Consider the following 115,343-nt stretch of genomic DNA (forward strand, 5'->3'; position numbering starts at 1 on the left):
GATCCATCATCGACCAACGGATGCCCTGGCCCTCGCGCTGGATTACCAGCAACCAGTCCTGACGCTGTCCGGCTTGCTGGCGCTCGATGTGCAATTGCAGCGGCAAGGGCAGCGTCGGGTTATCCACAGGCAGCGGCGCCTGGCTGGCGCAGGCACCGAGCAGGCTGATGCAAGCCAGCAGAATAAGTCGTATCAATGCGGACAATGTGGGAGCGAGTCTGCTCGCGATGGCGTCTGCACATCCAGCACCGATGCAAGCTGATCTACCGCTTTCGCGAGCAGGCTCGCTCCCACAAGTAAAGTGCGACATCAGCAAGTCCCTTCCAGCGGTTTGCGCGCCACGACATTGACCAGGGTTTCCTCACGCTGGCCAAACGGCTTCGGTTTGCGCAGGCCAAAACGTTCCAGCAGGCCGAAATCCTTCGCCCGGCTCCACCACAGGTACGGGTAGGAAACATTCCGTTCGCCGAACTCGAAGCCCTGCTGGCGGATCATCTCCAGATACTGCGCCGCACTCTTCTGCACATGCATCGGATGGCGAAACAGCCAACGGATGACCCACGTATCAATGTAGGCCTCGGTGGACTCGGCGAACAGCAGATAACCGCCCGGCTTGAGCACCCGGTAGAACTCGGCCAGGGCTTTTTCCTGCTCCACCAGATGATGGAAGGTCTGGTGACAGAACAGCAGATCGACGCTTGCATCCGGAACATTGAGCGTCGCGCAATCGCTGCCGATCAGCTCGACATCGAAACCCAGGCGCGCCGCCTCTGCGGCGCTCAGTTCCAGGCTGTGCGGGTCGGCATCGACGCCGATCAAACGCTGCGGGGCGAAAGTCAGGCGCAGGTGGCCGAAGGATTTGCCCTGGCCGCAGCCTGCATCCAGCAGCACCGGGTTGGCCGGCAGCGTTTCGCTGAACAACCCGCGCAAATCATTGATCGCCACGCGCAACACATGATGTTGCCAGGTGTGGCTGCGCAGGAACCAGAAGCCGAAACGGGTTTCCTCGACGTAGCTGTCGCTCAAGTAGTTCATGGGGCGTCCTTTGCACAAAGTTCGGAAATCGTCTTCAGCCGGCGGCGCGCTTCGCTGACGAACGGGTTGCGTTCGTCCCAGGCGTAGCCGGCGAGGATCGAACAGATCATGCGACGGATGTCCGGGGAGGCCTGCTCATGGAAAATCACGTCCTGGAAGGTGCCGGCGTACCAGCCCTCGACGTAGGCGCGGAAGGTGTCGACGCCGCGTTTCAAGGGTTCGGCGAACTCGCTTTGCCAGTCCACGGTTTCGCCCTGCAACTGCCGGTGCAGCACGCCAGCGGCCATGCTCGCCGAACGCATGGCGATGGTCACGCCGGAGGAAAACACCGGGTCGAGAAACTCCGCCGCGTTGCCCAGCAAGGCAAAACCGCGACCATGCAGGGTTTTGACGTTGGCCGCATAGCCGCCGAGGGTGCGCGCCGGGGTATCCCAAACGGCGTTGTTCAGCACCTTCGCCAGGCTCGGGGTTTCAGCGATGAAACCGCGCAGGCAGGCATCGAGGTCGGCATCGCGGCCTTCGAAATGTTCGGCAGCCGCCACCACACCCACCGAGCAGCGACCGTTGCTGAACGGAATCGTCCAGAACCAGATGTCGCGATGCCGCGGATGGGTGGTGACGAGAATTTTTTCGCGGTCGAAGGCCGGGTGATCGATGTGATCTTCGATGTGGGTGAACACGGCCTGGCGCAGCGGAAAATTCGAGGGCGCCTCGAGATCCAGCAAGCGCGACAGCACACGACCGTAGCCGCTGGCATCGAGAACGAAACCGGCCTCGACGCGGTACTCGCTGCCGTCCTCGTGGCGTACTTCGAGTTGCGGGCGCGGGCGGTCGAAATCGACGCTGACGATGGCATCGCCATAACGGATTTCCACACTTTGCAGCGCGGCTTGATCGGCCAGCAGTTTGTCGAAGTCGGCGCGTTGTACCTGGAAGGTGGTCGGTTTGCCGCCGCTGAACGTATCGCCGAAATCGAACGCGCTGTAGCGTTCGCCCCACGCAAATGCGGCGCCGGTCTTGCGCTGGAATCCGGCGGCGTTCACCGCATCGAGCATGCCGGCTTCTTCGACGAAATCCAGGCAATGACTGAGCAGGCTTTCGCCGATGGAAAACCGCGGGAAATGCTGACGCTCGATGACCAGCACATCGTGACCCTTGCGCTTGAGCAACGTGGCAGCGATGGCGCCGGAAGGGCCGGCGCCGATGATCACGACCTGACGGGATTCCATTTCAACGATTGGCACGCGAACTCCTGGGTGCGGCAATTGGGTTTTGCGATACGCGGTGCAGACCGATGAGGGCCGGCAACAGCGTCGCGATCAGACCCATCAGCATCAGCGCGAAGTACAGCGCCGGGCTGATGAGCTGTTGGTGCAACAGCAGGTTGAGAAAAACGATTTCGCTCAAGCCGCGGATGTTCAGCAGCACACTTTCGCGCCAGCGGCTGGCGCCTTCGAACGATGCACCGGCCCAGCCCAGACCCAGCCAGTTACCGAGCAGTTTGCCGGCGATCGGCAACAGCAACAGCACCGCCCATTGCACAGCACCGAGGCTGGCGAGGGCGCTGTGCACATCGATCTGCACGATGCCGAAGGTGAGGATCAGCGGAATCGCGATCCACGTCTGCAAACGGTTCATCCAGCGTTCCGGCAACGGCAGCACCAGCGGTACCTTCAGCGCGGCCATGCAAAGCAGATAGCCGATGCCGAAAATCAGCGCATTGAGTTTGTAGTGTTCGGCCAGCACCAGCAGCGCAAAAAAACCGAGGCTGTAAGTCAGTGGTCGACGGATGCCGGACACCCGTAGCAGCAACGGCACACAGGCCAGCCCCAGCGGCAGCAACAGACTGCTCAGGTGCAGACTGCCTTGAGCGAGGCCGAACAGGGTCCAGCAGGTCAGGTCGATCAGGATCGCGGTCTGCACCAGACGCCGGGTTGCGGCGGGCGGATAGTCGATATGCCGCAGGTACAGATACAGCACCGGGATGGCGGTGATGGCGAACACCAGACCGATGGCCAGCGAATGGATCCACGGTTGCGTCGGCAGCAGCCAGTACGCCGTCGCGAGACCGCAGACGAAGGGCACGGCGAAACTCGGCAGGGCGATTTTCACACTCTGACGATCCAGACGCAGGTCGATCACGTCGCTGAGAATGTGTCCGAGCAACAGGGCGAAACCCAGGCTATAGAGGTTTTTCAGCCAGTCCGGGGCAATCAGATCGGCACCACTGAGCTGCCAGCCCGGTTCGATCCAGAAATACATCAACAGGGGCAGGATGAAGCTGGCCAGGAGCAACTGGCTGACAATCGGAATCAGCCCGAAATGCCGGCCGATACGGGTCGCGATGGCGAACAGGATCAGTGCCATCAGCCAGAACACCGCGATCGTCATGCCGGACGCTCCGCAGCTGTCACAGCGTGAGCATGACGCCCGGCCCACGGCGCCAGCAGGAAGCTGAAAGCCAGCCCGAGGCTGACCGACAACCCGAAGTTGCTCACCGCCGGCGTACTCGACACCGCCAGCAGGCCGAACGACAGCCAGGTCGTCAGCGCCGCGAGCAAGGTGCCGAGCAGGCTCACCGCTGCGCCGCCGATCTGTTCACGCATGAGGATCGCGTAATCGACGCTGATCGCCGTCACCAGCAGCAGGCCGAACAGGCTGAACAGTGTCAGCGGCTGACCGAGCCAGCCGAGGCTGGCCAGGCTGCACAGGGCCGCGAGCAGTGGCAGGGAAACGATGCGCAACGCGCCGCCGAGACCGAACGGCAGAATCAGCACCAGCACGATCAGCACGCAGGAGGCGAGTTTCAATTCGGCGGCGCTGATCTGGGTTTCGGCAAACACCCGATTCAGGTCACCGAGGCGATCCACCAGTTCCACGCCGGGCAGGTCCAGCGCCTGTACCCGCAGCAGCGACGGATTGTTCAGTCCTTGCAGGCTGACCATCGCCGCCACGCCGCCTTCGACCGGGCCGAGCCACAACGTACGGTAAGGCTCACCGAGCGGGCCGCCGAGCGCGGTGTCGATGTCTTCGGCGGGCAGCGCTTGCAACTGCGCGAGTTCGGTTTGCAGCGCTGTCAGTGGTACGCCGACTTCCAGCAGCGGTTGCCAGAATTGCGGCAACTTGTTCAGCGCTTCGCGCACCTGCTGTTGCTGGCTCGGCGGACTGACCAACTGGTTGAGCGCCAGAAAGCCCTGCAACTTGTCGAGGTTGACCAGTTGCTCCAGTCGTTCGCTCAGCGCAGCCTGACGCTCCAGCAGTTGCTCCTGATTGTCCGCGCGCACCAGGAAAAACTGGCTGGTCGGCTGATAACCGGTGATACGGGCAATGGTCTGCGCTTCATCGGTCAGATGCTGCGGCGCGCCGACCCATTGGCGGATGTCGTTTCGGGTTTGCAGCTGGATCAGGCCACCGGCGCAGAAGGCGATCAACAGTGCCGCCAGAATCGGTGTGCGTACGTGCTCCAGCAGGGATTCCCGAAGGCTGACCATGCGCTCGGCCAGTCGCAACGGCCATTGTGCCGGCTGGATTTCAACATTGCTCAACAGCGCCGGCAGCAGACACACCGCCGACAGGTAGGCGCCGAGCAGTCCGGCGGCGGAGAACACGGCGATCTGGGTCAGGGCCGGAAACGGCGTCCACGCCAGCGCCAGATAGCCGATGGCGCTGGTGATCAGGCTCAGGGTCAGGCCCGAGACGGTCAGCCGCAGCGCCGGCCAGCTGCGCCAGGGCTTGAGGCTCCAGCTCTTGGACAGATAGTGCAGCGGGTAATCCACTGCCACGCCGATCAGGCTCGAACCGAGCACCAGGGTCATTACATGCAGATGCCCGAACAGCGCCACGCAAGCCACCGCGCCGAACAGCATGCCCACCAGCACCGGAACGAACGCCAGCAACACCCGCCAGCGGCGGAAGGCGAGCAACAGCAGCAACAGAATGCCGAGTGTCGCGCCGCCACCCACCCAGGAGATCTCCCGCGTAGCCTGTTGCTGACCGTTGGCCGCGTAGAGCAAGCCGCTGGCGGCCAACAGTTGCACATCGGCTTTCGCCGCTTGCTCGCGACTGTGTTGCAGCAGCGCGGCGACCTGCAGCGGCAGGTTCATGTCGAAGGCGTTGCCGGTGGTGCGTGCCCGCAGCAGCACCCAGCTTTTGCCGTCGGCATCGGCGATCAGCGCGCCGCTGGCGATGTCCAGTTGCACCGAACCGTGCTGCGGCTGGCTGTTCTGGATGCGTCCGGTCAGGCCCAGCCAGTCGTCCTGGCTCGGCACCAGGCTGAAACCGGTGAACGGATCGAACAGTGCCTGCACCCGTTGCTGGATGAAGGCATCCGGGTGTTCGATCAGCAGTTGTCGATCATCGTCCGAGAGCATTGCCAGTCGTCCTTGCAGCAATTGCGTGCGCAGGGCGGGCAGGTCTGCTTGCAGGTTCCACTGGACCTTTTCGAACAGCCCGCTGGCCTGCCACTGCTCGCCCAACGTCCGGGCCATGGCAATGGCCTGCTGGCGATCAGCGTGACCGACCAGTACCAGCATTTCCCGGTTGAGCGGTTCCTGCATGCGTTGTTCGGCGCGCTGCTCGATGGCGTCCGGATGGGTGCCGGGCACCAGCTCCATCAGGTTCGCCGACAGCGGTGCGCCATCGCGCCACTGCCAGGCGCCCAGTGCGCCGACGGCCAGCAACAGGATCAGGAACAGCCAGGGCAGCCTGCGTTCACTCGGCAAAGTCATGTTGCTCCGCGTCGCTCAACGGTTGGCCGGCGGTGCTGCCCTGCATGCGCAGCACGGTGCTGTCGCCCTGGGTTTCCAGCAGTTCGATGGTGTTCACCAACGTGCCGCCGGTGATGTTGATCTGATTGAACACCTGCTTGAGCAGCACCGAGCGTGGGGTCAGCGTCAGATGCCATTGTTGTGCGTCGCCGCTCAGGGCCAGTTCGAAATCCCGTTGCAGACCGCTGCTGTCACCTTGCAGCACGGCGAGGAACAACCGGTTCTGCTCCGCGCCGGCACTCTTGCCGGGCAACAATTGCCAACCATTTACGTCACGACGTGCGATGCCCCTGGCGTCGATACGGTAGTCCTGCTGCAGCGGAGTTTTCAGCAGCCAGAGCAGGCCGTGATTTTTCGCCAGCACGAAGCTGCCCTGGCTGATCAGCGGCCGGGGCAGGGCACGCAGGTGTTTTTCCTGAATGAACTGGCCGTGGATCACGTCCGGTTTCGCCAGTTGATCGCTCAGCTGTTGCAGGTCGAAGGCGTTGGCCAGTGACGACAGCATCAGCAGCGCCAAGGCCCCAAGGGATTTCACAAGCGCATTCATCGCAGCATCCTTTCCACGGCATCGGTGAAGACTTTCGGCGACGCCAGTTGCATCTCGCGGCTGCTCACCTCGACAGCGACCTGCACCGAACTGGCGCGGGTCAGGCGCTCGCCGGTCTCGGCGTCGGTGATCAGGTAGTGAATCTTCAGGCGGTTTTCCCACTCCACCAGACTGGCGCGCACGTTCAGCCGCTGACCGAACACCGCTCCACGCACATAACGCAATTGCAGGTCGATCACCGGCCAGGCATAGCCCGAATCGACCATCTGGTTGTAGTTGTGGCCGATCTTGTCGAGCAGCGCGCAGCGCGCCACTTCCAGATATTTCACGTAATGGCCGTGCCAGACGACGTGCATGGTGTCGACGTCAAAGAACGGCACGAGGATTTCCGTATCGGCGTGAAGCACTCCAGCGCTACGCATGCAGCCTCCAGTGTTGTTCGGCGATACGTTGCAGGCACAGGCGCAATTCACCTTCCAGGGCGCGGTCTTCGATCACCGGCGGGAAGTCTTTGGCCAGTTCTTCGTGCATGGCGGCCAGCGACGGTGGCAGTGGTCGTGCATCTTCATCGCAACCACGCAACCACACGCCCTGATTGGCCGCGAGCAGGGTGGCGGCAGCCACCTGTTCGGTCAGCTCGAGCACGCGAATGGCGTCGCGGGCGGCGATGGTGCCCATGCTCACCTTGTCCTGGTTGTGGCATTCGGTGGAGCGCGAAAACACGCTGGCCGGCATGGTGTTTTTCAACGCTTCGGCGGTCCAGGCACTGGCGCCGATCTGCACGGCCTTGAAGCCGTGGTTGAGCATCGCGCGGTCGGCGCTGGCGCCGGACAGGTTGCTCGGCAATCCATGGTTGTAACGCTCGTCCACCAGCAGCGCGAGTTGCCGGTCAAGCAGGTCGGCGACGTTGGCCACGAGGTTTTTCAGGCTGTCCATGGCGAATGCGATATGCCCGCCGTAGAAGTGCCCGCCATGCAGCACGCGCTCGGCTTCGGCGTCGATGATCGGGTTGTCGTTGGCGCTGTTGAGTTCGGTCTCGATGAACGAACGCAGCCAGTTGAGGCTGTCGGCCAATACGCCGAGCACGTGCGGCGCGCAACGCAGGGAATAGCGATCCTGCAGGCGATGCAGCGGCGCGGTCGGTGCGTCGATCGCCAGATCCTTGCGCAGCCACGCGGCGACCTGCATCTGCCCCGGGTGCGGCTTGGCGGCGAACAGGCGCTCGTCGAAGTGTTCCGGATTGCCTTGCAGCGCCACCACGTTCAGCGCCGTGATGCGGGTGGCCAATTGCAGCAGGTAATCGGCGCGGGCGTAGGCGAGGCAGGCAAGACCGGTCATCACGGCGGTGCCGTTCATCAGTGCCAGCGCTTCTTTCGGGCGCAGCACCAGCGGCGTCCAGCCCAGTTCGCGGTGCACGTCGGCGGACTGGCGGCGTTCGCCACGGAACATCACTTCACGCTCGCCGGACAGGGTCGCGGCCACGTAGGACAGCGGCGTCAGGTCGCCGCTGGCACCTACCGAGCCCTCTTCAGGGATCAGCGGCAGGATGTCGTGTTCAAGGAAGGCATGCAGACGTTCCAGCAGCTCGATGCGCACCCCGGACACGCCGTGGCACAGTGACTGCAAACGCGCCGCCAGCACTGCGCGGGTAGCCTGGGCGTCGAGCAGCTTGCCCAGACCGCAACCATGGAACGTGTAGAGATGCTGCGGCAATGCTTCGACGTGATGCAGCGGCACCGCGACCACGCAGGAGTCGCCGTAACCGGTGGTCACACCATAGATCACGCCTTCCTTGTCCAGCAGCGAATCGAGGAACCGCGCGCCCTTGGCGATGCGTTCGCGGTAGTCGGCGTCGCTCTGCAACTGCACGGGCGCCTGACGGTTGGCCAGGGCCAGCACGTCTTCGATGCGCAAAGGGCGTTCGCCGAAGGTTACCGGCTCATGGGTTGGCGTCGTCATCGGTCTTCCAGAAAGGGTAAAAGTTGAACCATTGCTTCGGTGCTTCGAGGCAATAGTGACTCAGGCGTTCGGCGTAGCGGGTCGCCCACTGATGAATGACCTGTTCGCGGTCGCGGCGGGTCCAGGTCACGGCATCGGCGAACGGTTCGAGGGTCAGGCGGTAGTGCCCGTCAGGTTGCTTGAGGCACATCAGCAGATTGACCGGGCATTTCAGCAGGCCGGCCAGCAGCCACGGACCTTGCGGAAACCGCGCCGGATGGCCGAGAAACTCCACGGTCACGGTGCGCCCGCCATGCAGCGGCACGCGGTCGCCGGCAATCGCCAGCCACTCGCCGCGCTCCAGACGCTCGTTGAGCTGCAGCATGATTCCCGGATCCAGCTCGCTGACCTGGATCAGCCGCAGATTGGTCGCCCCGGCTTCGCCCAGCAGACGGTTGAATTGTTCGGCGTGCTTGGTGTGCACCAGCACGTTCATGGTGACCTTTTCGCCGATCTCCGCCAGCGCGCGGCACACTTCGAGGTTGCCCAGATGCGCGCCCACCAGCATTTGCCCGCGACTGCCACGCAATTGATGACGCAGCAGCGCCGGGTCGATGATTTCGATCTGCTCGATGCTCAACTTGCGATTCCACACGTCGAGCTTGTCGAGCAGCGAGTCGGCGAACGCCATGAACTGCCCGAACACGCGCCACAGGCTCGGGCGCAATTCGTGGCGTCCGCTCCAGTCGGCCAGACGCTGCCGGTACTGCCAGGCACTGCGCCGCGCCGTGCGACCGAACAGGAAGAAGTACAGGACGATGCCGTACAACAAAGGGCTCAGCAGGCGCCGGCCAAGGACTCTGGCGGCGAACGCGGTGAATTTCATCAGCAGGAAACTGCCGCGCTCTTCGCGGTCGGCCCAGTGCTTCTTGTCGGTTTCGACGGTCATGCGCGCCACCGTCGCCAGAGAATGACGGGCGAGCGCAACAACATGCCGAAGAACAGACGTGTGTGCATGCTCGAGATCAGCACGTTGTCGTGAAGCAGGCGAAAGTGCGACACGCCGTCCAGCGGGTAATGCACGCGGGTCTGCAGCCAGCGCATCGGCTGGTTGCGCCAGGACAGCCGCACGAGGATGTCCGAGTCGAAATCCATGCGCCTGCCGATCCGCGCCGAATCGATCACCGCCAGTGTCGGTTCCAGCGGGTAGACACGAAAACCGCACATCGAATCGCGGATCTGCAACGACAGGCTGTTGATCCACACCATCACGTGAGTCAGGTAGCGGGCGTACAGGCGCCCTTTTGGCACGCTGGCGTCGTACAGCGGATAACCGCAGATCAGGGCCTGCGGATGGGCGAGGGACTCTTCGATGAAGCGGCCGACATCCCGCAAGTCGTGCTGGCCATCCGCATCGACCTGCAAGGCATGACTGAAGCCCAGTCGCGCAGCTTCACGCAATCCGGTCATCACGGCACCGCCCTTGCCTTGATTGGCGGTCAGTCGTACCAGATACACCCGCTCGCGTTGGGCCAGAACGTCCAGCACGGCTGCACAGGCCTTGCTGCTGGCGTCGTCCACCAGAATGCATGGCAAGCCCTGGGCGAGCAGGGCTTCGATCACGGTGGTGATGGCGGTTTCGTGGTTGTAGACCGGGATGACCGCGCAGGGATTATGCATTGCCGGTCACCAACAGAATCCGCCCGCTGGAGCAGGTGGCGGTGTCGTTGCGGTAGGTGAAATACAGCTTGCCGCGTTCAGGGTCGAAGCGCAGGTGCAGCTGGATTTCATCGCCGGGGCGCACCAGTTGCTGGAATTTCAGGACTTCCATCCCGGCGAAGGCGCCGGACAGGTTCAACAGTTGACGACCAAAGTTCAGCGCCCACTCGACCTGCACCACGCCGGGCAGCACCGGGGCCTTGGGAAAGTGACCGCTGAAGTAAGCGAGGTCTGGCGGCACGCTCAGTTGCAGGCTCCACTCGCCCTCGGTTTCGGTCTGTTCCAGAACTTCCGGTGCCTTCGGACGCGTTGCCAGCAGCAGCGCTTCGACGTCGGCCTGAGGCAGCTTGCCCTGAGGGTTCAGCGGCAGTTGTCGCAACAGGCGCCAGCGCCGGGGCAGGGCGAGGGCTTCGCAATGCTCGCCGAGGTGACGGCGCAGGGTTTCGGTGAGGCTGCGGCGGCCGTGTTCGCGCAGGGCACACAGACCTGATTCGCTGAGCACCAGCAAGGCGCCGAGGGAGGCACGGTTTTCCTGCACCACACCGAGTCGCGCTTCGGTGACCCAATCGTGAGCGACCAGGGCCTGTTCCAGCATCGGCAGGGAAATGCGTTTTTCTTCCAGCTTGACGATCCGGTCCAGCCGACCCAGCAGTTCGAAGCGACCATCGGCTTCGATGCGTGCGGCATCGGCGGTGTGTTCGACATGCCCGACGGGCAGGTACGGCGAGGCGATCAACAGGGCGCCGTCGTCATTCTGGCTCAGCTCGACACCGGCGAACGGCCGCCACAACTGCTGGCCCTGACGCCAGGCGATGCCGCCGGTCTCCGAGCTGCCGAGGATTTCTGTCGGCCACTGTTGCAGGCGCTGGTGCAGGCTCTGCGCGGCATCCGCGGGCAGCGCACCGCCTGAGGAGAACACCCGGCGCACGGCGCTCAGGGCCGGCCAGTCGAGGTTGTCGCCCATGCGCTTGAGCAGCGCCGGGCTGGCCACCCAGGCGAAGGCCGGGTGTTCGCGGCTGGCGCGCTGCATGTCTTCGGGAAAGGCCAGTTGCTTGCGCAGGAACGGGCGCCCGGCACACAGCGGCCAAAGCACACGGAACAGCAGACCGTAAATATGTTGGGTAGCGACGCTGCCGATGATGCAGGCGTCGCCAAGATCCGCACCCCACAGTTGTTCGAGGGCTTCGACTTCGTTGGCCAGTTGGCGCAGGGATTTGTCGATGCGTTTGGGCTCGCCGCTGGAGCCGGACGTACACAGGCTCAGGCGACACTGGTCAAGATCCAGTTCGGCACCCGCCAGAGCGGTGAGCTGCAAATCGTTGAGGTGTGCATCATTCACATGATCGGTCAGCCACAGGTCGACTTCGTTCGACCAGCGCTGGCGGGTCTGCGCCTGCAGGTCAGAGGGCAACAACACGCTGACGCCGGCGCGCCAGGCCCCCAGCAGCGCCACGGCCAGCTCTGCGGCATCCTCCAGATGCACGGCCAGGCGCTGCACGCCCCTGGCCTCCAGGCCGGCGGCCAGGCTCAGCGCCTGCTCGCGCAGGTGTGCGTGATCGAGTGCCGGCGCGAGGGTAATTGCGCGTTGCGGCATGTCCTTGAGCAATAGCTGCTCAAGTTTTATCCAGTTCATGGGCGACCTCTTACCCGTTGTCGTATCAGCCATTCAATGGCAAACATCAGGCCGATCAATCCGTAGGAGATCAGGCCGGTGTACAACATCCACCAATGCAGCGGCGCCCAAAGGGTCAGCAGGGCGGCGCACAGACCGTTGCAGAAGAAAAACACGCTCCAGGCCACGGTAACCCGGCGGGTGTAGCGGATCGCCTCGGGCGGCAATTGCGGCTCGCGAATCCGTGCCAGGCGCTCGACCATCGGCGGGCCGTATTTCAGGCTCAAGCTGAACAGAACCAGCATGAACCCGCTGATCAGCACCGGATACCAGCGCAGCAACAGCGGGCTGTCGAACAGCGCCAGCAGCAGGCAGAACACGATGGCCACGCTGGCCATCCACAGGCTGCCGGGCTTGCGCTCGCCGGTCAGGGCACGAGCCAGCCACAGGCAGCCCAGCAGCAGGCCGAACTGCCACGGTGCAAAGTGCTCCATGCCGAAATACACCGCGAAGGGATACAACAGGCCTGCCAGCAGCAGACCGAGGCCGATCAGTCGGCTCATGCGGCCGGTTGAACCAGACGGTAGACCGCCTCGACCACGTCGCCGACAGTGCGCACCGACTTGAATTCCTCGGCGGCAATTTTCTTGCCGGTCTGACGCTTGATGTGGTCGATCAGGTCGACCGCGTCGATGCTGTCGATTTCCAGGTCCTGATACAGGTTCGATTCCAGGCTCACCCGGGCCGGATCCAGTTCGAACAGCTCGACCAGGGCATCGCGCAGGGTGTTGAAAATGTCGTCACGAGTTTGCATGGTCCGGTCTCAAGCTGCCTGTTTTGCCGTGACGAACGCCGCGAGGCTCGCCACGTTGGTGAAATGGTTGCGGGTGTCCTTGGCGTCGGCGTCGATCTTGATGCCGTACTTTTTCTGGATCGCCAGACCCAGTTCCAGCGCGTCGACGGAATCCAGGCCCAGGCCTTCGCCGAACAGCGTCTGATTGTCGCCGATGTCATCGGCGCTGATATCTTCGAGGCCCAGGGCGTCGATGATCAGCAGTTTTATCTCACGGTGCAGATCGCTCATCTTCGGCGAGCTCCTTGATGAAAAAATGGTGCAGAAAGTCGTTGAGCTTGCGCGAAGCCTGCGGTGCAGGGCCTTGCGCGGCAAAAGTCTGTGGGTCTATATCGGCCCCGACGCGAAAACTGAAGTGAACCCGGCGGCTCGGGATGCGATACCAGGGTTCGGCCTTGGTCAGGGTCGTCGGGCTGACCTTGATGATCACGGGTGTGACGATTTTCGCACCGCGCAGTGCAATGGCTGCAGCGCCCCGATGGAAGGCGGGTGCCTGCCCGGGCCGGGTACGCGTGCCTTCCGGGAAAATGATCAGGGTCTGGCCGTTTTGCAGGGCATCGGCGGCGGCATCGAGCATGTCCATGCTGCCATCGTTGCTGATGTATTCGGTGCTGCGCAGCGGGCCGCGGGTGAAAGGGTTTTCCCACAGGCTTTTCTTGACCACGCAATTGGCGTGGCGCACCAGGCCGATCAGGAACACCACATCGATCAGCGACGGATGGTTGGCGATGATCATCTGCCCGGGGCGGCCGAGGCGTTCCGCGCCCTGAATGTCATAGGTCAGCACCCCGGTCCTGGCCATGAACCGGACAAAAAACCAGAACAGCCGACTGACGGTCTGCCGTGCCCGTTCCCGATGAGCCTTCGCATCACCCGGCAGGCAGCCCAGCAGCGGAAACACCAGCAGACGCAGACACAGCCCGCCAAGCCCGAACAGGACAAAGCTGAAGGCGGTGGCGAACAGACGCCAGTAATAGGCATCGCGGTGCTTTTCGGTCACGGGTTGCGTTGCCAGGTCCATACACGATTTTTCCAGGCATGTTGGCAAAGGGTTTGCTGGCCGAGCAGGGTTTGCAGCAGGTTCAGCGCATGGGGCCATTGCGCCTTGGACAGTGCTTGCGGGGCGCTGTTCAGGGTCAGCCGCCAGTCGGTACCGGGGGTCAGCAGCAAGCCCACCGCATACGGGAACGGCACATCATCGACCCAGGCCGAATAGGCTTCGGGAGGCTGTTCTTCGGTGATCACCAGCAGCACCGCCGGAGCGCCTTCGGCCAGCAGGGCGGCCGCTTCCAGCATGCCGTGTTCGAGACCGTCGCCGGCGGCGGCAAGAGCGGTCATTTCGCTGGTTTCTCCACGCATGATCGACCACAGGCCGATGATCGCGTTGTGCACGGAGAGGCTGAACTGGGTCGGCGACAGGGGCTGTTCACGGGCCAGATCGCTGAGGATCTCGAACGTACGCGGGGTTTCACCGTGGCGTGATATGAACACCAGAGGCAGGTTTTCCTGCCCCTCGGCCAGCGGCCAGCCAACACTGAAGGCCATGCGCGCCAGGCGACTGAGTCGGCGCCGCTGCATGGCCGGAAGGAACGACACATCGGGCGCGGCATCACTGCCGGGGAGCGCAACCGGCTGTCGGCTCCAGGCCTGCCAGGCGTCCACGCTGTCGAGCCCGGGAGCCCAGGCGCGCCATTGGGCGATGTTGAAGTTGATCTCGGACATTCATTCCGCCCCTGCGGGCTCATTTGACGCTGTTTTGCCAGCACCGCAAGTGTGCTGACCTTGCCGGAAGTGGCGTGGCGCTTGGCCCCGGGTGGCGCGCATTATCCCGGTGCGACGAGTGTGTAGCAAATGCTGGTTACATTTTGCGCGCTGAAATGGACCAAAGGGTACATGGCGAAAAATGTCACTTGGCCATTATCCAGATCACGCCGGGTTTGTCTGTCAGGCGTATCTGTGGTCAATGGCAGTCTTGACGGCGTGTTCATTAAGACATTTACGTCTGACTCTGTAGTCCGCATCCATGAAGGTAGCGAAGCAGGGCTGGGCGACACTACACTCGGTCATTCTTTGATACACGGAGGTTTTGTCATGCGGCGCGTGGTGTTCAATCAGAAAGGTGGCGTGGGCAAATCCAGTATCGCCTGCAATCTGGCGGCGGTCAGCGCCAGCGAGGGCTATCGCACGCTGTTGGTGGATCTCGATGCCCAGGCCAACTCCACTCAGTACCTGACCGGGCTTACCGGTAATGACATTCCGGTGGGCATCGCCGATTTCTTCAAGCAGACCTTGTCCTCGGGCCCGTTCTCCAGAAAGAACCAGGCGGATATCTACGAAACGCCGTTCGACAACCTGCACATCATCACCGCAACGGCAGAGCTGGCTGACTTGCAGCCCAAACTCGAGGCCAAGCACAAGATCAACAAGCTGAGAAAGTTGCTGGATGAATTGGGCGAAGAGTACGATCGGATCTACCTCGACACGCCGCCAGCCCTGAATTTTTACGCGGTGTCGGCGTTGATCGCCGCTGATCGGGTATTGATTCCCTTCGATTGCGACAGCTTCTCGCGCCAAGCGCTGTATGGCCTGATGTCGGAAATCGAAGAGCTCAAGGATGACCACAACGAAGGCCTCGAAGTCGAAGGCATTGTGGTCAATCAGTTCCAGGCCCGGGCCAGCCTGCCGCAGCAGATGCTCGATGAACTGATCGCCGAAGGTTTGCCGGTGCTGCCGGTGTATCTGGCCAGTTCGGTGCGCATGCGCGAATCGCACCAGGCCAGTACACCGCTGATTCATCTCGATCCGCGACACAAGCTGACGCAGCAGTTCGTCGAACTGCACAACTTGCTCGAAGACGCCTGAAAAAAACAAAGTGGGAGCAAGCTCCCACTTTGTGTGGTGATGTCTCAGATACCTTGGCTACGCAGCCAGGCCATCAGTTGGGGCAGCGGAAACGCCCCACTCTGACGTGCCACCTCACGGCCGTTCCTGAACAGGATCAGGCTCGGAATCGAACGGATTCCCAACTGCGCCGACAACTGCTGATTGGCCTCGCTGTCCAGCTTGGCCAGCCGGCACTTGCCCGCCAGTTGCGTCGCCGCCTGTTCGAACACCGGCGCAAATGACTTGCACGGCCCGCACCAGTCCGCCCAGACATCCACCAGCAACGGCAGATCGCCCTTGATCTGGCTGGCGTAATCGCCCTGCTTGAGTTCGAAAGGCTTGTTCAACACCACCTCGGACTTGCAGCGCCCGCATTTCGGGTGGTCGCTGAGGCGCTCGGCGGGGATGCGGTTGAGGCCGTTGCAGGCGGGGCAGGGGATGAGGAGTGGGTCGGTCATGATCAGCTCGATGAATAAAACGGGATCGTACGACTGATCTGGAGCCGTACGGATCGATTATCAAGGTTCAGTCGTTCCCGCTTACGACGAACAACTGATCTCCAGATGCTTGCCCCACTCCGGCGGTCGCTGCGCATAACTTTCCATTCCGGGCTGTTCCTCGAATGGATTGCTCAACACCGCATGCAGCCGGCGCACCTCTGAGTAGTCACCCTGTTCGGCCGCATCGATCGCCTTCTGCGCCAGGTAATTGCGCAGGATGTACAGCGGATTCACCGCGTGCATCCGCGCTCGGCGTTGTTCCTGATCGGTCACGCCATCCCGTGCGACGCGGTCGACATACCGTTCGCCCCACGCATCGAAACCTCGAATATCCACAAAGTCATCACGCAGCCGGGCAACCGCGTGGTCTGCCGGTTCCTCGCCCAGACGACGGAAGAACAGCGTGTAGTCGACGCCGCTGTTTTGCATCAGTTGCAGCAGTTGCTCCAGCAGTTGCTGATCGTCGTCCTCGGCAGTGGTCAAGCCCAGACGGCGGCGCATCAGGTCGAGGTAATGGGCCTGGAACAGCGGCAGGTACAGGCCGAGGGTTTCGCGCAGGGCTTCGACGCTGATGAATGGCGTCAAGGCCTGAGCCAGGGCACTGAGGTTCCACTGGCCGACGGGGACCTGATTGCTGAAGGAGTAGCGGCCCTGATCGTCGGAATGGTTGCAGATGAAGTTCGCATCGAAGTCATCGAGGAAGGCGAACGGGCCGAAGTCGAAGGTGATGCCGAGGATCGACATGTTGTCGGTATTCATTACCCCGTGACAGAAACCGTAGGCCTGCCATTTGGCGATCAGTTCGGCGTTGCGCTCGACGATTTCACGGAACATTGCCAGATAGGGTTCCGGGTGTTCCAGGCACTCGGGGAAGTGCATCGCCAGCACGTGTTCGCCGAGCTGCTTCTGCTGCTCGGGCCGCTTGGTGTAATAGAAATATTCGAAATGCCCGAAGCGCACATGGCTCGGCGCCAGACGCAGCACCATCGCGGCGCGTTCCTGCTTTTCACGCCACACCGGAGTATCGGAACCGATCACGCAGGCGGCGCGTGAAGACGGAATGGCCAGCGCATGCAGCGCTTCGGACGCCAGAAACTCACGAATCGACGAACGCAGCACCGCACGACCATCGCCCATGCGTGAAAACGGCGTCTGTCCGGCGCCCTTGAGGTGCAAGTCCCAGTGCTCGCCCGCATTGTTGTAAACCTCGCCCAGCAACAGCCCGCGACCGTCGCCCAGTTGCGGGGTGTAACCCCCGAACTGATGCCCGGAATAGACCATCGCCCGCGGTTCGGCGTCGGCCCACAGCTTGTGGCCGCCGAACAGGTCAGCGAATGCCTGGGTGTCGGCCGTCGCCGGATCCAGATCCAGCAATGCCAGAGCCGCAGGGCTGGCGACCACCAGTCGCGGGTTATCGATCGGTTCGGGCAGCACATGGGCCGAGAACGCGTCGCCCAGGCGGGCGAAGCGGTTGTCGAAGGTCAGTTCGTCGAGGGCTTTCAAGGGCCGGCTCCAGCAGAATGTCCGAGCATTCTGCTGGGAATGCTCGGGTTAGTCGAGTTTGGCCGGCGGCGGCTCTTGCAACGGTTTTTGCTCGTTGCCGCTCGGGGCGATGACTTTGCTGTCGTCTTCGACCGGCACCAGTTTGTATTCCTGGCCGTGAAGGTTCTTCAGGTAAACCTCCATCTGCCGGAACGAGATGTTGATGTGCTGTTTCTTGAACTCGCGGTTGATGAAGCGGTTGACCTCGTCGATGACCGGGTTGCGGTCTCCGAGGTCGCGCACGTGCATGCGCAGCTCGTGGTCGAGGGTGCTTTCACCGAAGTTGAGGAAATATACGTGCGGTTCGGGTTCTTTGAGCACGCGCGGGTTTTCCCGAGCGGCCTTGAGCAGCAGTTCCTTGACCAGATCCAGGTTCGAGCCGTAATCGACACCGAGTTTCAGCGTCACGCGGGTGATGGTGTCGGTCAGCGACCAGTTGATCAGTTGGCCGGTGATGAACGTCTTGTTCGGGACAATGATGTCCTTGCGGTCGAAGTCGGTGATGGTCGTGGCGCGGATGCGGATCTTGCTGACAGTGCCCGACAGGTTGCCGATGGTGATGGTGTCACCGATCCGCACCGGGCGTTCGAACAGGATCATGATGCCGGAGATGAAGTTCGCGAAGATCTCCTGCATGCCGAAACCGAGGCCGACGGACAGCGCCGCCACCAGCCATTGCAACTTGTCCCAGCTCACGCCGAGGGTCGACAGGGTCGAGACGAAACCGACCCCGGCGATCACGTAGGACAGCAGCGTGGTTGTCGCGTAAGCGCTGCCCTGGGCCAGGTTGAGTTTCGACAGCACGAACACTTCCAGCAGGCCCGGCAGGTTGCGTGCGAGCGCAAAGGTGATGCCGATGATGATCAGCGCGCCGAGCATGTCGCCGATGCTGATCGGCACCATGCTCATGTTGGCACCGGTGCCGCTGGTGTATTCGTAGAGGGTGATATTGTCGAGGTACGAGAACACCGTGATCAGGTCGGCCCAGACCCAGTACAGCGCGGCGATGAAACCGCCGAGCAGCGCCAGGCGAATCAGGCGCAGGGACTGTTCGTTGACCTTTTCGATGTCCAGGGTCGGTTCTTCGATCACCGCTTCGCCGTCGCCCGCTTCTTTCGCTGCCTGACGCTTGGCCAGGGCGCGCTGGTAGGCCAGACGCCGGGCGGCAACCGCCAGACCGCGGACGAACGTGGCTTCGATCACCAGCCAGAACATCAGCAGATACAGGGTGTTGATCAAGCGGTCGCTGAGTTTCAGTGCGGTGTAGTAGTAGCCGAAGCACACCGCGACGAACAGCGCGATGGGCAGCAGGGTGAACATGATTCCCACGGCCTTGCGGAACAGCGAGGCGTTCTCGTGGGTCGGGCTGCTGATCAGCAGGCGGCTGAGCAGCCATGCCATCAGGGCGTAGCAGGTCAGTACCACCGGCATACCCAGCACGTCATCGGCCAGCGCCGCCGGTTGCAGTTCGGCCACCGCCACCACGGCCACGAGCGCCATCACCACCAGACCCAGACGACGCACCCAGCCCTGAAGGAATTCGACCTGCGGTTTCTCCCAGCGGAAGTGCAATTCGGCCACGCCGCCGGGGGCGAGGATCCTGTACGCGGTGTAGAACACCAGCCAGGCCTGGCCCATTTGCAGCAGGGCCGCGCCCATGTTGGCGTTCTGGCCCCGGGCATCGATCTGCAGTGCCAGCCCGCACAGCGCCAGGCCCAATGCCACGGGCATCGCCAGCAGGATGTTGATCAGAATCGCCTGCGGCGTGTGCCACTGGCTGTCGCGCTTGAAATGGCCGATGTCCTGGTGAACCTTGTTCAGACGGGCATACAGTTGTTTGCGACGCCACAGCAGTGCGCCGATTAACAGCGCCAGAGGCAGGAACAGCAGCGGACGCTGAGTCAGGCCGTCGGTCAGTTCGCTCAGGCTCGAGGCCAGCGGCAGGGTGTCGATCTGGCGTTTCAGCCGTTCCGGCACGCCGCGAATCCATTCAGTGTCCAGCGGCTTGTTGCTGGGAATCCAGAACATCTGCTCGTCAAGGGTCGCGCGCAGGCTTTGCGCAGTGCTCAGCAATTGCTTCTGGTTCAGTTGCAGGGTGATCGATTCATTGAGCATTGCGCTCAGTTCGCGACTCAGCCGTTCCAGCAGATCGACGCGGGTGTTGGCCAGCTCCAGCAGACTCTTGCGCAGTTGCGGCGTGACTTGCTCCGGTGGCTGGGTGGACAGCAGATTGTCCACGTAAGTCGCCGGATTGCTCAGCAGTTCGCGCTGCTGGTTGATCTCGAACTGGTACAGACGAATGTCGGCGATCTGGTCTGCGAGGTCGCGGTCGACCTTGAGGCGTGGCAGCGCCTGCTTCTGTTTATAGAGAATCTTCGACAGCAGCAGGCTGCCCTTGAGCACGTTGATCTGTTCGTCGAGGGCCGAGTCGCTCTGGGTCACGCTGTCCAGTTGCTGCTTGGTCTGCAGATTCTGCTGGGTGAGCTGGTTGAGACGGTCGGTGCTTTTGAGCAAGTAGTCGGAAAGCTTGAGGTTGGCCGCGCTTTCAGTGGCCAGCAGGGTACTGCTGCCTGACTTCTGTGCCTCGATCGATTGCTGCGTCACCGTTTCCTGAGACAGGGTCAGACGCTTCTGGTTGATCAGGGTCTGCAGTTCCTGAATCTCATGGTCCAGACGGTCGGACTTTTCCGTGAGCAGGTCATGCTGGCTGTTGCCCAGATCCTGCAACTGGTTGTTGCCGGCCAGTTCCTGGCGGCGCAACGGGATCAAGGCATTGAGCGCGGACAGCTCGGCATTGAGCAGGTCACGTTGCTCGGCGCTCAGGGTCTTGCCGCTGTCCTTGCCGGTCTTGAGGATGCCGTTGATCTGCTGGATGCGGGTCTGGCTGGTGGAGATTTCGGCCTGTGCCCGCTCCGGTCGGGTTTGGGCGGTGATGATCAGGCTGTTGGCGTCCGCCAGGGCCTTTTGCAGATCGCTTTGCTGGGTCGAACGCTCGGTGAGTATCTGCTCCAGCTGCTGGATGCTTTCCTTGGTGAAGCGTTGCGCCACCGGCACCACGGCGGTGGCCTTGAGTCGTGCCAGTTCGCGCGTGTTTTCGATCGTCTGCTTCGGCGCGGTGGCCAGCAGTTGCTTCAGATCATTCAGTTTCTGCTCGTAGTCACGGCGGTTGTTGAGCTGGTTCAGGGTGTTTTGCAGCAGCGTCTGCAGGGTCTTCTTGTCAGCCTCGGGCAGCTTGCTGTCGGCGATCTTGTCCAGATTGGCCTGCACGGCATCGCTGGACGGCGGTTCGGCGGCCTGCAGCGGGCCGACAGTGAGACTCAGGCCCAGCAGGGCCGCGACGAAAAAGGAGCGCAGGGTAGGCATAGAGACCGGTCAAGCAAGTGAGGGTGGACGCAGTTTAGAGGAAGAGCCCGGGGCCCGGGCGACTTCCTTCGGGGAATCTGACGCCCACTTTGGCGATCTTGTTCCCGTCCATGACCGCGACCGTCCAGTGGGTGTTGTTCCATTCCACCTGGTCGCCGACGATCGGCGCGCCGCCGACTTTCTGGGCAATGAAGTGGCCCAGGGTCATGTCCGGATCGATACCGTCGGCCGACAGGCCGTAGAGGGCGGCAACCGCTTTGAGCTGGGCGTCTCCTTCGAGCACGAAGTCGCCGAAGAAGCGCAGATCGAGACCCCGTTGCGGCGCCTGGCTGAACAGTTTTCCGAGGGCCGGCAGGTTGTGTTCATGGCCGATGACACACAGCAAGTCATCGACTTCCAGCACTGTACTACCCGACGGATGGAGCAGTTGCTGGCCGCGAAACAGGGCTGCGATACGGGTGCCTTCGGGCATTTTCAGCTCTCGCAGGGGCGAACCGATGCACCATTTCTCCGCGCCGAGCTTGTAGACGAACAGTTCCCACTCGCTGGTGATGTGCACTTCCAGGGCCGAACGGGAGATCGGTGCAGGCTCCGGTGGCACCGTCACCTTGAGCAGTCTGGCCACCCACGGCAGGCTCGTGCCCTGCACCAGCAGCGACACCAGCACGATGAAGAAGGCGAGGTTGAAGTACAGCTGCGCATTCGGCAGCCCGGCCATCAGCGGGAACACCGCCAGAATGATCGGCACCGCGCCGCGCAGGCCGACCCAGGAAATGAAGGCCTTTTCGCGACCGTGGAAAGCCTTGAACGGCAGCAGCCCGACCACCACCGACAGGGGCCGTGCAAACAGAATCATCCACAGCGCCAGCCCCAGAGCAGGCAGGGCGATCGGCAGCAAGTCATGCGGAGTGACCAGCAAGCCCAGCACCAGGAACATGCCGATCTGCGCCAGCCATGCCATGCCGTCGAGCATGTGCAGGATGCCGTGGCGGCTGCGCACCGGGCGGTTGCCGATCACCAGACCGCACAGGTAAACGGCAAGGAAGCCGCTGCCGTGCAGGGCGTTGGTCAGGGCAAACACCACCAGACCGCCGGCGATCACCAGGATCGGATAGAGGCCGGTGGCGAGGTTGATCCGGTTCACCAGTTGCAGCATCAGCCAGCCGCCGCCGAGGCCGATCACGCCACCGATGCCGAACTCGCGGATCAGGTGGGTCAGCAGGCTCCAGTGCAGGCCGGTCTGGCCGCTGGCGAGCATGTCGATCAGGGTCACGGTGAGGAACACCGCCATCGGGTCGTTGCTGCCGGATTCGATTTCCAGGCTGGCGGTCACCCGCTCGTTCAGGCCCTTGCCGCCGAGCAGCGAGAACACCGCCGCGGCGTCCGTGGAACCGACGATGGCGCCGATCAGCAGGCCCTGAATCAGATTGAGGTCGAACAGCCACGCGGCGGCCATGCCGGTGAGGCCGGTGGTGATGAGCACCCCGACCGTGGCCAGCGACAGGGCCGGCCACAAGGCCACGCGGAAACTGGATACCCGGGTGCGCAAACCACCGTCGAGCAGGATCACTGCCAGCGCGAGGTTGCCGACCAGATAGGCCGTCGGGTAGTTATCGAAAATAATGCCGCCGCCATCGACCCCGGCGGTCATGCCGACCGCGAGGATGATCACCAGAATCGGGATGCCGAGACGCGACGAAAGGGAACTGACAAGAATGCTCGCACCTACCAGCAACGCGCCGATCAAGAACAGGCTGTTGATGGTCGTCGCATTCAAAGGCAGTACTCCGGAAGCGGAAAGACGGGCGCAAACTGACCATGCAGTCTGCGTGCCAGCGATTCTAACCTGTTGAAATGTGATGGTGTCAAAAAGCTTTTTGCGTAGGCAGCACATTGAAAGTGCGCCGGGTGATAACCGTGGCGGGGAAGCTTGCTCCCGCTGGGGTGCGCAGCGCCCCAAAATCAGACGCTACGATTTCTTCAGGTGAAATGCGGTTGCAGGATTTACGACTGCTTCGCAGCCGAGCGGGAGCAAGCTCCCTCGCCACAGGGGGCTTGTCCACCTCGCGTCAGCGTGATTACAGGCTGAACCGCCCGACCATATTGTTCAGGTCCAGCGCCAAACGCGACAGCTCGTTGCTCGCCGCACTGGTCTGATTCGCGCCGGTCGCCGATTGCACCGACAGGTCGCGGATGTTCACCAGGTTGCGATCCACTTCCCGTGCCACCTGCGCCTGTTCTTCAGCGGCGCTGGCGATCACCAGGTTGCGCTCGTTGATTTCGACGATGGCGGTGTTGATGGTATCCAGCGACAGACCGGCACCACGGGCGATGTTCAGGGTCGACTCGGCGCGCTCGGTGCTGTTGCGCATCGAATCCACGGCGTGTTCGGTGCCGCTCTGGATGCTGCCGATCATGCGCTCGATTTCGCTGGTCGACTGCTGGGTGCGGTGCGCCAGTGCACGGACCTCGTCAGCCACCACCGCAAAGCCGCGCCCGGCTTCACCGGCACGGGCCGCTTCGATGGCGGCGTTCAATGCCAACAGGTTGGTCTGGTCGGCCAGCCCGCGGATCACGTCCAGTACCTTGCCGATGTCACGGGACTCGTTGGCCAGATCGCCGATCAGGGTTGCGGTGCTCTGTACGTCGGCGCTCATGCGTTCGATGGCGGCGACGGTTTCCTGTACCAGATCGCGACCGTCGCCGGCGGAAGTGGTGGCGTTCTTCGAGGCTTCCGAGGTGCTGACTGCGTTGCGTGCGACTTCTTCCACGGCGCTGGTCATCTCGTTGACGGCTGTGGCGGCCTGCTCGATTTCGTTGTTCTGCTGGGTCAGACCACGGGCGCTCTCGTCGGTGACACTGTTCAGCTCCTCGGCGGCGGACGCCAGTTGGGTGGCCGAGCCGGAAATCCGTTGCAGCGTGTCGCGCAGTTTCGACTGCATCTTGGCCATGGCGGCCAGCAGGCGGCCGGCTTCGTCGGTACCGTCGACATGGACGGGCCGGGTCAGGTCGCCTTCGGCGATGGTTTCCGCTGCATCCAGCGCCTTGGCAATCGGTTTGGTGATACTCAGGGTCAGCAGCCAGGCGAAGAGCAAGGTCAGGCCGGTAGCGATGACCAGCAGCGTCACCACCAGACTGAAGGCCGTCGAGTATTGCTCGGCGGCTTGCTGATTGGTGTTGCTGATCTGCTCGCCGTTGATCTGCATCAGACGGTTGAGCACGGTGTTCATCGCTTCGGAATTGTCGAGCAACTGGGTGTTCAGCAGGTTGCGCAGCTCATCCACCTGATTGTTGCGCGACAGGGTTTTCATCCGGTCTTCGATCTGGCGGTACTGGCTCAGCAACTGCACGTATTGATCGTAGGCCGCGCGCTCCTGGGCGCTGCTGATCAACGGCTCGTAGTCCGCCTGCGCCTTGCGGATCTGCTGATTGCGCATCTCCAGCAGCTCGATGGTTTTCTGCTGGATATCCGGCTCGCGGTTCACCAGCAAACGGTAGGACAGTACCCGCAGACGCAGGGTCAGCTGAGTGAATTCGTCGAGGTTCTTGATGCTTGGCACGCTGCTGGTGGTGATGTTCTCGGCGGCGCCGCGGATCTTGCTCATCTGGTTCAGGGCGAAGACACCGAGAATCAGCATCAGGCCGCCGATCAGGGCGAAACCGGTGAACGCCCGGGGGGCGATGTTCATATTGCGAAGGGACATGGTGCGATTACCAGGGAAGGGCCGCATCCGTGCGGGCTGAGACTGCTGTTGGATGACTTATCGGTCATACGACTAAAGTCTTGAGGCGGTGCGCGTATTTGTCACACCGGGGGCCGGGCGACGAAGTGCGGGAACCCAATTGGCAGATCACAGTCTCTTGCACTCGCAGGAAGGGTCGACTGCCAGGAAAATCAAGGCTTTGCGCCGGCTTAACCCTGGCATCCACGACGACTTTTCTTTATCGTACGCGCCCTTTGAAAAAGCCCTGGAAGATCAAAATGTTGGAAGCATCCCTCAGCCAATTGGAACAGCTCGTCAGTGACCTGGTGCAACAGAACCAGACACTGTCGGAAACCAACCAGACCCTGTCCACGGAGCTGGCCCGAGCCAAGGATGAAAACGAAAGCCTGCAACTGAGCCTGATGGAGCAGGAAGAAAAACACGGCGCCACCGCCGCACGCATCCAGGCTCTGGTCGATCGCGTCAACGCAGGCCCTGTCAGCGCATGAACCACGGCACAGCAGGGGTAAAAGTCATCTCCATCATGGGAGAGGACTATTCGATCAAGGCACCGGCCGGGGAAGAACAGACCCTGCTGGACGCCGCATTGATGCTCAAGGCCGCGCTGGCCGACACCAAGCGCAAATACCCGACGCTGATCGGCGATCGTCTGCTGGTGCTGGCGGCGATGAATCTGTGCTCGCAGCAGATTGAAATGAAGAAACAGCACCAGCAGGAACTCGAGCGTTACCAAGAGCAAGTCAGCGCCACGGTCGAGTCCATCGCCAAGACCATCAATCAGGGTTGATGGGGCTGCGCACAACCAAAGAATAAGATTGTCGATTGCGTTGTATACAATCGGCACGGCTGTTGCAGTGTTTCAGCCTCTTATTCTTTGGGGGTGCTCCATGCAGTTCTGGCGTCGCAGTATTCAATGGCAGCTGATTCTCGGCATGGGCACCGCCCTGCTGCTCAGCATCCTGATCGTGGTTGGCATTTATACCCTGGTGGTCAACCGCCTCGCCCAGCGTTATCTGGTCGAACAGGCGTTGCCGTCGAGCATCGAAGCGACGCGCAACGACATCGAAAGAATCCTCGTTCAACCTCTCACCGCCGCCAAGGACATTGCCAGTAACACCATGGTCCGCGATTGGCTGGCCAACGGTGAAGACTCCGCCAAAACGGCTGGCTTCGCGCAGTATCTGGAAGGCATCCGCGCCGAACACAAAGCGTTTACTGCGTTGATCATCGGCACCGACTCCAATCACTACATCACCGAAAAAGGCCTGGATCGCACCCTCAGTCGCACCAAACCGGCCGATGCCTGGTTTTACTCGTTTCTCGACAGCAATCAGCCCCGGACCCTGAACATCGACAATGACGGGGCCACTGGAGAGTTGGCGCTGTTCATCGATCTGAAGGTCGAGCAGGCCGGAAAAGTGGTGGGTGTCGCGGGGCTTGGGTTGAGCATGAAAGAGCTGTCCGAGCTGATTCACAATTTCAGCTTCGGCGAGCGCGGAAAGGTCTATCTCGTGCGTTCCGACGGATTGATCCAGGTTCATCCCGAGGCGCAGTTCAGTGGCAAGCGCACCCTCACGGAGCAGATCGGTGCCAGCGCGGCGCAAGCGGTCATGGGCCATAAAGTGGCGACCAGCAGCAGCTTCCAGCGCGACGGCGAAGACTTCCTCGCCTTCAGTCTGCCCTTGCGCGACCTCGGCTGGACTTTGGTGGCCGAAGTGCCGCAGTCGCAGATCTACGCCGAAGCCCGGCGGGCAATGTGGATGAGCAGCGGCATCGGTCTGGCGGTGGCGCTGGTTTGCCTGGCGCTGGTGATATGGCTGGCTCAGGGATTGGTGCGACCGATTCGTCAGGTAACAGCTGCACTGGTAGCAATCGGTAGCGGTGGTGGAGATTTGACCCATCGGTTAGATTCCAGCCGCGCCGATGAACTGGGCGACCTCGCTCGGGGCTTCAATCGTTTCCTCGACAGCCAGCGCGGGATGATCGGCGAGGTGCTGACCACCAGCGAGCGTCTGCGTGTCGCCGTCGGCCAGGTGGCCAGGGTTGTGGATAACACCGCCGAGCGCTCCGGTCGCCAGCAGGAAATGACCGACATGGTTGCCACCGCGGTTCACGAAATGGGCCTGACCGTGCAGGAAATCGCGCAGAACGCCGGCAATGCGGCGCTCGCCTCGCAAACGGCGCGAGATGAAGCGATGCAGGCGCGGGAGGTGGTCGGTGGTTCGATTCGCCATATAGAAAGCATGTCCGATGAAATCGGCGTCGCGGCAGGTGCCGTGGGTGAGCTCGCGCATCAGGTAGCGTCGATCGATCAGGTGCTGGCGGTGATTCGCGGTGTTTCCGAGCAGACCAATCTGCTGGCATTGAACGCGGCGATTGAAGCGGCGCGGGCCGGGGACATGGGCCGTGGTTTTGCGGTGGTGGCGGACGAGGTGCGGACGCTGGCGCGCAGGACCCAGGCGTCTACCGACGAGATCCAGCAGATGATCGGCAGCCTCAAGCAGGGGGCGGAGAATGCGGTGTCTTCAATGCGCACCGGACAGGCCGCGACGGGCACCGGAGTTGAGTCGAGCCAGCGTACCGGAGCCTCTTTGACGGCAATTACCGGGCAGGTCGAGCGCATCAGCGACATGAACCATCAGGTGGCGACGGCGACCGAAGAGCAGTCGGCGGTGACCGAGGAGATCAACCGCAACGTGCAGGGGATTTCCGATCTGGCCCGGGCGACGGCGGGGGAAGTTCGGGCCTGCCGCGAGGATTGTCAGATGTTGCAGCGACTGGCGGATGATCTGGCGCGGCAGATGGGTGGGTTCAAGTTGAGCTGATGTGTCGTCAGTTACGGCCCTTTCGCGGGCAAGCCCGCGAAGACGGCATCAGAAGCGACACATAATCCGGATCAGAACCACGCATCCTGCATCCCCAGACACGTCTCATCCCGCGACTCCAACAACGCCAGCTCATGCTGGCAACCCGGCACTTCCCACGTCAGGAAATACCGCGCCGCCTGCAACTTGCCTTTATAGAAGTCGACATCCGCCGCATTTCCCTTGGCCAACCCTTCCTCGGCACGAATCGCCTGTTCCAGCCAGCGCCAGCCGATCACCGCGTGCCCGAACACCTTCAGGTACAACGCCGAATTCGCCAGGCTGCTGTTGACCTTGCCCTGAGCCAGATCGGTGAGCAGACCGATGGTTACGCTCTGCAAGCGTGCCACCAGTTTCTCCAGTGGCTCACGCAACGCAGTCAACGACTCGTACGCCACCGCGCGTTCGGCGGTATCGGCAATCAGGCGAATCAGTTGCTTGAGCCCGGCGCCGCCGTTCTGCGCCAGTTTGCGTCCCAGCAAGTCCAGCGACTGTATGCCGTGGGTGCCTTCGTGGATCGGGTTCAGGCGGTTGTCGCGGTAATACTGCTCCACCGGGTATTCGCGGGTGTAACCGTGGCCGCCGAGAATCTGGATCGCCAGTTCGTTGGCTTTCAGGCAGAACTCCGACGGCCAGGATTTGACGATCGGCGTCAACAAATCCAATAGCTCGTGAGCCTGTTTGCGCTCGGCTTCGGTCTCAAGCGTGGTGGTGTCATCGAACAGTCGTGCTGCATAAAGACCGAGATCGAATGCCCCTTCGACGTAGGATTTTTGTGTCAGCAGCATGCGTCTGACATCCGCGTGCTGAATGATCGCCACGGGTGCCGTGGTCGGATCCTTGCTGTCCGGCACCCGACCCTGCGGGCGTTCGCGAGCGTATTCCAGCGAATAAAGGTAACCGGCGTAACCCAGCATCACCGCGCCCATGCCGACGCCGATCCGCGCTTCGTTCATCATCTGGAACATGTAGCTCAAACCGTGATGCGGCTTGCCCACCAGATAGCCGACGCATTCGCCGTTATCGCCGAAGTTCAGCGCCGTGGACGTGGTTCCGCGCCAACCCATCTTGTGGAACAGGCCGGCCAGCAACACGTCGTTGCGCTTGCCCAGGCTGCCGTCATCGTTGACCAGGAACTTGGGCACGATGAACAGCGAAATACCCTTCACCCCGGCCGGTGCGTCCGGCAGTTTGGCCAGCACCATGTGCACGATGTTCTCCGAAAGCGGGTGATCGCCGCCGGAAATGAAGATCTTGTTGCCCTTGAGGCGATAGGTGCCGTCGGACGCAGGCTCGGCGCGGGTACGAATATCCGACAGCGACGAACCGGCATGGGGTTCGGTCAGCGCCATGGTACCGAAGAAGCGACCGTCGATCATCGGCTGCAGGAAACGCCGCTTCTGTTCTTCGGTGCCGAAGCTTTCGATCAGGTTGGCTGCGCCCATGGTCAGGAACGGGTACGAGGTCGACGCCGCATTGGCCGACTGGAAATGGGCGAAACAGGCCTGAGACAGCAGTGTAGGCAGTTGCATGCCGCCAGCGTCGAAACTGCGCGCCGCGTTGAGGAATCCGGCTTCAAGGAAGGCATCCACCGCCGGTTTCACTTCGGGAATCAGAATCGCCTTACCGTTCTCGTAGCGCGGCTCGTTCTCGTCGCCCTTGCGATTGTGCGGCGCGAAGTACTTCTCGGCGATGTTGCGTGCCGTGCCGATGGCGGCATCGAAGGTTTCGCGGTTGTGCTCGGCAAACCGTTCGCGCCGGGTCAGGCCCTCGGCATCGAGGACTTCGTAAAGTTCGAAAGCCAGATTGCGGGAACTGAGCAACGTCTCGGACATGGCGGCCTACCTTTTTTTGGAATGGGCCGAGTCTAGGCGTGCGAATAAAGACTGAACAGGAAGATTGATAAGCGTGATGTTGGAGCCGCGCGCCGGCTTAGCAAACACCACAATCCACTGTGGGAGCTGCGGTGCGACGACTCGACTTGCCAGCGATGGCGGTAGATCAGTCACCACTGACGGTGCCTGATACATCGCTATCGCTGGCAAGCCAGCTCCCACAGGGATTTCTTCTGAACCGGGCATTTGTGTAGTGCCCGGTTTATCGGGTTTAGCCGATGGTCATCAGGCTGGCGTTACCACCCGCTGCCGCGGTGTTGACGCTCAGCGCACGCTCGATCACCAGACGCTCCAGCGCAATGTTGGTCTCGCCCTGGGACAGGCCCTGAACCCCGACGATGGCGCCGGCACGCTTGGCGATCTGCTGGCAGACCTCGCGCAACTGGTCGGAATGGCCGTGATGCAGAACCGCATCGAATACCACATCGTCCTTGTTCCAGTCGGAAACCAGTTTGATCCGCGCCTGAATCTCCTTCGGCAGGCGTGCGAACAATGCCTTGCTGGTGTCGGATTCCGGCCAGACCGCCGAGCCACCCACCGCCAGCACCGCCGCCAGTTGAGTCAGCAGATCACCTTCGATGTCCGCCAGGCACAGCACGTGCTCACGCGGCAGGATCGCGTAGCTGTTTTTCTCGCCGGTCGGGCCGGCCAGTACGCGGGTGATACCGCTTTGTGACTGTGCTGCGTACTGCACGCATAGAGTGCTCAGGTCGGCGAACTTGTTGCCGTCGGCCCAGGCTTTCAGGGCAACCAGCGGTTTGCTCAGGGCGTCGCGCAGGCGAACGTCCGGTGCCACGGCCGCATCACCGCGAGCGAAGGATTGTTCGATGGCGTCCGCAGGGCGTGTCGACAGCAGGCGGTACAGATACAGCGGGCCGCCGGCCTTCGGACCGGTACCCGACAGGCCTTCGCCACCGAACGGCTGGACGCCGACCACTGCACCCACGATGTTGCGGTTGACGTAGACGTTACCGGCGTTGACGTTGTCGATCACCTTGGCGATGGTCTCGTCGATGCGGGTGTGCACGCCGAGGGTCAGGCCGTAACCGGAGGCGTTGATCTGGGCGATCAACTGGTCGATCTCTTTACGCTTGTAGCGCACCACGTGCAGCACTGGCCCGAAGATCTCGCGTTGCAGTTCGTCGAAGCTTTCCAGTTCGATCAGGGTCGGCATGACGAAGGTGCCGCGTTTGACTTCCTCGGCATCGGCGATGGCCACCTGATACACATTGCGACCTTTGTCGCGCATGCCCTGGATGTGCTTCTCGATGCCGGCCTTGGCTTCGGCGTCGATCACCGGGCCGATGTCCACGCACAGACGCTCCGGGTTGCCGAGACGGCTTTCAGCCATCGCACCTTTCAGCATTTCGATGACGCGATCAGCGGAATCTTCCTGCAGGCACAGGACACGCAGGGCCGAGCAACGCTGGCCGGCGCTGTCGAAAGCCGACGACACCACATCGATGACCACTTGCTCGGTCAGTGCCGAAGAGTCGACGATCATCGCGTTCTGGCCACCGGTTTCGGCGATCAGCGGAATCGGACGACCCTGGTTGTCGAGACGACCGGCGATGTTGCGTTGCAGCAGGCGCGCGACTTCGGTCGAACCGGTGAACATCACGCCCTTGACGCGCTCATCGCCAACCAGACCGGCGCCGACGGTTTCACCGCGACCCGGCAGCAGTTGCAGCACGCCTTCCGGAATACCGGCTTCGAGCAGCAGGCGCACGGCTTGTGCGGCTACCAGCGGAGTCTGTTCGGCCGGTTTGGCCAGCACCGGGTTACCGGCGGCCAGTGCGGCGGCGACCTGGCCGCTGAAAATGGCCAGCGGGAAGTTCCACGGGCTGATGCACACCACCGGACCCAACGGGCGGTGGGCGTCGTTGCTGAAATCGTTGCGTGCCTGCACCGCGTAGTAACGCAGGAAGTCGACGGCTTCGCGGACTTCGGCGATGGCGTTGGCGAAGGTCTTGCCGGCTTCGCGGGCCAGCAGACCCATCAGCGGCTGGATTTCGCCTTCCATCAGGTCAGCGGCGCGTTCCAGAATTGCAGCACGTTCGGCCGGCGGGGTGGCCTGCCAGATCGGTGCGGCGTTCAGGGCGCATTGAATGGCATTGTCGACGTCTTCGACGGTGGCTTCCTGCACATGGCCGACCACGTCACGCAGATCGGACGGGTTCAGCACCGGTGCCGGCGCTTCGTTACTGGAGGCGCAACCCAGCATCGGTGCGGCTTTCCAGTTGTTGTGCGCAGTGGCCAGCAGGGCGCAGGACAGCGATGCCAGACGATGTTCGTTGGCCATGTCGATGCCGCTGGAGTTGGCACGCTCGGAACCGTACAGGTCACGCGGCAGCGGAATGCGCGGGTGCGGCAGGCCGAAACCACCTTCCACGGTTGCCATCTGCTCTATCTGCGCAACGGGGTCGGCCACCAGTTCCTGAATTGAAATCGACTGGTCGGCGATGCGGTTGACGAACGAGGTGTTGGCGCCGTTTTCCAGCAGACGACGTACGAGGTACGCCAGCAGGGTTTCGTGGGTGCCGACCGGGGCGTACACACGGCACGGACGGTTCAGCTTGCCTTCGGAAACCTTGCCTACAACCTGCTCGTACAAAGGTTCGCCCATGCCGTGCAGGCACTGGAATTCGTACTGGCCCGGGTAATAGTTCTGACCGGCAATGTGATAAATCGCCGACAGGGTATGGGCGTTATGCGTGGCGAACTGCGGGTAGATGACTTCCGGTACCGACAGCAGTTTGCGGGCGCAAGCGATGTAGGAAACGTCGGTGTACACCTTGCGGGTATAGACCGGATAGCCTTCCAGGCCTTCGACCTGGGCACGCTTGATTTCGCTGTCCCAGTACGCGCCTTTCACCAGACGGATCATCAGGCGATGACGGCTGCGGCGAGCCAGGTCGATCACGTAGTCGATCACGTACGGGCAACGCTTCTGGTAAGCCTGGATCACGAAACCGATGCCGTTCCAGCCAGTCAGTTGCGGTTCGAAGCACAGGCGCTCGAGCAGATCGAGCGACAGCTCCAGGCGGTCGGCTTCTTCGGCATCGATGTTCAGGCCGATGTCGTATTGCTTGGCCAGCAGGGTCAGCGACAGCAGGCGCGGGTACAGCTCGTCCATCACGCGCTCGTACTGGGCGCGGCTGTAACGCGGATGCAGGGCCGACAGTTTGATCGAGATGCCCGGGCCTTCATAAATCCCACGGCCATGGGACGCTTTGCCGATCGAGTGGATGGCTTGTTCGTACGAGGCCAGGTACTTCTGGGCATCGTGTTCGGTCAGCGCCGCTTCACCGAGCATGTCGTAGGAATAACGGAAGCCCTTGGCTTCGAACTTGCTCGCATTGGCCAGGGCTTCGGCAATGGTTTCGCCGGTCACGAACTGCTCGCCCATCAGGCGCATGGCCATGTCGACGCCCTTGCGGATCATCGGCTCGCCGCTCTTGCCGATGATGCGGCTCAGGGACGATGTCAGGCCGGCTTCGTTATGGGTGGAGACCAGTTTGCCGGTCAGCAGCAAACCCCAGGTCGCCGCGTTGACGAACAGTGACGGGCTGTTGCCCAGGTGCGGTTGCCAGTTGCCGGTGCTGATCTTGTCGCGGATCAGCGCATCGCGAGTGCCCTTGTCCGGGATACGCAGCAGCGCTTCGGCCAGGCACATCAGCGCCACACCTTCCTGAGATGACAGGGAGAATTCCTGAAGCAGGCCCTGAACAATGCCTGCACGCCCGCCGGCACTCTTCTGGTTACGCAGTTTTTCCGCGATGGTCGCGGCGAGTTTGTTGGTGGCTTCGGCCATCGGCGCCGGCAGGCGAGCCTGCTCGATCAGCATCGGCACCACTTCCGGCTCCGGGCGACGGTAAGCGGCGGTGATCGAGGCGCGCAGCACCGATTGCGGCAGGATGCTTTCAGCGAATTCGAGGAAACATTGGTGGGCGTGATCGGTATGGACTTCACCTGCGTCGTCGGTGTCCTTGGCGGTCAAACCGTTCAGCTCGGTCAGGGTTGCACCACCCTCGAGTTTTTCCAGGTAATTGAAAATCGCCTGCTTGATCAGCCAGTGCGGCGTGCGATCAATCGAGGTTGCGGCGGCCTTCAGGCGCTCGCGGGTCGGGTCGTCGAGTTTGACCCCAAGGGTGGTGGTAGCCATATTTTTATCCTCATGGGTGCCGCAGTTGCGCGGCAGCAGCTGGCGGCAAGATTAGCCGTGAGCTGAAAGAGGTGCAACCGGGTGCAACCCATTTTTTGTCGGAATATTCGGCAGTTTGTCAGGAATAAATTTCAGCTTTTCGATGGCCGCTCTAAATCAGTGCTTTCGCGGCGAACGATCCGGTGTCGTTGCACCGGAAGCGCGCAAAAACGGCGTTTTTCAGTAAAAAATCCGACGTAGGTGCAACTGATTCCCAAGAAACTGGTTGCACCTGTTTTGCTTTGTTGCATAGGATTCGCGCCCAAGGTGCAACCGGGAAACCCGGTTTACCGGCCAATGGCTTTCCTGGGGAAACATTGGTCATAAATGCGCGGCTGTGCGAATCGTCTGTCAGGCATCGGTCTGCAAACGGTGCAACCGCCGCCTCTACATAAAAACAAAGCCAGGGCACGTACGTAATGAGCGCAAGCAATCCAACCCTGATCACGTTCGTGATCTACATCGCAGCAATGGTGCTGATCGGCTTCATGGCCTATCGCTCCACCAACAATCTTTCCGACTACATTCTGGGCGGCCGCAGCCTGGGCAGCGTGGTGACCGCATTGTCCGCCGGCGCTTCCGACATGAGCGGCTGGTTGCTGATGGGCCTGCCCGGCGCCATCTACATGTCCGGCCTTTCCGAAAGCTGGATCGCCATCGGCCTGATCGTCGGTGCCTACCTGAACTGGCTGTTCGTCGCCGGTCGTCTGCGTGTTCAAACCGAACACAACGGCGATGCGCTGACCCTGCCGGACTATTTCTCCAGCCGTTTCGAAGACAAGAGCGGTCTGCTGCGGATCATTTCCGCAGTGGTGATTCTGGTGTTCTTCACCATCTACTGCGCTTCCGGCATCGTGGCCGGCGCCCGCCTGTTCGAAAGCACCTTCGGCATGTCCTACGAGACTGCACTCTGGGCCGGTGCTGCGGCGACCATTGCCTACACCTTCGTCGGCGGTTTCCTCGCGGTCAGCTGGACCGACACCGTGCAAGCCACCCTGATGATCTTCGCGCTGATCCTGACGCCGATCATCGTGCTGCTGGCGACCGGTGGCGTGGACACCACGTTCCTGGCCATCGAAGCCAACGATCCGAGCAACTTCGACATGCTCAAGGGCACCACCTTCATCGGCATCATCTCGCTGATGGGCTGGGGTCTGGGCTACTTCGGTCAGCCGCACATCCTGGCGCGCTTCATGGCCGCTGACTCGGTGAAATCCATCGCCAACGCCCGTCGCATCTCCATGACCTGGATGATCCTTTGCCTGGGCGGAACCGTGGCCGTTGGCTTCTTCGGTATCGCTTACTTCTCGGCGCACCCGGAAGTGGCGGGTCCAGTGACCGAAAACCACGAGCGCGTGTTCATCGAGCTGGCGAAAATCCTGTTCAACCCATGGATCGCCGGTGTGCTGCTGTCGGCGATTCTTGCGGCGGTGATGAGCACCCTGAGCTGCCAGTTGCTGGTGTGCTCGAGTGCCCTGACCGAAGACTTCTACAAGGCTTTCCTGCGTAAATCCGCTTCGCAGCTGGAACTGGTGTGGGTCGGTCGCGCCATGGTGCTGTTGGTTGCGCTGGTCGCCATCGCGATGGCGGCGAACCCGGAAAACCGCGTGCTGGGTCTGGTGTCCTATGCCTGGGCCGGTTTCGGCGCAGCGTTCGGTCCGGTCGTGCTGATTTCCGTGGTCTGGAAAAAAATGACCCGCAACGGCGCACTGGCCGGCATCCTGGTCGGCGCGATCACCGTGATCGTGTGGAAGCATTTTGAAGTGCTGGGGCTGTACGAAATCATCCCCGGCTTCATTTTCGCCAGTCTGGCGATCTATCTGGTCAGCCTGATGGGCCAGCCGAGCACCGGCATGGTTCAGCGCTTCGAGGCGGCGGAGCAGGATTACCATCTGAACAAGTGATGGCAATGAGCTGAAGCTCACAAGAAAACGGCCCGTTTCCTGCCAGGAAACGGGCCGTTTTTTATTGCCTGTGATTTTTCTGAAAGAAAAGTCTGTAGTCGAATGCGCTGATTTTTGAAGGGGTGATCGAAGTTTCAAGTAGGGAAAATCTGATTTTTTAGTCACCTGTCCTGCACCTCTTGCCCCTCATGCAGAATCGCCCGCCTTCATATCGCAGAGAGACATCGGATGTTCGCGCCTGCCAATCAACCGCGTTTCACGTTGACCGTCGAAGGCGCCCGGTTTGACCTCAAAGTGCTTGAGTTCACGGGCAAGGAAGCCATCAGCCAGCCCTTTCGCTTTGACCTGGAACTGATCAGCGAGCGACCGGATCTGGACCTTGAAAGCCTGCTGCACTGTCAGGCCTTTCTGAGTTTCGATGGCGCCGGTTCCGGTATCCACGGTCAGATCTATCGGGTCGGCCAGGGGGACTCGGGCAAGCGTCTGACCCGCTATCACGTCAGTCTTGTTCCACGCCTGGCTTATCTCGGCCATCGGATCAATCAGCGGATCTTCCAGCATCAGAGCGTGCCGCAGATCGTGACGCAAATCCTCAAGGATCACGCAATCCTGCGCGATGCCTTCGAGTTTCGCCTCGGCAGCGATTACCCGCCCCGTGAGTATTGTGTGCAATATGCGGAGAGTGATCTGGCGTTCATTCAGCGCTTGTGTGCCGAGGTCGGTATTCACTTCCACTTTCAGCACAGCCCGGACGGGCATCTGTTGGTGTTCGGCGACGATCAGACGGTGTTTCCGCGTCTGGCCGAGCCGACGAAGTACCTTCCGGGCAGCGGCATGGCCGCAGCCGCGCCAGCCATCAAGCGTTTCACCGTGCGGGTGGAAACCCGTACCAGCGTGGTCACCCGGCGTGATTACGACTTCACCAAACCGCGCCTGTCGCTGCAGAGTCGGGTGGAAAGCGAGCAGCGCCCGGTGCTGGAGGATTACCACTTTCCCGGCCAGTTCACTGAGCGGGAAACCGGCAAACAACTGGCTCAGCGCGCCCTTGAACGACATCTCGCCGACTACCGTCAGGCCGAGGGCCGCAGCGATCAATCCGGCCTGGTCAGCGGACATTTCCTGCAACTGACCGAGCATCCGCGTCAGGATTTGAATGACCTCTGGTTGCTGACCGCTATCGAGCACCATGGCCGACAACCGCAGGTGCTGGAGGAATCGGTCACCAGCGATAGTGAAGAATTCCAGGGTTACCGAAATAGCTTTCTCGCCACGCCGTGGGACGTGTTCTTCCGTCCACCGATGGTGCCGGAAAAGCCACGGATGCTCGGTTATCAACCGGCGGTGGTCACCGGCCCGAAAGACAGTGAAATTCATTGCGACGAGTACGGTCGGGTCAAGGTGCAACTGGCCTGGGATCGCGCAGGTGAACTCAACGAGCATTCCAGTTGCTGGCTGCGGGTCGCCAGCGGCTGGGCCCATGACCGTTATGGCAGCGTGCTGATTCCACGGGTCGGCATGGAAGTGCTGGTGGGGTTCATCGATTCCGATGCCGACAAACCGCTGGTTGTGGGTTGTCTGCCGAACGCCGCGACGCCGGTGCCGCTGGACCTGCCGGCCGACAAGACCCGCAGCATTTTCCGCAGCCAGAGCAGTCCGGGCGGCGGCGGTTACAACGAATTGCGCATCGAAGATCGCAAAGGCGCCGAGGAAATCTACCTGCGGGCACAGCGAAACTGGACCCAGCATGTGCTGAACGATCAGCAGGTGCAGGTGGATAACCAGCGCAGCGTTGTTGTTACAGGCCTCGCTAAACACGAACTCAAGGCCGATGAACAGCGCATCACCCACGGCCAGCGCCAGACCGAAGTGAAGCAGGACGACCACCTCACGGTGACCGGTGACCGGCACATTCGCGTGAGCAATCAGGCGATCAACGCCAGTGCTCAATTCCACCTCAGCGCCGGCCAGCAGGTGGTGATCGACGGCGGGGCGAGCGCGACGATTCAGGCGGGCGGGCAGTGGATCAATATCGGCCCCGGCGGGATCTTCAGCAGCGTGCCGATTGTGGTGGGTGGTGCGCCGATGGCGGCGATGAGCGCCGCGCCGACCGTGCCGGGGTTGCCGCAAACGCTGACGGCTACACCGCCAGCAATATTGACGGCCGCACAAATCATGAGTCTCAAGGGAGACGCGCCGTTCTGCGAAGAATGCGAGCGCTGCAGGGAGGGTGTCTGTGCGGCCTGAGCAATGGTTGAAGCACGAGCCGCTGAAGTCGTCGGAACAATTGTTTGCGATCTTCAGTGGTGTCAGTGCGGTGAATCCCTTGGAAGCCTGGCCACTGAATGCGCAGGCGCCAAAGTCGGTTTGGGCCGAAACGATCTATGCCGAGTGGGATGCGGTGATGCCTTATGTGGGAATTGTCGATGCAGGCAGTGAGTTTCTGGATTGGGTCGCGACCACCGAGGCGCGTGACTGGGGTTGGCTGGCGGTTTCTTCGGCCAGCCTTGAGGTGGTGGTCGAGCACTTTCGCAGTTTGACCCAAGTGCTGATGCCGGACGGGAAAGCAGTGTTCTTCCGGTTCTGGGATGGGCGGTTTTTGTTGCCGATCCTTGAGTCGCCCGAAGTGGATGCGGGGCAATGGCTGCCGGTCCTCACGCGAGGCTTGATCAACGGTCAGGCCGTCGAGATCGGGGGCAGGGCGCGGGTCTTGGGTCGAGAGTTTCCTTGGTGGTCGGTGCCGGAAAAACTGCTGGCGCAGTTCGGCGGTGATGCTCGAATCAACAATACCTTGCAGTGGTTGAGCGAGGAACATCCTGCATTGTTCGAGGCATTTCCCGCTGATGTCTTGCGCTGCAAGGTTGTCAGGTTTTTTGCGGTTTCGGCGTCGGACCAATCGTCGGCTTCGGCATTGCTGGACTACTTGCGGGACGAGTCAGAGTGAAATTTCCGGGCAAAGGCTTCGGACGTTTCCTGCGAGTTGCGGCGGTTTGCGTGAACTGGTGGGCGCGGTGGTGCGGGGATAGTCTTTGGCTGTCTCCGCAAGTATGGAGACAGGGCGTAGGAGCCCTGATTTCAGAGCAGTGCATAAGCGTCGTTGCCCGATTTGCGGCAGTCTTCGCTCGACCGTAAGATCCTTTGCGGCGGTTATGCGCGGGCACGCTTCGGCGTGGCTGAGTGCTCTGGTCTCAGTCCTCCTACCCCGCGCATGGCTGCCACCCAATCCGTAGGAGGGGAACGGTGGAAGCTCACTTCACTACCAGAGGTTAAAGAATGAGCAAACTTCATCCAGATCCACCCTATGAACCCTTCATCCCTCACCCCAACAACCGCCTCATGGCGCTGACCAGCAACTGCAACGACATGCCCACCCTGTTCATCGACACCCACGCCCCGCTCGATGTGCTGATGGACGCTGCCAACTACCGTATCCGCGCCGTGATCCAGGTCCTGGAAAACATGTGCATGCGCGGCTCGGTCGAGTGCGACTCAGTCATCCTCAGCGACTTCGCCCAGCTCTGCGTTATTCCATTGCGCGACGGCTGTGAGGTGTTGGATGTGATTCGACGGAGACTACGTACTTAAACTCGTCGCTGATATGGCTTTTTACTGGAGATGAGCGTACTCGATTCGAATTGTTTTCTAACCGAGTACGGTCATGGCGGGATGGTGAACTGCTTCACGATATTGTTTGAATGCTTGCGAGCATTTTGCCCGCAGGTCCATCACTGATTACGCACCTGACTTTGTCCCCCTGACTCACATATAAGCTACTGAAAGATGAGATCGACATGCATTCGCCACTATCAAGAGTGACAGTCGCGATATTGAGGGGGCCGGGGCCTCCTTTGTTTTCCACTCTGAGATTGGTAACTACGCCCGTAGTTGTTGTGGTTGTAATAGCTTTTGCCATTTCAATATTCCTTTTCCATATGATTCGGAGCGTAAATTGGGTAAGCAATTTACCTCGCTAATGGAACACTCAATTTTCAGCTTGACTACTGTCAAAGTTGACAGGTAGAGGCCGTGATTCCGTTTGAAGAGAGACCATTGGTCGGAACCAGGCTGATTCCGCTCTGAATTGGTTGGGCGATCCCAATAATTGATCCCGATTTATCAGAGGCTTCTGGAAGGTTATTACCCACTCAGCCCCCAACCCCTGACTTGCCGCCCGGTAAAAGGTAAACTTCACGGCCCTCGCAGGAGCAGCCATGAATTATCGTCACGCCTTCCATGCCGGCAATCACGCCGATGTGTTCAAACACCTGACCTTGACCCGCCTCATCGCCCTGATGTCGCGCAAGGAGCAGCCGTTTGCCTATCTCGACAGCCACGCCGGCATCGGTCTGTATGACCTGCAGGGCGATCAGGCCAACCGTACCGGCGAGTATCTGGAAGGCATTGCGCGCTTGTGGGACCAGCCGGATCTGCCGGCGCTGACCGCCGACTACATGAAAGTGCTGCACGAGATGAACCCGGATGGCCAGTTGCGCTATTACCCGGGCTCGCCGGAGCTGGCGCGGCGTCTGACCCGTTCCCAGGATCGGGTGTTGCTCAACGAGAAGCACCCGGAAGACGGCGTGCTGCTCAAGGACAACATGAAGGGTGATCGTCGTGTGGCGGTGCATCTGGGGGAAGGCTGGCATGTGGCGCGGGCGTTGCTGCCGGTGGCCGAGAAACGTGCGGTGATGCTGATCGACCCGCCGTTCGAGAAGCTCGACGAGATGCAGCGTTGCGCCGCATCGTTGAAAGAGGCAATCGGTCGGATGCGCCAGACGGTGGCGGCGATCTGGTATCCGGTGAAGGATCAGCGCGCACTGCGGCGCTTCTATCAGGATCTGGCCGGCACCGGTGCGCCGAAGTTGCTGCGGGTCGAGCTGTTGGTGCATCCGCTGGACACGCCGAACAGCCTGAACGGCTCTGGCCTGGCAATTGCCAATCCGCCGTGGGGGCTGGAGGAAGAATTGCGTGAGCTGCTGCCGTGGTTGTCCAAGAAGCTTGGACAGACCCAGGGTGGGTGGCAGATGGACTGGTTGATCGCCGAGAGCTGATCAACCGTCAAGCGCTCCCGCACGTAGCGCGGGAGCGATCAGGGCGGGCTCAGTTACCCGCCAGGCTCGGTGGCATGCAAACGCCGGTGCCGCCAATCCCGCAGTAGCCTTCCGGATTTTTCGCCAGATACTGCTGGTGATAGGCCTCGGCGAAGTAAACGGTCGGGGCCTGTTCGATCTCGGTGCTGATTTCACCCAGACCGGCTTTCGACAGCTCCGCCTGATACACGGCCTTGCTCTTGCGCGCCGCATCCAGTTGCTCCGGCGTGGTGGCGTAGATCACCGAGCGGTACTGGGTTCCGATGTCATTGCCCTGACGCATGCCCTGCGTCGGGTTGTGCAATTCCCAGAACATCGCCAGCAACTCTTCGTAGCTGACCCTGGCCTTGTCAAACACCACCAGCACCACTTCGGCGTGGCCGGTCAGGCCCGAGCAGACTTCTTCGTAGGTCGGGTTCGGCGTGTAGCCGCCGGCGTAGCCGACCACGGTGCTGACCACGCCTTCGCGCTGCCAGAAGCGACGTTCCGCCCCCCAGAAGCAGCCCAGGCCGAAGATCGCGAAGTCGACGTCGTCAAAGAACGGGCCGAGCAGCGGCGTATCGGTAAAAACAAAGTGGGTTTCCGGCAAGGCCATCGGGGTTTCGCGGCCGGGCAGAGCTTGATCTTTTGTCGGTAGCACGTTTTTGTTCACCAGAATTTCCGAGCGCAGAACCATGATCGTTCCTCTCAGTCAGGATGGGATGTAAATAAGCAGACCACCAGTGTGCCCAATGATGCCAAGTTAATCACCAGGCAAAGTGTGCGGATAGTGCCAGTGGGTTACAGGCAGAGCGGGCCGCGTGGGTAGCGCTTGAGCGCCTGGATCAGCTCGCTGCCCGGAATCGGCCGGTCGAACAGGTAGCCCTGGCCGACGTCGCAGCGATGCCGGCGCAGGAACGCCAGTTGCTCGGCGGTCTCGATGCCTTCGGCCACGACCTTGAGTTTCAGGTTGTGGGCCATGGCGATCACGGCGGAGGTGATTTCCATGTCGTCCTGGTTGTCCGGGATTTCGTGGATGAAGCTGCGATCGATCTTGATGATGTCGATCGGGAATTTCTTCAGGTAACTGAGCGACGAGTAACCGGTGCCGAAATCGTCCATGGCCAGGGTCAGGCCCAGACGCTTGAGCTGGTCGAGCTGCAAATGGGTGTCTTCGGTGGCTTCCAGCAGCAGACCTTCGGTCAGCTCCAGTTCCAGCAGATTGGCCGGCAGCGCTTCTTCCTTGAGGATGTTGGCAATGGAGGCCACCAGGTCCGGGTCGGAGAACTGCTTGGGCGACAGGTTGATCGCCACTTGCAGATTGCCCATGCCGGCGGCGGTCAGCGCCTTGCTCATGCGGCAGGCCTGTCGGGCGATCCACTTGCCGATCGGAATGATCAGGCCGGTTTCCTCGGCGACGCTGATGAACTGGTCCGGGCGGATCATGCCGCGTTCCGGGTGGTTCCAGCGCAGCAGCGCTTCCATGCCCAGCAGCCGACCGCTGCGCAGGCACAGTTTGGGCTGGTAGAACACGTCCAGCTCGTTCTGGGTCAGGGCGCGGCGCAGGTTGTTTTCGACGAACAGTTTGTAACTGGCCTCGGCATTCAGCGCTTCGGTGAACACCTGCACCTGATGTTTGCCGTTGGCCTTGGCCTTGTGCAGGGCGAGGCCGGCGTTGCGCATCAGGGTCTGCGGGTCACGGCCATGCAACGGCGCGCAGGCCAGGCCCACGGAGCCGGTGACGCTGATCAACTGGTTGTCGACGAACATCGGTTTGTCGAGTGTCATCAGCAGTTGGCTGGCGATCTGTTGGCCGGCTTCCAGGTCGGTGTTGTCCAGCAACACGGCGAATTCGTTACTGGCGAACCGCGCCAGGCTGCCGCTCGGGCTCAGGCTGTTGCGCAGGCGCCGGGCCAGGCTGATCAACAGTTTGTCGCCGGTCTGGTGGCCGAGGCTGTCGTTGATGCGTTTGAAGTTGTCGATGTCCACCAGCAGCAGGCTGATCGGGGTATCGCTGTCTCGGGCGAAGCGTTCGTCCAGATTGCGGATAAATGCAGGCCGGTTACCGAGGTTGGTGAGGTTGTCGGTGTAGGCCAGACGCTCGATGCGCTGTTGTGCCAGTTTGGTCTGGGTGATGTCTTCGTAGATGCCGATGTAATGCGTCAGCTCACGGTTGTCGCCATAGACCTTGGAGATCGACAACTGTCCCCAGTAGGGTTCGAGGTTCTTGCGGCGGCTCTTGAATTCGCCCTGCCAGCTGTTGCTCTTGGCCAGCGAAGAGGGCGCGTCGAACAGCAGTTCGCTGAGGTTTTCCAGCGCCGGCAGTTCCGACAGGCGCTGGCCGTGGACTTCCTCGGTCGTGTACTGGGTGATGGCGGTGAAGCTCGGGTTGACGTACTCGACCACGCCGTCGCAATTGACCAGCAAAAAGGCGTTGGCGCTTTGCTCCACCGCCCGCTGGAACAGGTGCAGTGCACTGGTGGCGGTGCGCCGGTTGTGATTGTTGATGACCTGCGCGAACTGGTCGGCCAGTTCACCGGCAAAGGCGATTTCGTCGGACTGCCAGGCGCGGGTGACGCCGGTCTGCTCCAGGCACAGCACGCCGACCACCTGACCGTCGACGCGGATGCTGGCGTCGAGCATGGCATTGACGTCACGGGGACGCAGGGCTTCGGCCATCTCTCGGGTGCGCGGATCGCGCATCGCGTTGTGCGCGTCGATGGCACGACTGCCGTGCAGCGCTTCCATGTAATCGGGAAAACCGCTGACGTCGATGGCGTCCGGCAGGATGTATTCCTGGGTGGCGCGGTGATACGCCGAGATCGGCACCAGCTTCTGGCCTTCGAGGTTCCACAGGCTGGCGCAGTCGATTTCGTAGATATCGCAGGCGCAGCGGGTGATCAGTTCGGCGGCTTCCTGCAGGGAGTTCTGGCTGCTGTAGCGCTGGCGGGCCAGCAACAGGATCAGGTCCTGCTGGGCGCGGACCCGCTCCAGATGCTGCAGCTGTTCCTGCTGGGCGCGCTGATTGAGCTCAAGGGCGATCTGCAGGCGTGAATTCTGGGTTTCCAGGTCGACGGACGGCAGTGCGGGCGCCTCGTCAAATACGTCGTCGACCGCCAGCAGGTAACCGCGCAACAAGTGACGGTTGTGCTGTTTGTAGGCCTCGCCGAGTTCGAGAATGCTCAAGGCGCCGGCGGCGGTATGCAGGGTGTAGCGCACCAGATAATGCGGGCTTTGGCCGAGTTGCTGCTGGATCGCGTCGTGCAGCTGATAGCGTGCTTCGGGCTCCATCAGGCTGGCATAGGGCGAGCCGACCAGGGCGCAGAGTTCGACGGCGGGCTGGCCGAACTGGCGTTCGCAGTTGGGATCGAGAAACAGCATCGCCCAACTGGCTTCATTCAGGCGCTCGAAACGCAGCATGCCGAGCCGCGAGGGCACAGGCAACTGCGTCACTACCTCGGCCGCCATACGGCTGGCGGCATCGGGTTGGCTCTTCATGAAGGGAACTCGCTTGGAAATTTGCTGAACGCGCCGGGCTCTCGCCCTCTTTACTATTGCCTGCGGCAAGGTTGCATCATTGCGGCACCGACTGACAAGAGACATGAAGGCCAAGTGCTATAAGAATATGTCGGCTGCGGCGGGCATTTCTCCAGCGAGTGACGGAAAGTAATCGAGAGCTGCCCGGAAAGTGCCGTTCCAGAGCCTTCGGTCGATTTTGACTGTGATGCCGTTTCATTCAGCGAAGGGGAATGTTGACCGTTTGCAGGTGTTTGCCATCCCGGTCATGGTAATTGACCTGGATGTGCTCTGGCTCGACCACCATGTGGGCAAAATTATCCTGACTGATCACCTGACTGGTCAGCTCCTGTCGATACTCTCCCGTGTCAGTGCGCGCCAACGGTTGATCGAGAATGAATGTCGAGGTCGTGGCATAGGGCAGCAGTTTGCTGTTGTGCAGCGGTGAAGAAACGATGGTGTGCACTTCGAAATCAGGGTCCTGGCTGTGGGACAGGCGGGCCGTCAGTGAGCCATGCACGTCACCGCTGATGAACATGACATTGCGGATCCGGTGCCGGCGGATGAATTCCAGCAGACGCAAGCGTTGCTCGGGAAAGCCTCCCCAGGCGTCTTCGCTGTTGATCTTGCGGTCAGGGTAGAGCATGACGCTGGTGACCACGAACCTGACCCGTGCGTTGCTCTCGATCAACCACTTGCACAAGGCTTGTTCCTGCTCGTCATCGATCATCTGGCGGTTATCGTCCGACAAGTTGCGACGGGTTCTACTGTCGGTGACAAACCATTCGATATCGCCATCGCTGAATGGATACCAGTAGTGCTTCAGCGAAGCGTGATCCACTTGCCCGTTAGTTGTCAGCGAACAGGCCGGGCCATGACTGGCTTGATAAGTTTCATAAGCGGTCATTGCATTGCGAAACAATGCTTCATTTGATGTGTCGGCATGCGCCGGCCAGTTATCTTCAATTTCATGATCGTCGAGAATCATATAAGTCGAAGTGCCGGACATCAGTCGCCGGATGTTGGGTTGGGAAAAGGCCGCACGATACTTTGCAATGAACTCTTTATATTCACGATCGGGTGCAATCACGTTCAAGTCGTCGGCGTAAATCTGGTCACCGCTCATCATGATCGCGCTCACCGGAGGTTGTGCGCCTTCGATCAATTGGCTGATCGAAGCAAAGATCCGGTCACCGAGCTGGGGCAGCACAGGGATGCCCGCGGTCAGGCGAAGATAGCGGCAGGAGCCGAGGATGTAAGCGCGAGGTGTCAGTGGCCGCTCGCTGCGGGTACGCAGGCGGTACGTCTCCCGGGGCCATTGCAGCGGCAACTCCGCCACGCTTTCGAGCGTGTGGGCCGGGTTCATCGGGCTGAACCATCCGGTCTGGTATTCGTAATCGGTGTCGGCGCTCAAGTTGTCCAGAATCAATACGCCGGACATGTCCCGTTTCGCATCAAGCCGGATGAATCGACCCTTCTCCCATTGTTTTGAGTCGGTGACTCGATAACGGATGCCGGCAAATACGGCGGCATTTTCCTGGAACTCACCCCGCAAGAATATGCGTGCCTGGTTAGTTGTGGTGTGCCCGATAATGGGGCCGACGGTCGGCTTCAGCATGTTCGATTCCATTCGAATAAATATTGATTGCAAGTGGGTGATTAAATACTGGATGGCAGATTTTGGTGATCCAAGGTTAGTTGGATGGTTATAAAAAATATCGAATGGAGGTGGATTTGGCTTGTAGCTGAAGTCAGCACAAGTTGTGGGAAAAGTGTGGTCGATGGTGATTTCAGGCAAAAAAAAGCCCCGCCAGGTGACGGGGTTGAGGTACGAGCGTGTGGCGCTCGAAAAGGTGGAACGCGGTCGGCCCTCCGTTGCCGGAGGGCCGAGCGCTTTACAGCAGGATGGTGCGGATGTCCGCCAGCAGGTCGCCCAGACGCTTGGTGAAGCGTGCAGCGGCGGCGCCGTTGATCACTCGGTGATCGTAGGACAGCGACAGTGGCAGCATCAGTTTCGGCTGGAAGGCTTTGCCGTCCCAGACCGGCTGGATGGTTGCCTTGGAAACACCCAGGATCGCCACTTCCGGCGCATTGACGATCGGCGTGAAGCCGGTGCCGCCAATGTGGCCGAGGCTGGAAATGGTGAAGCAGGCGCCTTGCATCTCGTCCGACGAGAGCTTCTTGGTCCGGGCTTTTTCAGCCAGGGAAGCGGCCTCGGCGGCCAGTTGCAGCAGGCTCTTCTGGTCGACGTTCTTGATGACCGGTACCAGCAGGCCGTCCGGGGTGTCGACGGCGAAGCCGATGTTCACGTATTTCTTGCGGATGATCGCCTTGCCGCTTGGTGCCAGCGAACTGTTGAAGTCCGGCAGTTCCTTGAGCAGGTGGGCGCAGGACTTGAGCAGCAGCGGCAGGATGGTCAGCTTGACGCCGGCTTTCTCGGCCACCGCTTTCTGTGCATTGCGGAACGCTTCCAGCTCGGTGATATCCGCCGAGTCGAATTGCGTCACGTGCGGCACGTTCAGCCAGCTGCGGTGCAGGTTGGCGGCGCCGACCTGCATCAGGCGGGTCATCGGCACTTCTTCGATTTCGCCAAAGCGGCTGAAGTCGACGACCGGAATCGGCGGGATGCCCGCGCCACCGGTTGCGCCTGCAGCGGCGGCCGGAGCTTCCTTGGCCTTCTGCATCATGGCTTTGACGTAAGCCTGCACGTCTTCCTTCAGGATGCGACCGTGCGGACCGCTGGCGCCGACAGCGCTCAGCTCGACGCCGAACTCGCGAGCCAGTTGACGCACGGCAGGACCGGCGTGAACCTTCGCGCCCGGCTTGGCTGGAGCAGCGGCTGGAGCAGCAACCGGAGCTGCAGCAGGTGCAGCGGCCGCCGGAGCAGCTGCGGCTGGCGCAGGAGCGCTCGGAGCAGCGGCAGCTGGAGCAGCAGCCGGGGCGGCGCCTTTGACTTTCAGCTTGAGGATCAGGTCGCCGGTACCGACTTCGTCGTCCAGCTTGATGGAAACGCTTTCCACCACGCCAGCGGCAGGCGAAGGGATTTCCATGCTCGCCTTGTCGGATTCCAGGGTGATCAGCGACTGGTCGGCTTCGACGCTGTCGCCGGCCTTGACCAGCACTTCGATGATCTTGGCCTTGCCGGCCGAACCGATGTCCGGAACGTGGATGTCCTGAACGCTGTCGGCAACCGGAGCAGCAGGTGCGGCAGCCGGTGTCGGCGCTGCGGCAGCGGCTGGAGCAGCAGCCTGGGCTGGAGCGGCAGCCGCGGGGGCTGCCGCACCCGCCACTTCCAGATCCAGGATCAGGTCGCCGGTGCCGACTTCGTCGTTCAACTTGACGCTGATGGCCTTGACCACGCCAGCGGCGGGCGACGGAATTTCCATGCTCGCCTTGTCGGATTCCAGGGTGATCAGCGACTGGTCAGCCTCGACCTTGTCGCCGACCTTGACCTGGATCTCGATGATCTGGGCCTTGCCCGACGAGCCGATGTCCGGCACGTGCACTTGCTGGACCGAAGCGGCAGCAGGGGCAGCGGCTGGCGCGGCAGCAGCAGGAGCGGCAGCCGGTGCAGCCTCAGCCTTGGCGGCAGGCGCAGCAGCCGGAGCAGGGGCCGCTTGCGCGGCGCCCTCGACTTCCAGCTCCAGCAGTTCGTCGCCTTCTTTCAGGCGATCGCCCAGCTTCACTTTCAGGCTTTTGATGACGCCGGCCTTCGGGGCCGGCACTTCCATGCTGGCCTTGTCCGATTCCAGGGTCAGGATGCTCTGGTCGGCTTCGATACGGTCGCCGACCTTCACAAACAGTTCGATTACTTCACCTTCACCGCTGCCGATGTCAGGTACGCGAATGAGTTCGCTCACAGAGTTTCTCCTCAGCAGTCCAGTGGGTTGCGTTTTTCCGGGTCGATGCCGAACCTGGTAATGGCCTCGGCCACGACTTTAGGTTCGATATCGCCACGGTCAGCCAGTGCTTCCAGGGCTGCCAACACCACGAAATGACGGTCGACTTCGAAGAAATGACGCAGTTTCTTGCGGCTGTCGCTGCGGCCGAAACCGTCGGTGCCCAGGACCTTGAATTCCTTGGACGGAACCCACTGACGGATCTGCTCGGCGAACAGTTTCATGTAGTCGGTCGAGGCGATGACCGGACCCTTGCGGCCGCTCAGGCACTCTTCGACGTAGCTGCTCTTAGGCTTCTGGCCTGGCTTCAGACGGTTGCTGCGCTCTACGGCCAGGCCGTCGCGACGCAGTTCGTTGAAGCTGGTGACGCTCCACACATCGGCGCCGATGTTGAACTCTTCACGCAGGATCTTCGCCGCTTCACGGACTTCACGCAGGATGGTGCCGGAGCCCATCAGCTGAACGTGGTGCGCCGCGTCGCGGGTGTCTTCTTCGAGCAGGTACATGCCTTTCTTGATGCCTTCTTCGGCACCGGCCGGCATGGCTGGCTGCTGGTAGGACTCGTTCATCACGGTGATGTAGTAGAAGACGTCCTGTTGCTCTTCGGTCATCTTCTTCATGCCGTCCTGGATGATCACCGCCAGCTCGTAGCCGTAGGTCGGATCGTAGGTGCGGCAGTTCGGGATGGTGGCAGCCAGCATGTGGCTGTGACCGTCTTCGTGCTGCAGGCCTTCACCGTTCAGGGTGGTGCGCCCGGCAGTACCGCCGATCAGGAAGCCGCGGGTACGGCTGTCGCCGGCCGCCCAGGCCAGGTCGCCGATACGCTGGAAGCCGAACATCGAGTAGAAGATGTAGAACGGCAGCATCGGCTGGTTGTGGCTGGAGTACGAAGTACCGGCTGCAATGAAGGAGCTCATGGCGCCCGCTTCGTTGATGCCTTCTTCGAGGATCTGGCCCTTCTTGTCTTCGCGGTAGAACATCACCTGGTCTTTATCGACTGGCTCGTAGAGCTGGCCGACGGAGGAGTAGATGCCCAACTGACGGAACATGCCTTCCATACCGAAGGTACGGGCTTCGTCCGGGATGATCGGAACGATGCGCGGGCCGATTTCCTTGTCCTTGACCAGTTGCGCCAGGATGCGCACGAAGGCCATGGTGGTGGAGATTTCGCGGTCGCCCGAGCCGTCCAGGATCGCTTTGAGGGTATCCAGTGGCGGGGTCGGCACGCTGAAGCTCTGGGCGCGACGCTGTGGCACGAAACCACCCAGCGCGGCACGGCGCTCGGCCAGGTAACGGGCTTCGGCGCTGCCTTCTTCAGGCTTGAAGAACGGCAGGTTTTCCAGGTCTTCGTCCTTGACCGGGATGTCGAAACGGTCGCGGAACGACTTCAGGCTGTCGACATCGACTTTCTTGGTGTTGTGCGCGGTGTTCTTCGCTTCGCCGGCACCGGTGCCATAACCCTTGATGGTCTTGGCCAGGATGACGGTCGGTTGCTCTTTGTGGTTGACCGCCTGGTGGTAGGCTGCATAGACCTTGTACGGGTCGTGGCCACCGCGGTTGAGTTTCCAGATTTCGTCGTCGGACAGGTCGGCAACCATCGCCTTGAGTTCAGGCGTGTTGAAGAAGTGTTCGCGTACGAACGCGCCGTCTTTGGCCTTGTAGTTCTGGTACTCGCCGTCGACGACTTCGTCCATGCGGCGTTGCAGGATACCGTCGGTGTCCTTGGCCAGCAGCGGGTCCCAGAAACGGCCCCATACCACTTTGTTCACGTTCCACTGTGCACCGCGGAACACGCCTTCCAGTTCCTGGATGATCTTGCCGTTGCCGCGAACCGGGCCGTCGAGGCGCTGCAGGTTGCAGTTGATGACGAAGATCAGGTTGTCCAGCTTCTCGCGGCCGGCCAGGGAGATGGCGCCCAGGGATTCCGGCTCGTCGCACTCGCCGTCGCCCATGAAGCACCAGACTTTCTGCTTGCCTGGCTCGATGAAGCCACGGGCTTCCAGGTATTTCATGAAACGTGCCTGGTAGATCGCCTGGATCGGGCCCAGACCCATGGACACGGTCGGGAACTGCCAGAAATCAGGCATCAGCCAAGGGTGCGGGTACGACGACAGGCCGTTACCGTCCACTTCCTGGCGGAAGTTGTTCATCTGATCTTCGGAAATGCGGCCTTCCATGAACGCACGGGCGTAGACGCCTGGCGATGCGTGACCCTGGAAGTAGATCAGGTCGCCGCCGTGCTGGTCGGTCGGGGCCTGGAAGAAGTAGTTGAAGCCGATGTCATACAGGGTGGCACTGGAAGCGAAGCTGGAGATGTGACCGCCCAGGTCAGAATCTTTCAGGTTCGTACGCATGACCATGGCCAACGCGTTCCAGCGCACCAGCGAGCGAATGCGGCGTTCCATGAACAGGTCGCCAGGCATGCGTGCTTCGTGGGTAACGGGGATCGTGTTGCGGTAAGGCGTGGTGATGGCGTAAGGCAGTTGCGAACCGCTGCGGGTCGCGAGTTCGCCCATACGGGTCATCAGATAGTGAGCACGGTCTTCGCCTTCTTTGTCGAGAACCGATTCCAGGGCGTCCAGCCATTCCTGGGTTTCGACGGGATCGAGGTCTTGCATGGCTTGCTCCAGGGCGGAAAGGCTTCCAGAATCGGTTGCCTGAGTTTGCGACTGGCCTTGTGGGCAGACGATTTAAAATTCTTGGATTGCCGACAGGTTGTTCCGGCGGCGTGTAGTTTTACTACAAATCATCTGGCATTTCAGCCTTTCGAATGTATAGACGAGTAGTAAAACTACAGATGAAAGGCTTGTGGCCTCCGGCTGCGTTGTGAGAATAATCGTTAAGGTTGGTCTTTTGCCATCCGAAAAAGGTGAAAGTTTGATGTTGGCTGCCAAAGAAAAAGAAATTTCAGCTATTTCTCACTTTTGTTCGACAGTCCTTCGCGTAGCGGTTTTTCATTCATCACTACAAGCGGCCATTTATACGCCGATCAAGGATAGACCATGACCCTGCCCGCGCTTGCCGAACTGCCCGCCATTCTCCTGCCATTGGTCAGTCGATCGGAGCAGTCGTTCCGTACGGCCATCGCCGGACTTGAAGACGATCTCGGCTTCTCCACCTGGACTCCGGAACGCCGGGCGCAATTCGACCGCGTCACCGCCGCCAGCGATTTCGTGATTGAACAGAGTGTTCGTGACCCTTTGATGTTGCTGTCGCTGGTGCAGTCCGGCGAACTCGACCGGCCGTTCGCTCCCGGCGAGTTGTGCGCGCAGATTGCCGCTGCGGTGAACACGGCACAAACGGAGGACGAACTGGGCCGCATCCTGCGTCGTCAGCGCGCCCGGCATCAGGTGCGGATCATCTGGCGCGACCTGACTCGTCAGGCCGATCTGGTGCAGACCTGCCGCGATCTTTCCGATATGGCCGACGCCAGTATCGACCAGGCTTATCAATGGCTGTACAGCCGCCATTGTCAGCAGTTCGGCGTGCCGACCGGTCGGCGCAGCGGCCTGCCGCAGCAGATGGTCATTCTCGGCATGGGCAAGCTTGGCGCGGTGGAGCTCAACCTGTCGTCGGACATCGACCTGATCTTCGCCTACCCCGAGGGCGGCGAAACCGTTGGTGTGAAGCGCCCGCTGGATAACCAGGAATTCTTCATCCGCCTCGGTCAGCGCCTGATCAAGGCCCTCGACCCGATCACCGTCGATGGCTTCGTGTTTCGCGTCGACATGCGCCTGCGTCCGTACGGTTCGTCCGGTGCGCTGGTGCTGAGCTTCAATGCGCTGGAGCAGTATTACCAGGATCAGGGCCGTGACTGGGAACGCTACGCGATGATCAAGGCGCGGGTGGTCGCCGGCGATCAGGTGGCGGGTGCGCAGTTGCTGGACATGCTGCGGCCGTTCGTTTACCGGCGTTATCTGGACTTCTCGGCGATCGAAGCGCTGCGCACCATGAAGCAACTGATCCAGCAGGAAGTGCGGCGCAAGGGCATGGCCGACAACATCAAACTGGGCTCCGGCGGCATCCGCGAGGTCGAATTCATCGCTCAGGCCTTTCAGTTGATCCACGGCGGTCGCGATCTGAGCCTGCAGCAGCGGCCTCTATTAAAGGTGCTGGGCACGCTGGAAGGGCAGGGTTATCTGCCGCCGGCGGTGGTCAGCGAGTTGCGTGAAGGTTACGAATTCCTGCGTTACACCGAACACGCGATCCAGGCGATTGCCGACCGCCAGACCCAAATGCTGCCGGACACGGCACAGGATCAGGCGCGCATCGCCTTCATGCTCGGTTTCGCCGACTGGGACGCCTTCCATGAAAAGCTGATGTTCTGGCGTGGCCGGGTGGCCTGGCACTTTGCGCAAGTGATCGCTGACCCCGATGAAGAAGAGGGCACCGATTGCGAGGTGGTGGTCGGCGGGGAATGGCTGCCGCTGTGGGAAGAGGCGCAGGACGAAGAAGCCGCCTGTCGCCAGCTGGAAGAGGGCGGTTTTGCCGATGCCACCAAGGCCTTGAAGGCGTTGGCCGGTCTGCGCAGCAGTCCGCAACTGCGGGCGATGCAGCGTCTGGGGCGTGAACGCCTCGACGCCTTTATTCCGCGCCTGCTCGCTCAGGCTGTGGAGCACGACAATCCGGATCTGGTGCTTGAACGGGTACTGCCGCTGGTCGAAGCGGTGGCCCGGCGTTCGGCTTACCTGGTGTTGCTGACGGAAAACCCCGGTGCGTTGCGTCGCTTGCTGACCCTGTGCGCCGCCAGTCCGTGGATTGCCGAGCAGATCACCCGTTTCCCGCTGCTGCTCGACGAGCTGCTCAACGAAGGTCGCCTGTTCAAGCCGCCGCTGGCACCGGAACTGGCGGCCGAGCTGCGCGAGCGTCTGACCCGGATCCCGGAAGACGACCTCGAGCAACAGATGGAAGCCCTGCGTCATTTCAAACTGGCGCACCGCTTGCGCGTCGCCGCCTCGGAAATCGCCGGCAGCCTGCCGTTGATGAAAGTCAGCGATTACCTGACCTGGCTGGCCGAAGCGATTCTGGAGCAAGTGCTGGCCCTGGCCTGGCGCCAGACCGTGGCCAAGTACGGCACGCCGCTGCGCACCGATGGCACGTTGTGCGATCCCGGCTTCATCATTGTCGGTTATGGGAAAGTCGGCGGGATCGAGTTGGGGCATGGTTCGGACCTGGATCTGGTGTTCATCCACGACGGCGATCCGCAGGCGGAAACCGACGGGGCAAAACCGATTGATGGCGCGCAGTTCTTTACCCGGCTCGGCCAGCGGATCATTCACTTGCTGACAGCGCAGACCAACTCCGGCCAGCTCTATGAAGTGGACATGCGCCTGCGGCCGTCCGGGGCGTCCGGGCTGTTGGTCAGCTCCCTCGGGGCGTTTGCCCGCTATCAGGAAAATGAAGCCTGGACGTGGGAGCATCAGGCATTGGTGCGGGCGCGGGTACTGGTGGGCAGTCAGGATGTCGGCCAGGCGTTCGAGAAAGTGCGGGCCCAGGTGCTGGGCAAGACGCGGGATCCGGCGAAGTTGCAACAGGAAGTGAGCGAGATGCGCGCCAAGATGCGCGACAACCTCGGTAGCAAGAGCACGGCCGCCGGCACCGGGGCGAATGCCTTCGAGGCGTCGGCGCCGTTCGACCTCAAGCAGGACGCCGGAGGTATCGTCGATATTGAATTTATGGTGCAATACGCGGCCCTGGCGTGGTCGCAAAGCCATCCGCCGCTGCTGCGCTGGACGGACAATATCCGCATTCTGGAAGAGCTGGAACACGAAGGGTTGATGCCCGTCGAAGACGCCGGCCTGTTGCGCGAGGCCTACAAGGCCTACCGTTCCGCCGCCCACCGGCAGGCCTTGCAGAAGGAGGCCGGGGTGATACCGGGCGACCAGTTCGCGGACGAACGGCGGCAGGTGATGCGGATCTGGCGAGAGCTGGGGCTAAGCTGATTCTCGAGACGGGGAGGCGTAAGGCCTCCCCGGTTCGTTTATGGAAACCACATGAATATTCTGATCGTTGGGCCCAGTTGGGTCGGTGACATGGTGATGGCGCAGACACTGTTTCAGTGTCTCAAGCAGCGCCACCCGCAGTGCGAAATCGACGTGCTGGCCCCCGAGTGGAGCCGGCCGATCCTCGAGCGCATGCCGCAAGTGCGCAAGGCCTTGAGCTTCCCGCTCGGCCACGGCGCGCTGGAGCTGGCGACCCGTCGGCGGATCGGCAAATCCCTGGCCGGCCAGTACGACCAGGCGATCCTGCTGCCGAACTCGCTGAAGTCGGCGCTGGTGCCATTCTTTGCCGGCATCCCGAAACGCACCGGCTGGCGCGGCGAGTTCCGCTACGGCCTGCTCAACGACGTGCGCACGCTGGATAAAGAACGTTATCCGCTGATGATCGAGCGTTTCATGGCGCTGGCCTACGAGCCGAACGCCGAGCTGCCGAAACCCTATCCGCGCCCGAGCCTGCAGATCGATCCGGTGACCCGCGAGGCCGCTCTGGCCAAGTTCGGTCTGACCCTCGATCGTCCGGTGCTGGTGCTGTGCCCCGGCGCCGAATTCGGTGAAGCCAAACGCTGGCCGTCCGAGCATTACGCCAAAGTTGCCGAAGCGCGCATTCGCGAAGGCTGGCAGGTCTGGCTGTTCGGCTCGAAGAACGATCACGCGGTCGGCGAAGACATCCGTGCGCGACTGATTCCGGGGTTGCGCGAAGAGTCCGTGAATCTCAGTGGCGGCACTTCACTGGCCGAAGCCATCGACCTGATGTCCTGCGCGGACTCCGTGGTCTCCAACGATTCCGGCCTGATGCACGTGGCCGCTGCGCTGAATCGCCCGTTGGTGGCGGTCTACGGTTCGACCTCGCCGGGCTTCACTCCGCCGCTGGCCGAACACGTGGAAATCGTCCGTCTGGGCCTCGATTGCAGCCCGTGTTTCGATCGGACCTGCCGTTTCGGCCATTACAACTGCCTGCGCCAGCTGATGCCGGACGCGGTCAACGATGCCTTGCAGCGGTTGCAGGGCTCCGTGGTCGAGGTTCAATAAGTTGCGGGTATTGCTGATCAAGACCTCATCGCTGGGCGACGTGATTCATGCGTTGCCGGCGCTGACCGACGCGGCCCGGGCGATTCCCGGCATCCAGTTCGACTGGGTGGTGGAAGAGGGTTTCGCCGAAATCCCGACCTGGCACCCGGCCGTGGGCAAGGTGATTCCGGTGGCGATCCGCCGCTGGCGCAAGAACCTCTGGCAAACCTTCAAGAGCGGCGAGTGGAAACGCTTCAAGCAAACCGTTCGTGCCAGCAAATATGACCTGGTGATCGATGCTCAGGGCCTGCTGAAAAGCGCCTGGCTGACCCGTTACGTCAAGGCCCCGGTGGCGGGTCTCGACAAGGGCTCGGCCCGGGAGCCGATCGCTGCTCGATTCTATGACCGCAAGCTGGCGGTGGCCCGTGGGCAGCATGCTGTTGAGCGTGTGCGTCAGTTGTTCGCTATCGCTTTGGGTTACGACTTGCCCAAAGGCCTGGGTGATTACGGCCTCAATGTCGAGCGTCTGGTCGAACTGCCGCGCAAGACTGCCTATGTGGTGTTCCTGCATGGCACCACCTGGGACACCAAGCACTGGCCGGAAAGCTACTGGCGTGAGCTGACCGAGCGGGTCGGTTACCTCGGCGTGGGAATCAGGCTGCCGTGGGGCAACCCACAGGAGAAGGCCCGGGCCGAGCGCATCGCCGCCGGTTTCAAACATGCCGAAGTCTTGCCGAAGCTGAACCTGGCCGGGGTCGGCAAGGTGCTGGCCGGCGCCCAGGCCTGCGTCGCGGTGGACACTGGTCTCGGTCATCTCGCCGCAGCACTGGATGTGCCGACGATTTCCCTGTTCGGCCCGACCAATCCGGGCCTGACCGGCGCCTACGGCAAGCTGCAGATTCACCTCGCCAGCGATTTCCCGTGCGCGCCTTGCCTGCAAAAGAAATGTACGTATCAACCGACCGCGCAGGATGCCCGTCAGTTTGACCTGAAACGCGAGTGGCCTTTGTGCTTCACGCGTCTGAATCCCGAGCGTGTCGCCAGCCGACTGAGCACGTTGTTGATGGCTGAGGAGCTGCGTTGATGCAACTGGCATTTGTCCTTTACAAATATTTCCCGTTCGGCGGTTTGCAGCGCGATTTCATGCGCATCGCCCTCGAATGTCAGAAGCGTGGTCATCAGATACGCGTCTACACCCTGATCTGGGAAGGTGACGTGCCGCCCGGCTTCGAAGTGCTGGTGGCGCCGGTCAAGGCGTTCTTCAATCACCGCCGCAACGAAAAGCTCAGCGCGTGGATGGAAGCGGATCTGGCCAAGCGCCCGGTGGATCGCCTGATCGGCTTCAACAAGATGCCGGGGCTGGACGTCTACTACGCGGCCGACGGCTGCTTCGAAGACAAGGCGCAGAACCTGCGCCATTCGCTGTACCGCCGTTGGGGCCGCTACCGCCATTTCGCCGAGTACGAGCGCGCGGTGTTCGCCAAAGACGCGAAGACCGAAGTGCTGATGATTTCCGAAGTGCAGCAGCCGCTGTTCATCAAGCATTACGACACGCCGTTGGAGCGTTTCCACCTGCTGCCGCCAGGCATCGCTCAGGATCGTCGCCGCCCGAAGGATGCCGACGAGATCCGCGCCGGTTTCCGCGCCGAATTCAACCTCGGGGACGACGAGCTGCTGCTGGTGCAGATCGGCTCCGGCTTCAAGACCAAGGGTGTCGATCGCAGCCTGAAAGCCCTGGCCGCATTGCCCGCCGAACTGAAGAAGCGCACCCGGCTGTTTGTAATCGGCCAGGATGACCCCAAATTGTTCCAGATGCAGAGTGCAACATTGGGTCTGGGCGACAACGTGACGTTCCTCAAGGGACGCAGCGATATCCCGCGCTTCTTGCTCGGTGCCGATCTGTTGATCCACCCGGCCTACAACGAAAACACCGGTACGGTGCTGCTCGAAGCGCTGGTCGCCGGATTGCCGGTGCTGGTCAGCGCGGTTTGCGGTTACGCCCATTACATTGCCGAGGCCGATGCCGGGCGCGTGCTGGACGAGCCGTTCGATCAGGCGCAGTTGACGCAATACCTGACCGACATGTTGAACGACGACGCTGCACGGGCGGCCTGGAGCCGTAACGGTCTGGCCTTTGCCGAGACGGCCGACCTCTACAGCATGCCGCAGCACGCGGCCGATGTGATTCTGGCGGAGCACGCATAAATGAAGTTGATGCTGGCTGAACCGTTCAAGAGCCTCTGGACCGGACGCGACCCGTTCGCCGAAGTCGAGGCGCTCAAGGGCGAGGTCTACCGCGAGCTGGAAGCTCGGCGGACGCTGCGCACGGAAGTCGACGGCAACGGGTTTTTCGTCAAGATCCACCGTGGCATCGGCTGGGGTGAAATCTTCAAGAACCTGCTGACCGCCAAACTGCCGGTACTCGGTGCGGGCCAGGAATGGAAAGCCATCCAGCGATTGCAGGAAGTCGGCGTACCGACCATGACCGCCGTTGCATACGGCGAGAAGGGCGGCAACCCGGCAGAGCAGCATTCGTTCATCGTTACCGAAGAACTGGCGCCGACCATCAGTCTCGAAGACTTCAGCATCGACTGGGTCAGGCAGCCGCCGCAGCCGAAGCTCAAGCGTGCGCTGATCGCCGAGGTTGCGCGCATGACCGGCATGATGCATCGCGCGGGGGTCAATCACCGTGACTGCTATATCTGCCACTTTCTGCTGCACACCGATAAACCGGTGACTGCGGAAGATTTCAAGCTCTCGGTCATCGATCTGCACCGCGCCCAGACCCGCCCGGCGATTACCCGGCGCTGGCGCAACAAGGATCTGGCGGCGCTGTATTTTTCCGCGCTGGACATCGGTCTGACCCGCCGCGACAAGCTGCGCTTTCTTAAAGGCTACTTCCAGCAACCGCTGCGCCAGATCCTGGCTGAAGAAGCGTCGTTGCTGAGCTGGCTCGAAGGCAAGGCCAACAAGCTCTACGCGCGCAAGCAGCGATACGGGGATGCGCTCTGATGGCGGGTTGGAATCTTGAACCCGGGTACAGCGATCTCGCAGCGGATTTTGGCAGTCTTGAAGCGGTATTCGCGCTTAAGGGCGAGCGCCTGACCCGCGATCCGCTGTCCGAAGTCATCCGCGTGCAACGCAACGGCGTCAATTACTACGTCAAGCGCTATTCCGGCGCTGGCAAGGGGTTGCGCCGTTACCTCGGCAAGCCGCGGGTGAAAATGGAGTGGCAGAACCTCAAGCGCTTCGCCAAATGGGGCATTCCCACCGCCGAAGTGGTGGCCTGGGGCCTGGAGCGCAAAGGCATGGCCTACGATCGCGGGGCGATGATCACCCGTGAGCTGCCGCGTACCGAGGACCTCTCGGCGCTGGCCGAGCGCAATGACCCCAAGCTGAAGAATCACGGCTGGGTCGACGGCATCAGCCGGCAACTGGCGGTCTACACCCGTACGATGCACGATCATCGTTTCACCCATAACGATCTGAAGTGGCGCAACCTGCTGATCGACGATCAGGCACAGCTGTTTCTCATCGACTGCCCGAACGGCGATTTCTGGCGCGGTTTCTGGCTCAAGTACCGGATCACCAAGGATCTGGCCTGTCTCGACAAAGTGGCCAAATATCACCTGTCGAATACCCAGCGCCTGCGCTTCTACCTGCAATACCGTCAGCGTGACCGGCTCAATGCCGCCGACAAAAAACGGATTCGTCACGTGGTGAGATTTTTCGAGGGACGCGAATGACTGATTTTCTCGCCGCTGAGGACCGCCCGCTGCTGGAGCGTCACGGTCTCGGCACGTTCGATGCGCTGTGGGCCAAGCAGCTCGACGCAGTGGATGAGCCGAACACCGACGGCGGCGGCTGGAGCAGCGTGTTCCGCCTTGAGCTCGAAGGTCGCGGCTATTACCTCAAGCGCCAGAGCAATTACCTGACTCGCACGTTGCATGCACCGTTCGGCGAGCCGACCTTTGCCCGGGAGTTTCGCAACATCAGTCGCTATCGCTCCCTCGGCATTCCCGCATTGCAGGCGGCGTTTTTCGGTCAGCGCAAGGTCAATGGCGAGGTGCGCGCGATCCTGCTGACCCGGGCTCTCGACGGTTGGGATGATCTGGATTCGCTGTTGCAGCGCTGGTCGAGCCTCGAGGTCGCGCAGCAGTCGGCGATTCTCAAGGCCTGCGGTCAACTGGCGCGGCATCTGCACGGCGTGCGCCAGGTGCACGGCTGCTTTTATCCGAAGCATATTTTCCTGCGTGCCGAAGGCGCTGGTTATCGGGCGCAACTGATCGATCTGGAAAAGACCCGGCCCTTGCTGTTCGGTCAGCGCGATCGGGTCAAGGACCTGGAGCCGCTGTTGCGTCGTGCGCCGGAATGGAGCGAGGCTCAGTTGCGCGAGTTGCTGGCCGCGTATCTCGATCAGTCGGTCGACAGTTCGCTGGTCGATAGCTGGGTCTCGCGGCTGACCGCGCGGCGCAGTCGCAAGGAGACCCGCTGATGCAACTGTCCGACCTGAAAAACGCCGGACGTACGCCGAGCCTGCCGTTGACGGTTTCCCTGGCGGATGCCGCGGGTACCGCTGATCTGCAATTGCTCAGCCTGTTGCGGGTATTGCCGGGGCAGCGTTATGTCGGCGCCGGCGTGTGGCGCGGTCGCCCGGTGCTGGCCAAGTTGCTGGTCGGCAGCAAGGCTGCACGACATTTTCAGCGTGAGCTGGAGGGCGTGAAACTGCTCGCCGCCCAGGGCATGACCACGCCGTTACTGCTGGCCGATGGCCTGAAGGACGGCGAGGGTGGCTGGTTACTGTTCGAATTCCTCGAAGGCGCCGAAAGCCTGGGCGATGCATGGGGCAAGGTTGAATCCTTGCAGGTCTTGGCGGACGAACAGTCGGCAGTGCTGGCCGAAGCGCTCGGTGCCATTGGCCAGCTGCACGGCAAAGGCCTGTGGCAGGAAGACCTGCACCTGGACAACCTGCTGCGCCACGACGGTCAGTTGTATCTGATCGATGGCGCCGGTATCCGTGCGGAAACCGCCGGTCAGTCATTGTCCCGGCAGAAAGTGCTGGAGAATCTGGGTGTTTTTTTCGCCCAGTTGCCCAAATCCCTGGAGCCGTTCACCGAAGAGCTGCTGGTGTATTACCTGCTGAGCAACAGCGAGCACGCCCTGCCTCTGGAAGCCCTGCAGAAGCAGATCGACAAGGTGCGGGCCTGGCGTTTGAAGGATTTTCTGATCAAGGTCGGTCGTGAATGCACGCTGTTCAGCGTGCGACGCGGGGCGTTCGGTCTGCGCTCGATCCGTCGCGAGGAAGAGCCCGCGATGCTGCCGGTGCTGGAACAGGCCGATGCCTTGCTCGATCAGGGTCATCTGTACAAGACCGGCGGCGCAGCGAGCGTCGGCAGGGTCGAAGTGGCCGGGCGTCCACTGGTGATCAAACGCTACAACATCAAGAATGTTGCCCATTGGCTCAAACGCTTCTGGCGCCCGAGCCGGGCGTGGCACTCCTGGCGCGAAGGCAATCGCCTGGCGTTCCTCGGCATCGCTACCCCCAAACCGCTGGCGGTGCTGGAAACCCGGTTTTTCTGGCTGCGCAGCAAGGCGTATCTGGTCACCGAGTACCTGGCCGGGCCGGATATCATCGAGCGATTTGCGCCGTATGTTGAAAGCGGCGAAGCGCCGGAAGCCGAGTTGCAGGCGCTCGATCAACTGTTTGCACGCTTGATTGCAGAGCGAATCAGTCATGGCGACTTCAAGGGCCATAACCTGTTCTGGCACCAGGATCGCTGGGCACTGATCGATCTGGACTCGATGTGCCAGCACGGCTCGGCGGGCAGCTTCGCTCCGGCCTATGCCCGGGATCGCGCAAGGTTCATGCGTAACTGGCCGCAGAGCAGTGCGCTGTATCAGGTGATTGATCAGCGTTTGCCAAAGGATGTATCGGGCGCTGCGTGATTGCTGTCTCAATCGAGTAAGACATTTCTGCAATAGAAATTGGGTAGGGCATGTGGCGACAAATCCTTGTGATTTGTCCTACGGCTTGGTCAGAACCCATGAACTGCCTCCCATAAAGCTCCGATGCTAGTTTGCCCCGACGTTTCAGGAGGGCAAACCTTGATCATCAAAACGGCTATCACCATCGGTGCACTTTCACTGGCCCTGACCGGCTGCGGCACCGCCGTCACCGTGTTGCAGGGCGACGAAGACGCCACGCGCAGCTTGCGCAAACAAAAGACCTACTGCCAGTCCATTCCGCGCATCTACAGCGGACTCGCCCATGATTTCTGCCTGCTGCACGCACCGCCCGATCCCACCGGAATTCTGGTGCCGGCCGTTCTGCTCGACATGACTCTGTCCGGGGTATTTGACACGGCTTTTCTTCCGTACACGATCTATCGCCAGGCGGCGGACGGGAATATCAGTGTTTATTGGCGGCCAGGCCGTGGGTAATTACTTTGCCCACAACCACTGAATACAGTGACGTCATCGTTTATGTCGATGAGAGCGGTGATCATGGGATGCAGAGACTGGATCCCAACTATCCAGTCTTCGTGCTCGCGTTTTGTGCCTTTCATAAGAGGCATTATTGCGAGAAGGTCATTCCGGCACTGCAGAAATTCAAGTTTGCCCATATGGGGCACGATCTGATCGGTCTGCATGAACTCGAAATTCGTAAAGAAAAAGGAGCATTTTCTGGCCTCTTCATGTCGAGAGAGCACAAGAGTGCTTTTCTTGAGGAGCTGACTTGCATCATTGAAGCCAGCAACTTCGTTCTGATCAGTTGCGTCGTGGACAAGGCTTCCCTTCGCGAGAAACAGGGCACGGGACACAATCCTTATCACCTCGCTCTCGGCTTTTGTCTGGAAACGCTCTATGAGTTTTTGCAGGAGAAGAATCAACAAGAGGCACTGACGCATGTGATTTTCGAGCGCCGAGGAAGGCGAGAGGATAACGAGCTTGAGTTGGAGTTTCGCAGGATGTGTGGCGGGGCGAATCGATGGGGCATTCAACTGCCGTTTGACATCGTTTTTGCAACTAAGCAGGTGAACTCCACCGGCCTGCAGCTAGCCGATCTTGTTGCGAGGCCCATTGGCATGAACGTTTTGAGGGCGGGTCAGGGAAACCGTGCTTTTGACGTGCTCAAGCGCAAGTTCTATTGCAGCGGAGGGCGGAGCAAGGTTGGAGAGGGTTTCGAGAATTGGGGGTTGAAGATTTTCCCATCCCCAGAAAGCGAAAAGCCCCGATGATCTCACCGAGGCATTAGCGCCGACCGGGATCTCCCAGTCCATTTGTGTTGGAGTCTATGTCGATGCTGCTCGAGTGTCAACGCACCGGCCGGCCAGTTCCGCTAGAGGTTTGTCGGCGCTTTTAAGCTATAATCCCGCCCTTTAGCTGTCTCTCGCCCGGTGCGAGGGCACATCATTTTTCAAGGCGCATCGCGCCTGAATGCAGACTAAAGAGGCTAGACCCCTGTGGCATTGACGATTCTTGGCCTGTCCGGCGCCCTTAGCCATGATCCTTCCGCGGCCCTGTACATCGACGGCAAGCTGGTGGCGGCGGCTGAGGAAGAGCGCTTCGTACGCGATAAACATGCAAAGAACCGCATGCCCTACGAATCGGCGAAGTTCTGCCTGGAACAGGCCGGCATCAAGCCGTCCGACGTTGACGTGGTGGCGATTCCGTTCGCCCCGATCAGCATTTTCGGCAAGGCCCGCTGGCAGTACGCCAAGCGTTACTGGTACGCCCCGGACCGCGCGCTCGACGCGATCCTGATGGGCAACCGTCGCTACAAGCGCTATCGCAAGAAAATCGTCTGGTGCCTGGAGCAACTGGGCTTCGATCCGAAGAAAATCAAGATCGAACCGGTTGAACACCACCTGGCTCACGCTTCCAGCGCCTACCACTGTTCGGGTTTCAAAGAAAAAACCGCGATCCTCGGCATCGACGGCAAGGGCGAATACGCCACGACCTTCTTCGGTTACGGGGAAAACGGCAAGATCCACAAGATCAAGGAATTCTTCGATCCGGACTCCCTCGGCGGCCTGTACGGCGCGATTACCGAGTTCCTCGGTTTCGACATGCTGGACGGCGAGTTCAAGGTCATGGGCATGGCGCCGTACGGCGACGCCAGCAAGTATGATTTCTCCCGCCTGGCTTCCTTCGAGAACGGCGAGCTGGTGATCAATACCGACTACGCCAACGTGATCGGCCTGCGTCGCTATAAAGAGAAGGGCAAGGGTTACTACTTCTCGCCGAAGCTGATCGAGTGGCTGGGTCCGAAGCGCGAAGGCGACATCGCCGACGAACCGTACATCCACTACGCCGCCAGCATTCAGGCGCTGTTCGAAAAAATCGCGCTGCAGATGATCGACTACTACCTGGGCGACGTGCTCAAGGAAACCGGCAAACTGGCCTACGCCGGCGGCTGTGCGTTGAACGTCAAGCTCAACCAGAAAATCATCGCCCGTGACGACGTCAAGGAGCTGTTCGTACAGCCGGCCTCCGGCGATGCCGGCACCGCAGTCGGCGCAGCGGCCTATGTGTCCAACGCCCGTGGCGTACCGGTCGAGAAGATGGAACACGTCTACCTCGGCCCGTCGTACAGCAACGAAGACGTGATCGCCGCCTGCGCTCGTCACGAGAACAAGCCGACCTGGCGCAAGCTCGACAACATGCCGGAGCAGATCGCCAAAATCATGGTCGACGGCAACCCGGTGGCCTGGTTCCAGGGCCGCATGGAGTTCGGTCCGCGTGCGCTGGGTGGTCGTTCGATCATCGGTTGCCCGAGCGTGACCGGCGTGGCTGATCGCATCAACCATCAGATCAAGTTCCGCGAGCGCTGGAGGCCTTTCTGCCCGTCGATGCTCGACACCGTGGCGCCACAGATGATCAAGATCGATCACCCGGCGCCGTTCATGACCTTCACCTTCGAAGTGGCGGAGGAGTGGAAGACCCGCGTGCCGGAAGTCGTCCACGAAGACGGCACGTCCCGGGCCCAGGTGCTCAAGCGCGAATACAACCCGCGCTACTACGACATGATGAAGGCGCTGGAAGTGCTGACCGGCAACGGCGTGTCCCTGAACACCTCGCTCAACCGCCGTGGCGAGCCGATGATCTGCTCGCCGACCGACGCCCTGAACATGTTCTTCGGCTCGGATCTGCAGTACCTGATCATGGAAGACATCCTGGTAGTCAAAGAAGGCGCAAACGCTTATGACACGCTCGGCTGAACGCCATGTGCTGCAGTTCTGCCACGGCTATGACGGGCCGTTCCTGGACTGCGCGCGGCAGTACGCCAGCCTGTTCGCGGGCACCGGTTATCGGGTCACCACGGTCTTTCTGACCGGGGCGGCCGATAGCGAGGTGGCCGCGGCCTGCGCCTCCGACGAAGTGTTGTTCATGGAATACAGCTCCAAGGCCATTCGTGGCCTGAAGCTGGGCGCCATCGGCGATCTGCGCAAGATCGCCGCTTCACGCAATTTCAGTTTCTGCATCGCCCATCGCTTCAAGCCGATCTACATCGCCTTGCTCGGCACTTCGCTGCCGGTGATTGGCGTGCATCACGCGTTTGGCGATTACAAACGCGGTTCGCGCAAACTGTTCGCGCATATTTTCCGCAAGCGCCTGAGCCTGCTCGGCGTGTCCGATGCGGTGCGCGACGACATGCGCCGCTGCCTGCCGAAATGGCCGGCGACCCGCATCCAGACCCTCTACAACCGCATCGATGTTTCGGCGTTGCAGATGAGTCAGGTGTCCGCCCGTGAAGCCCGCGAGACCCTGGGGCTTTCTGCCGATGCATTCATTGTCGGCAACGTCGGTCGCCTGCACCCGGACAAGGATCAGGCCACGCTGCTGCACGGTTTTGCCGCGGCACTGCCCGGTCTGCCGGCCAACAGCCAACTGGTGATTCTCGGCAAGGGCCGTCTTGAGGACGAACTCAAGGCCCTGGCCCGCGAGCTGGGGATCGGTGATCGCGTGCTGTTTCTCGGTCAGGTGCCGGATGCGCGCAATTACTTCCGTGCATTCGATGTGTTTGCCCTGAGCTCCGACCATGAGCCGTTCGGCATGGTGCTGCTGGAGGCCATGGCCGCCGGCGTGCCGTTGCTGGCCACGGCGTGCGGCGGGGCGAAGGAAGTGGTCGAGGGCGTGGGCATTCTGTTCCCGCTGGGTGATGCCGAGCATCTGGCCCAGGGCCTGAAACACCTGGCCGGCATGGACGAGCAGCAGCGTCGCCAGTGCGCCGAGCTGATGTTCGACCGCCTGCGCGAGCGCTTCTCCGACCGCGCCGTACGCGACACCTTCTGGCATTTGCCGCAAGTTACCGATCTGGCACCGAGGGGCTGATGCTCAACCGATTTCAAGGCTGGCGCGAGCGTGGCTGGTCGCCCGTTGACGCCTCAACTTATGCACAGGCCTGGCAGCGATTTGGCGGCAGCGTCGCGACTCATCCCATGGTCGTCGAACGGCTGGCCAATCTGGCCGGCATCCCGGTGCGTTATCTGGCCTGGGAGCAGCAAGGCGAAGTCAAGGCGGCGATCCCGACCTGGGGCCGCGATCTGGCCTTGTCCAAGGACGTGCTCAAGCGCAGTGGCAAGAAAGGCCTGTTCGACCTCGGCAACGCCGAGCTGATCCTGCCGGCCGCCGCCGATGCCCGGGCCCCGCTGCGTCATCGCGGGCGCTACCTGTCGGCGCTCAACGAAAGTCGTTTCAGCGGCCTCAAGTTGCAGGCCGAACAACTGGCCATGGCCCGTACCCCTGAAGAGTTGTCGAAGAAGTTTCGCTACAACCAGCGCCGCGAACTGCGCCTGCTGGAAGAGGCGGGCGGTGTGGTGCGGTCGGTCAGCGAATTCTCAAGTAGCGAACTGTCGGCGATTTATTGCGATCTGTTCCAGCGCCGCTGGGGTTTTCCGGCCACTGGCGCGGCACGCATGGCCGAGGTCATCGAGCTGTTGCGCGAGCTGTTGATCGGTTCGGTGATCTTCCTCAACGATGCGCCGATTGCCATTCAACTGGTGTATCGCGTCGAAGCCCCGGAGTGGATCAGCGTCGAGTACATCAACGGCGGTGTCGACCCTGAAACCCGCGAATTCAGTCCCGGCAGCGTTCTGAGTTTCCTCAATACGCAAAGTGCCTGGGAACAAGCCCGGGCACTGAACAAGCCGCTGCGTTTTTCCTTCGGTCGTGCCGACCGTGAATACAAGGATCGCTGGTGCAATCCCGTGCCGGTCTTCACCGTATGAGTCAGCCCATGAGCCGCAAACAGCAACTGCTCAAGCGTCATCGGCGCAATAAACGGATCGGCCTGTTGATCGCGCTGATCGTCTTGATCGCCCTCGGCGTGCTGGTGGCCTGGTGGTTGCCGCCGGTGCTGGCGGTCATCGGCTGGATTGTCCACGAAGCGTGGTTCGCCGATCACCTGTTCTATTCGCCGAAGGACGATTACCAATACAGTTTTCCGCCGTTCACCCCGCAGCCGAAAGTGTATCTGGACGGTGAGCAATTGCGTCTCGACGAGGGCGTGATGCTGGTGGACGATGCCACGCTGATCCTCGCCGTGAAGGTCAAAAGCAGCTTTTTGGGACGCTTCTTCGATCCTCGGGTCGAGTTGGCCGGTGGCGCCAATCCTGATGCGCAGACGTTCGAACGTGGTGTCAACGGTCTGCGATATCTGAACCTCAGCGGTCAGGCGCAAGCCTTGTCGCAAGGCCAGTTGCGTCTGCGCGGGCGCTTTTGCCGGGTGTCCGGTGAGCCGATGCTGTGGGCGCTCGAACAACCGGACTACCGCCAGCAGCGGGTGATGGTCATCGCGCCTCACGCCGACGATGCCGAACTGGCCGCCTACGGTCTGTACAGCCAGGCCAAAGAAGCCTGGATCGTGACCCTGACCGCCGGCGAGATCGAAGCCGAACATTATCAACAAATGGGTCTGAACAAGGTCGAGGCGGCACGTCTCAAGGGCCGTCTGCGGGCCTGGGACAGCCTCGCCGTGCCGCGTTGGGCCGGCGTGCCGCAGGACCACTGCGTGCAGCTCGGATACTTCTGTCTGCAACTGGCGGCGATGCAGGCTGCGCCGAATCGACCGGTGGGCTCGCGGGAAGCCGATCTGAGCGATACGCGCCTGTTCCGCCAGTTGAATCCGTTTACGTTGCCCGGCGATGCCGACGGCGCACCGACCTGGAACAATCTGCTGGCCGACCTGTGTGAGGTTCTGAATCGTGCGCGCCCGGACGTGATCGTGTTGCCACACCCGACGCTGGATCCGCATCCCGACCATATCTGCGCCCAGGAAGCCGTGCTGGAAGCCTTGCGCGGCCTGGACTGGCAGCCGACGCTGCTCGGTTACGCCAACCACCTGCACGACAACGACCGCTGGCCGATGGGCGACAGCGGGCAGGGCATTGCCTTGCCACCGACCTTCGATGCGACAGTCGCGATGCAGCCGTTGTGCCTGCCGCTGCCGATCGAGTTGCAACGGGACAAGGCGATGGCGCTGGGCATGATGCATGACCTGCAGCCGCCGGCACCGTTCAAGCGGCGCCTGCGCCGGCTGATTCAACGGCTGTTGGCCGGGCGCAGGCCGTCGGTCTACGGCGAGAACGAATTTTTCCGCAAAGCGGTCAGGCGCCAGGAGCTGTTCTGGCTGCTGAAGCAGAGTGAAACAGGCGCGACGGGTGCGCAACGGGGAGAGTCATGAGTCAACGCGCAAAGGTTCTGCAGCTGCAACCCGACTACAACGTCAAATCCCATGACTTTGCCGACCTCGCCGAACAGATCGTCAAGGCCCTGCCGACGGATCGTTATGAGGTGACGGCGGCATTTCTGCGTGGCAAACCCGGCCCGGGGGAAGCCGTCAGCCGGGCCGACCGTTCGGTGTATTTCGAGTTTTCCGACAAGGCCCTCAAAGGCATGCGCCTGCGGGCGATGTGGCAGCTGTACAAGTTCTGCCGGCGGGAAAAGTTCGATGTGGTGATCTGCAACCGCTTCAAACCGGTGAACATGATGCTGACGCTCAACCGCTGGTTGAAAGTGCCGTTGTGCATCGGTATTTCTCACGGTTTCGGCGAATACGACCGCTTCTACCGTCGTCGCCAGACGCAACGCCTGATCGACCGGCACTGGCGTTTCGTCGGCGTATCGCCGGCGGTCAAACAGTACCTGCTGGACTGCGATTGCGGTTTTACTGACCGCAATACCTGTGCGATCACCAACGCCATCGACATCGAACAGGCCGAAGGCTTGCAGCACAGCCGCGAGCGTGCCCGCGAGCTGCTGGGCGTCGACCCGAATGTGCGCCTGATCGGTGCGCTGGGGCGGCTGGTGTCGGTGAAGGGCCACACTTATTTGTTGCAGGCCTTCGCCCAGCTGAAAGACAAATACCCGAACACCCAACTGGCAATCATCGGTGCCGGACGCCTGCAAGCGCCGTTGGCCGCCGAGATCGAGCAGCTCGGCCTGAGCGGTCGCGCCCACTTGCTGGGCTTCAAGGAAAACGCCCTGCAGTACGTGCGTGCGTTCGATATCTGGACCATGCCGTCGCTGGCCGAAGGTCTGGGCCTGGCCCTGCTGGAAGGCATGAGCGGGCACTTGCCGGTGATCGCGTCGAACGTACCGGCCATGTTGCCGCTGATCGAAGGCGCCGGCGGCCTGGCGATCACGCCCAAGGACGTGCCGAGCCTGGTTGCGGCGCTGGACACCTACCTGGGGCTTTCGGATGACGAGCTCAAGGCCAAGGGCGAACAGGCCTACCGCTATTTGCAGGAACAGCACGATATCGAGGTCTTCCGCCAGGAATACCTGAACCTCATCGACTCCGGCCTTGAGCAGGCCCGCAAGGAGCAGCCGTGAGCGAAGAAAGAGCCATGAGTGAGTCAGCAGCCCTGAGCGATGCCCAGCCCCTCGTCACCGTCATCATCGCGTCCTACAACCACGGACCGTACATCGAGGAAAGCATCCTCAGCGTCATTAACCAGAGCTACAAGAATATTGAGCTGCTGGTGGTCGACGACGGTTCGAAGGATGACAGTGTCGAGCGCATCAAGGCCTTGCAGGAAAAGTACGGGTTCGATTTCCGCGTGCAGCAGAACCAGGGCCTGACCAACACGCTCAACGGCGCGATCGCACGGGCCAGGGGCAGTCTGATCGTGCCGTTCGGTTCCGACGACATCATGTACCCGGATCGTATCGCCACCCAGGTCGCCTACATGGACGGCAAACCGGAAGTCGGCATCTGCGCCGGCAACATCGAATTGATGGACGCCGACGGCAACCTTTACCCGGAGAAGCGTCAGCGCCGGGACGTGCCGTTCCGGCGTCTGGACTTCGATGACATGTTCCTGGAGCGCAAACCGTATCCGCCGGCACCGACCCTGATGATCCGCCGTGAGGCCCTGGACAAGGTGGGCGGATTCGATCCGACGATTCGTCTCGAGGATCTGTACATCGAGTTGAAAATCACCCGCGCCGGGTATTTCATCGACGGTCTGAACGTCGTGATGGCGCGCTATCGCAAGCACGCCACCAACTCCTACAAGAACCACCGCTTCATGATCGAAAACATCCTTCGTACCTACGCGCTGTTCAGCGATCACCCTCTGTACGACGAGGTGCGCTACAAATCGCTCAATTCGATGTTCCTGAAAACAGCCAACCGCAACCGCAAACTGGCTCGAGAACTGTTGGCGCAGATCCCGTTCAAGGCCTGGAACAAGAAAACCTGGCGCGGTCTGGGCCGGTTGCTGTTTTCGCCGCTGGAAAAGGACTGATTCATGGGCTGGCTTCAGCGCTGGCGTGAGCGACGCGCCAAACGGGCGATTCGCAAGTTGCCGAAGATCGAGCGCGGCGCTGCACGGTTCACCCAGGCTTATCCTGATTACAGCTTTGGCCGGGGCAGCTATGGCCTGCCGATCGTTCATGACTGGAAGGAAGGCTCGACGCTGCAGATCGGCGCCTACTGTTCGATTGCCGAAGGCGTGCAGATCTTTCTCGGCGGGCATCATCGGGCGGACTGGGTGACCACCTTCCCGTTCCCGGCGATGCTGCCGCAGGCCGCGCACATTCGCGATTACAGCGGCACTCACGGGGATGTGACGATCGGCAACGATGTCTGGCTGTGCTCCAACTGCACCATCCTGTCAGGCGTGACGATCGGGAGTGGCGCGATCATCGCGGCCGGCGCACTGGTCACGCGGGATGTCGAACCTTATGCGGTCATGGGGGGCAATCCGGCGAAATTCCTGCGCTGGCGCTTTCCTGAAGAGCAGCGCCAGCAACTGTTGCAAAGTGCCTGGTGGGACTGGCCGGAAGCCGAACTGCACAGCCTGGCGCAAACGCTGTGCAGTGACGACATCGAGGGATTCCTCACTTATGCCCGCCAGCGCCAGACCTCATAGCCGCTCAACGTTCCCGGGCGGCTTCCTCGGCCAGTTTTTTCGGCCGCTGCTTCTGGCGTAGCCAGTGCAGGAATGTCTTTCCGGCTTCGATTCCAGGCTTCTCGATGTACAGGAATGTCAGGCTGGCGATGACGATCAGCAGGCAGCTGCAGACTGCCATCAACAGCAGGTAGGAGACCGGGTTCTGTGGGTTGAAGGACATCAGGTGCGGCAGTTGCTGCACCATGATCCAGAGTACATAACCGTGCAGCAGATAGGTGCTGTAGCTGATCTCTCCCAGCCAGCGGACACTGCGCAGGCGCAGGGCGCCCCAAAGCGGGTTGCCCGATGCCACGACGACGAAAAACATGCCCAGCAGCAGGAGCGGCATCAGGCTAAAGGCGCGCTTGAACAGGGTCATTGCCAGAATCAGGGCCAACAGGGCAACCGCCGTGGCGGCGTGGGTCCGCCCCCATGCGACCAGGTGCGGACGTCGTACCCAATAGGCCGCCGCGATGCCGCCAAGAAAACTCGCCAGAAAATGCTTTTTCAGTGAATGCTCCCAGCCGATGACCTGGTACAGGGCATAGACTCCGATCAGACACAGAACGACCTGCAGCCAGGGGCCGCGGTAGATGAACACCAGGCCCAGCAGTGGCAGTGCCAGGTAGAAGAACACTTCGTAGGCCAGCGTCCAGGTCACGTTGGAGATCAACATGCCGCTCTGGTGGTATTGATTGATATCCGGACGGTCGAAAGTCAGCCAGCCCAATACCTGTCCGACCAGTTCTACGGGAGAGTCCTTCAGTTCCCAGTCCTGCAGATTGAACACGGTGACAAACACGATCAGCATCAGCGGCAGGTATAGGGGATAAAGCCGAAACACCCGTGATACCGCAAATGCCAGCCAGTCATGCTGGCGCCCCTGATTGAGCAGGCGGCTCCAGAACAGGAAACCGGTGATCATGAAAAACAGCGCGACACTGGCCTGACCCAGTTGCGAATAGAAGTTGCTCGGCGGAAAGTCGATCACGCCGGTGTGCAGGTAGAACCAGGTAATGATCGCGTGGTGTATGAAAACGCCAAAGGCCAGGTAGCCACGCAAGCCGTCAATGGTGCCGTAGCGGTTTTCACCATTGTGCTGCAGGTGCAGGGCGGCCTTGGGAACCAGGCGCAGGAACATTATCGAAGTCGCGATGGCGAGCAGATACGCGACCGCGGCGAAGACAGGATTGGTTTCCATCATGGTCAGTGGGCCCGGGCAGGGCGACCTCCCTGTTGCACTTGCCTGTGCAAATTATCGACAGCCGCCTGGGAAGCCGTCGTCGAATAACCCTGGAGCAGGGCATCGAAGTGGTCCTCGAACAGCCAGCGCTTGTCTTCCGTGTAGCGCTGCATGTGGCGCAGGTTACGTTGACGCAGGGAAAGGCTCAAAGGGGACGGGTAGATGCGCAGATCCGCCAGGTCGATCAATCCGAACTCACCGTCCTCCAGCACCAGTACGTTGCCCAGATGCAGCGACCGGAAATACACACCCTGTTCATGCAGGCGCGCCATGAACTTGCCGAAACGCTCGACCAGAGCCTGCCGCACGGCCGGTGCGGTGATGCCCTGAAGTACCTGGCGCAAGGTGTGCCCCGGCAACGGCGCGTAATGCACCGCGCTGCTGCCGTCGTCGAGACGGTACAGGTTCAGCACCTGTGGGGTCGGAATGCCCATCCGACGCAATTGTTCGCTATTGATGGCAAAACGTTCGGAATACGGGTTGAAGTTACCGGAGGTGTACCAGCGGCGGCGGCGGAACAGCTTGAGGAAGCTGCCATCGGTCAGGCGCAGGACCTTGGGGCCGAGGCCGTCTTCTTCGATCACCTGGGCATTGACCGCCAATGGTTGCAGACCGCTGGCCGACAGTTTCTGCACCGGTACGGTCAAGAGGCGCCGGGCTCGCTGATTGATGCTCAGTGCCGCGATCAGCGCCAGTGGAATCCACAGCAGGAACCAGTGCTCTTTCGGGCGCGAGATGATGCCTCCGCCTTCGGTCAATCCGGCACCGATGCCGAAGACCAGCCAGGTGGACGCGATGATCAGCAGCGGCTGAACCCGTTGACGCCAACTGCTCAGCAAACCCCACGCCTGGAAAAACAGCCAGGGCAGCAAACCCAGAACCCCGACGTAATAAAGGACGCCCAGGGCAAAGCTGTGGGGTTCCTGAAAGTTGTACCCGACGCCCGGATCGATCGCCAGATCGGCGTTGAAGCCGTGGCCGATCCATGGGTGATCGGCAATTTTCTGCAAGGCGATCTGCCAGATTTCGAAACGGTAGGAATCGCCCCGCTCGGTGATCATTCTGGAAAACACGCCGACGACCGTGATACCGACGGCACCCAGTGCTCCGAGCATCAACAGTGAGCGACGGTTCCAGCAAATGAAGCTCAGCCACAGGGCAGCCAGAGTCAGTGCGACCAGAGGGGTTCTGGAGCCGGTGGCGATCACGGCGGTAAACATGATCAGCATCGCCGGCAGGCTGAGCCAGAGCAGGCGAGCATGCTTGCAGCACATGCTGACGCTGAGCCAATAGGCGCAGAAGAAGCCGAACAGGTGGGAACTGAGCAGTGGATTGTCGAAAGCGCCTCCGCCGACCAGACGCATTCCGGGTTGGTAATGCTGGATAAAGGGGATCAGGAAACAGGCGGTGGCGACCAGCGCGACCAGGGCGGCGGCGAACAGTATTGGCGCAAGAATCTCACTGCGGTACCGCACGAGCAGATAGCAACCGACGAACAGCAACAGTGTGTGCAGCGGTGGCTTGAACATGCCGCCGAACGATTCGCCGTCGACGGGCCCCCAGCTCAGGCTGAGCATTGCCCAGGCGATGAACACAAGCAGTGCGACGATCATCGGTTCGCGCAACAGTTCCTTGAACGCCTGCGGTCGCAGGCAAAGGGCGATCAGTGCCGGGATGCTGAACAGGCCATAGAACAGCTTGTGATGCAGGCTGCGCCCTGGCAGAAAGAACAATGCGCACAGAAGCAGGAAATAGCCGGCTGGAAGTATCCACAGGCTGATGAAGTCGAAAATTCGACTGGACGTACTGCTGAAGCCGCGAAGTTGCATGCTGTGAGATTCATTCCTGAAATTGATCGGCCATTTCGTTGATGGCAGTTCGACACTGAAAAAGACGCATAACAATAACAGCCTTTGTGCGATTGCCAGAACCCTGAAGAAGCTGTGCTAAAGTCAGCGTCCTTTTTATCGACTTTCCCGTGATATGACCGACTCCAGTCCCGCCGCAAGCCCTTCGAGCTTGAAAATCTACTTCCGACTGCTCGGCTACGTCCGGCCGTATATCAGTCTGTTCCTGATCAGCATCGTCGGATTCCTGATTTTCGCATCGACCCAGCCGATGCTCGGTTACATTCTCAAGTATTTCGTCGACGGGCTTTCCAACCCGGAGGCCGCGCTGTTTCCCACCGTCCCTTACCTGCGTGACCTGCAACTGCTGCAGGCCGTACCGCTGCTGATCATCCTGATCGCGGCATGGCAGGGTTTCGGCTCCTATCTGGGCAACTATTTCCTGGCCAAGGTTTCCCTGGGGCTGGTGCATGATCTGCGGGTGCAACTGTTCAACAATCTGCTGGTGCTGCCGAACCGCTATTTCGACAAGCATAACTCCGGTCATCTGATTTCACGCATCACCTTCAACGTCACCATGGTCACGGGGGCGGCAACAGATGCGATCAAGGTCGTAATCCGTGAAGGCATGACAGTAATCTTCCTGTTCGCCTCGCTGCTGTTCATGAACTGGAAACTGACACTGGTGATGGTGGCGATCCTGCCGCTCATCGCCTTGATGGTGCGTACCGCGAGCAAGAAATTCCGCAAGCAGAGCAAGAAAATCCAGCTGGCGATGGGCGATGTGACCCACGTTGCATCGGAAACCATCCAGGGCTATCGCGTGGTGCGCAGTTTCGGTGGCGAAGCCTACGAAGAAAAACGCTTCTTCAATGCCAGCCAGAGCAACACCGACAAACAGCTGCGCATGACCCGCACCGGCGCGATCTACACGCCGATGCTGCAACTGGTGATCTACACCGCCATGGCGGTGTTGATGTTCCTGGTGCTGTTCCTGCGCGGTGATGCCTCCGCTGGCGACATGGTGGCCTACATCACCCTGGCGGGCCTGCTGCCCAAGCCAATCCGTCAGTTGTCCGAAGTCAGCTCGACCATCCAGAAGGGGGTCGCGGGTGCCGAAAGCATTTTCGAGCAGCTCGACGTCGAGCCGGAAGTCGATACCGGTACGGTCGAGCGCGACTCGGTCACCGGTCGTCTGGAGGTACGCAACCTCAGCTTTACCTACCCAGGCACCGAGCGTCAGGTGCTCGACAACATCAGTTTCTCGGTGGAGCCAGGGCAGATGGTGGCGCTGGTCGGTCGCTCCGGCAGCGGCAAGTCGACGCTGGCCAACCTGATCCCGCGCTTCTATCACCACGACAAGGGCGAAATCCTGATCGACGGTGTGGAGATCGAGCAGTACAAACTGCTGAACCTGCGTCGCCACATCGCCCAGGTCACCCAGCACGTCACGCTGTTCAGCGACACCGTGGCCAACAACATCGCCTACGGCGATCTGGCCGGGGCGCCGCGTGAAGACATCGAAAAAGCCGCGCGTGATGCCTTCGCCATGGACTTCATCGCGCAGCTGCCGCAGGGGCTCGATACCCAGGTGGGCGAGAACGGTGTCTTGCTGTCCGGCGGTCAACGCCAGCGCCTGGCAATTGCCCGCGCCTTGCTCAAGAACGCGCCGCTGCTGATTCTCGACGAGGCCACTTCCGCCCTCGATACCGAATCCGAGCGCCATATCCAGGCAGCCCTGGACCAGGTGATGAAGGGCCGCACCACACTGGTGATTGCCCACCGCTTGTCGACCATCGAGAAGGCCGACCTGATTCTGGTCATGGACCAGGGACAGATCGTCGAGCGTGGCACTCACGATGAACTGTTGGCGCAGAATGGCTATTACGCGCGCCTGAATGCCATGGGCCTCGATGCCCCGGCCGAAGACATCGCCTGATCCGGCCATGAAGTCATCGGGTGCACCATGCACCCGATGCTTTGTATCAAATGGCTTACCCTTCTTGACCAAACCTGCATAAAACCCGACACCGCGCTTGCTATGTTCCCGGAAGAACTCTGACTTCCATCGAAGGGGCCATCCCCGTCGTGCGGGTACTTTCATGCTGCAACGCTATCTGTGGAAGCTGCTGCCCAAACCGCAGCGGGCTTTTCTGCTGGGGCGCCTGTCCGTGGTCGATCGACAGGCGGTAAACAAATCGATGTCGGCGAACCTGCGCTTTCCCGAAGCCTTCGACCGCCGATCCTGTCTGTTCATTCATGTTCCCAAGTGCGCCGGCAGCAGTGTGTGCGAGGCGATGTTCGATGGCTGGCGTCCCGGTCATCTGCCGTTGTATTGGTACGAAGAGCAGTTTCCTGCGGAGTTCGCCGCCGCCTTCAAATTTGCCTTCGTGCGTGATCCGCTGGAGCGTGCCTATTCGGCCTATGCCTTCCTGCACGGCAACGAACTGAGCGGGCGTGATCACGCCGCGCAGCAGTTGGTCAGGCACTACCGCGACTTCGACGACTTCGTTGCGCGCTGGCTGCATGCCGACACGATCGGGCGACAATTGCACTTCGCCGCGCAAACCGACTTTCTCACTGATTCGTTGGGCCGGCTCGCCCTGGACTTCATCGGGTATCAGGAGCATCTGGCACGGGATTTCCAACTGGTGTGCGAGCGTCTCGGGCTGGCAAGCCGGCTGCAACACGCCAATGGTTCCAGGCAGCGTCGCCCGCAGCCGGCGCGTGACTTCTGTACGCAACGTACCCGGCGCCTGGTACGGCGAGTCTATGCGCGGGATTACGAGATGCTTGGCTATGAATGAGGCACCCTATGAAGTCTCGCTGGCGGCCGAGTGCCGGATTGACACAGACGAGGTCGAACTGGCCGACGCCTGCCATCGACTGGCGGCCCTGTTGCTCAACAAATGAGCAGAAAAGCCTCTCGTTTCATCCAGTTGCAGCCACCGCACAAGCCTTCGCCCACCCTGTGTTAATATCGCGCCCCTGTTCATTTTGTATGTGGGTTGCTCCATGAAGTTGTCCATGCCGCGATTCGATCAAGCCCCTGTCTTGGTGGTCGGCGATGTCATGCTCGACCGTTACTGGCATGGTGGTACCTCACGGATTTCCCCTGAGGCGCCGGTTCCGGTTGTAAAGGTCGAGCAAATCGAAGACCGCCCGGGCGGTGCCGCCAACGTTGCCTTGAACATTGCCGCGCTGGGTGCGCCGGCGTCGCTGGTCGGAGTGACCGGTGACGACGAAGCCGCCGACAGCCTGAGCAACAGTCTCAAGGGTGCCGGCGTGCGGGCCTTGTTCCAGCGCATTGCGCACCAGCCGACCATCGTCAAGCTGCGGGTCATGAGCCGGCACCAGCAATTGCTGCGTATCGATTTCGAAGAACCGTTCGCCACCGACGCGCGCGCGCTCGTTTCCCAGGTCTGTGACCTGCTGGAAGGCATCAAGGTGCTGGTGCTCTCCGACTACGGCAAAGGCGCCCTGAAAAACCACCAGGCGCTGATCCAGGCTGCCCGGGCCAAAGGCATTCCGGTGCTGGCCGACCCGAAGGGCAAGGATTTCTCGATCTACCGGGGTGCGAGCCTGATCACCCCGAACCTCAGCGAGTTCGAAGCCATTGTCGGTGGCTGCGCCGACGAACACGAACTGGTGAGCAAGGGCGCGAAGCTGATGCACGATCTCGAACTCGGCGCGCTGCTGGTGACTCGCGGCGAGCACGGCATGACCCTGCTGCGTCCGGATCATCCGGCGCTGCACCTGCCGGCCCGTGCCCGTGAAGTGTTCGACGTGACCGGTGCCGGTGACACGGTGATTTCCACCCTGGCGGCGGCAATTGCAGCAGGCGAAGAGTTGCCTCACGCGGTGGCGCTGGCCAACCTGGCGGCGGGCATCGTGGTCGGCAAACTGGGTACGGCGGCGATCAGCGCCCCGGAACTGCGCCGTGCGATTCAGCGCGAAGAAGGTTCCGAGCGCGGTGTGCTGGGTCTGGAGCAACTGCTGCTGGCAGTCGCCGATGCCCGGGCGCACAACGAGAAAATCGTGTTCACCAACGGCTGCTTCGACATTCTGCACGCAGGCCATGTGACCTACCTCGAGCAGGCGCGAGCGCAAGGCGATCGCCTGATCGTCGCGATCAACGATGACGCTTCGGTCAGCCGCCTGAAAGGCCCGGGCCGACCGATCAACAGCGTCGACCGGCGCATGGCGGTACTCGCAGGACTGGGCGCGGTGGACTGGGTGATCAGCTTTCCTGAAGGCACCCCGGAAAACCTGCTGCGCGAGGTCAAGCCGGATGTGCTGGTGAAGGGGGGGGACTATGGCATCGACCAGGTTGTCGGCGCCGATATCGTCAAGGCCTACGGCGGCACCGTGAAAGTGCTGGGGCTGGTGGAAAACAGCTCGACCACGGCGATTGTGGAAAAAATCCGCGGTAATTGATTCAAGCCAATTGTGGCGAGGGCGCTTGCTCCCGCTTGCATGTGAAGCGCTCGCAAAACGGAAAATGTGCCTGGCCAACGGCGCGCATTGAACGAATTGGGGCTGCTTCGCAACCCGGCGGGAGCAAGCTCCCTCGCCACACAGGTCTACCGCCTGGCTTTCAGCCCGCCTTGCGCGGCACGAGCTTCTTCAGCAGTTGCTTCGCCTTGCCGCGCAACCGCGCCAGCCCCGTGTCCTTCGGCGGCGGTGTCAGACCCTGTTGCCGCAGCCAGTCCTTCCAGCGAATCCGCTCATCGCGCACCAGCCAGCCGTCCTGCCGGGCGAAACTCTCCGCCAGATACAGGCCGCGAGTGCCTGCCGGGGATAGCTGACCTTTCTTCAGCGTATACAACTCGGGCAATGGCTCGCCGTCCTGCAACGGCATCAGGTACAGGTCGGGGCGTTTGCGGTCGAGCCGGGCGACCAATTGATCGCCTTCCAGTCGTTCGTCGACATGGAACAGGCTCAGGTTCTTGGCTTCCTTCGGCACATCGAGCCGCAGGTCGTAGATCAATTGCAGAGACGCGGTCGGCAGGTGCACGTACGCCCGTGGCCGTTCGACCAGTTGCAGGTTGGCGCAGCGCACCGGCCGCGCCGAACCGGACAGCGGCGTCAGGCGAAAGGGCAGGGCCTCGCGGTAGTGCAGCGCCGAGGCATAGGGTGCCGGCAGCCAGGTGTCGTTGAAGCGCCCGCCGAGCCAGCCTTCCGGTGTTTCCAGCAGGCACTCCTCGGCAATCTCCTGGATCGCCGTGTGCAGCGGGATATTCAGTTCGTGGGCCGGCACGTAGCCGGAAATCAGTTTGAGCACCACGTCGCCGCGATCCTGCCGGCGCTGGCGCACCAGCACCCAGTAATCGCGGTTCTGCCAGTGCAGGGTCAGGCGCACCGAAACGCCGAGGTTGGCCAGTTCCAGCGCAAAGCGCTCGGCGTCGGCCACGCTGACCGGTTTGCGCCGTTGCAGGGTCTGGGCGAAGTTCAGCGGCATGCCCACGCTCTGGTAGGTCAGGCCTTCGGGTGTCGCTTCGACGAACAGCGGCAGTGTCTTGAAGTTGCTCGGATTCTTTCTGATGAGCGTACGCGGCATGTCGGCTCCTGCTTAAGGCCGCGGGGCGGCGTCAGTGACCACGAAGGACCCGGGCAACGGTCGCAACGTTGTGGGCGAGGTGCAGCGGATTGATTGTCCCGACAATGGCACTGGCCACGCCGGGCCGGGCGAACAGCAACTCGAAGCTGGCGCGTACCGGATCCACCCCGGGACTCAGGCATACGTGACCGCTGGCCAGGGCTTTCTTCACCAGAATGGCTTTGCCGTGGTCAGCAGCATAGTCAATGACTGCCTTCTCGTTTTGTTCGTTCAGATTGTAGGTGACCATCGCGCAGTCGCCTTGCTCCAGTGCCTTGAGGCCACCTTCGACCGTTTTGCCGGAGAAACCGAAACCGCGAATCTTGCCCTCGGCCTTCAGTGCCGCGAGGGTTGCGTAGACTTCGCTGTCGTCAAGAATGGCCATGTCATTGCCATCCGAGTGCACCAGCACCAGATCGATGAAGTCGGTTTCCAGGCGCTTCAGGCTGCGCTCGACCGACATCCGGGTGTGGGCGGCGCTGAAGTCGTGGGTCGACTGGCCATCGGTAAATTCTTCGCCGACCTTGCTGACGATCACCCAGTCCTTGCGTTCGCCACGCAGCAGCGGGCCGAGGCGCTCTTCGCTGCGGCCGTAGGCCGGGGCGGTGTCGATCAGGTTGATGCCCAGTTCCCGCGCCTGTTTGAGCAGCATGCGTGCGGCGTCGTCATCGGGAATCTGGAAGCCGTTGGGGTATTTCACGCCCTGGTCGCGGCCGAGTTTGACGGTGCCCAGGCCCAGCGGTGAAACCAGCAGGCCGGTGCTGCCCAGCGGGCGATGCAGGTCGTGCAGGGTCGGCAGGCTCATGGCAGCAGTTGCTCCCATGCAGGAACGCCCATTGGCGGTTTCGGCAATTCCGGCAACGGCGCCGGATGGCCCGGCTGGATGCCGTCGCGCTCCAGAGAGGCGATCACCCGGTCAGCGAAGTCCGGGGCCAGGGCCAGTTTGGTCGGCCAGCCGACCAGCAGGCGACCTTCTTCGGCAAGGAACGCATTGTCCGGACGAGTCAGGCCGGTTTGCAGCGGTTCGGCGCGGTCGACGCGCAGCGTCGCCCATTGCACGTTGCTCAGGTCGATCCAGGGCAACAACTGGGCGATTTCCTTTTGTGCAGTGGCGATCTGTTCGGCCGGCTCACGGGCCACGCCTTCGGACTCGGCAATGTCGCCACCCATGTACCAGACCCACTGGCCATCGGCGGCCGGGTGCGTGGTCACGGTGATTCGCGGTTTGGTGCCGCCACCGAGGCAATGAGCGTACAGCGGTTTCAGGCCCGGGCCCTTGGCGATGACCATGTGCAGCGGCCGGCGCTGCATGGCCGGCTGGGTCAGACCGAGGGTTTCCAGCAGCGCTGCGGTACCGGCACCGGCGCTGAGGACGATGCGCTGGGCGTGGATTTCGCGACCGTCGACCTTCAGGCCGACCAGCACGCCGCTTTCCAGCAAAGGCTCGATGTTCTGGCCGGCGAGCAGGCCGTCACCGGCGAGGTCGGCCAGGCGCTGAATCACGCTGGGTACATCGACCACCAGTTCGGCGAGGCGGTAGACCTTGCCCTTGAAGCGCTTGTCCTGCAGGGCCGGCGGCAACTGGTCGCCCTTGACCTGATCGACCCGTCCGCGCACGGCTTTGCTGGCGAAGAAACTGGTGAGGTTGCCGGCCAGCGTACCCGGCGACCACAGGTAATGGGCTTCGGACAGCAGATGCACGCCGGAAAGGTCGAGTTCACCATCGCCGGCCAGGGCTTCGCGCCAGCGGCGCGGCATGTCGGCGATGGCTTCCGAGGCGCCGGTCAGCGCGCCGTGCAATGCGTACTTGGCGCCACCGTGGATGATGCCCTGGGATTTCACACTCTGTCCGCCGCCAAGGCTGGCGCTTTCCACCAGCACGGTCGAGAAACCCTGGCGGCGCAGGCGCGCATTCAGCCAGAGGCCGGCGATACCAGCGCCGACAATCAGCACGTCGGTGGAAATGGGAGATGGCATGCAACGACCTCAGTGTTCAAGACGAGGGCGCAGTATACAGACTCGGGGAAAAGGGGATTTGTCGATGATCAACAAGGCTGATGCAAATCCGGATGTGGGAGCGAGCCTGCTCGCGAAGAGGGCGTGTCAGTTGCCGGTGACATATCTGACACTACGCTTTCGCGAGCAGGCTCGCTCCCACCGGGATCTGTGTAATACAGGTCAATGGCCAGCGGTTTTCGAGAAGAGCTGGATGACCACCACACCGAGCACAATCAAGCCCATCCCGAGCATCGCCGGAATATCCAGCTTCTGCCCGTAAATGAACAGCGCCGCCACACTGACCATCACGATGCCCATGCCGGCCCACACCGCATACGCCACGCCCACCGGCACGCTGCGCACGACCAGCGTCAGCATCCAGAAGGCGATGGCATAACCGACGATGACCAGCATCAGAGGCAATGGTGTGCTGAAGCCTTTGACGGCTTTCATCGAAACGGTGGCGATCACTTCGGCGCAAATGGCAATGGCCAGATAGACGTAAGCGTTCATGTTCAAATCCTCGTGCGAAGCGTTGCTTTCTGAGGCGGCATTCTAGTGAGTCCCCAGATGGGGTAAAGTCATTACCTATCTGTTCTGGAGATGGGTTGCCTGATGGATATGCAATGGAATCTGGATCAATTGCGCCTGTTTGTGGCGGTGGCCGAACAGCGGTCGTTCTCCGCCGTGGCGCGCCGGCAACACAAGGCGCAATCGGCGATCAGCAGCGCCATTGCGATGCTGGAGGACGATCTCGGCGTCAGCCTGTTCGAACGTAGCAGCGGGCGTCAGCCGATTCTGACCGAAGCGGGCGAAGCCCTGCTTGAAGAGGCGCGGGAAGTGCTGCGTCAATGCGAGCGCCTGAACGGCCGGGCCATGGCCATGGTGCGTGGCCAGGAAGCGCAGTTGCGGGTCGCCCAGGATGAAGCGATGCCTTATCAGGCGCTGGTTGAAAGCTTCGGTGCACTGGCCGAACAGTTTCCGAGCCTGGAGGTACAACTGACCAGCGCCGCCCAGGGCGAAGTGTCGCGCAAACTGGTGGAACGCCGGGCCGATCTCGGGCTGCTGTTCTATCACGATGAAATCCCCGAAGCGCTGGAGCGTCGGGTGTTGGGCAGTGTGGAAATGGTCACGGTCTGTGGCGTCAACCATCCGCTGGCCGTGCAGTCTTACGTCACTTGCCAGCAACTGGCCCAACATCGCCAACTGCTGATGTCGACCCAGACCAGCGTCTACCCCGGCAACGAACCGGCCAGTCCGCAGGTCTGGCGCGCCGACAGTTTCTACGTCATGGCTGAATGGCTGGTGCGCGACCTCGGCTGGGCCTGGCTGCCGCGCCATGTGGTGCAGTATTCCGCGTATCAGGGGCTGATGGTGGAACTGGACAGCGAATGGACGCCGCCGGCGCTGGTGGTGGAACTGGTCTGGCGCCGTGACGAACCGCTGGGGCCGGCGGCGCGTTGGTTGGCGGAGCGATTTGCCATACACCTGCGGGCGATCGGCGGCAAAAGTCGATAAACTCCGCCGCCATGAATAGAACTCTGTACACCGCGCTGTTTTACCTGGGGCTGCCATTGGTGGCGATTCGGCTGTGGCTGCGTTCGCGCAAGGCGCCGGCGTATGCCAAGCGGATTGGCGAACGCTTCTCCTATGGCATGCCGACATTGCAACCCGGTGGTATCTGGGTTCACGCCGTGTCGGTGGGCGAAAGCATCGCGGCCGCGCCGATGATCCGTGCGCTGCTGCAACGTTATCCACACCTGCCGATCACCGTGACCTGCATGACACCGACCGGCTCGGAACGCATTCAGGCGATGTTCGCCAACGAGCCACGCATCCGGCATTGCTACCTGCCGTACGATCTGCCCTGCGCGGCGGCGCGTTTTCTCGATCGCGTGCAGCCCAGGCTTGCCGTGATCATGGAAACCGAACTGTGGCCCAATCACATTCATCAGTGTGCCAAGCGCGGGATCCCGGTGGCGCTGGCCAACGGACGCTTGTCCGAGCGTTCGGCCAAAGGCTATGGCCGGTTCAGCAAACTGATCGCACCGATGCTGGCCGAGATGAGCCTGTTCGCCGTGCAGACCGAAGCCGAAGCCCGGCGCTTTCGCGATTTGGGCGCACGCCCGGAAACGGTCGAGGTCACCGGCTCGATCAAGTTCGACCTGACCATCGACCCGCAATTGCAGCAACGCGCCGCTGAACTGCGCGGCCAATGGCAGGCGCAGGAGCGTCCGGTGTGGATCGCCGCCAGCACCCATGAGGGCGAAGATGAAGTGGTGCTCGATGCCCATCGTCGCCTGCTGGCCAACCATCCCGATGCGCTGCTGATTCTGGTGCCGCGTCACCCGGAGCGCTTCAACTCGGTGTTCGCACTGTGCCAGCGCGAAGGTTTCGCCACGGTGCGTCGTTCGACCGGTGCAAACGTCGATGGCGCCACCTCGGTGCTGTTGGGCGACACCATGGGCGAATTGTTGTTTCTCTACGCCTTGGCCGACAGCGCGTTTGTCGGCGGCAGCCTGGTGGCCAATGGCGGCCACAACCTGCTGGAGCCGGCGGCTCTGGCGAAACCGGTGATCAGCGGCCCGCACCTGTTCAACTTCCTCGACATCGCCGCACAGCTGCGTGACGCCGGCGCGTTGGCCGAGGTGGATGACGCCGAAGGTCTGGCGACGCAAGTGCAGCGCCTGTTCGAATTGCCGCGTGATGCTCAGCGCATGGCCGAGGCCGGGCTGAACGTGATGCGCCGCAATCAGGGCGCGTTGCAGCGCTTGCTCGATGGTCTGGGACGTTTGATCGACCGCCCATAAAAAACGCAGCCTCAGGGCTGCGTTTTTTGTTTAAGGCCGGGCCTTGAGCTGTTCTTCGGCTGCCTTGGCCAGATCCGGCGGCAGGAAATCCTTGTCCGGGTTGTAGTCGGCCTTCAAGTAGCGGGTCAGATCCTGCAAGTCACCGGGGTTCAATGTCCCCGCCGCCTGTTTCAGGCGCAGGTTGTCGAGAATGTAGTCGTAGCGGGTGTTGTTGTAGTTGCGCACCGAGGTGTAGAGCTGGCGCTGGGCGTCGAGCACGTCGACGATGTTGCGCGTCCCCACCTGATAACCGATTTCCGTGGCTTCCACCGCGCTCTGGTTGGAGATGATCGACTGGCGGCGCGCCTGCACCTGTTCGACGTCGGTATTCACCGCACGGTGCAGGTTGCGGGTGTTTTCAACGATCTGCCGGCGCAGGCTTTCGCGCTGCTGCTCGCTCTGATCCAGTTGTGCATAGGACTGGCGCACCTGAGAGCTGGTCAGCCCACCGCTGTAGATCGGGATGTTCAGTTGCAGGCCCACGGTGCTCTGCTCGACGTTGCCGTGATAAGGCGTGCCGAAGGCGTTCGGGTTGGAGAAACCGAGGGCGTCGTTGTCGCCTTTTTCGTATTTGGCCACGGCGTCGAGGGTCGGCAGGTGACCGGCCTTGCGTTGTTTCAGTGTCTGCTCGGCGGAGCTCACCGCATAGTTGCTGGCCAGCAGATTGAGGTTCTGTCTGGCGGCGGTGTCGACCCAGGCCTTGGCGTCGTTCGGCGTCGGCGGCAGGATCGGCAGGGTGTGGACGATGCCCTGGATCGAGTTGTACTGACGGTTGGTCAGGGTGATCAGCGCTTCGAACGCATCTTCGACCTGACGCTGCGCGACGATCCGGTTGGCCCGTGCGGTGTCGTAACTGGCCTGCGACTGCAGCACGTCGGTCTTGTCCGACAGGCCCACGTCGAAGCGCTCGTTGGACTGGTCGAGCTGGCGCTTGAACGCGGCTTCTTCAGCCTTGGTCGAGGCCAGGTTGTCCTGGCTGCGCAGGACGTTGAAGTAGCTTTCGGCCGATTGCAGGATCAGGTTCTGTTCGGTGGCCGACAGTTGCAGCGCGGCCTGCTCGTTGACGTCCTTGGCGGCCTGGTACTGGAACCAGCGATCGGCGCGGAACAATGGCTGCGCCAGCGTCGCCTGATAGGAATGTGCGCTGCGGTTGGCAATGGCCGATGGCTCGTCGATCGAGGTGCGCACGGCGGCGGTTTCGGCACCGCCGGAGAGGTTCGGCAGCAGCCCGGCGCGGGCCTGTGGCACGACTTCTTTCTGGGCACCGTACTGGGCGCGGGCGGCGGCCAGATCGGCGTTGTTGTCGACCGCTTCCTGATAGACGCTGACCAGATCGGTCCGGGTCGACAACGGCGCTTCCGCTGCCCAGACCATTGCGTTGGACGCACAAGACACGGCAACAGCCAGTGAGAGTTTGCGCAGCATGAGGCGATCCCTAGCATGAATATTATGGAAATAATCCGGGCGCCAAAGGTAGGGCGCGTGCACTGCATCGTCAAGGCTTGGCGCCAGGGCGCAGCAGGGCAAGGCGAGTGTAGTTGTGCATTGAGGCGCTCACAATCCTGTCGGCGCCCGCAATTGCGCCATTCATCATGGTGTTTGCCGCGGTGTTGGCGTTCTTTGCCGGTTGTGTCTAGACTGGCCGGGTTCTTGTCGGGGTGCCTTGCTATGAGGCTGAGATCGAATAATTTCGGATCCCGTTGAACCTGATCAGGTTAGCGCCTGCGTAGGGAACAAGATTTCTCGTCACCCGGCGAGTCCTCTTGTGCTTCGTCCGGGGAATTGTTCGACAATCAAACGTTCGACGACGATGCACAGCACCAGTCCCGGTGCGTCCGTGCCTTTCAGGTTCTGCTCCGACAATCCACTGCCTGGATGCTGTCTGGAGAGCCCGTGATGACTACAAAATCTAAAAACGCGATCAACCTGAGTGACTCGGCCAAGGTCGACGAGCAGTCGGTCCAACCGTTCACCCGTTCGCAGAAGGTCTACGTTCAGGGCTCTCGCCCGGACATCCGCGTGCCGATGCGCGAAATCACCCTCGATGTGACTCCGACCGACTTCGGTGGCGAAATCAACGCGCCGGTCACCGTCTACGACACCTCGGGCCCGTACACCGATCCGAATGTGGTGATCGATGTCCGCAAAGGTCTGGGCGACGTCCGCTCGGCGTGGATCGACGACCGTGGCGATACCGAGCGTCTGTCGGGCCTGAGCTCGAAGTTCGGTCAGGAGCGCCTGGCCGATCCGGAGCTGACCAAGCTGCGCTTCGCCCACGTCAACAACCCGCGCCGGGCCAGGGCCGGGGCCAACGTCAGCCAGATGCACTACGCGCGCAAAGGCATCATCACTGCCGAGATGGAATACGTCGCCATCCGCGAAAACATGAAGCTGCAAGAAGCCCGCGCTGCCGGCCTGCTGAACCAGCAGCACGCCGGCCACAGCTTCGGCGCAAGCATTCCGAAGGAAATCACCCCTGAGTTCGTGCGCGAGGAAATCGCCCGTGGCCGCGCGATCATTCCTGCGAACATCAACCACGTCGAACTGGAACCGATGATCATCGGCCGCAACTTCCTGGTGAAGATCAACGGCAACATCGGCAACAGTGCATTGGGGTCGTCCATCGAAGAAGAGGTGGCGAAACTGACCTGGGGCATCCGCTGGGGTTCGGACACCGTCATGGACCTGTCCACCGGCAAACACATTCACGAAACCCGCGAGTGGATCATCCGCAACTCGCCGGTTCCGATCGGCACCGTGCCGATCTATCAAGCGCTGGAAAAGGTCAACGGCGTGGCCGAAGACCTGACCTGGGAGCTGTTTCGCGACACGCTGATCGAGCAGGCCGAGCAGGGCGTCGACTACTTCACCATCCACGCCGGCGTGTTGCTGCGCTACGTGCCGCTGACCGCCAAGCGTGTGACCGGCATTGTGTCCCGTGGCGGTTCGATCATGGCCAAGTGGTGCCTGGCGCATCACAAGGAAAACTTCCTCTACACCCACTTCGAGGAAATCTGCGAAATCATGAAGGCCTACGACGTCAGCTTCTCGCTGGGCGACGGCCTGCGTCCGGGCTCGATTGCCGACGCCAATGACGAAGCGCAGTTCGGCGAACTGGAGACCCTGGGCGAGCTGACCAAGATCGCCTGGAAGCACGACGTGCAATGCATGATCGAAGGCCCGGGTCACGTGCCGATGCAACTGATCAAGGAGAACATGGACAAGCAGCTGGAGTGCTGCGACGAGGCGCCGTTCTACACCCTCGGCCCGCTGACCACCGACATCGCACCGGGCTACGACCACATCACCTCGGGAATCGGGGCGGCGATGATCGGCTGGTTCGGTTGCGCGATGCTCTGCTACGTGACGCCGAAGGAACACCTGGGGCTGCCGAACAAGGATGACGTGAAGACCGGGATCATCACCTACAAGATCGCGGCGCACGCCGCCGACCTTGCCAAGGGCCACCCGGGCGCGCAGATCCGCGACAATGCCTTGAGCAAGGCGCGGTTCGAGTTCCGTTGGGAGGACCAGTTCAACCTCGGCCTGGACCCGGACACCGCCCGTTCGTATCACGATGAAACCCTGCCGAAGGACTCGGCGAAGGTCGCGCATTTCTGTTCGATGTGCGGGCCGAAATTCTGCTCGATGAAGATCACCCAGGAAGTTCGCGAATACGCGGCCAACCAACGGATCGACGCGGTCGACGTGGACGTCGCCCAGGGCCTGGCGGAACAGGCCGAGCGGTTCAAGAAGGAAGGCAGTCAGCTGTACAGGAAGGTTTGATCTGACCTGAGTCCGGCGGCGCTCGCGCCGCCGTCATCGTCGGAACGCCGCCCGGGGCAAGCCCGCTCCCACAGAATCATCGCTGAACACCAATCCTGTGAGCAGCGTAAAACACTGTGGAGCGGGCTTGCCCGCGATGGCGATCAAAAAACAACAAATGTCCCTCTGAGATACCACCCTTGAGCATTCAACCCGGTACTTATTCCCCCGACCTCGCCGTGCCCGCCGACAGGCGTGTCTTCGGCGGTCGCGATCTGTTTTCCCTGTGGTTTTCCCTCGGCATTGGCCTGATGGTGTTGCAGACCGGCGCGCTGCTGGCGCCGGGGCTGGGCCTGTCGGGATCGTTGCAGGCGATCTTTCTGGGCACGCTGGTCGGCGTGCTGTTGCTGGCCGCCGTCGGCGTGATCGGCAGTGACACCGGCCTGTCATCCATGGCGGCGCTGAAGCTCAGCCTGGGCAGCAAGGGGGCGAGCCTGCCGGCGCTGCTCAATCTGCTGCAACTGATCGGTTGGGGTTCGTTCGAAATCATCGTTATGCGTGATGCCGCCAGCCTGCTCGGCACCCGAGCGTTCAGCGAAGGTTCGTTGTGGGCCAGCCCGATGCTGTGGACGTTGTGCTTCGGTGCGCTGGCGACGTTGCTCGCCGTCAGTGGTCCGCTGACATTCGTGCGCAAGATTCTGCGCAAATGGGGTATCTGGCTGATTCTGGCCGCGTGCATCTGGCTGACCTGGAACCTGTTCGCCAAGGCCGATCTGGCTGCCTTGTGGGCACGGGCCGGGGATGGTTCGATGCCGTTCGCCGTGGGCTTCGACATCGCCATTGCGATGCCGTTGTCGTGGTTGCCCCTGATTGCCGACTACTCGCGTTTCGGCAAGCGGGCGAAGAACGTATTCGGCGGCACGGCCATCGGTTTCTTCATCGGCAATTTCTGGCTGATGAGCCTGGGCGTCGCCTATACGCTGGCGTTCGCGCCGAGCGGTGAAGTCAACGCGCTGTTGTTGGCGCTGGCCGGTGCCGGACTTGGAATTCCACTGTTGCTGATTCTGCTGGATGAGTCGGAAAACGCCTTTGCCGATATTCACTCGGCGGCGGTGTCCAGCGGGATTCTGTTGCGTTTGAAGGTCGAGCATCTGGCGCTGCTCATCGGTGTGATCTGCACCTTGATCGCGCTGCTCGCGCCGTTGGCGCAATACCAGAATTTCCTGCTGCTGATCGGCTCGGTGTTCGCGCCGCTGTTCGGCGTGGTGCTGGTGGATCACTTCATCCTGCGCAAGCGCAGCGCTCAGGTGGCATCGGCCGCATTGCGCTGGCCGGCGCTGTTGGCCTGGCTGGGTGGCATCAGCACCTATCACTTGCTGGCCAATCTCTATCCGGATGTCGGCGCAACCCTGCCGGCGCTGGTCCTGGCAGGGCTGCTGCAACTGGTGCTGGGCCGGGCTTTCAGTTACGGCCGGGAAACAGTTCGGGTTTGATGATGCCGTTCAGACGCGGATAAGGGATCTTCAGTTCGACGTGGCCCAGCGCATAAGGCGCGATGGTGGTCACGTCGTACTTGAGGATCACGCCGCCGTAGGTCAGTGCCACATGCGGGGTTTTGACGAACGGCCAGTTCTTCACGTACTCCGGTTCCTGATCGAGTTTGGTGCTGATCAGCCAGCTGTTATGCGCCACCTGAGCAGCCTTCCAGAAGGCGTCTTCCTGGCCTGGCACCAGCATGTCCGAGAGGGTCAGCACCTTGTGCTGCTGGCGCGAATAGTTGATGAAACCGCGCCCCGGCGTGCCGTGCGCGCCACCGGTGTCGAGGTAGCTCGAGACTTCGATAATCACCAGACCGTCATGCTGCTCGCGTACTTTCGCCTGCAAATAGCTGCTGTTGCGCGGTCCGGCGGTGCGCAGGAATTGCTCGCGGTAAGCCGCCAGAGTCGGCGCCACCGGTGCGTTCGGCTCGGTGCGGGTAAATTGCAGCAGGCGTTTTTCGATGATGCCGTCCAGCGCAGGTTCGGCCGGGAAGTGCAGGGTATCGATATTCACCAGCGGGCAGTCAGGGTTGGAACAACCGGGTTTCAGGGTTTCCGAGGCGTCGCGGGTGCTTTCCAGCGGCGTTCGGTAGTTGGGCTGGAACAGGCTGGCGCAGGCGCCCAAGGTCAGGGCGATGGCCGCCACGGAGGCGATTTTGAAAAGCGACATGGGCGTCCTTTCTGAAGCAGGGGAAGGCAAAAAGTTACCGCTTCGACTCTCAACGAAGCGGTCAGTTCGCCACTAAGCTAATTAGAGTGGGTTTCGCCTCCACCGTCCATCCCGCTGACGGTAAAGGGGCTGCATCAAACGTCGCGGGCGCGTTAGGATGGCGCGAAGTCGAGGTGGCCCGTCACAAAAAAGGAACCTCGTATTGGATCTGCAGTAAACGAGGATGCCCATGACCGATTTTGCCAATGCCATTCCAACCGCCGTCGATATCGTGCAGCGGGTGCAATGCTACGAGGGCTTCTACAAGCTTGATCGCGTGCATTTGCGCCATGAACTGTTCTCCGGTGGCATGAGCCGCGAAATCAATCGTGAAGTGTTCGTTCGCCACGATGCCGTGTGCATGCTGCCCTACGATCCGCAGCGCGACGAAGTGGTGCTGATCGAGCAGTTTCGTGTCGGCGCCATGGGCAAGGCCGACAACCCGTGGCTGGTGGAACTGGTCGCCGGTCTGATCGACAAGGATGAACAGCCTGAAGAAGTTGCTCACCGCGAAGCGCAGGAGGAAGCTGGGCTGGACATCAAGGCCCTGTGGCCGATGACCAAATACTTTCCATCGCCGGGCGGCAGCAACGAATTCGTGCATCTGTACCTGGGGCGTTGCAGCACGGAAGGCGCAGGCGGCCTGCATGGGCTGGAGGAAGAAGCCGAAGATATCCGCGTCACGGTCTGGGCTTTCGAAGATGCCTTGCAGGCTGTACGCGACGGACAGATTGCCAATGCGGCGAGCATCATCGCCTTGCAGTGGCTGGCGCTCAATCGCGCCGAAGTGAGGGGGCTATGGTCGTAAACAAACTGCGCGATCGCTATCGTGTCGACCTCGCGGGCCTGCAGGCCGCCTGCGAAGCCAACTACGCGCGCCTGATGCGACTGTTGCCGGACATGCGCCGCCATCCCGAAGCGCGGCGCATCGCCGTGACCCAGGGCGACCAGATGCTGGGCGTGCTGGCCATCGAAGTGTTGCAGACCTGCCCCTACACCACGACCCTGCAAGTGCGGCAGGAACACAGCCTGCCGTGGCTGCCGGTGCCGCAACTGGAAGTGCAGGTCTACCACGACGCGCGCATGGCCGAAGTGATCAGTGCCGAACATGCACGACGCTTTCGTGGCATCTATCCTTACCCGAACGCGGCCATGCACCAGCCGGATGAAAAATCCCAGCTCAATCTGTTCCTCGGCGAATGGCTGAGCCATTGCCTGGCCTGCGGTCACGAGTACGCTGCCGTTCGCTAGCGTCGATCGCTTCGATAACAGCGGCAAGTTGTGAACTGCGTCCGGTTCGGCGGTTTCTTCCCGGGGGCATCCCCCAGCATAATTGCGAACCTGTCCGATCCGGCGATTCCGCCCTGGGAGAACGCCTTGCCGAGCGTATCGACTCTGACCACCGCCGATGCGGCGCTGTTGGTGCAACTGTCCGACAGTCATCTGTTCGCCGAGGCGGACGGTGCACTGCTGGGCATGAAAACTCGCGAGAGCCTGCAAAAGGTCATCGAGCTGGTGCTTGAGCAACAGCCGCGAATCGATCTGATGATCGCCACGGGCGATCTGTCCCAGGACGGCACGCTGGAGTCCTACCAGCAGTTTCGCCAGTTGACCGCGCAGATCCAGGCTCCGGCCCGCTGGATCCCCGGCAATCACGATGAACCGCAGATCATGCAAATGGCCGCGGTGCAGAGTGCGCTGCTGGAACCGATAGTGGACATCGGCAACTGGCGCGTGACCCTGCTCGATTCGGCGGTGCCGGGTTCGGTGCCGGGGTACTTGCAGGATGACCAGCTGCAATTGCTGGCCCGCGCCCTGAGCGAAGCGCCGGAGCGTCATCATCTGGTGTGTTTCCACCATCATCCGGTGTCGATCGATTGCGCCTGGATGGAGCCGATCGGCTTGCGCAATCCGGAAGCCTTTTTCGAGGTGCTCGACCGTTTCCCGCAAGCTCGAGCCGTGCTCTGGGGACATGTGCATCAGGAGATCGATCGCGAGCGCAACGGCGTGCGGCTGATCGCCTCGCCATCGACCTGCATTCAGTTCGAGCCGGGCAGTGAGGACTTCAAGGTCGGCGAACAGGCGCCGGGCTATCGCTGGTTGCGACTGCTGCCGGACGGGCGGATCGAAACGGGTGTGGAACGTGTCACCGATTTCCGGTTCACGGTCGATTACGGCTCCAACGGTTACTGATTCCGGGGCGCAGCGCTGATTTGCTCGGGTGCTGGCCCAACGACCCTCGACTCCCTGTAAACTCCGCTTTCTTTAGCCGACATCCAGGGAGCTCAAATGTCCGGTTCGATCCTCTATATCCACGGTTTCAACAGCGCACCGGCTTCCAGGAAGGCCTGTCAGCTGGTCGAGGTGATGGAGCGGCTGGGTCTGAGCGATCGACTGCGTGTCCCGGCATTGCATCATCACCCCCGGGAAGCCATCGGTCAGCTGGAGCAGGCAATCGCCGAGCTGGGCCGGCCGTTGCTGGTGGGAAGCTCGCTCGGCGGCTACTATGCGACTCACCTGGCCGAGCGCCATGGCCTGAAAGCCCTGCTGGTCAACCCGGCCGTCAGTCCGCACCGGATGTTCGACGGATACCTGGGTACCCAGAAAAACCTGTACACCGACGAAACCTGGGAGTTGACCCACGACCATGTGACGGCCCTGGCCGAACTGGAAGTGCCGGCGCCGCAGGATCCGCAGCGTTATCAGGTATGGTTGCAGACCGGGGATGAAACGCTGGATTATCGCCTTGCCCAGCAGTATTACCGCGCTTGTGCCTTGCGCATTCAGGCCGGTGGCGACCACAGTTTTCAGGGATTTGTTACACAATTGCCGGCATTGCTCAGCTTTGCCGGGATTGGCGCCGATACCTATCAGGCAATCGACTTCAACACACTGTGAAGCCTTGCCCCATTTTCATTGAATCACTGACGACGAGACCTTATGGCCACTCCCAGCGCTAGCTCCTATAACGCCGACGCCATCGAAGTCCTCTCGGGCCTCGACCCGGTGCGCAAGCGCCCCGGCATGTACACCGACACCAGTCGGCCGAACCACCTTGCCCAGGAAGTCATCGACAACAGCGTCGACGAAGCCCTGGCCGGCCACGCCAAATCGATCCAGGTCATCCTCCACGCCGATCACTCGCTGGAAGTCTGCGACGACGGCCGCGGCATGCCGGTCGATATCCACCCGGAAGAGGGGGTGTCGGGCGTTGAGCTGATCCTCACCAAGCTCCATGCGGGCGGCAAGTTTTCCAACAAGAACTACCAGTTCTCCGGCGGTCTGCACGGGGTGGGCATTTCCGTGGTCAACGCCTTGTCCACTCAGGTGCGGGTGCGGGTCAAGCGTGACGGCAACGAATATGAAATGACCTTCGCCGACGGCTTCAAGGCCACCGACCTGCAAGTGATCGGTACCGTCGGCAAGCGCAACACCGGCACCAGCGTGTACTTCGCGCCGGACCCGAAATACTTCGATTCGCCGAAGTTCTCCATCAGCCGCCTCAAGCACGTGCTCAAGGCCAAGGCCGTGCTGTGCCCGGGTCTGTTGATCAGCTTCGAAGACAAAGGCACCGGCGAAAAGGTCGAGTGGCATTACGAAGATGGCCTGCGTTCCTATCTGGTCGACGCGGTCAGCGAATTCGAACGCCTGCCGGACGCGCCATTCTGCGGCAACCTGGCCGGCGCCAAGGAAGCGGTCGAGTGGGCCCTGCTGTGGCTGCCTGAAGGTGGCACCTCGGTCACCGAAAGCTACGTCAACCTGATTCCGACGGAGCAGGGCGGCACCCACGTCAACGGTCTGCGTCAGGGTCTGCTCGACGCAATGCGCGAGTTCTGCGAATTCCGCAGCCTGCTGCCGCGTGGCGTCAAACTGGCGCCGGAGGACGTCTGGGAACGCATCGCCTTCGTCCTGTCGATGAAAATGCAGGAGCCGCAATTCTCCGGTCAGACCAAGGAGCGTCTGTCTTCACGTGAGGCGGCGGCGTTTGTCTCCGGTGTGGTCAAGGATGCGTTCAGCCTGTGGCTCAACGCTAACCCGGAAACCGGTCTGGCGCTGGCGGAGCTGGCGATCAGCAACGCTGGCCGGCGTCTGAAAGCGAGCAAGAAAGTCGAGCGCAAACGCATCACCCAGGGGCCGGCGCTGCCGGGCAAACTGGCGGACTGTGCCGGGCAGGATCCGATGCGTTCCGAGCTGTTCCTGGTGGAAGGTGATTCCGCCGGCGGTTCGGCCAAGCAGGCGCGGGACAAGGAGTTCCAGGCGATCCTGCCGTTGCGGGGCAAGATCCTCAACACCTGGGAAGTCGACGGCAGTGAAGTGCTGGCCAGCCAGGAAGTGCACAACATCGCGGTGGCCATCGGTGTCGATCCGGGCGCCGAGGACATGAGCCAGTTGCGCTACGGCAAGATCTGCATCCTCGCCGACGCCGACTCCGACGGCCTGCACATCGCCACCTTGCTGTGTGCCTTGTTCGTCCAGCATTTCCGTCCGCTGGTGGAGGCCGGTCACGTCTACGTCGCGATGCCGCCGCTGTATCGCATCGACCTGGGCAAGGAAATCTACTACGCCCTCGACGAAGCCGAGCGTGACGGGATTCTTGACCGTCTGGTGGCCGAGAAGAAACGTGGCAAGCCACAGGTCACCCGATTCAAGGGCCTGGGTGAGATGAACCCGCCGCAGCTGCGTGAAACCACCATGGACCCCAACACCCGGCGTCTCGTGCAGTTGACCCTCGGCGAAGACTTCACTCAGACCTCGGAGATCATGGACATGCTGCTGGCGAAGAAGCGCGCCGGTGACCGCAAATCCTGGCTCGAATCCAAGGGCAACCTGGCCGAGGTCCTGGTCTGATGCGCTTCGGCCGGGTCCTGGCGGGTGCGTTGCTGCTGGGCTCGATGACCGTATCGGCGGAGCCCGTGCAGGAACTGCGCGTGCTCTCCGAGCATCCGGTCGAAGGCATGCGTGGCGGCAACCTCTCGGGGCTGGCCTCGTGCGGCAACGAACTGTGGACGGTTTCGGACCGGGACGACGATCAGATCTATCGCCTCGACACCCGCCACCCGGTCTGGCAGGCCACGGCCGTGCGCATCGATCCGCCGCCGGTGCCTGACAGCGGTTTGCCGTGGGGCATCAAATCGCGGACCTGGGCGGCGTCGTTTGTTCGCGGCGGCGACCTGGATTTCGAAGGGATCACCTGCGACAGTGCCGGCAATCGCTACGTAGTGAGCGAAGGCCACGCCGCCGTATTGCAAGTGCCGCCGCAGGGGCCATCATCGTGGATGAAAATCTCGCCGATGATGGTCCGCGAGGCGCGGGCCAGCGGCATGCTGCTGCAGTTCAATGCGATCTTCGAAGGTCTGGCGATCAACCCGGCGGGTGATCAGATGTGGCTGGCCGCCGAACGGCAAAACCGTGGCCTGCTGATGATCAAACGCCAGCAGACGGTGTGGGACTGCGATGGCCGCTGCGTGTTGCTCAGCGAGGGTGGCATGGAAATGCAGCCGCCGCAGTTTCCCAAGGCCAGACCGGTCAATCGGGACTTTTCCGACCTGTCCTTGTTCAACGGCAAACTGTTCACCCTTGAACGCAACGCTTACCAGATTTGCCGCCGCGATCCGCAAACGGCCAAGGTCGAGCTTTGCTGGTCGTACGCGGCCGAGCTGCTGCAGAGCAATCGTCGTTACGCACAGAATTTCGGACTGGAAGAGGCATTGGTCATCGATGCCGATGGCGCATGGGTTGGCGTCGACAATAATTTCGGCCCCCGTGCCGATGGTGAGGTCCGCCCGATCGTCTGGCGTTTCGCCGCTCCCGAGGGTGGCTGGAGTGCCAGACCTTGAGCCAGCAGCCACCGGGCAAGCGCGCCGGTCGGGTGTTGATGATTCTGGCCTGGTGCGCGGCCCTGTTTCTGGCGACGCGGTTTTTCGGCCAGTGGGAAGACCGCCAGCGCAATCCCAATGTGGTGGTCAGTTCGCAGCAGGTGGGCGGCGTGATCGAAGTGAAACTGGCGGGTAACGCCCAGGGACATTTCGTCGTCAGCGGACTGATCAATGGCCGGCCGGTGGAGTTCATGCTCGACACCGGCGCGACCGACGTGGCAATTCCGGCCGAGGTGGCTAAAGACCTGCGACTGGAAGAAGGTTTCGGTGTGACCCTGAGCACGGCCAACGGCCTGAGCCAGGGCTATCGCACCCGTATCGACCGCCTGCAACTGGGCGACATCGTGCTGCGGGACGTCCGCGCACTGGTGGCGCCCGGTCTGCATGGCGATCAGGTGCTGCTCGGCATGAGCGCCCTGAACAAACTTGAATTTACCCAGCGCGGTGGCACCATGCTGCTGCGCCAGACAACGAACCGATGAGGCCCGCATGAGCGACTCCCTTGATCTCAGCCTGGACGGTGTAGAACGCCGGTCGCTGGCTGACTTCACCGAAAATGCCTACCTCAACTACTCCATGTACGTGATCATGGACCGTGCCCTGCCGCATATCGGCGACGGTCTGAAACCGGTACAGCGGCGTATCGTCTACGCCATGAGCGAGCTGGGGCTGGACGCCGATTCCAAGCACAAGAAGTCGGCGCGCACCGTCGGCGACGTGCTCGGCAAATTCCACCCCCACGGCGACTCGGCGTGTTACGAAGCGATGGTGCTGATGGCCCAGCCGTTCAGCTATCGCTACACATTGGTGGACGGCCAGGGTAACTGGGGTGCGCCGGACGATCCGAAATCCTTCGCCGCCATGCGTTACACCGAGGCACGGTTGTCGCGTTATTCCGAAGTGCTGCTCAGCGAGCTGGGCCAGGGCACTGCGGACTGGGGCCCGAACTTCGACGGCACCCTTCAGGAGCCGCTGGTGTTGCCGGCCCGGTTGCCGAACATCCTGCTCAACGGCACCACCGGTATTGCCGTGGGCATGGCCACCGACGTGCCGCCGCACAACCTGCGCGAAGTCGCCACGGCGTGCGTGCGCCTGCTCGATGAGCCGAAAGCCACGGTCGAACAGCTCTGCGAACACATCCAGGGCCCGGATTACCCGACTGAAGCGGAAATCATCACCCCGCGCGCCGACCTGCTGAAAATGTACGAAACCGGCAAGGGCTCGGTGCGCATGCGCGCCGTGTACCACGTCGAGGACGGCGACATCATCATTACCGCACTGCCGCATCAGGTCTCCGGGGCCAAGGTGCTGGAGCAGATCGCCGCGCTGATGCAGGCCAAGCCGTCGAAGGCGCCGCAGATCGCCGACCTGCGTGACGAATCCGACCACGAGAACCCATGCCGCATCGTGATCATTCCGGTCAACAGCCGTGTCGATCACGAAGCGCTGATGCAGCACCTGTTCGCCAGCACCGAGCTGGAGTCGACCTACCGGGTCAACGTCAACATCATCGGTCTGGACGGCAAGCCGCAGCTGAAAAACCTCCGTGCCTTGCTGGTGGAGTGGCTGGAATTCCGCGTGCTGACCGTGCGTCGCCGCCTGCAATTCCGTCTCGACAAGGTCGAGCGTCGCCTGCACCTGTTGGACGGTTTGCTGATCGCTTACCTCAATCTGGACGAGGTGATCCACATTATCCGTACCGAGGATCAACCGAAAGCCAAATTGATCGAGCGCTTTGCTCTGAGCGAAATCCAGGCCGACTACATCCTCGACACCCGTCTGCGTCAGTTGGCGCGACTGGAAGAGATGAAGCTGCGCGACGAACAGGACGAACTGCTCAAGGAGCAGGCCAAACTGCAAGCGCTGCTGAGCAGCGAAGCCAAACTGAAAAAACTGGTTCGCAGCGAACTGCTCAAGGACGCTGAAACCTACGGCGACGACCGTCGCTCGCCAATCGTCGAGCGCGCAGAAGCCAAGGCGCTGACCGAACACGATCTGCTGCCTAACGAGAAAGTCACCGTCGTGCTGTCGGAAAAGGGCTGGATTCGTTCGGCCAAGGGCCACGATATCGACGCCACCGGCCTGTCGTACAAGGCTGGCGACGGTTTCAAGACGTCGGCGGCGGGGCGCTCCAACCAGTCCGCCGTGGTCATCGACTCTACGGGTCGCAGTTATTCGGTTGCCGCGCATACCCTGCCTTCTGCGCGGGGCCAGGGCGAGCCGCTGACCGGCCGTCTGACACCGCCGCCTGGCGCCACCTTCGAATGCGTACTGATGCCCGAGGACGATGCGTTGTACGTGATTGCATCCGACGCCGGTTACGGTTTCGTGGTCAAGGGTGAAGACCTGCAAGCCAAGAACAAGGCGGGCAAGGCGTTGTTGAGCCTGCCGAACAACGCCAGGGTCATCGCCCCGCGTCCGGTGCCCGACCGTGATCAGAACTGGCTGGCTTCGGTGACGACCGAGGGGCGCCTGTTGATCTTCAAAATCAGCGATCTGCCACAATTAGGAAAGGGCAAAGGCAACAAGATCATCGGCATCTCCGGTGAGCGTGTGGCCAGTCGCGAAGAATATGTCACGGACATCGCCGTTCTTCCTGAAGGCGCCACACTGGTGCTGCAGGCCGGAAAACGTACCTTGTCGCTGAAGGCCGATGACCTCGAACACTACAAGGGTGAGCGTGGTCGGCGTGGCAACAAGTTGCCGCGGGGCTTCCAGCGGGTGGACGCGCTGATCGTCGAAAATCTCAATTAAGCGACCAACGGGCGTTCGCACTGACCTCCATGCAGGAGAAAACAAGTGAGAACGCCTCTCTAGAGCGCCCGATCTACGATTTAACCCGTGGATCGGCGCTTTGGCGCTGGAGTCGGAGCGCATATTCACGGATGATATGGCCTTTGCAAACGCCGGCGTGGCCGAGCGATCTTCATATTTATTGAGTATTTTCACTGTGGTCAGCCTTGCGGCGACCACCTGGACGGGATGATGACTTCTCTGCGCCCCCTTATTTTCCTGCTCGCCGGCGTGCTTGGCCTGGCGGGTTGCAGCGTACACCAGCCGGTGTCGCTGTATCAGCTGGACAGCGGAAGTCCGGCTCAGCCTGCGCAAAGCGCGGGCATGGCGGTTTTGCTGGGCCCTGTAATCGTTGCCGACTACCTGCAACGTGAAACCCTGTTGCAGCGCCAGCCCGATGGCAGCCTGCAGGCGGCGGTCGATGGTCGCTGGGCCGGCAGCCTGTCGTCGGATATCGATCAACTGCTGCTGCGTCAGGTCGCCGGTCGTCTGGACAGCCAGCGGGTAGTGCTGGCTCCGGCGACCACCGGGTTCACTCCGGATGTTCAAGTGTTGTTGACCATCACTCGCCTGGATTCGGGCGCGAAACAGCCGGCGATTCTCGACGCGCAGTGGCGGCTGCTTGACCGTCGTGGCCAGGTGCGTGACAACCGCATCGTTCATTTGCAAGAGCTGCACAACGGCAGTACGGCTTCTCAGGTTCAGGCGCAAGGCATTCTGCTGCAGCGCCTGGCCGAGCAACTGTCGGTCGCGCTCAAGCCGTTGGCCAACCAGCCACCGGTTGCCGAAGCTCCACGCAAACCGGCACCGAAACCGGCAGCGCCGGCGGTGGAAGCCGAGAAGCAACCGAAGATCCCGATGGCCTCGCCGATTCGTACCGATATGGAAGTGTTCCGCTTCTAAGGCTGTATCGAGTCAGGACAGAGCCCGCCTTGTGCGGGCTTTGTTATGTCTGGTGGCCGGGAGCCTGCTGCATGGCATCAGTGTTCTTCGCAAGCAAGCCGTCCCCTGCAGAGGACTGATGAAGCACGCGCAACCGATGCAGAAGTTGAAGATCCGCATTGTGTGGGCTGGCCTCTTCGCGAGCAGGCTCGCTCCCACAGGGTATGTGCACGCCGTTGATCAAGTGTGGGAGCGAGCCTGCTCGCGAAAGAGCGCTTGCAGGCAACAAAAAAGCCCGCATCTGCGGGCTTCTTCACATCAAGGACAAGGCCTCAGGCCCGGCGCTCATGCATCCGCGCCAGCTGCCGTTCGAGCATCGACGGATAAGGCTCCATCAACCGCTCAACACAGCAGGCGCCTTCAGGGCTGGCAATCGGCCGGATCCGCGCACGCTGGCGGATCAGCGCGTCGTCGCCGACCTTGCGCTCCACCAGCAACAGGTTGCGGCTGTGCTGTGACAGGGCCAGGGCATCCTGGGCGGAGTCGGTCAGCAGCAGGTCGATCTGGCTCAGGCCGAACAGTTCATCGCCCAGGGTCAGGCCCAACTGCAATTGCAGGGTGATGCCGCTGTCGGCGACCTCGATCTGCAACTGATGACCCAGAGCCCGCAGCAGCTCGCCGCAGCAGATGGCGTTGGTCAGGTAATCGTCGCCGCTGTCTTCGGTGTGAAACAGCATCAGCGTGCTGCCGTCGTTCAGGGTTTCAATTTCACCCTGATACAGCGAAGCGGCCTGCTCCAGGCAATCGCGATAACGCTCCTGCAACTCTTCCAGGCGTGCCCGTGGCAGACGGCGCAATTGCTCTTGCGAACCCAGTTGCACCGCCAGCACCGCCGTGTGTTGCGGCACGCTCGGAGTCGGCCGGCGTACTGCCGGTTGTGCGGTTTCGTTCAGCGATTCGTCACGCAGATCGGCAAACGGATCTTCGTCATCGTCGTCTTCAACAGTGCTGACCACATGGCGCGGCGCAGGCTTTTGCGCAGCCATCGGACGGCTCTCGTCGAAACTCGGGTCGCGCAGGTTGCGCACTTCGAATTCCGGCTCGATGTCGTCATCCTCGAACTCGGGTTCCGGTTCCGGCTCAGGTTTGGGGGCCGGTTCCGGGGCGTAGCTGGCGTGCAGTTGCCGGGCAAGGTCGCCGATTTCGTCCTGACGCTCGGTGCCCGGGGTAAATTCGTCGATCCGGCGCAGCCATACGCGCAGTTGCAGCAGCGGTGTGGAGATATGCCGGCCGAGGCGCAGGCTCAGAGCCAGCGACAGTGCCAGCAGGATCGCGCTCAGAATGCCCATGCTCTGCAGGCTGATGGTCATCGGCTGCTGGAACTGGTCCATGTCCAGGCTGATGCGCAGTTGCCCGGCGGTCACGTCCTGGAAGGTGATCTTGCTCTCGTACATGCCCTCGGCTTCGCCCAGCAGGCCGTGTTTGGGCCGCTGACCGGATTCGGCGAGGATGCGGTTGTCCACGCTGTAGATGGCGGCGTGGGCTACCAGCTTGTTCTTGGTCAGGTTGTTGAGCAGCACGTTGAGGCTGAGGATGTCGTTGGACACCAGCAGCTCGGTGGCAGAAGTGGCGGTCTGCGTGGTCAGGCTTTCGCCCAGGGCATCCGCCTGCTCGTGCATGGCCTGCTTGAACTGCAAGCCCATCACGCAGGCATAGATCACCAGGGCCAGAGCGACCAGGATCACGTTATGGCTGGCGATGCGCAATGCAATCGGTACACGGCGGTGGCGCAGTGCACGGAAGATCAGCAGGAAGAAGTTATCGGTTTTAACTGGCGTGGGCCGGTTCACTGAGCTCGGCTCTTTTGTCCGTGAAGTTGACGCGCAGTATAGCGACAGGCCCTAGACCGGCAAAGCGCTGGCGGTGCCCGATGGTCACTGAAAGTGGGTAGAATGCGGTTTTTTTCCAGTTGCGGGGGTGCGCGTTGCGCGAAATCGTCCTGATTAACATCACCGGAGCCGACCGTCCGGGTCTGACTGCGGCCATTACCGGCGTCCTGGCTCAGGGTGGTGTGAATATCCTCGACATCGGTCAGGCGGTGATTCACGACATGCTGTCGTTCGGCATCCTCGTGGAGATTCCCGACACCGAGCAAGGCAAGTCGGTGCTCAAGGACATCCTGTTCAAGGGCTACGAGCTCGACCAGCAAGTGCGTTTCACCCCGGTGTCCGAAGAGGATTACCAGCAATGGGTGGGCAATCAAGGCAAGAAACGCCATATCGTCACGCTGCTGACCCGCAAGGTCACCGCCGGCCAGTTGCAGGCCGTCAGCTCGATCACGGCCAAATATGGCCTGAACATCGACCACATCGACCGTCTGTCGGGTCGTATGCCGCTGGGCACGCCGGCTGACAAAGGCAAGGGCTGCATCGAGTTCTCTGTACGTGGCGAAGCCGCCGATCCACAGGCCCTGCGCGCCGAATTCCTCAGCGTGGCCCATGAACTGAACGTCGATATCGCCTTCCAGGAAGACTCGCTGTTCCGTCGCAACCGTCGTCTGGCGGTGTTCGACATGGATTCGACCCTGATCGAAGCCGAAGTCATCGACGAGCTGGCCAAGGCCGCCGGTGTGGGCGACCAGGTTTCGGCGATCACCGAGCGGGCGATGGCCGGCGAACTGGATTTCCGTGCCAGCTTCAAAGAGCGCCTGGCACTGCTCAAGGGCCTGGATGTGAGTGTGCTGGACTCGATCGGCGCCTCCCTGCGCCTGACCGAAGGTGCCGAAATCCTGTTCGCCGAACTCAAGCGTCTGGGCTACAAGACGGCGATCCTGTCCGGCGGTTTCACCTACTTTGCCAAGCAACTGCAGGCGAAGCTTGGCATCGACTACGTGTTCGCCAACGAACTGGAAGTGGTCGACGGCAAGTGCACGGGCGTGGCGATCGAGCCGATCGTCGATGCCCAGCGCAAGGCCGATCTGCTGAAGCAACTGGCTGAAAAAGAAGGATTGCGTCTGGAGCAGACCATTGCCGTGGGCGACGGTGCCAACGACCTGCCGATGCTGGCGATTGCCGGACTGGGCGTGGCGTTCCGGGCCAAGCCACTGGTCAAGCAGTCGGCGAAGCAAGCAATCTCGACCCTCGGGCTGGATGGCGTGCTGTATCTGTTGGGCTTCCGGGATCGCGACGGGCAGCTCTGACAGCGACACAGGATCGCAGTCGTCGACTGCGGTCCTGGCTCAAAGCGATTTCCACAACGCGTCGAAATCCTCTTCGCCCCCGCCATCCTGCGCGGTCTCCAGCGAACGATAGGCAAACTGATTGAAACTGTGTGTGCTTGCCACCCGCCGATCCAGCCCGGCGCGGTGCTCTTCGCCCTGGGTGTTGATCAGTACTTTGCTGCCTTCCTGAAACGGCAGACGTGGCGCCAATAAGGTTGCAGGCAGATCGATTGCACTGATTTCCGGCAGCAGCAGACCGCGCAGGTAGTGGCTGTGTTCGTCCCGCGAACGCACCAGTTGCAACCCGCAGGGCCGGGCGTGTGGCGCGACCAGTTCGATGCCCATCTGTGTCCCGGCCCCGCGTACCTGACGAATCCAGCGCACTACGGCAATGCTCCAGCCCTGATGGGCAGTGTCCTGAATGCCGACCATTTCCCCGGTCTGCAACTCGGCGGGCACCTCTTTGGGCCATGCCAGGCAATAACCGCCGGGACTGTGGTTGATGACCGGCAGGGCGTAAGTCGGATAGTGCGGCGGGCTGTCGGCGTCGCTCTCGTCGTCGGCCAGCGGTTCGTAACGGATTTCCTCGTAGGGCAGAAACTCGTCGGCCTTACGCTGGGGAGCAGCGTCGAAGGCCTGGCTCCAGCTGTCCTTTTCGCCTTGAGCCACCGTCCGGCTGAAGTTCGCGGCACGCGAGCCAGGGTGCTTGAGCAGTTCGCTGAACGTGCGTTCACCACCCAGATAGAAGTGCAGGGCGCTCATGCCGACACACACGGTCAGGGTGCCCTGGCCGACGGTACGCTGAAAACTGCGCTCGGCCGCCTCGCCCCAGGTGGCGTACAGATGTTGCAAGGTATCGAGGGTCAGGCTCGTGGGGACGGGCAGCGGTGTTGAAGTGTCCTGATGCAGCAGGTGAGCTTCGATGGCTTTCACCAGTGGTTGTGGATCGAAGCCAAGCAGACCGGGCTGTTGTTCGCTGCGAAACTTGCTGCGATAACGTGGGCCGGCGTCGATCTCCGGGGAAATGGCAAACAGTCCTTCGCCCGAATGGCCGGGATGCAGTTTCAGCCATGCGCTCCAAGGCTCGATGACCTGTGCGAGTTGAGCGATCGGGTTCTGCCGCAGTTGATTGCAGCGAGCGCTGCCCAGCAACAGCGCGGCGATATAGGTCTGTTCGACGCTCAGTTCACCGGTCAGGCTGGCCAGCTCATCACGTACCCGACGATGCTGCAGCTGCAAGTCACAGGCGCAGCGAAACAACTGGTGCAGCTCAAACCACAGTTGCTCCGGCGCCGGGCTGTAGAGCTGCGTGGCGCGCACCAGTTGTCCTTTCAGCGCATGGGTGGCGCGTTGCAGGGCCTCGCTCAACAGGGCTGCACGGTCCTTTGTGTATTTGGGGGCGATACGCAAAACGATCTGTTTGTAACCGGTGGCCAGATGGCCCTGCAGGGCCTGGCACAGATTGCTGATCTTGCGTGAGCGCTCGTCGAGCATGATCGCCTGATGCAGAAAGTGCCGTTCAAGGTGCTGACAGACGAAATACACCTCGGGCCGCAGCAGCTCCAGCAGTTGCAGGCGGTTGTCGCTGCGCGTCAGCAATTGATTGAGTTCGCCGAGTCCCTGATAGAGCTGGCGTGCGGTTTCGCCGATGTTGGCCTTGGGCAGTCCGGCGATCCAGCGTTTGAGGTCGCGCGGGGTCGCGTCGCAGAAAGACAGGCGCAATTGAGTGGGCGTCGGGGCGCTCAGTTGAGGTGGTTGTCGAGTCTCACTCATGCCGTGACCAGCTCCGGCGGCGAATAGGGCAATGCCAAAAACTCTAGCAGCTGTGGCCTGTTTCGCAGGCGTTTGTCAGGCTTTTTTACCGTTGGTCTGCTGGCCTGATGCCATTTCCTCAGGCGCTACTAGGCTCTTTGGCGTGCGATCGGAAACGCACGGTTGCACGGCTTGCCGCCAACGTCGGGCAGGTCTCTGAACAACTTCAAGGAGATGAGGTTCATGTCTAAATACGCAGTGGCAAACCAATGGGGCGGTAGTTCGGCACCTTGGCATCCGGGTGGAACCTGGGTTCTGGGCGCGCGGGACAACCAGAAAGTCGTCGCCATCGACATCAAGTCCGGCGACGGCGGCAAAACCTTCACCGGCACCATGACCTACGCCGGCGAAGGCCCTATTGGCTTCAAGGCTCAGCGCACTGGCCAGAACCAGTACAACGTCGAGAACCAGTGGGGTGGCAACGATGCCCCATGGCACCCAGGTGGCAAATGGGTGATCGGCGGTCGGGATAACCAGAATGTTATCGCGCTGAATGTCACCTCGAGTGACGGCGGGAAAAACCTCAGTGGCACCAATACCTACGCCAACGAAGGGCCGATCGGCTTCCGTGGGCAGATAGAGTAAAGGCGCCGTTCAGGTCGTGTCCGCCCCTTCGCAGACGTGCGCAGGGGCGGATCGGCAGGTTCAGGCGTTCGACAGCGCCAGGGCCTGACCCATCTGTACCGGCGAACCGGCTTTCAGTTCCTCGACCCATTTCACCTGGTCCGGCCCGAACAGCACGATCGCGGTCGAACCCAGCTTGAAGCGCCCCAGTTCCGCACCTTTTTCCAGATGGATCGGCGCTCGGGCGGCTTCGTCGTAGCGGAAGGTTTTCAGCTCGCGCTTCGGTGGCGTGACCAGACCGGCCCACACGGTTTCGATCGAGGCCACGATCATCGCGCCCACCAGCACCACGGCCATTGGCCCGCGCTCGGTGTCGAAGATGCACGCTACGCGCTCGTTGCGGGCGAACAGTTCCGGAACGTTCTCCGCGGTGGTCTGGTTGACCGAGAAGATCCGGCCCGGGATGTAGACCATTTCGCGCAGGGTGCCGGCCAGCGGCATGTGTACACGGTGGTAATCCTTCGGCGACAGGTAAACGGTCGCGAACTCGCCCCCCATGAACGGCGCCGCATTGGCGGCATCGCCACCCAGCAGTTCGAGCACGCTGAAGCTGTGGCCCTTGGCCTGGAAGATGCGACCGTGCTCGATCGGGCCGAGCTGGCTGATCGCACCGTCGGCCGGGCTGAGGATCGCGCCCGGTGTCTGATCCAGAGGGCGTGCACCGTCTTTCAGTGCACGGGTGAAGAAGGCGTTGAAGTGCTCGTAAGCGGTCACGTCCTCAACCAGTGCCTGGGACATGTCCACCTGATAACGCTTGGCGAACCAGGTGGTGAAGGCATTCTTGAACCAGCGCACGCGGCACTCGGCGATGCAGCCGGCCAGGCGCGACAGCAAGTGGTGAGGCAGCAGGTACTGACTGATGATAAACAAACGCTCTTTCATGACTGTCCTTGAAAATTCTTAAAGCTCGACGGGGGTGTCGGGGTGGTTGCCCCATTCGCCCCAGGAACCGGCATAACCCTTGACCCGCGGATAACCGAGGGCCTTGGCCACCAGATAAGTGAAACCGGACCGGTGATGGGTCTGGCAGTGAGTGATGATTTCTTTGTCCTTGGTGATCCCGAGGTTTTCCAGGATCTGCGGCATGTCGGTACGAATGCGCAACTGACGCGCCTGATCCATGCCTGCCGTCCATTCGAAATTGACTGCGCCGGGAATGTGTCCACCCTTGGCTGCCAGCACTTTCTCGCCGGAATATTCCAGCGGCCCGCGGGCATCCCAGATCGCCAGGTCAGCGGCGCCGAGGCGGCTTTGCAGGTACTCGCGGGTGGCGGTCGGTTCGTCGTGCAGGGTCAGGGATACCGGGCCGCCGACGGCAGGCGGGACCTGGATCGACATCGGCGAACCTTCCGCCAGCCACGCCGGCAGGCCGCCGTCGAGGTAGTGATACTTGTCGTGGCCGATGACATCGAGCAGCCAGATGAAGCGTCCGGCCCAGCCACCGCCCTCGTCGTCATAGACCACGTACACCGCGTCCTTGTTATGGCCCAGTTCGCCGAACAGCTCTTCGAGTTTTTCTTTTGTCGGCAACAGGCCAGGAGCCGGTGCCTGGCCCAGCTGGGTGCGCTTCGGGTCGACGAAGCGTGCGCCGGGAATGTGACCCTCGGCATAGCGGGCGGCACTGGTCAGATCCACCAGAATCAGGTTGCGGGCGTCGAGGCGCGGGAGCAGGTCGCTCGGCTCGATCACCAGCGCCAGGCCAGAGAAGTCAGACATGTGAGGTCTCCAGAGCACAAAGGGGAAGGATTGTAGCTGTCATTGGCCGCGCTGGCTAAAGCTGTGCAGGGCTTTCTCGATGCACTGCGCGGTTTTGCCGAAGGCTTGCACGGTGATGTCGGCGAACGGCCCGCCGCCCTGATCGGCCACCACGATCATGATCACCCGGCCGTTATGGACCAGCGAGCGCAGAAACAGATGTTCGCCCCGGAACAGTGTGCGCAGGGACGGCGGCAGCAGAGCGGAAAACTGGGCGTTGTTGTCCGGGGTGATCCGCACCTGTGCCTGCTGCGCGAGCAAACGTTGCAGCACCGTGCTCTGGCTGACGACGAAATTGAGCGCAGCGGCTTCCTTCGGCAAACCGGCAATCTGCTGCACCCGCAGGCTGGACTGAGTGCGATCGGCCATCAGGATCATGACCCGTCGCATGCCGCTGGCCACCAGCGCGTCGCGGGCGGCGATGGTCAGGTGCATGGCATTGGTGAAACGGCTGGGCTCGGCCAACAGCTCGGCGCATTGCCGGCGCCATTGGGCGAGGTCTTCGGCATTGGGTGCTGCGGCGGGCAGCAGGCCGGCAGGCAGGCGACGAGTGCCCGACGGCCAAAGCAGCGAAACTGCCGGATGCCACAGATCCGGCATCGAATGCCGGCGCGCGCTGTTGGCAGCTTGCTGGTGCAGTTGCTGTTGCACTTCGTCCAGGGAAATCTGCAGATAGAGGCTGGTGAGGTACTGCCAGCGCTCGCTGTGCGGACTGTCCCAGGCCTGTTGCGCCGACAGCGCCAGACCGTTGGCCAGCAGCACGGTGTTGGCCGGCTGATTGAGCCAGTTGCGCAGGGTCGGGTCGTCATCCAGGCGATTTTGCTGGCGCAGCGGGTGATCGACGTCGCGGGCGATGCGCAAGACCTTGACCAGTTCGCGCTGTTCGTTGAGCAGCAGGCGATAACCCTGCTGCACCCAGATCGGCAGGCGCCAGACGTCGACCAGTGCCTGACCGATCTTCAGCAGGCGCACGCCGAACAATTGTTTTTCCACGTCGCGGGCCGATTCGCCCTTATGAATGACCCGTACTTCCCATTCTTCGAGCAGTTTGGGAAAGATCAGCGCCAACGGCCACAGCGGCGACAGAAACAGCAGACTGCCCCAGTGAATGTCCTGCCAGAGGCGCGCCAGGCGGCTGGCGAAAAAACCGTTGGCCTGTTGTGTGGCGTGCTGGCTGATCATCTGCAACTGGCGCAGGGCCTGGGGGATTTGCGCCTGGGGTTCGGCGGGCAGGCGTGCCAGCAGCTCCTCGGTGCGGGAAAGGCCGAGGCGATTGATCGCCACTTCAAGGTTTTCCGCCGGTGCGGTCAGGCTGCCCAAGGTATGGCGGTTGGCTTCGCGGATGATGCTCAGGGCCAGCGCCGGGCTGTCCTGCATCAGGTCGGCAATGTCGCGCAACGAGCTGCGATTGTCGCGGATCGCACGGCAGACCTTGTCGTGAGCCTCTTGCGGCACCGGCAGGCGCACGCCATCGAGCAGTTTCACCCAGCCATCGAGTGTGGTCGGTCTTGCGTGTGGGACGTTCGTTTCATTAGCCATGTCTGGACGGGATCTTGATCTGCTGTAGACGCGCCCGGCACGGGCTAAATTGGCTTTTCGCCTGAACTGGCTATAGTCTGGCGCAGTTTTGCCGATAAGTAGAAGAAGAGATTTTTTAACTTCCGAATATGACCTTGAACCCGACTTAAACAAGTACTTTCTATCTATGGCTAAAATTATCGGCATCATCGTCGTATTCGCGAGCGTGCTCGGCGGATACGTGCTCTCCCACGGCAAGATTGCCGCCCTGATCCAGCCTTTCGAGGTGATGATCATCGGTGGTGCGGCACTCGGGGCGTTCCTCCAGGCCAACCCCGGCTACATGACCATGCACGTGCTCAAGAAAGCTCTGGGCATGTTCAGCTCGCGTTTCAGCCACACTTTCTATCTGGAAGTGCTCGGCCTGATCTACGAAATCCTCAACAAGAGCCGCCGCGAAGGCATGATGGCCATCGAAGGCGACATCGAAGATGCCGCGGCGAGCCCGATCTTCGCCAAATACCCGGCGGTGCTGAAAGACGAACGCATGACTGCGTTCATCTGCGATTACCTGCGCATCATGTCGTCCGGCAACATGGCGCCGCATGAGCTCGAAGGGCTGTTCGACATGGAACTGTACAGTCTCAAGGAAGAACTGGAGCACCCTTCCCACGCGGTCAACGGCATCGCCGACGGCATGCCCGGTTTCGGTATCGTCGCGGCGGTACTGGGTATCGTGGTGACCATGGCGTCGCTGGGCGACGGCGACCAGAAATCCATCGGTCTGCACGTAGGTGCGGCACTGGTCGGTACCTTCTTCGGTATCTTGGCGGCCTATGGTTTCTTCGGCCCGCTGGCGCATTCCCTGGCCCACGATGCCAAGGAAGAGCTTAACGTCTACGAGGCCATCAAGGCTTCGCTGGTGGCTTCGGCTTCCGGCATGCCGCCGTCGCTGGCCGTGGAATTCGGGCGCAAGGTTCTGTACCCGGCTCACCGCCCCAGCTTCGCCGAGCTGGAACAAGCGGTTCGCGGTCGCTAAGTCATGGAAAATAACCAGCCGATAATCATCAAGCGCGTCAAGCGCTACGGTGGCGGGCATCACGGCGGGGCGTGGAAGATCGCCTTCGCCGACTTCGCGACGGCGATGATGGCGTTCTTTCTGGTGTTGTGGCTGCTGTCCACCGCGACACCGGAGCAGAAGATCGCCATCGCCGGTTACTTCAAGGACCCGGTCGGCTTCTCGGAAAGCGGCACGCCTTACATCATCGATCTGGGCGGTACACCGACCCTGGCGCCGGAGAACACCCTCAACCCTGAAGTGAAGTCTCAGCCGCAACCGGACAAGGTCACGGTCGACACCGATCAGGTCGAAGGCATGGCCGAGCAGGTCGAGAAGGAACGTCTGGAACTGTTGCTGCAGGAACTGCAGAACAAGGTCGACGAGAACCCGCAACTGCAGAAGTTCAAGGATCAGATCCTGTTCGAAATCACGCCGAACGGCTTGCGCATCCAGATCATGGACGCCGAGAACCGGCCGATGTTCGACTCCGGTTCCGCACGCCTGAAGCCGTACTTCGAAGACATCCTGCTGGCCATGGCCGACACCATCAAGGCAGTGCCGAACAAGATCAGCATCAGCGGCCATACCGATGCCAAGCCGTACACCGGCACCGGCGACTTCGGCAACTGGGAGCTCTCGGCCAACCGTGCCAATGCCGCCCGGCGTGCGCTGGTGGCGGGCAGCTATCCGGACGGGCAGGTGGCACGGGTGGTGGGTTACGCCTCGTCGGCACTGTTCGACAAGGAGAACCCATTCAATCCTGTCAACCGTCGCATCGACATTGTGGTGCTGACCAAGAAGGCCCAGGCGGCCATCGAAGGTTCGCAAGGCGCTGAACCGGCGAAACCCGCAGAAGGGCAGAACGGCGCCGATCCGGCCAAACCGGTCGATCCGAACGCGTTGCCGGCGGATCAGCAGCCGGTGCCGGCCCACGAGTTGCGCGAACGGCTGAACCTGTTCGACGACCCGCTGCCGAAACCGGCCGAACCGGGCAGCGCGGCGCCAGCCCCGGCGCCTGCTGCACCGGCCACTGCACCGGCTCCTGCGCCGAAACAGTGACCTGCAAAAAAGCCGCGAGATGATCGCGGCTTTTTTGTGTCCGGTTGCCTAGTACCCGTTTTCGGGCAGGCTGGCGATGATCGAGCGGTAGCTGTTCATCCGCTGTTGCTGGATGCGTCCTTCTTCAAGGGCCTTGAGCAAGGCACAGCCCGGTTCGCGATCGTGCTTGCAGTCACGGAAGCGGCAGGTACCGAGCAGGTCGTCGAACTCGATGAACCCTGCCTCGACATCGGCGCGGCTGACGTGGCCGAGGCCGAATTCGCGGATGCCCGGGGAGTCGATCAGCTCACCGCCGCCCGGGAAGTGGAACAGCCGTGCGGTGGTCGTCGTGTGTTGACCCTGTCCGGACCATTCGGACAGCGGGCCGACACGGGTTTCGACATCCGGCAGCAGGCTGTTGACCAGCGATGACTTGCCGACACCGGACTGGCCGACGAATACGCTGATGCGCCCGTCGAGCTGCTTCTGCAGCTGTGCCATGCCATTGCCGTGATGTGCCGAGACTTCCAGCACCGGGTAACCCAGCGTGCGGTACACCGCCAGCAACGCGTTCAGCGCCGGGGCGTTCTGTTCGTCGATCAGGTCGAATTTGTTCAGCAGCAGCAACGGACGGATGCCGGCGTGTTCGGCCGCGACCAGATAACGGTCGATCAGGTTGGCGTGGGGCTCAGGCAGCGGGGCGAAGACGATGACGATCATGTCGACGTTGGCGGCCACCGGTTTGAGCTGGCCACGGCTGTCCGGGCGGCACAGCTCGGTGGTGCGCGGCAGTTGCGCGACAATCACGCCGATGCCCTGGTTGCCGGCACGCCAGACCACTCGGTCGCCGGTCACCAGCGCGGGCAGGTTGGCTCGCAGATAGCAGCGGAAAACCTGGCCGGCCAGTTCGCCGTCAACGGCCTCGACTTCGACCTGCACACCGAAGTGGGCGATCACCAGGCCGTGTTGCTCCGGGCCCAGGTCGCCGCCTTCGAGCGCCTCGACCGCCGAGGACTCGCGTTTGGCGGCGCGGGCGGCGCGCTCGCCCTGAATCTTTTCGATGCGCCAGTTCTGGCGACGATTGAGTTGGCGTTTGGCCATGGGTGTTCCGTCTGAAGAATGCAGCGATTAGGTAAAACGGCCGCGAGTTTAGCACGCCCGGGCATCGGCCTAGGCTAAACTGCGCGGCATTGCCTAGGAGTCGAAATATGCAGAACCCACAGAACCTGATCTGGATCGACCTGGAGATGACCGGTCTGGATCCGGAAAACGACGTGATCATCGAAATGGCCACCATCGTCACCGACAGTGACCTGAACACCCTGGCCGAAGGCCCGGTGATCGCCATCCACCACAGCGACGAAGTGCTCGCCCGCATGGACGAGTGGAACACTCGCACCCACGGCAACTCCGGCCTGACCCAGCGCGTGCGTGAAAGCCGCGTGAGCATGGCCGAGGCCGAAGCCGAAACCATCGCCTTCCTCGAAAAGTGGGTGCCGAAAGGCAAGTCGCCGATCTGTGGCAACAGCATCTGCCAGGATCGTCGCTTCCTCTATACCCACATGAAGTCGCTGGAAAGCTACTTCCACTATCGCAACCTCGACGTCTCCACGCTCAAGGAGCTGGCGGCTCGCTGGGCACCGGACGTGCGTGACAGCTTCAAGAAGGGCAGCACCCATCTGGCGCTGGACGACATTCGTGAGTCCATCGCCGAGTTGCAGCACTACCGCAAGCATTTCATCAAGTTCTGAGATCGCTGACCGATGTGATGAGGGGGCTTGCTGTCGCCTTCCCTCATCACGCACGTTCAGCAAAGCCCTCTTCTGGTGCAGCCCTGAAATGGCTAGACTGCGCGCCTTCCCGCCAGGATCGCCACCATGTTGCTGATGCTCTACCTCGTCGCCATTACTGCCGAAGCCATGACCGGCGCCCTGTCTGCGGGCCGCCGAGGCATGGACTGGTTCGGCGTGGTGCTGATCGCCTGCGTCACGGCGCTGGGCGGCGGTTCGGTGCGCGATGTACTGCTCGGCCACTACCCGCTGACCTGGGTCAAGCACCCGGAATATCTGGTGCTGACCACAGTCGCGGCAATGATTACCGTGTTCACGGCCCGCTGGATGCGTCACCTGCGTTCGCTGTTTCTGGTACTCGACGCAGTCGGTCTGGTTGCATTCACTCTGATTGGCTGCATGACTGCGCTGGAAATGGGCCACGGCATGTTGGTGGCTTCGGTCAGTGGCGTGATCACCGGGGTGTTCGGCGGTATCCTGCGAGATATCTTCTGCAACGACATCCCGTTGATCTTCCGCCGTGAACTCTACGCCAGCGTCTCGTTCGCTGCGGCGTGGTGTTACATGCTTTGTCTGTATCTGAATGTGCCGAGTGAACAGGCAATTCTGATCACCCTGTTCGGTGGCTTTCTTCTGCGGTTGTTGGCGATTCGCTTCCATTGGGAAATGCCGAAGTTTGTCTATAACGACGAACATTGATACTTCTTGCAGTCATTTGTTTGTTGAGTAACAGCTTTGCAAGTTGTTGGTAACTCGCAAATTAATGTTTCTTACATTTTTTGCTTTTTCGGTTTTTTGGAGGTTGTGCTACTTGTTTGATTGATGGGTTTTTCAATGTCCGTCTTCAATAAGTAAACCTTCAAAGGAAGAGCGTCATGAATGAAAATGCAGGAGCAACATCCGGTCAGGAAATTATTCCGCCCGTCATCCAGTACCTTTCAAATTTCAAAGTGAAGTTTGATGCCGGTGACGGCGCTCGCAGTAAATCGTTGTACGGTAATGGCCGCATGCAGGTGAAAGTGCAAGTATTGGTTTCCGGTGTCGATGTTGACGGCAATGCGATGCACCTGGCGGCGGATGTAATGGACAGCATCGAACTTGTTCACTACAGCACTGGGAAAACATTGCGCGACGGCTGGGCCGCGAGTACCGAACAAGGGCGGTATCCCCTTGAAGCCAAAACTTCGCTCACTGCCTCCGAGGTCAATGACGACGTTGCGGAAGATGACAGTGTCCATCCTCAGGTGCGCACCTTCTGGGTATCTTCCTCGGTGGCCGGGACGACCCAGATCGCTGCGCGCCTGAAGCTGAACGGACAGCGGATCCTGAGTAACGGCACGACGCTTTCCAGCGTCCATGACAGCAGCGTAACGATCGAGGCCCAGCTCCCGCAGACCTATGCCATTGAACAGTTCCGCTGGTATCAAACCAGGCGCGGTAATGAGGAACCCGGCAATCGCATCTGGAACTATTATCTGGGTCTGTATCCCCAAGGGCAGCAGATCAAACTGGTCGATTGGATTGCAGATGGAATTGATGCCGGTGTTGACCATGATTTTGCAGGGGGTAACAAACTCAATGAATCAAAAACAAACTATATGCGCGCCACGGTTGTGCGTCCTGAACGACGTGAACTGAGTGTAAAGTTGCCATTTATCGGTGATTCAATCGCCTTTGTTTTTGATGACGCAATTACACGGTACGACAAGCTTTATGCTGTCAGGGTCAATGATCACGACGGCGAGCTGACCGTCGTTCAAGCGCTTTCCGAATACTCGTCATTTGCGCCAGCGTCCAGATTCGGCGATGTGTTTCACTTTCGTGCCATTGATCAATATGGTACGGAACACAGGCTGGCCATTCGCATGAATTTCATCGAGCGCAATATCTATCTGGAACGAGGCTGACCCAGGTTTTGGGGGGGGGTGGTAGATATCTAAGCTGTTTTACCTGTGTCTGCCAATAAGCTGTGATGTTCAATCCCGTGGTAATTGCATGGAAGTGCTTTACCTCAATTCTGGCGTTGACCCTTCAATGATGCGGGGTCAACACAACAGCACCTCAAGGATGAGCATTCATGGCTGGCAAACCGCCAAAGGTCAAACCTGTACCCGACCCAAACAAAACACCCGATTCCGGCGCGGTGGGTTCATATCGGCCACCGTCTCCCCCTTCGTCAATGCCGCATTTGCCCGTGACGCTTCGCCTGGAACCGTCGCAACCTTCCAGTCGGCCGCCTGACTCGATCGCGGTGACGCCGTCGGTCGCTATGGAGGTGAGCCCGTTGTTTCCCGCGAACGACGAGTTTGCGCTGCTTGCCGCCGGGGCCGCCCTGACCGATTACCGGATTCCCAGGCCCAAAAGCCTCGGCGAGGCCGATGCCCAGGGCATCCGGATGTTCAAGCAGCGTCAGTATGTGCCCGTTGACGATGTCCATTTTGTGCAAGTGGCACCGGATCCCGAGAGTGGCCTGTTTCGCGCCATGCAAGCCAGAGAACTCAGCCCTTCTGGCCCGTTACTGATACCGGACAGCGAGGGCCGGTTCTGGGTTGCGCTGGACAACAGCGATCCACGCAATCACATGGCAAGGTTTAATTCGCTGCACGGGCGAACGGTTGAACCTGTGAGTGAAGCGCCGGGGCGGGCGCCACTTCCGCTGGCTGTCGATCCCGCCGCCGTGCATTACGGGCAAACGGCAGGGATGAGAGGGGGAGCCGGTAACAATCCGAGGTTGGCAAAGTCGGTTGCGGACCGTGTACGAGATCTCTATCCGCAGCTCTCGAATGAGGAGCAGACGGCGTTTATCAACGAGCGTCTGAAGAGTGATCCGTGGGGAACATTGACCCGACTGGAAAAAGAGTTTGAGACATTGCGTGATGAACTGGCGCTCTGGCGTGACAGGAAGGCCTCACCTCATTGGGTATCTCCGGCGCAGCGCCAGGCGCGCGAGCAATTCAGCGCAATGCTGCAAGATATCTGGCAGCGCAAGTCGGTTTCGAGATGGGGATACGGTGACTATCATTTTTCGTCCGACATCGATTTTTCTGGCGAATTACCTGGGTTATCCGCCCGGTTCGAGTACGTAACAGAGCTGGTATTGAAGGCCAGAATACCGGGGACTCGAATAGGTGCGTTCCTCGACAGTTTTCCCAACGTTCAATACTTGATGGTCGCTGGTGTAGAAATGG

Annotated in this window: 91 protein-coding genes, 1 pseudogene and 1 riboswitch (2 of these 93 only partly in view); of the genes and pseudogenes, 50 read left to right on the forward strand and 42 right to left on the reverse strand. The window is 61.4% G+C overall.

All coding sequences use genetic code 11. The annotated features are described in order from the left end of the window. The 16 genes from NWV16_RS03065 to NWV16_RS03140 all read right to left on the reverse strand — a co-directional run. Positions 1–196, reverse strand: partial view of a hypothetical protein gene (locus NWV16_RS03065; RefSeq protein WP_312846918.1) — the 5' portion only. 287 nt of this gene lie to the left of the window's left edge; the window shows 196 of its 483 coding nt (coding positions 1–196); its start codon is at positions 194–196; its stop codon lies off the left edge, out of view. A gap of 113 nt (positions 197–309) precedes the next feature. Further along, positions 310–1,035 (reverse strand): class I SAM-dependent methyltransferase, encoded by a 726-nt coding sequence (locus NWV16_RS03070; protein ID WP_260521921.1) that lies wholly within the window; start codon positions 1,033–1,035, stop codon positions 310–312. Then, positions 1,032–2,279, reverse strand: a complete 1,248-nt coding sequence (locus tag NWV16_RS03075; protein ID WP_260521922.1) for an NAD(P)/FAD-dependent oxidoreductase — start codon at positions 2,277–2,279, stop codon at positions 1,032–1,034. The genes NWV16_RS03070 and NWV16_RS03075 overlap by 4 nt, the downstream gene beginning before the upstream one ends. After that, positions 2,266–3,426: a sodium:proton antiporter gene (locus NWV16_RS03080; RefSeq protein WP_260521923.1), complete on the reverse strand. Its 1,161-nt coding sequence runs from the start codon at positions 3,424–3,426 to the stop codon at positions 2,266–2,268. The genes NWV16_RS03075 and NWV16_RS03080 overlap by 14 nt, the downstream gene beginning before the upstream one ends. Then, positions 3,423–5,762 carry an MMPL family transporter gene (locus NWV16_RS03085; RefSeq protein WP_260521924.1) on the reverse strand — a complete coding sequence of 780 codons (2,340 nt, stop codon included), beginning with the start codon at positions 5,760–5,762 and terminating at the stop codon, positions 3,423–3,425. Before NWV16_RS03085 ends, NWV16_RS03080 begins: the two co-directional genes overlap by 4 nt. Continuing rightward, a complete protein-coding gene (locus tag NWV16_RS03090; RefSeq protein WP_260521925.1) occupies positions 5,746–6,348 on the reverse strand; it encodes an outer membrane lipoprotein carrier protein LolA in 603 nt (200 codons plus the stop codon). Before NWV16_RS03090 ends, NWV16_RS03085 begins: the two co-directional genes overlap by 17 nt. After that, the gene (locus NWV16_RS03095) at positions 6,345–6,770 is read right to left on the reverse strand and encodes an acyl-CoA thioesterase (RefSeq protein ID WP_085685400.1); all 426 of its coding nucleotides are present in this window, start codon (positions 6,768–6,770) and stop codon (positions 6,345–6,347) included. Before NWV16_RS03095 ends, NWV16_RS03090 begins: the two co-directional genes overlap by 4 nt. Next, complete coding sequence (hutH, locus tag NWV16_RS03100; RefSeq protein ID WP_260521926.1) at positions 6,763–8,307, reverse strand: histidine ammonia-lyase; 1,545 nt, start codon at positions 8,305–8,307, stop codon at positions 6,763–6,765. The genes NWV16_RS03095 and hutH overlap by 8 nt, the downstream gene beginning before the upstream one ends. Continuing rightward, the gene (locus NWV16_RS03105) at positions 8,288–9,235 is read right to left on the reverse strand and encodes a glycosyl transferase (RefSeq protein WP_260521927.1); all 948 of its coding nucleotides are present in this window, start codon (positions 9,233–9,235) and stop codon (positions 8,288–8,290) included. The genes hutH and NWV16_RS03105 overlap by 20 nt, the downstream gene beginning before the upstream one ends. Continuing rightward, complete coding sequence (locus NWV16_RS03110) at positions 9,232–9,966, reverse strand: glycosyltransferase family 2 protein (protein WP_260521928.1); 735 nt, start codon at positions 9,964–9,966, stop codon at positions 9,232–9,234. Before NWV16_RS03110 ends, NWV16_RS03105 begins: the two co-directional genes overlap by 4 nt. Next, positions 9,959–11,638, reverse strand: a complete 1,680-nt coding sequence (locus tag NWV16_RS03115) for an acyl-CoA synthetase family protein (protein WP_260521929.1) — start codon at positions 11,636–11,638, stop codon at positions 9,959–9,961. The genes NWV16_RS03110 and NWV16_RS03115 overlap by 8 nt, the downstream gene beginning before the upstream one ends. Continuing rightward, positions 11,635–12,180, reverse strand: coding sequence for a hypothetical protein (locus tag NWV16_RS03120; RefSeq protein ID WP_260521930.1), 546 nt, complete (start codon positions 12,178–12,180; stop codon positions 11,635–11,637). The genes NWV16_RS03115 and NWV16_RS03120 overlap by 4 nt, the downstream gene beginning before the upstream one ends. Continuing rightward, entirely contained in the window at positions 12,177–12,431 is a 255-nt protein-coding gene (locus tag NWV16_RS03125; RefSeq protein WP_007909503.1) for an acyl carrier protein, read from the reverse strand. Before NWV16_RS03125 ends, NWV16_RS03120 begins: the two co-directional genes overlap by 4 nt. 9 nt (positions 12,432–12,440) lie before the next feature. Next, positions 12,441–12,701 carry a phosphopantetheine-binding protein gene (locus NWV16_RS03130; protein WP_065259494.1) on the reverse strand — a complete coding sequence of 87 codons (261 nt, stop codon included), beginning with the start codon at positions 12,699–12,701 and terminating at the stop codon, positions 12,441–12,443. Continuing rightward, complete coding sequence (locus NWV16_RS03135) at positions 12,682–13,491, reverse strand: 1-acyl-sn-glycerol-3-phosphate acyltransferase (RefSeq protein WP_260521931.1); 810 nt, start codon at positions 13,489–13,491, stop codon at positions 12,682–12,684. The genes NWV16_RS03130 and NWV16_RS03135 overlap by 20 nt, the downstream gene beginning before the upstream one ends. Beyond that, positions 13,467–14,192, reverse strand: coding sequence for a beta-ketoacyl synthase chain length factor (locus tag NWV16_RS03140; protein WP_260521932.1), 726 nt, complete (start codon positions 14,190–14,192; stop codon positions 13,467–13,469). The genes NWV16_RS03135 and NWV16_RS03140 overlap by 25 nt, the downstream gene beginning before the upstream one ends. 369 nt (positions 14,193–14,561) lie before the next feature. On the opposite strand from NWV16_RS03140, the gene NWV16_RS03145 reads away from it, so the two are divergent. Next, positions 14,562–15,332, forward strand: coding sequence for a ParA family protein (locus NWV16_RS03145; RefSeq protein WP_260521933.1), 771 nt, complete (start codon positions 14,562–14,564; stop codon positions 15,330–15,332). A gap of 44 nt (positions 15,333–15,376) precedes the next feature. On the opposite strand, the gene trxC is transcribed toward NWV16_RS03145, so the two are convergent. From trxC to NWV16_RS03170, 5 genes are all read right to left on the reverse strand, one after another. Beyond that, positions 15,377–15,811, reverse strand: coding sequence for a thioredoxin TrxC (gene trxC / locus NWV16_RS03150; RefSeq protein ID WP_260521934.1), 435 nt, complete (start codon positions 15,809–15,811; stop codon positions 15,377–15,379). A gap of 81 nt (positions 15,812–15,892) precedes the next feature. Next, positions 15,893–17,356, reverse strand: a complete 1,464-nt coding sequence (selO, locus tag NWV16_RS03155; protein ID WP_260521935.1) for a protein adenylyltransferase SelO — start codon at positions 17,354–17,356, stop codon at positions 15,893–15,895. A 48-nt stretch (positions 17,357–17,404) separates the two neighbouring features. Beyond that, on the reverse strand, positions 17,405–20,758 hold the full coding sequence (gene mscK, locus NWV16_RS03160; protein ID WP_260521936.1) for a mechanosensitive channel MscK: 3,354 nt from the start codon (positions 20,756–20,758) through the stop codon (positions 17,405–17,407). Between the two features lie 34 nt (positions 20,759–20,792). Then, on the reverse strand, positions 20,793–22,535 hold the full coding sequence (locus tag NWV16_RS03165) for a potassium/proton antiporter (protein WP_065259501.1): 1,743 nt from the start codon (positions 22,533–22,535) through the stop codon (positions 20,793–20,795). 301 nt (positions 22,536–22,836) lie between these two features. Continuing rightward, complete coding sequence (locus NWV16_RS03170) at positions 22,837–24,462, reverse strand: methyl-accepting chemotaxis protein (protein WP_260521937.1); 1,626 nt, start codon at positions 24,460–24,462, stop codon at positions 22,837–22,839. 278 nt (positions 24,463–24,740) lie between these two features. Between NWV16_RS03170 and NWV16_RS03175 the strand changes: the two genes are divergently transcribed. From NWV16_RS03175 to NWV16_RS03185, 3 genes are all read left to right on the forward strand, one after another. Then, complete coding sequence (locus NWV16_RS03175) at positions 24,741–24,971, forward strand: hypothetical protein (RefSeq protein ID WP_085685455.1); 231 nt, start codon at positions 24,741–24,743, stop codon at positions 24,969–24,971. Continuing rightward, positions 24,968–25,270, forward strand: a complete 303-nt coding sequence (locus NWV16_RS03180; RefSeq protein ID WP_065259504.1) for a cell division protein ZapA — start codon at positions 24,968–24,970, stop codon at positions 25,268–25,270. The genes NWV16_RS03175 and NWV16_RS03180 overlap by 4 nt, the downstream gene beginning before the upstream one ends. Positions 25,271–25,370: 100 nt before the next feature. After that, the gene (locus NWV16_RS03185) at positions 25,371–27,308 is read left to right on the forward strand and encodes a methyl-accepting chemotaxis protein (RefSeq protein WP_260521938.1); all 1,938 of its coding nucleotides are present in this window, start codon (positions 25,371–25,373) and stop codon (positions 27,306–27,308) included. Positions 27,309–27,379: 71 nt separating this feature from the next. Here the strand turns inward: NWV16_RS03185 and NWV16_RS03190 are convergent, their stop codons facing one another. Together NWV16_RS03190 and putA are read right to left on the reverse strand one after the other, a co-directional pair. Beyond that, complete coding sequence (locus NWV16_RS03190) at positions 27,380–29,182, reverse strand: acyl-CoA dehydrogenase (protein WP_260521939.1); 1,803 nt, start codon at positions 29,180–29,182, stop codon at positions 27,380–27,382. Positions 29,183–29,453: 271 nt separating this feature from the next. Next, entirely contained in the window at positions 29,454–33,407 is a 3,954-nt protein-coding gene (gene putA, locus NWV16_RS03195) for a trifunctional transcriptional regulator/proline dehydrogenase/L-glutamate gamma-semialdehyde dehydrogenase (protein ID WP_260521940.1), read from the reverse strand. A gap of 458 nt (positions 33,408–33,865) precedes the next feature. On the opposite strand from putA, the gene putP reads away from it, so the two are divergent. From putP to NWV16_RS03220, 5 genes are all read left to right on the forward strand, one after another. Next, on the forward strand, positions 33,866–35,350 hold the full coding sequence (gene putP / locus NWV16_RS03200; protein ID WP_260521941.1) for a sodium/proline symporter PutP: 1,485 nt from the start codon (positions 33,866–33,868) through the stop codon (positions 35,348–35,350). Positions 35,351–35,578: 228 nt separating this feature from the next. Then, entirely contained in the window at positions 35,579–37,594 is a 2,016-nt protein-coding gene (locus NWV16_RS03205; RefSeq protein WP_260521942.1) for a type VI secretion system tip protein VgrG, read from the forward strand. Continuing rightward, positions 37,584–38,291: a DUF4123 domain-containing protein gene (locus NWV16_RS03210; protein WP_409519321.1), complete on the forward strand. Its 708-nt coding sequence runs from the start codon at positions 37,584–37,586 to the stop codon at positions 38,289–38,291. The genes NWV16_RS03205 and NWV16_RS03210 overlap by 11 nt, the downstream gene beginning before the upstream one ends. A gap of 329 nt (positions 38,292–38,620) precedes the next feature. Further along, entirely contained in the window at positions 38,621–38,932 is a 312-nt protein-coding gene (locus tag NWV16_RS03215; protein WP_260521944.1) for a hypothetical protein, read from the forward strand. Positions 38,933–39,558: 626 nt separating this feature from the next. Beyond that, complete coding sequence (locus NWV16_RS03220) at positions 39,559–40,398, forward strand: 23S rRNA (adenine(2030)-N(6))-methyltransferase RlmJ (protein ID WP_065258322.1); 840 nt, start codon at positions 39,559–39,561, stop codon at positions 40,396–40,398. Positions 40,399–40,447: 49 nt separating this feature from the next. Here the strand turns inward: NWV16_RS03220 and msrA are convergent, their stop codons facing one another. The 5 genes from msrA to aceE all read right to left on the reverse strand — a co-directional run bounded on the left by msrA (position 40,448) and on the right by aceE (position 50,449). Continuing rightward, on the reverse strand, positions 40,448–41,113 hold the full coding sequence (gene msrA, locus NWV16_RS03225) for a peptide-methionine (S)-S-oxide reductase MsrA (RefSeq protein ID WP_260521945.1): 666 nt from the start codon (positions 41,111–41,113) through the stop codon (positions 40,448–40,450). A 104-nt stretch (positions 41,114–41,217) separates the two neighbouring features. Next, positions 41,218–43,914: a GGDEF and EAL domain-containing protein gene (locus NWV16_RS03230; RefSeq protein ID WP_065258715.1), complete on the reverse strand. Its 2,697-nt coding sequence runs from the start codon at positions 43,912–43,914 to the stop codon at positions 41,218–41,220. Between the two features lie 238 nt (positions 43,915–44,152). Further along, positions 44,153–45,550: an alkaline phosphatase D family protein gene (locus NWV16_RS03235; RefSeq protein WP_260523475.1), complete on the reverse strand. Its 1,398-nt coding sequence runs from the start codon at positions 45,548–45,550 to the stop codon at positions 44,153–44,155. A 277-nt stretch (positions 45,551–45,827) separates the two neighbouring features. Next, the gene (aceF, locus tag NWV16_RS03240) at positions 45,828–47,792 is read right to left on the reverse strand and encodes a dihydrolipoyllysine-residue acetyltransferase (RefSeq protein ID WP_260521946.1); all 1,965 of its coding nucleotides are present in this window, start codon (positions 47,790–47,792) and stop codon (positions 45,828–45,830) included. 11 nt (positions 47,793–47,803) lie between these two features. Beyond that, positions 47,804–50,449 carry a pyruvate dehydrogenase (acetyl-transferring), homodimeric type gene (gene aceE / locus NWV16_RS03245; protein ID WP_260521947.1) on the reverse strand — a complete coding sequence of 882 codons (2,646 nt, stop codon included), beginning with the start codon at positions 50,447–50,449 and terminating at the stop codon, positions 47,804–47,806. A gap of 384 nt (positions 50,450–50,833) precedes the next feature. Between aceE and glnE the strand changes: the two genes are divergently transcribed. The 17 genes and pseudogenes from glnE to NWV16_RS03330 all read left to right on the forward strand — a co-directional run bounded on the left by glnE (position 50,834) and on the right by NWV16_RS03330 (position 70,218). Beyond that, on the forward strand, positions 50,834–53,773 hold the full coding sequence (gene glnE / locus NWV16_RS03250) for a bifunctional [glutamate--ammonia ligase]-adenylyl-L-tyrosine phosphorylase/[glutamate--ammonia-ligase] adenylyltransferase (RefSeq protein WP_260521948.1): 2,940 nt from the start codon (positions 50,834–50,836) through the stop codon (positions 53,771–53,773). Between the two features lie 51 nt (positions 53,774–53,824). Beyond that, entirely contained in the window at positions 53,825–54,859 is a 1,035-nt protein-coding gene (gene waaF / locus NWV16_RS03255) for a lipopolysaccharide heptosyltransferase II (RefSeq protein WP_065258720.1), read from the forward strand. A 1-nt stretch (position 54,860) separates the two neighbouring features. Next, a complete protein-coding gene (gene waaC, locus NWV16_RS03260) occupies positions 54,861–55,922 on the forward strand; it encodes a lipopolysaccharide heptosyltransferase I (protein ID WP_260521949.1) in 1,062 nt (353 codons plus the stop codon). Continuing rightward, entirely contained in the window at positions 55,922–57,043 is a 1,122-nt protein-coding gene (locus tag NWV16_RS03265; protein ID WP_260521950.1) for a glycosyltransferase family 4 protein, read from the forward strand. Before waaC ends, NWV16_RS03265 begins: the two co-directional genes overlap by 1 nt. Beyond that, positions 57,044–57,850: a lipopolysaccharide core heptose(I) kinase RfaP gene (gene rfaP / locus NWV16_RS03270; RefSeq protein ID WP_260521951.1), complete on the forward strand. Its 807-nt coding sequence runs from the start codon at positions 57,044–57,046 to the stop codon at positions 57,848–57,850. Further along, a complete protein-coding gene (locus NWV16_RS03275; RefSeq protein ID WP_065258724.1) occupies positions 57,850–58,584 on the forward strand; it encodes a lipopolysaccharide kinase InaA family protein in 735 nt (244 codons plus the stop codon). The genes rfaP and NWV16_RS03275 overlap by 1 nt, the downstream gene beginning before the upstream one ends. Then, on the forward strand, positions 58,581–59,333 hold the full coding sequence (locus NWV16_RS03280; RefSeq protein ID WP_260521952.1) for a lipopolysaccharide kinase InaA family protein: 753 nt from the start codon (positions 58,581–58,583) through the stop codon (positions 59,331–59,333). Before NWV16_RS03275 ends, NWV16_RS03280 begins: the two co-directional genes overlap by 4 nt. After that, positions 59,333–60,784, forward strand: a complete 1,452-nt coding sequence (locus NWV16_RS03285; RefSeq protein WP_260521953.1) for a lipopolysaccharide kinase InaA family protein — start codon at positions 59,333–59,335, stop codon at positions 60,782–60,784. Before NWV16_RS03280 ends, NWV16_RS03285 begins: the two co-directional genes overlap by 1 nt. Positions 60,785–60,943: 159 nt before the next feature. Continuing rightward, complete coding sequence (locus tag NWV16_RS03290; protein WP_260521954.1) at positions 60,944–61,279, forward strand: YceK/YidQ family lipoprotein; 336 nt, start codon at positions 60,944–60,946, stop codon at positions 61,277–61,279. Positions 61,280–61,302: 23 nt separating this feature from the next. Beyond that, positions 61,303–62,076, forward strand: a pseudogene (locus NWV16_RS03295) (DUF3800 domain-containing protein); the annotation flags it as partial. 225 nt (positions 62,077–62,301) lie between these two features. Continuing rightward, a complete protein-coding gene (locus NWV16_RS03300) occupies positions 62,302–64,059 on the forward strand; it encodes a carbamoyltransferase (RefSeq protein WP_065258727.1) in 1,758 nt (585 codons plus the stop codon). Beyond that, positions 64,043–65,173 carry a glycosyltransferase gene (locus NWV16_RS03305; RefSeq protein ID WP_260521955.1) on the forward strand — a complete coding sequence of 377 codons (1,131 nt, stop codon included), beginning with the start codon at positions 64,043–64,045 and terminating at the stop codon, positions 65,171–65,173. Before NWV16_RS03300 ends, NWV16_RS03305 begins: the two co-directional genes overlap by 17 nt. Continuing rightward, positions 65,173–66,069, forward strand: a complete 897-nt coding sequence (locus tag NWV16_RS03310; protein ID WP_260521956.1) for an antimicrobial resistance protein Mig-14 — start codon at positions 65,173–65,175, stop codon at positions 66,067–66,069. Before NWV16_RS03305 ends, NWV16_RS03310 begins: the two co-directional genes overlap by 1 nt. 8 nt (positions 66,070–66,077) lie before the next feature. Further along, positions 66,078–67,523, forward strand: coding sequence for a PIG-L deacetylase family protein (locus NWV16_RS03315; protein WP_260521957.1), 1,446 nt, complete (start codon positions 66,078–66,080; stop codon positions 67,521–67,523). Then, a complete protein-coding gene (locus tag NWV16_RS03320; protein WP_260521958.1) occupies positions 67,520–68,674 on the forward strand; it encodes a glycosyltransferase in 1,155 nt (384 codons plus the stop codon). Before NWV16_RS03315 ends, NWV16_RS03320 begins: the two co-directional genes overlap by 4 nt. A gap of 32 nt (positions 68,675–68,706) precedes the next feature. After that, complete coding sequence (locus tag NWV16_RS03325; protein WP_312846929.1) at positions 68,707–69,591, forward strand: glycosyltransferase; 885 nt, start codon at positions 68,707–68,709, stop codon at positions 69,589–69,591. Positions 69,592–69,594: 3 nt separating this feature from the next. Beyond that, on the forward strand, positions 69,595–70,218 hold the full coding sequence (locus NWV16_RS03330) for a CatB-related O-acetyltransferase (protein ID WP_260521960.1): 624 nt from the start codon (positions 69,595–69,597) through the stop codon (positions 70,216–70,218). A 4-nt stretch (positions 70,219–70,222) separates the two neighbouring features. Here the strand turns inward: NWV16_RS03330 and NWV16_RS03335 are convergent, their stop codons facing one another. Together NWV16_RS03335 and NWV16_RS03340 are read right to left on the reverse strand one after the other, a co-directional pair. Beyond that, positions 70,223–71,443, reverse strand: a complete 1,221-nt coding sequence (locus NWV16_RS03335) for an acyltransferase family protein (protein ID WP_260521961.1) — start codon at positions 71,441–71,443, stop codon at positions 70,223–70,225. Positions 71,444–71,445: 2 nt separating this feature from the next. Next, the gene (locus NWV16_RS03340) at positions 71,446–73,311 is read right to left on the reverse strand and encodes a bifunctional O-antigen ligase/aminoglycoside phosphotransferase family protein (RefSeq protein ID WP_260521962.1); all 1,866 of its coding nucleotides are present in this window, start codon (positions 73,309–73,311) and stop codon (positions 71,446–71,448) included. Between the two features lie 154 nt (positions 73,312–73,465). On the opposite strand from NWV16_RS03340, the gene msbA reads away from it, so the two are divergent. From msbA to hldE, 3 genes are all read left to right on the forward strand, one after another. After that, positions 73,466–75,268 (forward strand): lipid A export permease/ATP-binding protein MsbA, encoded by a 1,803-nt coding sequence (gene msbA, locus NWV16_RS03345; RefSeq protein WP_260521963.1) that lies wholly within the window; start codon positions 73,466–73,468, stop codon positions 75,266–75,268. A gap of 163 nt (positions 75,269–75,431) precedes the next feature. Beyond that, positions 75,432–76,136, forward strand: coding sequence for a sulfotransferase family protein (locus NWV16_RS03350; RefSeq protein WP_260521964.1), 705 nt, complete (start codon positions 75,432–75,434; stop codon positions 76,134–76,136). A 208-nt stretch (positions 76,137–76,344) separates the two neighbouring features. Next, a complete protein-coding gene (hldE, locus tag NWV16_RS03355) occupies positions 76,345–77,766 on the forward strand; it encodes a bifunctional D-glycero-beta-D-manno-heptose-7-phosphate kinase/D-glycero-beta-D-manno-heptose 1-phosphate adenylyltransferase HldE (protein WP_260521965.1) in 1,422 nt (473 codons plus the stop codon). A 160-nt stretch (positions 77,767–77,926) separates the two neighbouring features. Here hldE and NWV16_RS03360 read toward each other — a convergent pair whose 3' ends face one another. The 4 genes from NWV16_RS03360 to NWV16_RS03375 all read right to left on the reverse strand — a co-directional run bounded on the left by NWV16_RS03360 (position 77,927) and on the right by NWV16_RS03375 (position 81,439). Beyond that, entirely contained in the window at positions 77,927–78,889 is a 963-nt protein-coding gene (locus tag NWV16_RS03360) for a metal ABC transporter ATPase (protein WP_260521966.1), read from the reverse strand. Positions 78,890–78,920: 31 nt separating this feature from the next. Then, positions 78,921–79,733, reverse strand: coding sequence for an aldo/keto reductase (locus tag NWV16_RS03365; RefSeq protein ID WP_260521967.1), 813 nt, complete (start codon positions 79,731–79,733; stop codon positions 78,921–78,923). Continuing rightward, on the reverse strand, positions 79,730–80,905 hold the full coding sequence (locus NWV16_RS03370; RefSeq protein WP_260521968.1) for an NAD(P)/FAD-dependent oxidoreductase: 1,176 nt from the start codon (positions 80,903–80,905) through the stop codon (positions 79,730–79,732). The genes NWV16_RS03365 and NWV16_RS03370 overlap by 4 nt, the downstream gene beginning before the upstream one ends. A 201-nt stretch (positions 80,906–81,106) precedes the next feature. Then, positions 81,107–81,439, reverse strand: coding sequence for a DMT family transporter (locus NWV16_RS03375; RefSeq protein ID WP_260521969.1), 333 nt, complete (start codon positions 81,437–81,439; stop codon positions 81,107–81,109). A 102-nt stretch (positions 81,440–81,541) separates the two neighbouring features. Between NWV16_RS03375 and NWV16_RS03380 the strand changes: the two genes are divergently transcribed. Continuing rightward, positions 81,542–82,444: a LysR family transcriptional regulator gene (locus NWV16_RS03380; protein WP_260521970.1), complete on the forward strand. Its 903-nt coding sequence runs from the start codon at positions 81,542–81,544 to the stop codon at positions 82,442–82,444. An 11-nt stretch (positions 82,445–82,455) separates the two neighbouring features. After that, positions 82,456–83,736: a lipid IV(A) 3-deoxy-D-manno-octulosonic acid transferase gene (gene waaA, locus NWV16_RS03385; RefSeq protein WP_260521971.1), complete on the forward strand. Its 1,281-nt coding sequence runs from the start codon at positions 82,456–82,458 to the stop codon at positions 83,734–83,736. Positions 83,737–83,766: 30 nt separating this feature from the next. On the opposite strand, the gene NWV16_RS03390 is transcribed toward waaA, so the two are convergent. After that, the gene (locus NWV16_RS03390; protein ID WP_260521972.1) at positions 83,767–85,200 is read right to left on the reverse strand and encodes a TolC family outer membrane protein; all 1,434 of its coding nucleotides are present in this window, start codon (positions 85,198–85,200) and stop codon (positions 83,767–83,769) included. Positions 85,201–85,419: 219 nt separating this feature from the next. Then, a riboswitch (TPP riboswitch) is annotated at positions 85,420–85,525 on the forward strand. A gap of 146 nt (positions 85,526–85,671) precedes the next feature. Between NWV16_RS03390 and thiC the strand changes: the two genes are divergently transcribed. Together thiC and cytX are read left to right on the forward strand one after the other, a co-directional pair. Then, positions 85,672–87,561, forward strand: coding sequence for a phosphomethylpyrimidine synthase ThiC (thiC, locus tag NWV16_RS03395; RefSeq protein ID WP_260521973.1), 1,890 nt, complete (start codon positions 85,672–85,674; stop codon positions 87,559–87,561). 179 nt (positions 87,562–87,740) lie between these two features. Continuing rightward, entirely contained in the window at positions 87,741–89,033 is a 1,293-nt protein-coding gene (gene cytX, locus NWV16_RS03400; RefSeq protein ID WP_260521974.1) for a putative hydroxymethylpyrimidine transporter CytX, read from the forward strand. On the opposite strand, the gene NWV16_RS03405 is transcribed toward cytX, so the two are convergent. Further along, entirely contained in the window at positions 89,002–89,748 is a 747-nt protein-coding gene (locus NWV16_RS03405; protein WP_260521975.1) for an RsiV family protein, read from the reverse strand. The genes cytX and NWV16_RS03405 overlap by 32 nt on opposite strands. Before the next feature lie 229 nt (positions 89,749–89,977). Between NWV16_RS03405 and NWV16_RS03410 the strand changes: the two genes are divergently transcribed. The 9 genes from NWV16_RS03410 to NWV16_RS03450 all read left to right on the forward strand — a co-directional run bounded on the left by NWV16_RS03410 (position 89,978) and on the right by NWV16_RS03450 (position 99,359). Next, on the forward strand, positions 89,978–90,595 hold the full coding sequence (locus tag NWV16_RS03410; protein WP_260521976.1) for an NUDIX domain-containing protein: 618 nt from the start codon (positions 89,978–89,980) through the stop codon (positions 90,593–90,595). Beyond that, positions 90,586–91,038, forward strand: coding sequence for a DUF1249 domain-containing protein (locus NWV16_RS03415; protein ID WP_065258746.1), 453 nt, complete (start codon positions 90,586–90,588; stop codon positions 91,036–91,038). Before NWV16_RS03410 ends, NWV16_RS03415 begins: the two co-directional genes overlap by 10 nt. Positions 91,039–91,164: 126 nt before the next feature. Continuing rightward, positions 91,165–91,980, forward strand: a complete 816-nt coding sequence (gene cpdA, locus NWV16_RS03420; protein WP_260521977.1) for a 3',5'-cyclic-AMP phosphodiesterase — start codon at positions 91,165–91,167, stop codon at positions 91,978–91,980. 96 nt (positions 91,981–92,076) lie between these two features. Continuing rightward, entirely contained in the window at positions 92,077–92,685 is a 609-nt protein-coding gene (locus NWV16_RS03425; protein ID WP_065258748.1) for a YqiA/YcfP family alpha/beta fold hydrolase, read from the forward strand. A 42-nt stretch (positions 92,686–92,727) separates the two neighbouring features. Then, positions 92,728–94,635, forward strand: coding sequence for a DNA topoisomerase IV subunit B (parE, locus tag NWV16_RS03430; RefSeq protein WP_065258749.1), 1,908 nt, complete (start codon positions 92,728–92,730; stop codon positions 94,633–94,635). Beyond that, positions 94,635–95,624, forward strand: a complete 990-nt coding sequence (locus NWV16_RS03435; RefSeq protein ID WP_260521978.1) for an esterase-like activity of phytase family protein — start codon at positions 94,635–94,637, stop codon at positions 95,622–95,624. The genes parE and NWV16_RS03435 overlap by 1 nt, the downstream gene beginning before the upstream one ends. Further along, on the forward strand, positions 95,621–96,145 hold the full coding sequence (locus NWV16_RS03440; RefSeq protein WP_260521979.1) for a TIGR02281 family clan AA aspartic protease: 525 nt from the start codon (positions 95,621–95,623) through the stop codon (positions 96,143–96,145). Before NWV16_RS03435 ends, NWV16_RS03440 begins: the two co-directional genes overlap by 4 nt. 7 nt (positions 96,146–96,152) lie before the next feature. Continuing rightward, on the forward strand, positions 96,153–98,417 hold the full coding sequence (gene parC, locus NWV16_RS03445) for a DNA topoisomerase IV subunit A (protein WP_260521980.1): 2,265 nt from the start codon (positions 96,153–96,155) through the stop codon (positions 98,415–98,417). 231 nt (positions 98,418–98,648) lie between these two features. Then, positions 98,649–99,359 (forward strand): membrane integrity-associated transporter subunit PqiC, encoded by a 711-nt coding sequence (locus NWV16_RS03450; RefSeq protein ID WP_260521981.1) that lies wholly within the window; start codon positions 98,649–98,651, stop codon positions 99,357–99,359. Positions 99,360–99,670: 311 nt separating this feature from the next. On the opposite strand, the gene NWV16_RS03455 is transcribed toward NWV16_RS03450, so the two are convergent. Then, a complete protein-coding gene (locus NWV16_RS03455; RefSeq protein ID WP_260521982.1) occupies positions 99,671–101,188 on the reverse strand; it encodes an AhpA/YtjB family protein in 1,518 nt (505 codons plus the stop codon). Between the two features lie 134 nt (positions 101,189–101,322). On the opposite strand from NWV16_RS03455, the gene serB reads away from it, so the two are divergent. Continuing rightward, positions 101,323–102,537, forward strand: a complete 1,215-nt coding sequence (serB, locus tag NWV16_RS03460) for a phosphoserine phosphatase SerB (protein ID WP_260521983.1) — start codon at positions 101,323–101,325, stop codon at positions 102,535–102,537. A gap of 39 nt (positions 102,538–102,576) precedes the next feature. Here the strand turns inward: serB and NWV16_RS03465 are convergent, their stop codons facing one another. Beyond that, a complete protein-coding gene (locus NWV16_RS03465; protein WP_260521984.1) occupies positions 102,577–104,331 on the reverse strand; it encodes a molecular chaperone in 1,755 nt (584 codons plus the stop codon). A gap of 222 nt (positions 104,332–104,553) precedes the next feature. On the opposite strand from NWV16_RS03465, the gene NWV16_RS03470 reads away from it, so the two are divergent. Next, positions 104,554–104,955, forward strand: a complete 402-nt coding sequence (locus NWV16_RS03470; RefSeq protein WP_065258757.1) for a lectin OAA — start codon at positions 104,554–104,556, stop codon at positions 104,953–104,955. Positions 104,956–105,015: 60 nt separating this feature from the next. Here the strand turns inward: NWV16_RS03470 and asd are convergent, their stop codons facing one another. The 3 genes from asd to NWV16_RS03485 are packed head-to-tail and all read right to left on the reverse strand — an operon-like array spanning position 105,016 to position 108,288. Next, positions 105,016–105,876, reverse strand: a complete 861-nt coding sequence (gene asd / locus NWV16_RS03475; protein WP_065258758.1) for an archaetidylserine decarboxylase — start codon at positions 105,874–105,876, stop codon at positions 105,016–105,018. Positions 105,877–105,894: 18 nt separating this feature from the next. Continuing rightward, positions 105,895–106,710, reverse strand: a complete 816-nt coding sequence (gene rhdA, locus NWV16_RS03480) for a thiosulfate sulfurtransferase (protein ID WP_085732654.1) — start codon at positions 106,708–106,710, stop codon at positions 105,895–105,897. A gap of 39 nt (positions 106,711–106,749) precedes the next feature. Next, positions 106,750–108,288 carry an HDOD domain-containing protein gene (locus tag NWV16_RS03485; RefSeq protein WP_260521985.1) on the reverse strand — a complete coding sequence of 513 codons (1,539 nt, stop codon included), beginning with the start codon at positions 108,286–108,288 and terminating at the stop codon, positions 106,750–106,752. Positions 108,289–108,454: 166 nt separating this feature from the next. Between NWV16_RS03485 and motA the strand changes: the two genes are divergently transcribed. Both motA and motB read left to right on the forward strand, forming a co-directional pair. Then, positions 108,455–109,306, forward strand: coding sequence for a flagellar motor stator protein MotA (motA, locus tag NWV16_RS03490; RefSeq protein ID WP_065258761.1), 852 nt, complete (start codon positions 108,455–108,457; stop codon positions 109,304–109,306). Positions 109,307–109,309: 3 nt separating this feature from the next. Next, positions 109,310–110,386, forward strand: a complete 1,077-nt coding sequence (gene motB, locus NWV16_RS03495) for a flagellar motor protein MotB (protein WP_114881206.1) — start codon at positions 109,310–109,312, stop codon at positions 110,384–110,386. A gap of 48 nt (positions 110,387–110,434) precedes the next feature. On the opposite strand, the gene rsgA is transcribed toward motB, so the two are convergent. Then, on the reverse strand, positions 110,435–111,466 hold the full coding sequence (gene rsgA / locus NWV16_RS03500) for a small ribosomal subunit biogenesis GTPase RsgA (protein ID WP_260521986.1): 1,032 nt from the start codon (positions 111,464–111,466) through the stop codon (positions 110,435–110,437). 107 nt (positions 111,467–111,573) lie between these two features. Between rsgA and orn the strand changes: the two genes are divergently transcribed. The 4 genes from orn to NWV16_RS03520 form a co-directional block, all read left to right on the forward strand. Then, a complete protein-coding gene (gene orn / locus NWV16_RS03505; RefSeq protein WP_065258764.1) occupies positions 111,574–112,116 on the forward strand; it encodes an oligoribonuclease in 543 nt (180 codons plus the stop codon). A 126-nt stretch (positions 112,117–112,242) separates the two neighbouring features. Beyond that, positions 112,243–112,854: a trimeric intracellular cation channel family protein gene (locus NWV16_RS03510; RefSeq protein WP_064379088.1), complete on the forward strand. Its 612-nt coding sequence runs from the start codon at positions 112,243–112,245 to the stop codon at positions 112,852–112,854. 176 nt (positions 112,855–113,030) lie between these two features. Next, positions 113,031–114,062 carry a hypothetical protein gene (locus tag NWV16_RS03515; RefSeq protein WP_260521987.1) on the forward strand — a complete coding sequence of 344 codons (1,032 nt, stop codon included), beginning with the start codon at positions 113,031–113,033 and terminating at the stop codon, positions 114,060–114,062. 170 nt (positions 114,063–114,232) lie between these two features. Continuing rightward, a protein-coding gene (locus NWV16_RS03520) for a leucine-rich repeat domain-containing protein (RefSeq protein WP_260521988.1) crosses the window boundary here: on the forward strand, positions 114,233–115,343 show its 5' portion. Its footprint extends 509 nt past the window's final position; only the first 1,111 of its 1,620 coding nucleotides appear in the window; it begins with the start codon at positions 114,233–114,235; its stop codon lies beyond the right edge, outside the window.

This window comes from Pseudomonas sp. BW7P1, assembly GCF_024981055.1.
GTDB lineage: Bacteria > Pseudomonadota > Gammaproteobacteria > Pseudomonadales > Pseudomonadaceae > Aquipseudomonas > Aquipseudomonas bananamidigenes.

What these genes read in the sequence shown, in the direction of transcription:
- NWV16_RS03070 (WP_260521921.1), bottom strand. Translation starts at nt 1,035, where the DNA reads ATGAACTACTTGAGCGACAGCTACGTCGAGGAAACCCGTTTCGGCTTC.
- NWV16_RS03080 (WP_260521923.1), bottom strand. Translation starts at nt 3,426, where the DNA reads ATGACGATCGCGGTGTTCTGGCTGATGGCACTGATCCTGTTCGCCATC.
- NWV16_RS03085 (WP_260521924.1), bottom strand. Translation starts at nt 5,762, where the DNA reads ATGACTTTGCCGAGTGAACGCAGGCTGCCCTGGCTGTTCCTGATCCTG.
- NWV16_RS03090 (WP_260521925.1), bottom strand. Translation starts at nt 6,348, where the DNA reads ATGAATGCGCTTGTGAAATCCCTTGGGGCCTTGGCGCTGCTGATGCTG.
- NWV16_RS03095 (WP_085685400.1), bottom strand. Translation starts at nt 6,770, where the DNA reads ATGCGTAGCGCTGGAGTGCTTCACGCCGATACGGAAATCCTCGTGCCG.
- hutH (WP_260521926.1), bottom strand. Translation starts at nt 8,307, where the DNA reads ATGACGACGCCAACCCATGAGCCGGTAACCTTCGGCGAACGCCCTTTG.
- NWV16_RS03105 (WP_260521927.1), bottom strand. Translation starts at nt 9,235, where the DNA reads ATGACCGTCGAAACCGACAAGAAGCACTGGGCCGACCGCGAAGAGCGC.
- NWV16_RS03110 (WP_260521928.1), bottom strand. Translation starts at nt 9,966, where the DNA reads ATGCATAATCCCTGCGCGGTCATCCCGGTCTACAACCACGAAACCGCC.
- NWV16_RS03115 (WP_260521929.1), bottom strand. Translation starts at nt 11,638, where the DNA reads ATGAACTGGATAAAACTTGAGCAGCTATTGCTCAAGGACATGCCGCAA.
- NWV16_RS03120 (WP_260521930.1), bottom strand. Translation starts at nt 12,180, where the DNA reads ATGAGCCGACTGATCGGCCTCGGTCTGCTGCTGGCAGGCCTGTTGTAT.
- NWV16_RS03125 (WP_007909503.1), bottom strand. Translation starts at nt 12,431, where the DNA reads ATGCAAACTCGTGACGACATTTTCAACACCCTGCGCGATGCCCTGGTC.
- NWV16_RS03130 (WP_065259494.1), bottom strand. Translation starts at nt 12,701, where the DNA reads ATGAGCGATCTGCACCGTGAGATAAAACTGCTGATCATCGACGCCCTG.
- NWV16_RS03135 (WP_260521931.1), bottom strand. Translation starts at nt 13,491, where the DNA reads ATGGACCTGGCAACGCAACCCGTGACCGAAAAGCACCGCGATGCCTAT.
- NWV16_RS03140 (WP_260521932.1), bottom strand. Translation starts at nt 14,192, where the DNA reads ATGTCCGAGATCAACTTCAACATCGCCCAATGGCGCGCCTGGGCTCCC.
- NWV16_RS03145 (WP_260521933.1), top strand. Translation starts at nt 14,562, where the DNA reads ATGCGGCGCGTGGTGTTCAATCAGAAAGGTGGCGTGGGCAAATCCAGT.
- trxC (WP_260521934.1), bottom strand. Translation starts at nt 15,811, where the DNA reads ATGACCGACCCACTCCTCATCCCCTGCCCCGCCTGCAACGGCCTCAAC.
- mscK (WP_260521936.1), bottom strand. Translation starts at nt 20,758, where the DNA reads ATGCCTACCCTGCGCTCCTTTTTCGTCGCGGCCCTGCTGGGCCTGAGT.
- NWV16_RS03170 (WP_260521937.1), bottom strand. Translation starts at nt 24,462, where the DNA reads ATGTCCCTTCGCAATATGAACATCGCCCCCCGGGCGTTCACCGGTTTC.
- NWV16_RS03175 (WP_085685455.1), top strand. Translation starts at nt 24,741, where the DNA reads ATGTTGGAAGCATCCCTCAGCCAATTGGAACAGCTCGTCAGTGACCTG.
- NWV16_RS03180 (WP_065259504.1), top strand. Translation starts at nt 24,968, where the DNA reads ATGAACCACGGCACAGCAGGGGTAAAAGTCATCTCCATCATGGGAGAG.
- NWV16_RS03185 (WP_260521938.1), top strand. Translation starts at nt 25,371, where the DNA reads ATGCAGTTCTGGCGTCGCAGTATTCAATGGCAGCTGATTCTCGGCATG.
- NWV16_RS03190 (WP_260521939.1), bottom strand. Translation starts at nt 29,182, where the DNA reads ATGTCCGAGACGTTGCTCAGTTCCCGCAATCTGGCTTTCGAACTTTAC.
- putA (WP_260521940.1), bottom strand. Translation starts at nt 33,407, where the DNA reads ATGGCTACCACCACCCTTGGGGTCAAACTCGACGACCCGACCCGCGAG.
- putP (WP_260521941.1), top strand. Translation starts at nt 33,866, where the DNA reads ATGAGCGCAAGCAATCCAACCCTGATCACGTTCGTGATCTACATCGCA.
- NWV16_RS03205 (WP_260521942.1), top strand. Translation starts at nt 35,579, where the DNA reads ATGTTCGCGCCTGCCAATCAACCGCGTTTCACGTTGACCGTCGAAGGC.
- NWV16_RS03215 (WP_260521944.1), top strand. Translation starts at nt 38,621, where the DNA reads ATGAGCAAACTTCATCCAGATCCACCCTATGAACCCTTCATCCCTCAC.
- NWV16_RS03220 (WP_065258322.1), top strand. Translation starts at nt 39,559, where the DNA reads ATGAATTATCGTCACGCCTTCCATGCCGGCAATCACGCCGATGTGTTC.
- msrA (WP_260521945.1), bottom strand. Translation starts at nt 41,113, where the DNA reads ATGGTTCTGCGCTCGGAAATTCTGGTGAACAAAAACGTGCTACCGACA.
- NWV16_RS03230 (WP_065258715.1), bottom strand. Translation starts at nt 43,914, where the DNA reads ATGAAGAGCCAACCCGATGCCGCCAGCCGTATGGCGGCCGAGGTAGTG.
- NWV16_RS03235 (WP_260523475.1), bottom strand. Translation starts at nt 45,550, where the DNA reads ATGCTGAAGCCGACCGTCGGCCCCATTATCGGGCACACCACAACTAAC.
- aceE (WP_260521947.1), bottom strand. Translation starts at nt 50,449, where the DNA reads ATGCAAGACCTCGATCCCGTCGAAACCCAGGAATGGCTGGACGCCCTG.
- glnE (WP_260521948.1), top strand. Translation starts at nt 50,834, where the DNA reads ATGACCCTGCCCGCGCTTGCCGAACTGCCCGCCATTCTCCTGCCATTG.
- waaF (WP_065258720.1), top strand. Translation starts at nt 53,825, where the DNA reads ATGAATATTCTGATCGTTGGGCCCAGTTGGGTCGGTGACATGGTGATG.
- NWV16_RS03265 (WP_260521950.1), top strand. Translation starts at nt 55,922, where the DNA reads ATGCAACTGGCATTTGTCCTTTACAAATATTTCCCGTTCGGCGGTTTG.
- rfaP (WP_260521951.1), top strand. Translation starts at nt 57,044, where the DNA reads ATGAAGTTGATGCTGGCTGAACCGTTCAAGAGCCTCTGGACCGGACGC.
- NWV16_RS03275 (WP_065258724.1), top strand. Translation starts at nt 57,850, where the DNA reads ATGGCGGGTTGGAATCTTGAACCCGGGTACAGCGATCTCGCAGCGGAT.
- NWV16_RS03280 (WP_260521952.1), top strand. Translation starts at nt 58,581, where the DNA reads ATGACTGATTTTCTCGCCGCTGAGGACCGCCCGCTGCTGGAGCGTCAC.
- NWV16_RS03285 (WP_260521953.1), top strand. Translation starts at nt 59,333, where the DNA reads ATGCAACTGTCCGACCTGAAAAACGCCGGACGTACGCCGAGCCTGCCG.
- NWV16_RS03305 (WP_260521955.1), top strand. Translation starts at nt 64,043, where the DNA reads ATGACACGCTCGGCTGAACGCCATGTGCTGCAGTTCTGCCACGGCTAT.
- NWV16_RS03310 (WP_260521956.1), top strand. Translation starts at nt 65,173, where the DNA reads ATGCTCAACCGATTTCAAGGCTGGCGCGAGCGTGGCTGGTCGCCCGTT.
- NWV16_RS03315 (WP_260521957.1), top strand. Translation starts at nt 66,078, where the DNA reads ATGAGCCGCAAACAGCAACTGCTCAAGCGTCATCGGCGCAATAAACGG.
- NWV16_RS03320 (WP_260521958.1), top strand. Translation starts at nt 67,520, where the DNA reads ATGAGTCAACGCGCAAAGGTTCTGCAGCTGCAACCCGACTACAACGTC.
- NWV16_RS03330 (WP_260521960.1), top strand. Translation starts at nt 69,595, where the DNA reads ATGGGCTGGCTTCAGCGCTGGCGTGAGCGACGCGCCAAACGGGCGATT.
- NWV16_RS03335 (WP_260521961.1), bottom strand. Translation starts at nt 71,443, where the DNA reads ATGATGGAAACCAATCCTGTCTTCGCCGCGGTCGCGTATCTGCTCGCC.
- NWV16_RS03340 (WP_260521962.1), bottom strand. Translation starts at nt 73,311, where the DNA reads ATGCAACTTCGCGGCTTCAGCAGTACGTCCAGTCGAATTTTCGACTTC.
- msbA (WP_260521963.1), top strand. Translation starts at nt 73,466, where the DNA reads ATGACCGACTCCAGTCCCGCCGCAAGCCCTTCGAGCTTGAAAATCTAC.
- NWV16_RS03350 (WP_260521964.1), top strand. Translation starts at nt 75,432, where the DNA reads ATGCTGCAACGCTATCTGTGGAAGCTGCTGCCCAAACCGCAGCGGGCT.
- hldE (WP_260521965.1), top strand. Translation starts at nt 76,345, where the DNA reads ATGAAGTTGTCCATGCCGCGATTCGATCAAGCCCCTGTCTTGGTGGTC.
- NWV16_RS03360 (WP_260521966.1), bottom strand. Translation starts at nt 78,889, where the DNA reads ATGCCGCGTACGCTCATCAGAAAGAATCCGAGCAACTTCAAGACACTG.
- NWV16_RS03365 (WP_260521967.1), bottom strand. Translation starts at nt 79,733, where the DNA reads ATGAGCCTGCCGACCCTGCACGACCTGCATCGCCCGCTGGGCAGCACC.
- NWV16_RS03370 (WP_260521968.1), bottom strand. Translation starts at nt 80,905, where the DNA reads ATGCCATCTCCCATTTCCACCGACGTGCTGATTGTCGGCGCTGGTATC.
- NWV16_RS03375 (WP_260521969.1), bottom strand. Translation starts at nt 81,439, where the DNA reads ATGAACGCTTACGTCTATCTGGCCATTGCCATTTGCGCCGAAGTGATC.
- NWV16_RS03380 (WP_260521970.1), top strand. Translation starts at nt 81,542, where the DNA reads ATGGATATGCAATGGAATCTGGATCAATTGCGCCTGTTTGTGGCGGTG.
- waaA (WP_260521971.1), top strand. Translation starts at nt 82,456, where the DNA reads ATGAATAGAACTCTGTACACCGCGCTGTTTTACCTGGGGCTGCCATTG.
- NWV16_RS03390 (WP_260521972.1), bottom strand. Translation starts at nt 85,200, where the DNA reads ATGCTGCGCAAACTCTCACTGGCTGTTGCCGTGTCTTGTGCGTCCAAC.
- thiC (WP_260521973.1), top strand. Translation starts at nt 85,672, where the DNA reads ATGACTACAAAATCTAAAAACGCGATCAACCTGAGTGACTCGGCCAAG.
- NWV16_RS03405 (WP_260521975.1), bottom strand. Translation starts at nt 89,748, where the DNA reads ATGTCGCTTTTCAAAATCGCCTCCGTGGCGGCCATCGCCCTGACCTTG.
- NWV16_RS03410 (WP_260521976.1), top strand. Translation starts at nt 89,978, where the DNA reads ATGACCGATTTTGCCAATGCCATTCCAACCGCCGTCGATATCGTGCAG.
- NWV16_RS03415 (WP_065258746.1), top strand. Translation starts at nt 90,586, where the DNA reads ATGGTCGTAAACAAACTGCGCGATCGCTATCGTGTCGACCTCGCGGGC.
- NWV16_RS03425 (WP_065258748.1), top strand. Translation starts at nt 92,077, where the DNA reads ATGTCCGGTTCGATCCTCTATATCCACGGTTTCAACAGCGCACCGGCT.
- parE (WP_065258749.1), top strand. Translation starts at nt 92,728, where the DNA reads ATGGCCACTCCCAGCGCTAGCTCCTATAACGCCGACGCCATCGAAGTC.
- NWV16_RS03435 (WP_260521978.1), top strand. Translation starts at nt 94,635, where the DNA reads ATGCGCTTCGGCCGGGTCCTGGCGGGTGCGTTGCTGCTGGGCTCGATG.
- parC (WP_260521980.1), top strand. Translation starts at nt 96,153, where the DNA reads ATGAGCGACTCCCTTGATCTCAGCCTGGACGGTGTAGAACGCCGGTCG.
- NWV16_RS03450 (WP_260521981.1), top strand. Translation starts at nt 98,649, where the DNA reads ATGACTTCTCTGCGCCCCCTTATTTTCCTGCTCGCCGGCGTGCTTGGC.
- NWV16_RS03465 (WP_260521984.1), bottom strand. Translation starts at nt 104,331, where the DNA reads ATGAGTGAGACTCGACAACCACCTCAACTGAGCGCCCCGACGCCCACT.
- NWV16_RS03470 (WP_065258757.1), top strand. Translation starts at nt 104,554, where the DNA reads ATGTCTAAATACGCAGTGGCAAACCAATGGGGCGGTAGTTCGGCACCT.
- asd (WP_065258758.1), bottom strand. Translation starts at nt 105,876, where the DNA reads ATGAAAGAGCGTTTGTTTATCATCAGTCAGTACCTGCTGCCTCACCAC.
- rhdA (WP_085732654.1), bottom strand. Translation starts at nt 106,710, where the DNA reads ATGTCTGACTTCTCTGGCCTGGCGCTGGTGATCGAGCCGAGCGACCTG.
- NWV16_RS03485 (WP_260521985.1), bottom strand. Translation starts at nt 108,288, where the DNA reads ATGGCTAATGAAACGAACGTCCCACACGCAAGACCGACCACACTCGAT.
- motA (WP_065258761.1), top strand. Translation starts at nt 108,455, where the DNA reads ATGGCTAAAATTATCGGCATCATCGTCGTATTCGCGAGCGTGCTCGGC.
- motB (WP_114881206.1), top strand. Translation starts at nt 109,310, where the DNA reads ATGGAAAATAACCAGCCGATAATCATCAAGCGCGTCAAGCGCTACGGT.
- rsgA (WP_260521986.1), bottom strand. Translation starts at nt 111,466, where the DNA reads ATGGCCAAACGCCAACTCAATCGTCGCCAGAACTGGCGCATCGAAAAG.
- orn (WP_065258764.1), top strand. Translation starts at nt 111,574, where the DNA reads ATGCAGAACCCACAGAACCTGATCTGGATCGACCTGGAGATGACCGGT.
- NWV16_RS03510 (WP_064379088.1), top strand. Translation starts at nt 112,243, where the DNA reads ATGTTGCTGATGCTCTACCTCGTCGCCATTACTGCCGAAGCCATGACC.
- NWV16_RS03515 (WP_260521987.1), top strand. Translation starts at nt 113,031, where the DNA reads ATGAATGAAAATGCAGGAGCAACATCCGGTCAGGAAATTATTCCGCCC.